The 88,461-nt window shown below is 43.6% G+C and carries 78 protein-coding genes and 1 riboswitch; of the genes, 66 read left to right on the top strand and 12 right to left on the bottom strand.

The features are described from left to right. From BM210_RS28440 to BM210_RS28465, 6 genes are all read left to right on the top strand, one after another. Positions 1 to 294, top strand: a 294-nt coding sequence (locus BM210_RS28440) for a transposase (RefSeq protein ID WP_143101113.1), incomplete at its 5' end; no start/stop codon positions are given. 323 nt (positions 295 to 617) lie between these two features. Further along, positions 618 to 983 (top strand): type II toxin-antitoxin system RelE/ParE family toxin, encoded by a 366-nt coding sequence (locus BM210_RS28445; protein WP_091175788.1) that lies wholly within the window; start codon positions 618 to 620, stop codon positions 981 to 983. Positions 984 to 989: 6 nt separating this feature from the next. Beyond that, on the top strand, positions 990 to 1,283 hold the full coding sequence (locus tag BM210_RS28450; RefSeq protein ID WP_091175789.1) for a helix-turn-helix transcriptional regulator: 294 nt from the start codon (positions 990 to 992) through the stop codon (positions 1,281 to 1,283). Positions 1,284 to 1,577: 294 nt separating this feature from the next. Beyond that, positions 1,578 to 4,349 carry an AAA domain-containing protein gene (locus BM210_RS28455; protein WP_091175790.1) on the top strand — a complete coding sequence of 924 codons (2,772 nt, stop codon included), beginning with the start codon at positions 1,578 to 1,580 and terminating at the stop codon, positions 4,347 to 4,349. 408 nt (positions 4,350 to 4,757) lie between these two features. Beyond that, positions 4,758 to 5,015: a hypothetical protein gene (locus BM210_RS28460; protein WP_091175792.1), complete on the top strand. Its 258-nt coding sequence runs from the start codon at positions 4,758 to 4,760 to the stop codon at positions 5,013 to 5,015. Beyond that, positions 5,006 to 5,395, top strand: a complete 390-nt coding sequence (locus BM210_RS28465; RefSeq protein WP_091175793.1) for a retropepsin-like aspartic protease — start codon at positions 5,006 to 5,008, stop codon at positions 5,393 to 5,395. Before BM210_RS28460 ends, BM210_RS28465 begins: the two co-directional genes overlap by 10 nt. Before the next feature lie 465 nt (positions 5,396 to 5,860). Here the strand turns inward: BM210_RS28465 and BM210_RS28475 are convergent, their stop codons facing one another. Then, positions 5,861 to 6,490, bottom strand: coding sequence for a YfbR-like 5'-deoxynucleotidase (locus BM210_RS28475; protein ID WP_091175796.1), 630 nt, complete (start codon positions 6,488 to 6,490; stop codon positions 5,861 to 5,863). Positions 6,491 to 6,936: 446 nt separating this feature from the next. On the opposite strand from BM210_RS28475, the gene BM210_RS28480 reads away from it, so the two are divergent. The 19 genes from BM210_RS28480 (at position 6,937) to BM210_RS35450 (ending at position 31,809) form a co-directional block, all read left to right on the top strand. Next, positions 6,937 to 7,584 (top strand): 2OG-Fe(II) oxygenase, encoded by a 648-nt coding sequence (locus BM210_RS28480; protein WP_091175798.1) that lies wholly within the window; start codon positions 6,937 to 6,939, stop codon positions 7,582 to 7,584. 667 nt (positions 7,585 to 8,251) lie between these two features. Next, the gene (locus BM210_RS28485; RefSeq protein WP_091175799.1) at positions 8,252 to 8,776 is read left to right on the top strand and encodes a hypothetical protein; all 525 of its coding nucleotides are present in this window, start codon (positions 8,252 to 8,254) and stop codon (positions 8,774 to 8,776) included. Next, positions 8,773 to 9,420: a hypothetical protein gene (locus BM210_RS28490; protein WP_091175801.1), complete on the top strand. Its 648-nt coding sequence runs from the start codon at positions 8,773 to 8,775 to the stop codon at positions 9,418 to 9,420. Before BM210_RS28485 ends, BM210_RS28490 begins: the two co-directional genes overlap by 4 nt. After that, positions 9,417 to 10,022: a hypothetical protein gene (locus BM210_RS28495; RefSeq protein WP_091175802.1), complete on the top strand. Its 606-nt coding sequence runs from the start codon at positions 9,417 to 9,419 to the stop codon at positions 10,020 to 10,022. The genes BM210_RS28490 and BM210_RS28495 overlap by 4 nt, the downstream gene beginning before the upstream one ends. A 59-nt stretch (positions 10,023 to 10,081) precedes the next feature. Then, entirely contained in the window at positions 10,082 to 11,731 is a 1,650-nt protein-coding gene (locus tag BM210_RS28500; RefSeq protein ID WP_091175803.1) for an ABC transporter substrate-binding protein, read from the top strand. Beyond that, entirely contained in the window at positions 11,718 to 12,716 is a 999-nt protein-coding gene (locus BM210_RS28505; protein ID WP_091175806.1) for an ABC transporter permease, read from the top strand. The genes BM210_RS28500 and BM210_RS28505 overlap by 14 nt, the downstream gene beginning before the upstream one ends. Further along, positions 12,713 to 14,371, top strand: coding sequence for an ATP-binding cassette domain-containing protein (locus BM210_RS28510; protein ID WP_091175808.1), 1,659 nt, complete (start codon positions 12,713 to 12,715; stop codon positions 14,369 to 14,371). Before BM210_RS28505 ends, BM210_RS28510 begins: the two co-directional genes overlap by 4 nt. An 18-nt stretch (positions 14,372 to 14,389) precedes the next feature. Continuing rightward, a complete protein-coding gene (locus tag BM210_RS28515) occupies positions 14,390 to 15,148 on the top strand; it encodes an ABC transporter ATP-binding protein (RefSeq protein ID WP_256224114.1) in 759 nt (252 codons plus the stop codon). A 124-nt stretch (positions 15,149 to 15,272) separates the two neighbouring features. Then, positions 15,273 to 15,473: a hypothetical protein gene (locus BM210_RS28520; protein WP_143101116.1), complete on the top strand. Its 201-nt coding sequence runs from the start codon at positions 15,273 to 15,275 to the stop codon at positions 15,471 to 15,473. A gap of 149 nt (positions 15,474 to 15,622) precedes the next feature. Then, on the top strand, positions 15,623 to 17,443 hold the full coding sequence (locus BM210_RS28525; RefSeq protein ID WP_091175813.1) for a sensor histidine kinase: 1,821 nt from the start codon (positions 15,623 to 15,625) through the stop codon (positions 17,441 to 17,443). Continuing rightward, positions 17,424 to 19,049: a response regulator gene (locus BM210_RS28530; RefSeq protein ID WP_091175815.1), complete on the top strand. Its 1,626-nt coding sequence runs from the start codon at positions 17,424 to 17,426 to the stop codon at positions 19,047 to 19,049. Before BM210_RS28525 ends, BM210_RS28530 begins: the two co-directional genes overlap by 20 nt. 80 nt (positions 19,050 to 19,129) lie before the next feature. Next, the gene (locus BM210_RS28535) at positions 19,130 to 20,491 is read left to right on the top strand and encodes an ABC transporter substrate-binding protein (RefSeq protein ID WP_091175818.1); all 1,362 of its coding nucleotides are present in this window, start codon (positions 19,130 to 19,132) and stop codon (positions 20,489 to 20,491) included. A gap of 82 nt (positions 20,492 to 20,573) precedes the next feature. Further along, the gene (locus BM210_RS28540) at positions 20,574 to 21,485 is read left to right on the top strand and encodes a carbohydrate ABC transporter permease (protein WP_091175820.1); all 912 of its coding nucleotides are present in this window, start codon (positions 20,574 to 20,576) and stop codon (positions 21,483 to 21,485) included. 16 nt (positions 21,486 to 21,501) lie between these two features. After that, on the top strand, positions 21,502 to 22,398 hold the full coding sequence (locus BM210_RS28545; protein ID WP_091175821.1) for a carbohydrate ABC transporter permease: 897 nt from the start codon (positions 21,502 to 21,504) through the stop codon (positions 22,396 to 22,398). A 64-nt stretch (positions 22,399 to 22,462) separates the two neighbouring features. Next, complete coding sequence (locus tag BM210_RS28550; RefSeq protein ID WP_091175903.1) at positions 22,463 to 23,575, top strand: alginate lyase family protein; 1,113 nt, start codon at positions 22,463 to 22,465, stop codon at positions 23,573 to 23,575. 822 nt (positions 23,576 to 24,397) lie between these two features. Beyond that, a complete protein-coding gene (locus tag BM210_RS28555) occupies positions 24,398 to 28,984 on the top strand; it encodes an S-layer homology domain-containing protein (RefSeq protein ID WP_091175823.1) in 4,587 nt (1,528 codons plus the stop codon). Positions 28,985 to 29,413: 429 nt separating this feature from the next. Beyond that, positions 29,414 to 30,559, top strand: a complete 1,146-nt coding sequence (locus tag BM210_RS28560; protein WP_091175824.1) for an SPFH domain-containing protein — start codon at positions 29,414 to 29,416, stop codon at positions 30,557 to 30,559. Between the two features lie 2 nt (positions 30,560 to 30,561). Continuing rightward, on the top strand, positions 30,562 to 31,302 hold the full coding sequence (locus BM210_RS28565) for a hypothetical protein (protein WP_091175826.1): 741 nt from the start codon (positions 30,562 to 30,564) through the stop codon (positions 31,300 to 31,302). Between the two features lie 258 nt (positions 31,303 to 31,560). After that, positions 31,561 to 31,809, top strand: coding sequence for a TM2 domain-containing protein (locus tag BM210_RS35450; RefSeq protein WP_218184986.1), 249 nt, complete (start codon positions 31,561 to 31,563; stop codon positions 31,807 to 31,809). A gap of 267 nt (positions 31,810 to 32,076) precedes the next feature. On the opposite strand, the gene BM210_RS28575 is transcribed toward BM210_RS35450, so the two are convergent. Then, the gene (locus BM210_RS28575; protein WP_091175829.1) at positions 32,077 to 32,718 is read right to left on the bottom strand and encodes an SGNH/GDSL hydrolase family protein; all 642 of its coding nucleotides are present in this window, start codon (positions 32,716 to 32,718) and stop codon (positions 32,077 to 32,079) included. 270 nt (positions 32,719 to 32,988) lie between these two features. Here BM210_RS28575 and BM210_RS28580 point away from each other — a divergent pair, with 270 nt between their 5' ends. Together BM210_RS28580 and BM210_RS35880 are read left to right on the top strand one after the other, a co-directional pair. Further along, the gene (locus tag BM210_RS28580) at positions 32,989 to 33,723 is read left to right on the top strand and encodes a class I SAM-dependent methyltransferase (RefSeq protein ID WP_091175830.1); all 735 of its coding nucleotides are present in this window, start codon (positions 32,989 to 32,991) and stop codon (positions 33,721 to 33,723) included. 62 nt (positions 33,724 to 33,785) lie between these two features. Further along, a complete protein-coding gene (locus BM210_RS35880) occupies positions 33,786 to 33,920 on the top strand; it encodes a hypothetical protein (protein WP_256224115.1) in 135 nt (44 codons plus the stop codon). Positions 33,921 to 34,060: 140 nt separating this feature from the next. Here BM210_RS35880 and BM210_RS35070 read toward each other — a convergent pair whose 3' ends face one another. After that, positions 34,061 to 34,222 carry a hypothetical protein gene (locus BM210_RS35070; protein WP_177238054.1) on the bottom strand — a complete coding sequence of 54 codons (162 nt, stop codon included), beginning with the start codon at positions 34,220 to 34,222 and terminating at the stop codon, positions 34,061 to 34,063. A gap of 118 nt (positions 34,223 to 34,340) precedes the next feature. Then, positions 34,341 to 35,285 carry an ABC transporter substrate-binding protein gene (locus BM210_RS28590; protein ID WP_371263563.1) on the bottom strand — a complete coding sequence of 315 codons (945 nt, stop codon included), beginning with the start codon at positions 35,283 to 35,285 and terminating at the stop codon, positions 34,341 to 34,343. Between the two features lie 279 nt (positions 35,286 to 35,564). Here BM210_RS28590 and BM210_RS28595 point away from each other — a divergent pair, with 279 nt between their 5' ends. After that, on the top strand, positions 35,565 to 36,131 hold the full coding sequence (locus BM210_RS28595) for a TetR/AcrR family transcriptional regulator (RefSeq protein ID WP_091175834.1): 567 nt from the start codon (positions 35,565 to 35,567) through the stop codon (positions 36,129 to 36,131). 148 nt (positions 36,132 to 36,279) lie between these two features. Then, positions 36,280 to 38,157 carry a PQQ-binding-like beta-propeller repeat protein gene (locus BM210_RS28600; protein WP_091175835.1) on the top strand — a complete coding sequence of 626 codons (1,878 nt, stop codon included), beginning with the start codon at positions 36,280 to 36,282 and terminating at the stop codon, positions 38,155 to 38,157. Between the two features lie 151 nt (positions 38,158 to 38,308). On the opposite strand, the gene BM210_RS28605 is transcribed toward BM210_RS28600, so the two are convergent. Further along, positions 38,309 to 39,523: an ROK family protein gene (locus tag BM210_RS28605; protein ID WP_091175837.1), complete on the bottom strand. Its 1,215-nt coding sequence runs from the start codon at positions 39,521 to 39,523 to the stop codon at positions 38,309 to 38,311. A 669-nt stretch (positions 39,524 to 40,192) separates the two neighbouring features. Here BM210_RS28605 and BM210_RS28610 point away from each other — a divergent pair. From BM210_RS28610 to BM210_RS28655, 10 genes are all read left to right on the top strand, one after another. Continuing rightward, positions 40,193 to 41,536 (top strand): ABC transporter substrate-binding protein, encoded by a 1,344-nt coding sequence (locus BM210_RS28610; RefSeq protein WP_091175838.1) that lies wholly within the window; start codon positions 40,193 to 40,195, stop codon positions 41,534 to 41,536. Between the two features lie 129 nt (positions 41,537 to 41,665). After that, on the top strand, positions 41,666 to 42,574 hold the full coding sequence (locus tag BM210_RS28615; RefSeq protein WP_091175840.1) for a carbohydrate ABC transporter permease: 909 nt from the start codon (positions 41,666 to 41,668) through the stop codon (positions 42,572 to 42,574). Between the two features lie 4 nt (positions 42,575 to 42,578). Further along, positions 42,579 to 43,367 (top strand): carbohydrate ABC transporter permease, encoded by a 789-nt coding sequence (locus BM210_RS28620; protein ID WP_091175841.1) that lies wholly within the window; start codon positions 42,579 to 42,581, stop codon positions 43,365 to 43,367. A gap of 50 nt (positions 43,368 to 43,417) precedes the next feature. Further along, complete coding sequence (locus tag BM210_RS28625) at positions 43,418 to 44,806, top strand: sulfatase family protein (protein WP_091175843.1); 1,389 nt, start codon at positions 43,418 to 43,420, stop codon at positions 44,804 to 44,806. Between the two features lie 26 nt (positions 44,807 to 44,832). Then, positions 44,833 to 46,158 carry a sulfatase family protein gene (locus BM210_RS28630; protein WP_091175844.1) on the top strand — a complete coding sequence of 442 codons (1,326 nt, stop codon included), beginning with the start codon at positions 44,833 to 44,835 and terminating at the stop codon, positions 46,156 to 46,158. Positions 46,159 to 46,522: 364 nt separating this feature from the next. Then, positions 46,523 to 47,962 (top strand): M14 family zinc carboxypeptidase, encoded by a 1,440-nt coding sequence (locus BM210_RS28635; RefSeq protein WP_256224116.1) that lies wholly within the window; start codon positions 46,523 to 46,525, stop codon positions 47,960 to 47,962. Between the two features lie 101 nt (positions 47,963 to 48,063). After that, on the top strand, positions 48,064 to 48,558 hold the full coding sequence (locus BM210_RS28640; RefSeq protein ID WP_177238055.1) for a DinB family protein: 495 nt from the start codon (positions 48,064 to 48,066) through the stop codon (positions 48,556 to 48,558). A gap of 132 nt (positions 48,559 to 48,690) precedes the next feature. Continuing rightward, the gene (locus BM210_RS28645) at positions 48,691 to 49,752 is read left to right on the top strand and encodes an ABC transporter substrate-binding protein (RefSeq protein WP_091175847.1); all 1,062 of its coding nucleotides are present in this window, start codon (positions 48,691 to 48,693) and stop codon (positions 49,750 to 49,752) included. Positions 49,753 to 49,756: 4 nt separating this feature from the next. Then, positions 49,757 to 50,533 (top strand): ABC transporter ATP-binding protein, encoded by a 777-nt coding sequence (locus BM210_RS28650; protein WP_091175849.1) that lies wholly within the window; start codon positions 49,757 to 49,759, stop codon positions 50,531 to 50,533. A gap of 3 nt (positions 50,534 to 50,536) precedes the next feature. After that, complete coding sequence (locus tag BM210_RS28655) at positions 50,537 to 51,385, top strand: ABC transporter permease (protein ID WP_256224117.1); 849 nt, start codon at positions 50,537 to 50,539, stop codon at positions 51,383 to 51,385. A gap of 171 nt (positions 51,386 to 51,556) precedes the next feature. Here the strand turns inward: BM210_RS28655 and BM210_RS28660 are convergent, their stop codons facing one another. Further along, a complete protein-coding gene (locus BM210_RS28660) occupies positions 51,557 to 51,802 on the bottom strand; it encodes a DUF2642 domain-containing protein (RefSeq protein ID WP_256224118.1) in 246 nt (81 codons plus the stop codon). 299 nt (positions 51,803 to 52,101) lie between these two features. Here BM210_RS28660 and BM210_RS28665 point away from each other — a divergent pair, with 299 nt between their 5' ends. Both BM210_RS28665 and BM210_RS28670 read left to right on the top strand, forming a co-directional pair. After that, a complete protein-coding gene (locus BM210_RS28665) occupies positions 52,102 to 52,668 on the top strand; it encodes a CatB-related O-acetyltransferase (protein ID WP_091175851.1) in 567 nt (188 codons plus the stop codon). 305 nt (positions 52,669 to 52,973) lie between these two features. Then, a complete protein-coding gene (locus tag BM210_RS28670; protein WP_091175852.1) occupies positions 52,974 to 53,495 on the top strand; it encodes a GNAT family N-acetyltransferase in 522 nt (173 codons plus the stop codon). A gap of 103 nt (positions 53,496 to 53,598) precedes the next feature. Here BM210_RS28670 and BM210_RS28675 read toward each other — a convergent pair whose 3' ends face one another. The 3 genes from BM210_RS28675 to BM210_RS28685 all read right to left on the bottom strand — a co-directional run bounded on the left by BM210_RS28675 (position 53,599) and on the right by BM210_RS28685 (position 56,318). After that, positions 53,599 to 54,474: an anti-sigma-V factor RsiV gene (locus tag BM210_RS28675; RefSeq protein WP_091175854.1), complete on the bottom strand. Its 876-nt coding sequence runs from the start codon at positions 54,472 to 54,474 to the stop codon at positions 53,599 to 53,601. After that, on the bottom strand, positions 54,475 to 54,981 hold the full coding sequence (locus BM210_RS28680; RefSeq protein ID WP_177238056.1) for a sigma-70 family RNA polymerase sigma factor: 507 nt from the start codon (positions 54,979 to 54,981) through the stop codon (positions 54,475 to 54,477). Between the two features lie 116 nt (positions 54,982 to 55,097). Then, a complete protein-coding gene (locus tag BM210_RS28685) occupies positions 55,098 to 56,318 on the bottom strand; it encodes a helix-turn-helix transcriptional regulator (RefSeq protein WP_091175856.1) in 1,221 nt (406 codons plus the stop codon). Between the two features lie 157 nt (positions 56,319 to 56,475). Between BM210_RS28685 and BM210_RS28690 the strand changes: the two genes are divergently transcribed. From BM210_RS28690 to msrA, 7 genes are all read left to right on the top strand, one after another. Further along, on the top strand, positions 56,476 to 57,888 hold the full coding sequence (locus tag BM210_RS28690; RefSeq protein ID WP_091175857.1) for an MFS transporter: 1,413 nt from the start codon (positions 56,476 to 56,478) through the stop codon (positions 57,886 to 57,888). Between the two features lie 87 nt (positions 57,889 to 57,975). Next, positions 57,976 to 59,136, top strand: coding sequence for a Gfo/Idh/MocA family protein (locus BM210_RS28695; RefSeq protein WP_091175859.1), 1,161 nt, complete (start codon positions 57,976 to 57,978; stop codon positions 59,134 to 59,136). Next, entirely contained in the window at positions 59,137 to 60,000 is an 864-nt protein-coding gene (locus BM210_RS28700; RefSeq protein WP_091175860.1) for a sugar phosphate isomerase/epimerase family protein, read from the top strand. Between the two features lie 587 nt (positions 60,001 to 60,587). Continuing rightward, positions 60,588 to 61,268: a class D sortase gene (locus BM210_RS28710; RefSeq protein WP_091175863.1), complete on the top strand. Its 681-nt coding sequence runs from the start codon at positions 60,588 to 60,590 to the stop codon at positions 61,266 to 61,268. 69 nt (positions 61,269 to 61,337) lie between these two features. Further along, a riboswitch (cyclic di-GMP riboswitch) is annotated at positions 61,338 to 61,428 on the top strand. Between the two features lie 12 nt (positions 61,429 to 61,440). Beyond that, the gene (locus BM210_RS28715) at positions 61,441 to 62,244 is read left to right on the top strand and encodes a transglutaminase-like domain-containing protein (RefSeq protein WP_091175866.1); all 804 of its coding nucleotides are present in this window, start codon (positions 61,441 to 61,443) and stop codon (positions 62,242 to 62,244) included. A 368-nt stretch (positions 62,245 to 62,612) separates the two neighbouring features. After that, a complete protein-coding gene (locus BM210_RS28720; protein ID WP_091175867.1) occupies positions 62,613 to 66,131 on the top strand; it encodes a collagen binding domain-containing protein in 3,519 nt (1,172 codons plus the stop codon). Positions 66,132 to 66,506: 375 nt separating this feature from the next. Further along, entirely contained in the window at positions 66,507 to 67,184 is a 678-nt protein-coding gene (gene msrA / locus BM210_RS28725; RefSeq protein WP_091175869.1) for a peptide-methionine (S)-S-oxide reductase MsrA, read from the top strand. Between the two features lie 13 nt (positions 67,185 to 67,197). Here msrA and BM210_RS28730 read toward each other — a convergent pair whose 3' ends face one another. Together BM210_RS28730 and BM210_RS35885 are read right to left on the bottom strand one after the other, a co-directional pair. Further along, positions 67,198 to 67,869: a helix-turn-helix domain-containing protein gene (locus tag BM210_RS28730; protein ID WP_256224119.1), complete on the bottom strand. Its 672-nt coding sequence runs from the start codon at positions 67,867 to 67,869 to the stop codon at positions 67,198 to 67,200. A gap of 3 nt (positions 67,870 to 67,872) precedes the next feature. Continuing rightward, the gene (locus tag BM210_RS35885) at positions 67,873 to 67,995 is read right to left on the bottom strand and encodes a hypothetical protein (protein WP_256224120.1); all 123 of its coding nucleotides are present in this window, start codon (positions 67,993 to 67,995) and stop codon (positions 67,873 to 67,875) included. 218 nt (positions 67,996 to 68,213) lie between these two features. Here BM210_RS35885 and BM210_RS28735 point away from each other — a divergent pair, with 218 nt between their 5' ends. The 4 genes from BM210_RS28735 to BM210_RS28750 all read left to right on the top strand — a co-directional run bounded on the left by BM210_RS28735 (position 68,214) and on the right by BM210_RS28750 (position 71,022). Continuing rightward, a complete protein-coding gene (locus BM210_RS28735; protein ID WP_091175870.1) occupies positions 68,214 to 68,663 on the top strand; it encodes an SRPBCC domain-containing protein in 450 nt (149 codons plus the stop codon). A gap of 265 nt (positions 68,664 to 68,928) precedes the next feature. Then, on the top strand, positions 68,929 to 69,558 hold the full coding sequence (locus BM210_RS28740; RefSeq protein WP_091175871.1) for a YhbD family protein: 630 nt from the start codon (positions 68,929 to 68,931) through the stop codon (positions 69,556 to 69,558). Between the two features lie 18 nt (positions 69,559 to 69,576). Continuing rightward, the gene (locus BM210_RS28745; protein WP_091175873.1) at positions 69,577 to 70,254 is read left to right on the top strand and encodes a polymer-forming cytoskeletal protein; all 678 of its coding nucleotides are present in this window, start codon (positions 69,577 to 69,579) and stop codon (positions 70,252 to 70,254) included. 27 nt (positions 70,255 to 70,281) lie between these two features. Beyond that, entirely contained in the window at positions 70,282 to 71,022 is a 741-nt protein-coding gene (locus BM210_RS28750) for a polymer-forming cytoskeletal protein (protein ID WP_091175875.1), read from the top strand. 191 nt (positions 71,023 to 71,213) lie between these two features. On the opposite strand, the gene BM210_RS28755 is transcribed toward BM210_RS28750, so the two are convergent. Then, positions 71,214 to 71,495: a hypothetical protein gene (locus tag BM210_RS28755; RefSeq protein WP_091175876.1), complete on the bottom strand. Its 282-nt coding sequence runs from the start codon at positions 71,493 to 71,495 to the stop codon at positions 71,214 to 71,216. Between the two features lie 327 nt (positions 71,496 to 71,822). Between BM210_RS28755 and BM210_RS28760 the strand changes: the two genes are divergently transcribed. The 14 genes from BM210_RS28760 (at position 71,823) to BM210_RS28825 (ending at position 88,332) form a co-directional block, all read left to right on the top strand. Next, the gene (locus tag BM210_RS28760; RefSeq protein WP_218184985.1) at positions 71,823 to 72,923 is read left to right on the top strand and encodes a BMP family lipoprotein; all 1,101 of its coding nucleotides are present in this window, start codon (positions 71,823 to 71,825) and stop codon (positions 72,921 to 72,923) included. Between the two features lie 106 nt (positions 72,924 to 73,029). Beyond that, positions 73,030 to 74,553 (top strand): ABC transporter ATP-binding protein, encoded by a 1,524-nt coding sequence (locus BM210_RS28765; RefSeq protein ID WP_091175880.1) that lies wholly within the window; start codon positions 73,030 to 73,032, stop codon positions 74,551 to 74,553. Then, positions 74,550 to 75,605 carry an ABC transporter permease gene (locus tag BM210_RS28770; protein WP_091175882.1) on the top strand — a complete coding sequence of 352 codons (1,056 nt, stop codon included), beginning with the start codon at positions 74,550 to 74,552 and terminating at the stop codon, positions 75,603 to 75,605. Before BM210_RS28765 ends, BM210_RS28770 begins: the two co-directional genes overlap by 4 nt. A gap of 4 nt (positions 75,606 to 75,609) precedes the next feature. Beyond that, positions 75,610 to 76,563: an ABC transporter permease gene (locus BM210_RS28775; protein ID WP_091175884.1), complete on the top strand. Its 954-nt coding sequence runs from the start codon at positions 75,610 to 75,612 to the stop codon at positions 76,561 to 76,563. A 223-nt stretch (positions 76,564 to 76,786) separates the two neighbouring features. Continuing rightward, positions 76,787 to 78,058, top strand: a complete 1,272-nt coding sequence (locus tag BM210_RS28780; protein WP_177238058.1) for a glycosyltransferase family 39 protein — start codon at positions 76,787 to 76,789, stop codon at positions 78,056 to 78,058. After that, positions 78,031 to 78,738, top strand: a complete 708-nt coding sequence (locus BM210_RS28785) for a glycosyltransferase family 2 protein (RefSeq protein WP_091175888.1) — start codon at positions 78,031 to 78,033, stop codon at positions 78,736 to 78,738. Before BM210_RS28780 ends, BM210_RS28785 begins: the two co-directional genes overlap by 28 nt. 22 nt (positions 78,739 to 78,760) lie before the next feature. Continuing rightward, positions 78,761 to 79,138, top strand: coding sequence for a DUF2304 domain-containing protein (locus BM210_RS28790; RefSeq protein WP_091175890.1), 378 nt, complete (start codon positions 78,761 to 78,763; stop codon positions 79,136 to 79,138). 20 nt (positions 79,139 to 79,158) lie between these two features. Next, on the top strand, positions 79,159 to 79,476 hold the full coding sequence (locus BM210_RS28795; protein ID WP_091175891.1) for a hypothetical protein: 318 nt from the start codon (positions 79,159 to 79,161) through the stop codon (positions 79,474 to 79,476). A 6-nt stretch (positions 79,477 to 79,482) separates the two neighbouring features. Then, positions 79,483 to 80,526: a GNAT family N-acetyltransferase gene (locus BM210_RS28800; RefSeq protein WP_091175893.1), complete on the top strand. Its 1,044-nt coding sequence runs from the start codon at positions 79,483 to 79,485 to the stop codon at positions 80,524 to 80,526. Positions 80,527 to 80,624: 98 nt separating this feature from the next. Then, entirely contained in the window at positions 80,625 to 81,290 is a 666-nt protein-coding gene (locus BM210_RS28805) for a class I SAM-dependent methyltransferase (protein ID WP_091175894.1), read from the top strand. Further along, on the top strand, positions 81,283 to 82,143 hold the full coding sequence (locus BM210_RS28810; protein WP_091175896.1) for a polysaccharide deacetylase family protein: 861 nt from the start codon (positions 81,283 to 81,285) through the stop codon (positions 82,141 to 82,143). Before BM210_RS28805 ends, BM210_RS28810 begins: the two co-directional genes overlap by 8 nt. Before the next feature lie 113 nt (positions 82,144 to 82,256). Further along, complete coding sequence (locus tag BM210_RS28815; RefSeq protein ID WP_177238059.1) at positions 82,257 to 82,994, top strand: GGDEF domain-containing protein; 738 nt, start codon at positions 82,257 to 82,259, stop codon at positions 82,992 to 82,994. Positions 82,995 to 83,208: 214 nt separating this feature from the next. Continuing rightward, positions 83,209 to 84,429 (top strand): sn-glycerol-1-phosphate dehydrogenase, encoded by a 1,221-nt coding sequence (locus BM210_RS28820; RefSeq protein ID WP_091175900.1) that lies wholly within the window; start codon positions 83,209 to 83,211, stop codon positions 84,427 to 84,429. A gap of 300 nt (positions 84,430 to 84,729) precedes the next feature. Next, positions 84,730 to 88,332: an Npt1/Npt2 family nucleotide transporter gene (locus BM210_RS28825; RefSeq protein WP_091175901.1), complete on the top strand. Its 3,603-nt coding sequence runs from the start codon at positions 84,730 to 84,732 to the stop codon at positions 88,330 to 88,332. Positions 88,333 to 88,461: the final 129 nt, after the last annotated feature.

Here is an 88,461-nt window from a genome sequence, read left to right on the forward strand (position 1 = left end):
ATCCTTCGCTCTTGGCGTAATAACTGGGATGAACTAGCTACCTTTTTTAAGTATCCGCCAGAGATTCGCAAGCTCATTTACACAACCAACATTATTGAAAGCTACCATCGTCAGCTTCGAAAGGTAACGAAAGGAAAAAGCATCTTCCCAACGGACGAAGCGCTCTTAAAGATGCTCTATTTGGCCACCATGGACGTCACTCGAAAGTGGACAGGCCGCGTCCAAAACTGGGGTCAAATGCTGCTCCAGCTGTCCGTTTTCTATCCAGATCGCATCGGCCAGCATCTGCGCTGAAAATTTTTCTCCCCTCGGGGAGAAGTCTTTTAAAAGAGTTTACACAAAAGATTTGACAGACCCCATTAATTTAGGATTGAGAGTTAGACAAGATTCCGATACATCTAGGGTGGCATCAAAGCCGTAGCTACACCGTAGCTTATGTTCTATTATCTTCGGACAGGGTCCCACGCTCCTCGTCTCCACAAAGACAAACAAGAGACACTCTGAAGGGTGTCTCTCTTTGCGTTGAGCATAGTTTAAAATTCGGAATGCAATAATATGATCTATATGTTATAATTGAAAAGAACAATGAGTATACTTGTAATAAATCGGAGGCAGATTTGTACAATATATTGTTTTATGAAGATGAAGAGGGTAACAAGCCTGTTGAGGATTTTATTGATGTGCTTGATGGTGCTGCCCACAATAATAAGAATGCTAGGGTTCAACTAGAGCAAATTATCTATTGCTTGAATCGGTTAGAAGATAAAGGAACGCGAGCGGGTGAGAAGTTTACAAAACGGATCTCAGGTGATATATGGGAGCTGCGTCCTGGTAATAACCGCATACTATTCTTTGGCTGGAACGGGAATCGCTTTGTTCTACTACATCACTTTGGCAAAACCACTCAAAAGACACCTCCGAGGGAAATTGCAATTGCTGAAGGACGAATGGAGAAATGGCTCTCTAGAAAGCGGAAGGAGTGATCGATTATGAAAAGCTGGAGCGAAAAAAAGAAGGAATTAAAGTCCATAGATCCAAAGAGGATGAATGAGCTTGAAGCGGTCGCACAATTAGTGAATGCCATCCACCAAAGACGAGTTGAGTTAGGTTGGACGCAAAAGGAACTAGCCGTTAAAGTGGGTCTTCATCAGGAGTCCATTGCTCGTATCGAAAATGGCGGATCAATACCTCGTTTAGATACAGTATTTAAGTTAGCACTTGCTCTAGGTATGAAGTTAAGTTTGCATGGTATGGAAGAGGCTGCGTCAGCTAGTGTAGGCTAAAAAATTATGTCAGAGTGATACTAAGGTGACATCAAAACTGTAGCTACACCCGTAGAAGCTTGTGTGTCGTTATCTTCGGACAGGGGTTCGAGTTGGTTACAAATGAAAATTAATGGTCTATCTCCCTAGTAGTGACGGTACGAGCTATTGCGTTTGAAGACGCATCTAGCGGTATCGTCTTTTTATTTTAAGCAAAACACGGTTCCATTTGCAGGATTTGAATTTGGGATGGCGAATGTTAAGATATTTTGTCGTATTTTTACATTAATTGAATCAAACTGGAAGGGTTCCTTTATGAATGAGGAGAAATATTTAGTGCTGATTAAAGGTGAGGATAAGACGGCCGTTATTGAATCGTATGATATTCTCGTCTCAGTAGTTTGGATTGCCTATCGAGGGGCTAAACAATTATATCCGTGTGCCTTAAGGGACTTCGAGGTTCTTGAGAATCCAGTAATAACAAAGGTTACTGAGGATATGGGGGTATACCATAAGAATATCCCCCTTACTAATATCGACATAATACTAAGTTTTGGAACTAAAATAAGAGTAAAGTTTAATAACATTACATATCGCGTTTATGATACAAATTCCTTACGGATTGAGAAAACCGGAGTTACAACTCCCATGGCTAATGATGTGCTTTGTTACTTAAAAGCAATTTCACAGCATTTACATACTATGGAAGGTAATTCTGAAGAGGATGGCTTCCTAAAAAAGCAATTAAACAAGCTTAATTTTATTAGTCCAGAAAGTGTTTTGAGCTGTTATCTAAACGGGAGCCCAGTAAGGGTAGAGCCCCAAACCAATTACCAGCCTATATTTCCATTTAAACATAATTTAAGTCAGAAGCAAGCACTTGTTAATGCCCTACATAGCCAAGTTTCCATTATCGAAGGTCCACCCGGGACGGGGAAAACACAAACCATCCTGAACATACTGGCCAACCTTGTAGTGATGCAAAACAAGACGGTCGCTGTCGTATCTGGTAACAATGCTGCTGTGCAAAATGTGTGGGAAAAGATGGAGCAAGGAGGATATCATTTTTTTGTGGCAGCTCTGGGCAACTCGGACAATAAGAAAAGCTTTTTTGCTAATCCTCCTTACCAAGACGTCTCTAAATGGAAAAGTGAAATTGATGAGAGGGATCTTTTGGTTAAAATCAAACAAATTGATGTCCGAATTCATCAGTTAATGGAGATGGAGCGGGAGAAGGCTCAATATCAACAGAGCTTATCGGCTTATAATTTGGAGCGGGAACATTTCGAGATTTATTACAATAATCAAGACATTGAACATATTCAAAAGTTATCATTTTATCGCCAGACACCTGATAGTATACTATCTTTTTTAGTTGATGCCCATATTGCTGCGGAGCAAGGAAAAACAGACGGTCTGGTTTATAAGATAAAATTATTACTTCAACATGGATTCTTTAACTTCAAAAAATTAAAGAATAGAGAATTGGAAATTATTTTGAACTTCCAGAGAAGATACTACGAATTGAAGATTGAGCAATTGGCTCATCAAATATCAACCATTGAACACGAATTGGATCAAAATTCATTTAAATCTCTGTTAAAAGAACATCAGCAATATTCAGAAGAATTATTTCGCCATAAACTTTATCAGAAATATCATGACAGCAAACCACTTCAGGCAAATGCTGACTCATATAAGAGGGATTTCGGTAAGTTTCTTGAGAAATATCCAGTAATGTTAAGCACGACGCATTCTTTGCGTAATTGTGTCCGCGAAAATTACATGTTTGATTATGTAATTATTGACGAATCATCACAGGTTGATCTTTTAACGGCTACACTTGCCCTCTCTTGCTGCAAGCATGCCATTATTGTGGGGGATATAAAGCAATTGCCACAGATTGTAGACATGACAATAGAACAAAAAGGTATTGCCACGGTGGAAGAAGGCGGCCCTTACGATTACTTTAGACAGAATCTGTTGTCTTCTATGCTTAAGTTGTACGGTGATACTGTACCGAAAGTGATGTTAAGGGAACATTACAGGTGTCACCCCAAGATCATTGAATTTTGTAATAAAAAGTACTACGAGGGACAGCTTATTGCTTTTACCCAGGAGGAAGAAGGAGATAACCCCCTATTGATCTACCGAACAAGTGCTGGAAATCATATGAGAGAAGTGACGCAGGGACGGAGCGGGAAGTTCAACCAGCGGGAGTTGGATGTCATTGAAAAGGAAGTGCTTGTCGATCTAGAAGAAGCCATTCATAGGCACGTCGATATTGGGTTTACGACACCTTATCGTAAGCAGGTTGATAAAGCGTCAAGCCAATTTTCCGAAGAAATTGAATCTGATACCATTCACAAATATCAAGGTCGTGAAAAGCCAGTGATGATTATGTCCTCAGTACTTGATAGCTCACGTGCCGGAAAAATAAACCTAATGTTTGTCAACGATCCTCGTATGATAAATGTGGCGGTTTCGAGAGCTCAGCAAAAATTCATTCTAGTAACCGATCACTCGTTATTCCGCAAGTACGGCAATGAAATTGGTGATTTGATTCGTTACATGGAGTATAGCACAGTGGATGACAATATTGTGGAGAGTGAGATCGTATCCATTTTTGATTTGCTTTACAAGGAATATTCGGAAAAATTGGTGGCCTTTAAGAGGCGAGTCATAAAACAGTCAAAGTACGACTCGGAGAATATTATGCGTACTTTACTGGAAGAAATATTGTGCGAGTCGAAATATAACATGCTTGAATTAGGAAATCAGGTGTTTCTAGGTAACTTATTTACTCATCTGGATAAGTTGGCAGACGAGGAACGACGTTATGTGAAGAACGGTGCTTCGGTTGATTTTGTTTTCTATAATAAGCTTGATAAGTCGCCAGTTTTTGCTATTGAGGTTGATGGGTTCGCTTTTCATGAAAATAATCCTAATCCTAGGCAGCTAGAGCGAGACCGATTGAAGGATAGTATCTTTAAAACCTATAGTCTACCTTTGCTTAGATTGCCTACAACAGGTAGCGAGGAGGAGCGGAGGATTAGGATGAAGTTAGATTCGATTTTTCGGAAATAGATGGTAAATGCAGGGGCTAACTTTTCAATTAAGCAGGGCAAGATGCGGGAACTTTTGAATTTACGGAGCTAGGGGTCGGAAAATGAGCTCTTTATTGCTGTAATGCTACATCATTTAAAGACTGTTCCTGGCAGATCCCAACCAAACAATCTGTTAAGTTTAGCTGAATGTCCAATATAATTTTTTGAGCAACCTCTCCAAATAACCTAAGCATCACACGCCGGCGAATTGTGGATTTGCCTCGCCAAGCCTCAGAATCCTGAATCCCTTTCCCAGCAAGGGTTTAGGCCACTTTTGGGGACAGTGGCTCGACTCGGTTGTTAGAAAAATAGACCTTAATCAGACGTTGTCTGATCTGGTTTTATTTATGATATAATAAGGTGGACAAATTCCGCTGGAGGTGGCGAGATGCAATGGGAAGAAGTACGAGAAAAGTTTCCCGATGAATGGATTGTATTTGAAGCTGCAGAAGCTTATTCCGAGGATGGATTTCGCTGTATTGATTCGGTTACTGTCATTGATCGATACGAGGACTCGGCGGATGCTATGAAACGATATAAAGAATTGCACAGGAGCCAGCCAGCTAAAGAAATCTATTTTATTCACACTTCGCGTCCTGATTTGAAGATTGAGGAGAAATGGGTCGGATTTAAAAGATGGCGGTAAAACTGAGATTGTTATATGGTCTTCCAATTGTTGATATTGACGTCATATTTGATGGACGAAAACTTCATATTAAAAATGTACTCTTAGATACGGGATCAGCTGGAACTATTTTGGACGCGGATGTGGTTTCTGAAATTGGAGTCAAACCGGAGGGGACAGATAAGACAGCAATCATTCATGGGGTTGGTGGGACTGAAATCGTTTTCACGAAATGGTTTGATTCTGTATCTTTAGGTGATTGGTTTGTGAAATCCTGTAAAATTGAAATTGGTGTGATGGATTACGGTATCGATATTCAAGGTATAATCGGTTTCGATTTCTTACGAGCAGCTAAGCTTGTTATTGACACGGATAAAATGTTGGTATATTCCTCAATGTGATAATTTCACTAAGCAGCCTCACCAAAAATCCTACGCAGTACATGGCGACGAATTGTGGATTTGCCACACAGCGGTTCGTCTCCATACTGCAAATCCACTATAACGAAAAGGAGCTTTGCCACTGAAGTATGGTGGCAGGTTCCTTTTTGCGTTACACAGCATCGCCGCTGAGACGAAACAGATCTTGCAATTTACGTACGCGGCAAAATCCTCGTATTTCGTACCGTCAATAGCGAAATCAATTGCACTCAACTTACCTTTCCTAACGGTCAAATCGGTATTTATGAACAGTTCATGGAAAGAAGGTAAGACAAACAGGAAGGTTATTGGAATTAATTGAGAAGTGAAGGAAAGAGAAGAGAGGAAGGAAAGGTTGAAAATGTAATGGAGGAATGCTGCAATGCAGCGATTTATGCTTAATTACATATAAAATCATGTGATGTAGTGTTGGGGTTTAAATTTATGTTAAAGCTCTAACGCTTCTTTTGTAATCCTTTTGATGTCAATAGGACAATTGGAGCTTTCCTTAACAATGTCAGGTAAAATGTGATTTAAAAAATAGTCTACGCAATGTAGCTTTATTTTTTTGATTTTAATGAGTGCTTCGCGATACATAATCACAAATTCCTTCTCTGTATTGCCTCTTTGCAATTCAGTAAGGGCCTCATAGACTTGATCAAGTTTATCGGCCAATTCGAGAATTAGACCTTCTACGGAATCGTCCTTGCCCTCACGCAGTTGTCTGCGGAAAATAGGTTTGAATTCCTCTGGAATATTTTCCTCTATAAATAGAGCAATCATTCCTTCCTCTACCTGCTGCAGCATGCCGCGCAGTTCCAGTGAGTAATGCTTAACGGGTGTTTTAATATCTCCAATAAATATTTCACCATAATCATGGCTGCTAGTAATCTCGTAAAGCTTCTTCCAATCTATCGTGACGCCATTACTTTCCTCTATGTCTGCCAATGTTTTTGCGTATTGTACAACCTTCCATGAATGAGCGGATACGCTGTGCTCTTCAAATTTAAATTTTCCAGGACAACGGATAATACGTTCGAGATCGTTAAGTGATTGAAAGTACTTATGAATTCCCATAACATGCAATTCCTTTCTTTATTTAAATGTGAATCGTTATAGTTAGTTTAATGCTTAATTGTTAACTGACGATTAAATTAAATAGGTAATATACGGAAATAAATCATTACCTTTATTCTGCTCCAATCCAGAGCATATTTCAAACCAATCTCCGCTTTAATGTGTTTCCCTATTTCAAGTGCACATGCTCTAACGTTGCCCCTGTCAGGGGTTCAGTCCGCACGGGCCGCAGCGAAGGGGTGCGGGATCGATATTCACCGCTAAGGTTTCCATCGTCGAGCGAGCAACGGGAGCGACTTAAATCTGAATATCGATAATCCACTCGCCTCTATCAATACCAGGTAGCTTAATTATTTTGATTTTTCTGAAATTTAGTAGAGTAATAGATTCCATTTTATGGTATCGTATTTTTATGGTGAATGTCATAATATAGGGGCAGTATTAGGATGATAGGGAATACGACAGAGAAAGAACGGACGATATTTGATCATGCTGGAAATACGATCAAGACAGAAGATCGAGAGATTCGAATTCTTGCCAAGTACGAGGTGCCTCTGGTCGTCTTACTAGGAAATGTGCTTAGCGATGAGGAATGCGATGAGCTAATTAAACATTCTCGGGAACAATTGCAACGTTCAAAAATAGGCGAAGATCATGCGGTCAATCAAATTAGAACGAGTAGCGGGGTGTTCTGTGAGGAGAATGAGACGATTACAAGAATCGAGAAGCGACTCTCTCAAATTATGAATATTCCTATCGAGCATAGTGATGGCTTGCAAGTTTTGCTGTATACTCCTGGCCAAGAGTATCGACCTCATTATGATTTTTTCGCAGAAACGAGTCGAGCAAGTGCCAACAATCGAATTAGTACGCTCGTGATGTATTTGAATGATGTGGAGGAAGGCGGAGAAACGGCGTTCCCCATGCTTAATTTATCTGTTGTTCCTAACAAAGGCATGGCAGTCTACTTCGAATATTTTTACAATAATCATGAATTAAACGACTTCACCTTGCATGCAGGTATGCCAGTGATTAAAGGGGAAAAGTGGGTTGCAACGATGTGGATGAGAAGACAAGCCTTTCGTTTCTCCTAGATATATGATCATGTTCTGAGTGATTTGGAAGCAATGGAAAGCCAGGTCGTTACTAATTCTAGTAACCCTCAAGTGATATCAAATCTGTGACTTCCCCCTGTCTCCATACTGCAAATCCAGAAAAACGAAAAGGAGCTTTGCCACTGAAGTATAGTGGCAAAGCTCCCTTTTGCGTTACACAGCATCGCCGCTGAGACGAAACAGCTCTTACTTGTCTACGAATGCGGCGAAATCTTCGTGATTCGTACCGGCAATAACGACACCAGCGGCTTCCTCCTTGCTCTATCGTGAAGCTAATTTCCTGTACTCTTTCAGAAGCTCGACCTGGTATGGAAGAGCTTTTCGTTGAAGATCCGGTGTTCTAGTTCGTCAATGCCGTAGTTTTCGATATATCCTCGCTGCAATTCCTTGTTATTGCATTCCTTGGTTCGGTCACGACTGCCTCAGCGGTAAGTGACGTGCTTAATTTGTTGCGCAATGCTTGCGACTATTTCCTAATCGTTGGCAATCGTAGTATATGATTTCACCAGCTCCTGGTAACCTCCCAAATGTTACCTTCACAAGACAGACAAACAAGCAGTTTAAATAGGGTTAAAGAGATTGATAATCATTATCATTCATAGTATTATCATTAAGAATGATTATCAATTAAGGTGAGGTGTCGATCGTGTCAGTCATTAAAATAAAAGATCGTGGGGAAGTTTTGACGCTACAGTTCTCTGAGCTTCGTAACTATCATGGAAATCTAGCTTTGATGGCGATTGGTGTAGGTTTCCGTGTCGTACAGGCGGCGTTAGCTGAGCTATATAAAGAGGAAATTCCAGAACGCAGTAGTTTGTCTGTACATTCTGGTCATGCAGGACCAGGCTTTCGTGATGCGTTCGAATATACAACTCGGGCAGTGACACGCGGAGCTTATACGGTTGATGTTGATTATCCAGTGGCCCAATATGACCCGTACCGTCCTCAGTCCTATGCTTACGTGATCTCGAATTCACAGGGGGCATCGGTGGAAGTCGCATTGAAGCCAAACTTTTTACCTGCTGTGTTTTATGATTACTTGAAAAAAGGTAGAGAAGGAACGATGACTGAAGAAGATTCGGCAGCAAATACACAGCTTAAGGCTGATTTGTGTGAGAAGGCTTTGGCACTTCCACAGTCTGAGCTGCTGGAGGTCAAAAGACTTTCATGAGTCATACTGCAGTAGCGGATTTCCTTTTGTTAGATTCGGGTGCCAGTTTTAGCGAACAGACCGTTCGTGACGGACAAAATGATTTGAATACGAAGGTGCTTGATCAGTATGATTTTGCTTCGTACGATTTACTTGGGGTGGGGCATAAGTTTTTAGTTATGGATGAATTCATTGATCAAGAATTAATGGCTGAAGAAAAGGAGCGCATTCAGGCATTTTTGGATCAAGGAAATATATTGTTTTTTAGCGGACATTTATTCCGTTACTGGATTCCGGGCGCATCTTTATTTGTTCCGAAAACCATTCATTCATATCGTGATTATAGGGTGACAGTGCTTGATCATCCGATTTTTGAAGGTGTGCTGTCAGATGACATTACATACAACAAAGGAGTGGCTGGGTTTTTCAGCCGTGGGCATCATCCGATTCCTGATGGAGCAGAAGTGCTGCTACGACTTGCAGGAGATGAGCCGATTACGTATATCGATCGTTTAAGCAGTCGAGGGACGATTGTTGTGCATGCGGGCCGCAATCTTTTAAAGTATCGTCACAAAACGAATAGTGCGGGCCGCATCGGAGAACAGTTTCAACGCTTTCTCTATGAAGAGCATCAAACACTCCACCAGCGGAGGGCACAAAGATGAGAAAGATAGCGGTTCTCTATTCAGGCAGCTCGCATCAACACCGTTCTTTTACAGAACCGAAATATAAACAGTATATAGCTGAATTATTGTATTTACCCAAGCTTGCAGCTACAGACCTGGATACGTTTGATGTGTTAATCGTTTCTTCACAGCTTCATCAGGGGCAGGTTACGCGTCATCTGGATCAAATTCATGCTTTTCTGAACAGCGGAAAAACAGTGGTTGCTTTTGGTGCTCAGCATCAAAGCTGGTTTCCGGGTCATCGCTGGGAGTCTCGTCCCACAAATTTTTGGTGGTGGCTTGAGCCTAGTGCCAAAAGTGGCCTTGTACTGACAAAGCCCGAACACGATCTATTCCGTTATATTCAGCTTGAAGATGCAACTTGGCATTATCATGGCGTATTTTTCCCTGAGCAGGAAGTGGAGTCACTTATTGAGATTGAGAATGACGGTTCGATTATGTATGTGGACAAGAAAAGTACGCAGGGTACGCTGGTCTTAACAACGCTTGATCCTGAGTATCATTATGGTTCGTATTTTATGCCCGCGACCGAACAATTTTTAGACGGATTTTTGCCATGGTTGGCGAATGGGCACATTTAGTGTCCATTCGTGTACTGAATTGAGAATGATAATCAATCACAAGGGGGAAAAGGAAAGAAATGAAGAAGATGCAAAAAACAATGGCGTTGATGATGCTAAGCTTGATCATACTCCTTACAGGATGCATGGGGGGAAATGGTGCAAGCAGCTCGACTACTAGTGATTCACAGCCTAAAAGCCCACAAGCTGCTACTGATGCGGCTCTTCCGGCGGCAACGGTTCCAATAGTAAATATTTTGAAAATTGCTGGCAGCAACAACGGCTATCCATCTCCATTTGCTTTTAGTTCATCGGGTCCTTTCGGATATTTAAGAAATTCATTGATTTTCGATACATTGACTTGGAAAGATGATACAGGTGTTATTCCATGGCTCGCAAAATCATGGGAACTAACGAACGACGGGCTTACCTATACGTTCAATTTGGAAAACAACGTGAAGTGGCATGACGGTAAAGCATTTACTGCAGACGATGTTGTGTTCAGCTTCAATTACTATAAAACTTACCCGTTTAATTGGAACGGTGACATCAGCCAAATTAAAAGTGTGGAAAAAATTAATGATCTGACAGTAGCGTTTCATCTGAAAAATAAATATGCGCCATTCCTTAGTGATTTGGTTGGTATAGTACCGATCATTCCTAAACATGGATGGGAAAAAGTAACCAAGCCGATAGAATTCCGCGATGATGCAGCTTTGATCGGAACAGGTCCATACAAGCTGAAAAAATATGATTCTGCTTCTGGACAATATTTGTATGAGGCTAACGATAATTTCTTTAAAGGCCAAGTAATAGTCAAAGAAATAGCCTTCGTGTCGGCGTCCAATAAATTGCTTGCTATGCAAAACGGCGAGATCGATGAAACGTATACTTCAAACTATGCCGATGTTCTATCAGCTGAAAAAGCAGGTTTTAAAACGATTAAAAGTGAACCGACCGGTAGCGTAGTAAGGATTTCTTTTAATATGGATCATGCTAAGCTTGGGGACAAACGGTTACGTCAAGCGATTGCGTATGCACTGAATCGTGAAGAAATTTCAGGTAAAATAACAGGCGGCAAGCCGATGGTAGGTAATGCCGGTGTTGTGCCGACTGATTCAACTTGGTACAACAAAAATGTTAAGCAATATGCTTATGATCCTGCTCAAGCTGAGAAATTATTGGATGAGCTTGGATATAAGAAAAATGCGAATGGTGTTCGTGAAGATTTGAAATTAAATTTGATGACCTCTTCAACCATGCAGGATGCAACCATGATGAAAGAAATGCTGAAAAAGGTTGGCATCGAATTAAACCTTGTACAGCTTGATTCCGCTGCTTTTGCTGTCGCATTAGGCGAAAACAATTATGATATTGCTTTGACAGGTCATATCGGAGCTAGTGGTGATCCAGATTATTTACGTCTATGGTTTTCCGGTCAAGCTGCGAATATGTGGTCTTCACGCGGAAAAAGCTTGAAGCTTGATGAGTTCCATAAGCTTGCTGAAAAGCAAATGCAGGAGCTTAATGAAGGGAAACGTCATGAAATTGTAAACCAAATGCAAGATATTCTTGCTGAAGAACTGCCTACTCTCGTTCTTTATCATCGCCCATTCTATGACATTCATAATGCCGCAACATTCGATCGATGGAAAAATACTTCCGGCGGGATAGCTGATGGTATGCCGCTATGGGAAAACAAGGTGTTCCTAGTTAATGTTAAAAAATAATAAATACAGTTCATACCTGCTCGTTTTGGTATTCGTATTGTTATTGAACTTCTGGCTTCCTCGGCTTTTGCCGGGGGGGCCCGTTGAATATATTATGGGTGGCGGCGAAGACGGCGTCGTGTTTTTGACGGAAGCACAGAAGGCGGCAATGCTGGAATATTATCATTTGGATGATTCTGTTGGCACACAGTTTATGAAATATTTGAAAGGTATTTTTACGTTTGATTTTGGCTTGTCGATCAATTATAAAGCGCCTGTGTACGCTATTATTATAGAGCGCTTGCCTTGGACCTTATGTATTGTGGGAATTGCAAGCGTTTTTTCGATTATTATCGGTTTGCTGGCAGGTCTTTATTCTGCGTGGCGGTATCCAGGTAAAATGGATCGCAGCTTGTTTTTGTCCATGCTTAGCTTGAGTACGATTCCTGAGTTTTTAATTGGTATGGTTTTATTAATTTCAATGTCAGTAAAGCTTAAATGGTTTCCGCTGAGCGGTGCTCAAACAGCATTTTTACGCTCTGATTTATGGATAGATCATGTGACGGATATCGTTCGCCATGCTGTACTGCCTGCGCTTACGCTTACCATAGGAAGTCTGGCAGGAATGTATTTGCTTATGCGTAATGAGGCTATCCGTGTTCGTAATGAACCGTACACTGAATTTGCCTCGGCAAAGGGTATAGGTTGGCAAGGAATCATGTTCAAACATATTGCCCGCAACGCTGCACTGCCGCTTGTAACGATGATTATTATTCGTATGGGAGCGCTGATGGCTGGCTCTATTATTGTGGAAACCGTGTTTGCTTACCCGGGTGTAGGCAAGCTGCTTCAAGAGGCGATTCTTGGTCGGGATTACCCGTTGCTGCACGGATTGTTTTTAATGATGACGCTATTTGTGCTTCTTCTTAATTTTATTGCGGATATGATGTACCCTTATCTGGATCCACGGATTCGGACCGCTGTGAAAAGAGGTGCGAGAGGATGAAGCTAACCGGATCTCAGCGTGTTGGTGTATGGTTATTTGGTATTTTTGTTATGGTCGCCTTATTTGGACCCATTATCAGTACTACCTCGCCTTTTACGATAGATGCGGACAGGTTATTGCCTCCATCTAAACAATACTGGCTGGGTACGAATACAATTGGACAGGACATTTTCAGTCAGCTTGTGCATGGTGCCAGAACGACTTTGTATATTGGTTTAATGGTTACGATCATCAGCACGATGTTAAGTGCTAGCTTGGGTCTACTTGCGGGCTACTCGAAAAGATTGGACCCCTTGTTAAACGGCATAGCCAATATGCTGTTAGTTCTTCCTTCTTTGCTGCTTATTTTAATTGTTGCTTCTTTTACGGGAGGCAGTACGTGGCAATTAATTTTAACGCTCGGTTTGCTAACGTGGCCGGGATATATGAAGCTGATTCGAGCTTCTGTGTTATCGCTGAAGGAAAGGGAATTTGTCAAAGCAGCCCAGCTATATAACGGGAAGACAGCTTACATCTTAGTTCATCATCTGCTTCCGTTTATTTGGCCTCTTGTGCGGACAAAGTTTATTCTTTCGTTTCGTTCTGCTGTAGCTATGGAAGCAAGCTTGTCTTTTCTTGGTATTGGTAATCCAAGCACCATATCATGGGGGAAAATGCTTCAAGATGCGTTCGCACGTACACAAACCTTTATTACGGATGCATGGCTATGGATGATTGTTCCGCCTGCGATTGCCATTCTTATTGTCACCATTGCGCTTGCGTTGGTCGGAGAGAGCAAAATGACGGGAAATCGATTTGCAGCTAAGCTGAATCGAAAAGAAAGTCGTGTTGTACCGGTGAAAGCAATGGAGCAGCAAATAGGCTGTGAAAAATCTTCTGTTAAAGGAGTATCCCTTGGATGTCATTTGGCGGATGCTGGTGAGCAGCCACCTGCGATTGTCGTCCGTGATTTAAAAGTAACGTATGACGAAAAACACATTATTTATCCGATCTCATTTGAAGTGAAGCAGGGGAGTATCACATCCTTGGTTGGAGAATCAGGGTCAGGCAAAACGACAATGGCCCGAACTATTTATGGACTTGTGCCACATGAATCGGTGAACGGCACCGTTATGATTGATGGTCACCCTATTTATATGGATGGTGAACCGTGTACGATGCAGCGATGGGTGGATGCTGCTTATATTTTTCAGGATCCAAGGAACAGCTTTAATCCGATTATGACGATTGGCCAGCAGTTTTATGAAACGATGCGCTTGCAAACAGGCAAGGATCAGAAACAAGCTGCGGCGATTGCTGCGTTGGCAGAGGTACAGCTTGAAGCTCATGTCATGTCTTTATATCCTCATGAATTAAGCGGCGGCATGCTAAGCAGAGCATTGATAGCACTAGCACTTGTGAATAAGCCAAAGGTGTTAATTGCGGACGAACCTACAGGAGCATTGGATCCGATTGTTAAAAGAGAAGTGTTCGACCTGCTAGTCAGTAAAGTGAAGGAGTATCGTATGACGCTGCTATTAATCACGCATGATATTCCTGCAGCGCTGCATATTTCCGATGATATCATCGTTCTTCAGGATGGCATGCAGGTACAGGGCGAACAGAAGCAGCACTATTTAAGCAAAGGTAAGCAGCGTTATCATCAATTTGTATAACGGGAGGCTCAGTTGCAAGTGAGCGCATTGTTACGTGTAGAAAAGGTGTCCAAACATTTTACTGGGAGCCAAAAGGGGAAAACCATCAAAGCCGTAGATGAAGTTTCTTTAACGTTACAGCAAAATGAAATATTTGCACTGATTGGAGAGAGCGGTTCAGGCAAGTCAACATTGGCTGAGTTGATTGCCCACTTGCAGCAGCCAACAAGCGGCTTGATCACGTGGGCAGAAGATCTTCAAGTTCCAAAGAAGGAGACGCCAACTTCACTCATTCAGCTTATTTTCCAAAACCCTGATCGTTCAATGAATCCCTATTGGCGTGTAAAAGATATTATTACGGAGCCGCTGCGCTTGAGCGGATATCCTAAGAAAAAAGCATACGTTCATGCTGAGGAGCTGCTTACCAAGGTGAAACTGTCCGCTGAGTTTTTGGAACGTTATCCTTCGGAATGCTCTGGGGGACAAAAGCAGCGGATCGCGGTAGCAAGGGCGCTTTCCATGTCGCCGCTTTTGCTTGTTGCTGATGAGATTACATCGGCATTAGATCCGACCATAGAAGATGAGATGCTGCAGCTCCTGTTATCCATAAAGCGATCTGAAGGAATGTCCATCCTGTATATTACGCATAGACTTGAAACGATTTCAGGATTTGCTGATCATGTTGCTGTGATGAAAAACGGAGTTATTCAAGAGATGGGCGACACAAGAACTGTTCTTACCGAGCCGAAGTCGGATTATACAAAAGCATTGCTGAAGGCAGCATCTTTTGGTTCCTGATGGGAATGATGTTGTTGACACGATCTGAGGCGTAGGTGGGTTTGAGTATGTCTACACAAATACTATGGATGCGATTCATCTCGGTAGCTTTCTTCTAGAGAAATTTCAGGTAGAAATCGGCAGTATGGATTATGGTATGGACATTGACGGAATTATCGGCTTTGATTTTATGATGCCAACAGGACTTGTGATTGAAACCAAGTTGATAGCAGGTGGCGACGAATTGTGGATTTACTCCGCCAAGCCACGTCCATGGAAAAAATCGCTCTTGAAGCGGTTTTTTTACATTTTATGGGACACTACAAAAAACTTTCTTTTGTGTTAAGGTCAGGGACGGGGCTGGGCTGGGCAACTAGGCGTTGGATGAACACTGCTCCGCTGAATCCTGGCTAAAAATCCATATTTTCGATATTCTTCTTATTAGAGAAACATGATATCCTCGAATGACAGAATAATTGGGATAAGGTGGATTGTATGCTTTGGAGAAGAGTGTTTGTGAAGTTCCTGAATTTCGGGCTAGAGAGAAAAGTATGGATTATGACTTCGATTGTCGTACTGATCGCAGTTCCGCTCACCGGACTGTTTTCGTATAACCAAGCCGCAAAGATACTAGAGGTTTATGCTTATAATGCAGCGGAACAAACGGTAAAGCAGCTGAGCGATTCAATGAATGCGCAGTTGAAAAGCGTCAGCCACAGTCTGTACCTTATTAACGCAAGTGAGGAAATGAAAAAGACGATGGAATGGGTGGACGGTAAGTCGGAGGAAAAAGAACAGGTGATCACAAACCGGATGTACTCCTTATTTTCCAGAATCCGTCTATTGGAGAACGATATTCGGACGATTTATATGCATACGCCAAAAGGGGAGTTCTATGAGGGCTTGCCTTATGAAAAAAAAACCATTTCCTTCCATGAAACGCCGTATTATTCCATAATCAACGGTTCACTGACCAATCGATGGATATATCTGGATAAAGATCCTTTATTCGCGGGAGCAGGACCGATCATTAGTCTGATTTCTAAGCCTGCCTATATCAGCGATGTTGGGGATATACAATCTTATTTGGTTCTGACACTTGCTGCCGACAAATATTTACAAAACTTAAGAGATATTCAGCTTGTCCCTGAAGGGTTTTCCATGATTCTGGACGATAAAGGTCGTCCTATTCTCCAATCATCGCCCGATCTTTCAGCTGAATTGTTAAAGCATGCCGATTTTCATGATCTTCAAACAAAGCTGACTCATTTTGATGTGCAGGTCGGAGGACAGACGTATTTGGTGAATCATCGGGATATTCCATTTTCGAATTGGCGCGCCGTTATTGTACAGCCGAAGAACCGCCTGCTTGCACTTGTGCAATATATTAAATATTTTTCGTTTTTCATGACCGTTACGATGCTTGTTGTTTCTTTCTTTCTGATCCGGTTAATCGTACGCTGGGTGAATCAACCGCTGCGGAACCTGCAAATGCTGATGAATCGTGTCAAGGAGGGGGATTTGAACGTCCGGTTTTTGTCTAATCACCAGGATGAAATCGGGGAGTTGGGAAGCCGGTTTAACGAAATGCTTAGCAGGATCGAGGAATTGATTATGCGGGTGAAGGAGGAAGGGGAGGCGAAGCGAACTGCGGAAATGAGGGTGCTGCAAGCCCAGATCAACCCTCATTTTTTATATAATACACTGGATGAGCTCTACTGGAGGTCTCTCGATTTTCAAGACAGGGACGCTAGCGAAATGATTTTAACGCTCTCCGGCTTTTTTCGGTTAAGTCTGAACCAAGGAGACGAGGAAACGACCGTAGCCAAAGAAATGGAGCATGTAACCCAATATCTGAAGCTCGTAAATTTTCAGTATAAACGGCAGTTTTCTTTTGAAATACTTACAGACGACCAAACCAAAAATGTGGCGGTTCCGAAAATTATTTTACAGCCGCTTGTAGAAAACAGCATTTTGCATGCGTTCAAGCAAAATAACTACAGCGACCACCGCATCATCGTATCCAGCCGCCGGGAAGAGCAAGGCGTTACGCTGCTGACGGCTGAGGATAATGGATGCGGCTTGTTGGCTGAAATGGTCGACTTTTACAATCGTCCACTGCAGGAGGCTGCTGTTTTCCCAAGCGGAAGTGAGACCATTAAAGGCTTTGCCATCTCCAACATACGCGGTAGGTTGTGGCGGTTTTTTGGAGATCGCGTCTCGTTTAATGTGATAAGCAGCGATCAGGGAACCCGTGTTGAAATTCGTATTTTCGATGAAAGGAACGACTTAACCTATGAAGGTACTGTTGGTTGATGATAAAGAAAGCGTTGTACAAGGACTGAGCAGGCATGTGCCGTGGGATAGGCTGGGGGTAGATGAGGTGGAAACGGCGCATGACGGATTGCAGGCTTTGGAGGTGTTTGCCCGATTTCCCGCCGATTTGGTCATCACAGACATCAAAATGCCCAATATGAGCGGGATTGAACTGATGGAACGATTATCCCGAGAGAAGGAATCGATTCGTTTTATTGTACTAAGCGGGTACGATGAATTTGAATATGCCAAGCAAGCTATTTCGCTGGGGGCAAGCGAGTATTTGTTGAAGCCATTCAATGTGGAAGAATTGATGGAGATCGTCGGTCGTGTGCTGTCTGACCTTCGCAAGCTGCAGGAGCAGGGAATAATGAATGTATTAAACCGACAAAAGATGGCCAAAAGTCTCCCCGCCTTGCGCGATCAATATTTAGAGGGGATGATCCATTTTCGGAACGAAAGCTCGCTCCAATTAAAGGAAAAGTGGGAATTTGCTGAAATTCCCCTTGAGCCGGCTTACATCGGGGTATGGGTCGTATCCATTGACAATTTTGAAGAGATATCCAGACAGGCTGTACAAGAGATTGAACTGACTCGGTTTATCGTGAAGAACATTGTGGACGACTGCTTGGCAGTCTGGGGAAGAGGTATAGCCTTTTATTCCGGTTGGAACCAGCTTACAGTACTTGCCAATTATGATAAAACGAAGCCTGCCGAGCAGATGAAAGAGGAATTTCTGTATTTTGCGGATTACTGCCGGGACGCGATAGAGCGGTATTCCATACTTACGGTTACGATAGGTATCAGTTCATTCTGTCCGGAGCTTCCGGATTTGCCTAAGGCTTACGAACAAGCAGTGGAAGCGGTAGAGCATATTTTCTTCTTTGGCAGTAACCAAGTCATCCACTACGAGGAGCTTCGGCAGTTCCGTGTTCGACGAATCGCCTATCCTGTGAAAGAGGAGAAAGTTTTGATTGACGCTGTCCGTAGAGGTGGGATGGTAGGCTTGCCAGAGGCGGTAGATCAATTTTTCCAATCATTAGCAGACAAGCAGGCGGTGCCAGCTGATATTCGCGCGGCTTGCTTTCAACTGACCACAGTGCTTTACCGTCAATTGGGTGCCTTGGGTATAGAGGAGGCTTCTTTAGAGCCTGCGCTCGGGACCTGTTACGATATTTGTGATTCTGTCAATCTTCCCGAGCTGCGGAGGAGCGTGCTTGCATGGTTTACGGAGGGGGCGGAGCGGGTTAAGGCGTTATCCCAAGACGGTTCCCGTGACCTGCTGGAGCAGACAAAGAAGTATATTCTGGGACAACCGTTACAATCCGTGTCTTTATCTAAAGTTGCGGATCATGTAGGCATCAGCCCGAACTATTTAAGCGCTATTTTTAAAAGAGAGACGGGTCATACGTTTATTGATTATTTGACGGATTTAAAGCTGTTTCAAGCCAAAGAGCGTCTCGCTTACACGAACGAGCCTGTTTTTGAAATTGCCGAACTGCTTGGCTACTACGATAGAAAGCATTTCAGGGAGCTTTTTAAGAAAAAAGTAGGCTTTACCCCTTCTGATTACAGGGAGCGAATGAGTAAAAATCCCCCCCCTTGACCGGAAAAAAAACCCCCTAGTGGAGAGTAACCGCGCCGTTTATACTTGGGTAACAGAACAATAGGGGAGTGGTGATCAGAATGAAATATACGAAGCTGACTTGTTTGTTATTAGCAGTAGCTGTAGTGGCAGCCGGTTGTGCGCCAAAGGAAGAGCCTCAACAAACTGCAGGCGCTTCTGCAAAAAAAATTAAGCTGTCGTTTTGGACAAATGCGCGTCATGACATAGATCTGATGGAAGATAAGATCAAGAAGTTCAATGAAACCAACAAAAGCAATGTTGAAGTGGAATACAAGGTTATGACTGACAATTACGAGCAAGCTTTGCAAGTAGCAATCCAGTCCGGTGAAGCGCCAGATATTATGAACGCCAAAAGTAAGCTGAATCTCCAGGATTTAGTGAAAATGAAGGCTGTTGAGCCGCTGGATTCCTACCTGACTCCGGAACTCAAATCGCGTTTTGGTGATAATTTGCTCAAGCTGGACCGGATTAATTCCTTAGACGGAAAAGTTTACAGCCTCCCGAACTATGGTTCGACGTTCCGCGTCATTTACAATAAGGATTTATTTGTCAAAGCGGGCTTGACGGAGCCTCCGAAATCGTTGGATGACCTTGTAACCTATTCGAAGAAAATCACCGAAGCTGGTAAAAATGAAGGTGTTTATGGTTTTGCGATGAACATGAAAAATCCAGTTGCTGCATTCGAGCGGGCGATGATTCCGATGGTTCGTTTGGACGGGAACGATATTTATGATTGGAAAACCGGCAAGTATGATTTCAGTATCTTGAAGCCGTATGTGGAAACGCTGAAAAAGATTGTCGATGGCGGTAGTATGCTTCCTGGCTATGAATCGCTTGATATCGATCCGCTTCGCAACCAATTCGCACAAGGTAAGATTGGTATGTATCTCTCCCTTTCCGCAGAACCGAGCGTTTATGATACACAATTCCCGACGAAGATTAACTGGGGTGTTTCGCAAGTTCCAACTAGTGACGGACAAGCTCCGAAAGGCGCTAACTACATCAATGCTGCAGGTAACTGGTTGTATATGTCCGCTACAAGCACCCATAAGAAGGAAGCGTGGGAGTTTATGGAATTCATGCACAGCGATGATGTATTAGTTCCTTACTTTGAACAGGGTAAAGGTGTGGCCATTATTCCGTCCGTAGTTTCGAAAGCAAAAGAGCCGTCGCTCAAAAACTTTAAAGATTTTGCACCGAAGGATGATGCCATCTGGCCAGCAATGTTAACTCATAAAGTTGAGGGCAAAGCATGGCAGAACGTGATCGCAGAAACCATTCTCGGCGTCACTCCTCTTGATAAAGCGGTCGATGACTTAAATAAACGCTATAACGAAGGTTTGGACAGCGCAGAGAAGGCCGGTACGGTTAAACGTGTCGTCATTCCGGACTTCAATGCAAAAAGTCTGATTTCTAAATAAAGTTCATGCTATAAATTAAAGGCCGCTGCGTGTGTTTCAGCAGCGGTTCTTTAATGCCAAAAAAAGGAAGGAGACCTACGCGATGACTGCTTTAAAGAAGATATGGTCAACACATTCAGGTCCATATATGATGGTGCTTCCCTGTTTAGTCATGTTGGCAATGTTTACAATTTACCCGCTGGGCTGGGCATTTAAATACATGTTTTACGATTATGACGGGTTTTCAACGCCGATATTCATCGGATTTGATAATTTCGTTCGTTTGTTTACACGCGATACGCTCTTCTGGCAATCAGTATGGAACACGCTCATTTTCGCTTTCGGGAAATTGATCATTACGCTGCCGGTTGCACTCGTCTTGGCGGTTATACTTAACCAAAAAATATTTGCTAAAAACACTTTACGCGCGATTTTTTTTATGCCGACAATCATTAGTACGGCGGTTATTTCCCTTGTATTTTATCTCATGTTCAATTCGTACAACGGTATTATTAATAAAATGCTGCTTGAAAGCGGCTTGATCGATAAGCCGATTGAATGGCTGGGCGTTAAATACTCAATTCTTACAGTCATCCTGGTCGCAATCTGGGGAGCTATAGGTAACTATATGGTGCTGTTCCTCGCAGGTCTGCAAGGAATCCCGAATGATCTATACGAGAGTGCTTCGATAGACGGAGCTAATAAATGGCAGCAGTTTTTTCATATTACGATTCCTATGCTGGGCCCGGTCATGCAAGTTATCGTGATGCTCGCAATCGTCAACACACTTAAGGGTTACGAAAGCATCATGGTTCTGACGGCCGGTGGACCGGCGAGCAAGACGGAAGTAATGTATTTATACATTTATAAGCTATTTTTCCCGATCTCGGAAGGTGAAGCTGTTGTGCAGCAATACGGATACGGGGCGGCAGTCGGTTTTGTTTCGGCATTGATTGTCGGCGCGATAACAGGGCTTTACTTATTTATGTCACGCAAATCTGCGCAATCGAATTAGAGAGGAGGTAAGGCGCATGAGTACAGTACCACTTCAGGCACGGCCGGCTGCAGCATCTGCTAATACATCGGCTCGTATTGCAAAAATGTTTTCGCTACTGCTCATCACTCTTTTTGTATTAGTTATGCTGGTGATTACCGTATATCCCGTGTTGTTTTCTTTGTTTGGTTCCTTTAAAACGAATACGGAACTGATGAACGGTACAAGCCTGTTACCGAAGGGATGGAACTTTAAAAATTATGTGGAGGCTTGGGAGCGGGCTAATTTTGCCAGATATACTTGGAACAGTATATTCATCTCCGTCTTATCAACGGTCATAACTTTGCTGGTTTGCTCTATGGGAGCATATGCGTTAGGCAGAAGATCATTTCCCGGAAATAAATTTATTTTGTTCTTACTCGCAGCAACCATGTTTATTTCCATCGGCGCGATCACATATCGTCCGTTATATGATTTGATGAGAGAATTTGGCATGCATAAATCGCTCTGGAGCGTAGTGTTGATATTCACAGGTACACATTTGTCGTTCAACATCTTTCTTTTGGAACGGTTCGTAAAATCTATACCTCGAGAGCTTGATGAAGCGGCAACGATAGACGGTTGCGGATTTTACGGGATTTACTGGCGGATCATTTTGCCGTTGATGGGTCCTGGCCTTGGTGTGGTAGGCTTGTTCTCATTCCGGGAATCTTGGAACCAATACATTCTTCCTTTGATCTTCACGATGACCCGCCCGGATTTACAGCCTTTAACAGTAGGCGTTATCGCGCTTAAATATTCATCCAACGCTGCTGCCGAATGGCATCTCATGCTGGCAGGCTCCATGCTCTCCATGCTGCCAATTTTGTTCGTTTACTTTTTAATGAATAAATCGTTCATTGCCGGGTTGACGTCAGGATCGGTTAAGGGTTAATTTACGGGCAACAAGAGATAAGTTGGGCAGGCTTACAACGGAAGGAGTGTTTCTATTGTCACGGATGGTAACCCTCGGGAGGGAACGGTGGAACGACTATTTTGACTTGAACCTCATTTTGCGGAAGGCAGAGCAATCATTGAATGCCCCGACGGTTCATATTACAGATACTGTAGCCCCGAAGAGCGCAGGCGGAATTCATGATTATTATTCCAACGGCGATTATTGGTGGCCCAATCCGGCCACGTCCGACGGAATGCCTTATATCCGTAGGGATGGCGAAAGCAATCCGGATAATTTCAGTCAACACCGATTGATTTTGCGGGAGATGAGGACCCATGTCGCTCAACTTGCGAGTGCATACAAGATTTATAAAAAGGAAGAATTTGCTCAAAAAGCGGTTTTGTTTTTAAAGGAATTCTTTCTGGATGAGAGTACGCGTATGAATCCGCATTTGTTGTATGCCCAAGCGATTCCCGGCGTTAGCCCCGGCAGAGGCATCGGTATCATTGATACCTTGCATCTGATCGATGTGCCACTGGCTATTCGGGCTCTGCAAGCCTCGCCCCACATGACAGATGAGATTCTTGCAGGACTTGAGCAATGGTTCGCCGATTATTTACATTGGATGAGTCACCATGAGAACGGTATCGAAGAAATGAATGAAAATAATAACCATAGCGTGTGCTGGTTTGTTCAAGCCGCAACGTTCGCGCTTTTTACTAATCATGCGGAGATGCTGGATTTCTGTAGAGTGCAATTCAAGGAAAGACTGATTCCCGATCAGATGGATCTCGATGGAAGCTTTCCGAGGGAACTCGCGCGAACCAAGCCTTACGGTTACTCCATATTTATGCTGGATAACATGATTACTTTATGCCATATCCTATCGACCCCTCATGTGAATCTGTGGACTTTCGAGCTTCCCGATGGACGAGGGATTAAAAAAGGTATTGAATTTCTTCTACCTTATATGATTGAAAAGGAAAGCTGGCCTTATGCTCATGATGTGGAATCGTATGAAAGCTGGCCTGTAGGGATTTCATCTCTCTTGTTCACCGGCTTAGCCTATGACTCAGTCCCAAGCCTTCACTTGTGGAGGACCCTGGAGCAGGACCCGCAAGTGGGCGAGGTTAGGCGCAATATGGCTATTCGACAACCGCTATTATGGCTTTAGCCTTAGAAAAATCCTAAACCTTATATGGCGTGAATGATGGAGGATGGATATGCCACACAATGGTAAGTCTCCATACTGCAAATCCACAACAACGAAAAGGAGTTTTGCCACTGAAATGCGGTGGCAGGCTCCTTTTTGCGCTATACGGCGCCACCGATGAGGCGAAATAGCCCTCTAGCTTGACTATTGATGCGACCAATTCCACATGTTCCCGAATCCTGATGCCAAGGACTTCTTTCTGGCCGGACATGTAGTATGAAGGAGCTCTTCGAGTTCCCCTTCGTTAAATGCTACTGTAAACATTGGAAAACATCTCCCGTCTACTGGTTTTCAATTTTTAGTGTCAACACGTATTTGAATTACTAACAGCTACAAAAACGACCTCGATATGTTTCTGGTAGACGATTATTTTCTCGACATAGTGGTTAATAAACCTCTTGATCTCAGGAGTGTTTTTCTCAGCAACGAATGGTTTATAGTGGAGTAAACCCTTTTGAAACTGCACCGACGATATGTTGGATTTGCTTATCTGTTTCTTGGAGCCGAGTCTTTATGATAATCATAGGTGTCCTTATATTTGTATTTCGAACAAATTGCCCCGTTATACAGGCTGTATTATAAAATTGTGAGATAATGATTATATCTTTTATGATATGAAAGCGTTTTAATAGTATTGTGTGTAATAGCAATCCAAATAAATATGAGACAGGAATTAAGAGAGGGTGATATGGGGTAATGATACAATCTTACCCGCAGAATAGAAAAGAGGTTCAAAGGAAAATACATAAAGCTAACAATTTTAATAACAGGAGGAAATGAAAAGTGAAGAAGAAAGCTAATATTATTTGCTGCCTTATGCTCTCACTGGCTCTGCTGGTTGGTTTATTTCCGGCAATGTCTGTTCATGCGGCAGGCAATTATACCGGGGCACCGCAAAAATTATCCGTACCTCCATTAGCATTTGATGAATCAAAAATTGTACTTACCTGGGAAAAGCCGGACGATTATTATAAAAGTGCAGAAAAAATCGAGGACTATGAGGTATTCCGGGATGGAAACAGTCTCGGTCTTGCAAGCAAAAATTTTAAAGAGAATTATTCCTATGTCTATGCGAATATGGATGCATTTTACAGGAAATTGGACACGCAGCATCATCGGATTAGTAACCTTTCCTTCACGGCCACCGGTCTAGTACCCAAGACGAATTATGAATTTAAGGTGCGGGCCGTTTACGCCGACAAGACAACGTCTGCTTTTAGTGCGCCACTTATGTTTTCAACCGCGTCTACACCTACCGTCATAGACGCTGCCGATCGTGGCGCAACCTATATTACCGATAAAATTGGCGTCAATGCCGACTATACCATTCGGCGCGCAAATAATAATGAAACGGTTATCAAAAAAATCGCAGACAATACGGCCGCGATTCAGGCTGCGATCGACGCCACCCCTCCAGGCGGCAAGGTTGTATTGAAGGGGAGCGGAAACAATGCGAAGCCTTGGTACTATACTAGCGGCTCATTGTTTCTGCACAGCAATATGACCTTCGAAATTGAAAAAGGGGCTGTGCTTTTTGGCTCGCCTGTATTTGACCACTACCCGCGTAGCCTTCTGGTCTATCCTTATTCACAGGACATCCGGACATATGGCCTGTTGAATGCTGTAACCTCGGACATTGGCTCCTTGAAGAACATCCGCATTGTCGGCGAGGGCGCAGTAGACGGCAACGGATGGAAGAATTCCACCACCGGAGACGGCTTACAGAACCAAACGGCGGTGGATCTGTCGCTCAGTTCGGCAGGTTTCACAGATCCAACGGGAAATGGTTGGCGTTTGCCGAACTATCAGGGAGGTAGCAACACCACAGTTGATGGTAATAGCGCAACTTCTACCGCTGGAATAGGCATCCTCGCGGCTGATGCGATGTGGCAGTCGCGTCAGGATCAAACACCGAATGCAGCTGCCTCGCAATTCTATAATACCCGCCCCAACCTGACGGTAGCACGCGGTGTGAATGGCCTGTATTACGAGGGACTGACCTTCTATAATCCCGCCTTCCACGGTATTGTCAACTATCAGTCCGAGCGTATTACCACAAACGGCATCGTTGCGATGATGTTCGACGCTAATAACGGCGACGGTATCGAGTTTGGCGACTGCCTTGATCTTAGGGTCATGAACAGCTTTTGGGATACCGGCGACGATGCCATTAACTTTGCGGCCGGTCAGGGCACGAGCGTGCGCAATTTGACTGACAAAGTGGCAAGCGGAGAGGGCCGCGTTTTTAATAACTTTGTGCGCAACGGCCATGGCGGCTTGTTAGCGATGGGCAGCCATACAGGCGGCTGGATCGGCGATCTGGTTGCGGAAGAGAACGTCTATAATACGAGCGAAACAGGAAGTAATGGCGTCTTGCGTATGAAGTCTGGTGCTACGACTGGCGGCGGTATCCGCAATATTGTAGTGCGCGACAATGCGGTCAACTATATGCTCGGAGGAAACAGTACGATTGTGATTGACACATCCTACAGCGATGGCAACGCCAGCACAGCCTTTGGCCCGGAAAGCGAGCTTCCGCTGACCTTCGAAAACGTGCTGGTACGCAATATGACGGTGTCAAACTCTATCGTACCGTTTATTAACACAGCGGCACCCGGCAGCTCCGCCTATGCTAAAAGCCCGGTGCTGCGCAATTTCACGTTCGAGGATATCAAAATTCTTCCATCCACAGCAAGTGTGGGTACGATTGCGATAAATGGCATGTCGGATGTTACGTTCCGCAACATTACAGGTCTTAAACAAGCCATTACCACCACGAACAGCAAAAACGTCACGATCGAGAACGTCACGCTCGTGAATTCCGACAAGACCGCAGACCGCAGGCCGGATGCGCTGAATGGGAGTGGCGCACTCACCGTGACGGCGAATACTTATTATGCTACTTTAAATTGGCCCGCCATCGGTAATGCGACGCAGTACGCCGTGTTGGTTGATATGCTGGATGGCTATGGCTATCAGCAAAACAAGATTGTAACGAGTACGGGATCGGGTTCGCAATCTACGGGAATCGCGCTGCGCCCGAGCACCCCTTACAAAATTGCGGTCCGACCGGAGACGATAGGTGCAAACGCCTCCTATGGGAAACTGCTGGAGACGACGGTAACTACGGGTGCTGCAACGCTTGGTGCGTCTCATGTCGTCTCGAAAGTTGCGAATTTAAGTGAAAGACTCGGAACTAAAGGAGAAAAATTATCCGGTTTATCCGGTATTTCTTGGCAGGATGTCACTTGGAATTCCGTTGCCGATTCTGTCTACGGCATTCATTATTATGAGTTAACGGCAACACCGCAAGGTACAGGTCATGCAACCAAAACATTCAAAGCCTATTTCGACTCCGGCCGGACAGGTTACTCGCTGTGGGGGCTAGATGACGGCTTGACCTATGATGTTACGGTGAAGGCCGTCAACTGGATTGGACAAGAAGGGCAAGCATCAGATAAGCTTACGATCACCACCGTTCCCGGCACCTTAATGCAGATTCCGACGTGGGCTTCCGGCAGCAAGCTCACCGTCAGTGGCGGCAGGTGGATTGGGGAAGATATGACACTCACATGGAACGGAAAAGACGTAAAGGATTATTCCAATGAAGATACGGCACGATTTGCCGGTTACCGCATCTTGATTAACGGCGTGCCGGTGGACGGTGGAGCAGTTCAAGTAAACGCGAAACCAACCGTTAGACCGGGACAAAATACTTATGTGCTTTCCACTGCTGGACTTCTTCCCAATATTCCTTACACAATCTCGGTGGAAGCGGGAAGCGAGATTCTGAAATACGCGTCCGGCTCAGGCGGACTTGGCGGCTCCACAGGCTTTACCGGTACAAATACAAAAAATACCGATCTTCCTCGGAACCAGATAACCTTTGGAAAATGGACCGGGCACGGGCCGAGCGTAACGCGCACATTATTATCGGGGCCAGCTACTGATGCTGCTGTTGCAAATGTAACTGTCGCTGGAGTAAGTGCCACCGTTTCCAGCGACGCTAATACTGTCTACAACGTAGTACTTCCGTACGATAAAGTATTAGCGAACCTTACAGCCTCTGACATCGTGACAACTACCACTGATGTTAATACAACTGTAGGAACTGCCACGACAAGCGATGGGGGTAAAACCTGGAAAGTTGTAGTAACTGCACAAGACAATGCAACTAAAGTAACCTATACTATTAACGTAACGGTAGGGGTAGCCCCAACCATTACAACAAGCAACTTGCCATTTGGCACAGTTGGCACTCCTTACAGTCAAAAGTTAGTTGCAATAGGCGATACTCCAATAACCTGGAGCATTGCAAGCGGTAGCTTGCCGGCAGGACTTTCATTGGAAGCATCGACAGGTAATATAAGCGGGACACCGATTGCAGCAGGTACAGCAAGCTTCACAGTAAAAGCTACAAACGATGCGCGAAGCACCTCCATTGATTTGAGCATTATCATAATCAGTAACAGCGGTAGTAAAAGTAGCAGTAGCAGTAGCAGTAGTAGTAGTAGTAGCAGTAGCGGTAGCAGTGCCTCTACAAGTGAAGGTGCCAAGGCGGTAAACGGTTCGGTTTCTTATGACATAGTCAAAGCAACTCCCGGAAGCAAGGTAAGCATTACCGTCACACCCAATGAGGGCTACAAGTTGGATGATATTAAGATAATCGATCAAGATGGTAAGGAAGTAAAAATCACTAAAAATGCAGATGGCACCTATAGCTTTATCATGCCTGTAGGCGGGGTTAAAGTTGAGCCTGCATTTATTAAGAAAGAAGAAGTCAAAGGTGTAGACAAAGGAATTCCGGGGACTTCAGATCCTAAAAAATTCATCGATATAAAGGAAGATGATTGGTTCTATAAAGGTATAAAGTTTATGAGCGAAAAAGGGCTTATGGTAGGAACATCCGAAAACAGCTTCAGCCCAAATCAAAATATTACTAGAGCCATGTTAGTAACTATTCTTTATAGACTGGAAGGAAGTCCGTCAGCATTGGAAAGCAGCTTTACTGATGTTAAGACAGACACATGGTATAGTGGTGCAGTTGCATGGGCTTCATCAAACACTGTTGTAAGTGGCTATGGAAATGGGTTCTTTGGACCGAATGATGACATGTCCAGAGAACAACTGTGCACTATACTGTACAATTATGCAAAGCATAAAGGATATGACATTTCTAGTACCAAGAACGTGGTTGCCTTTACTGACGGAAGTAAAGTATCAAGCTGGGCTAAAGAGCCTATGGATTGGGCAATAGGCTCAGGGCTAATCGGCGGCTATGAAAATAATATTCTTGCTCCGACAGATACAGCAACCAGAGCACAATTGTCCACTATCATCCAAAGATTCATTGAAAAAGTTGTAAAATAATATATCAATAATTAAAATAAGCAGCTGACTTTGAGGAGTCAGCTGCTTTTTTTTGGATGTGCTACGCATGGCGATTAGCTAATTTTTTCTATCCTAAAATCCACTGAAAAATGGGATGATATTTTAGTAAGCTTAGCAGTGGTAGGACTATTCAAAGTAGGTTGAATTATTAGTACAAGCATTTAGCTTCGGATTTGCACACCACGGCTAACCTATGACTAATGAGCAGAAGAAATTTTGGTGTTTTTGTCGGTTAAGATCCTTATATGGATGATTAATGGTTCATTTATGAGAAGGTTTGTGTAGGATGTTTCCTGAACACAACGTTAACATCTTACATTTATTGAAATTAATAATTGATTTAAAGAGATGTGGTGTAATACAATTAGGAGGCAAAGTTTGGAAGCGGTAGAGTAGGAGTGAATATTAGTGGCTATTATTGATGTTATAAAATTTAATGGAATACCCGGTCGTAACTGGTTGGTTTATCGGTATCCTGGGGAAAGTTTCGTTTATGGTACCCAACTTATTGTCGGTGAAGGGCAAATAGCTGTGTTTGTTAAAGGGGGCAAAGCGCTTGACTATTTTTCCGCGGGCACCTATACGCTTAACGCCCCAAATATCCCCATTTTGCAATCCTTAATTAACATTCCTTTTGGTGGCAGGACCCCTTTAGCTGCAGAAGTGTTCTTTATAAATAAAACCGTGAAACTTGATGTCTTATGGGGAACGAGTGATCCAATCAGTCTAATCGACCCTAAATATTCGGTTAGGATGAGAGTTCGCGCGTTCGGTCAATTTGGAATTAAAATTACGGACTACCGTGTATTTTTAACAGAGATCATAGGTGCTGTTGGCGATGATCAGATCGTTAAATATGATGTAGTACTGAACTATTTCAAAGGTGTTACTGTAACTAAGGTTAAAACTATTATTGCTGACACTATCATTAACCAAAAAATTTCTGTGCTTGATATAGCCCCAAGGCTGGAGGAGATATCAGAGACAGCTCAAGATAGTCTTTCCAGTGAGTTTGACCGCTTTGGAATACAAATGATCAATTTCAATTTGTCGTCGATTAATTTTCCCGATGAAGATTTTGAAACGATCAATAAAATACTGGGTGAAAAGGCTGCTTTCGACATTATAGGAGATAATCGTTATCAAGTTAAACGCTCATTTGATGTCATGGAAACTGCAGCTGGCAATGAAGGTGGAGGAAGCATAGCTTCGGCTGGTTTGGGTTTAGGTCTTGGTACTGGAGCAGGACAAGCGATGGGGAACTTATTTTCCAACACGGCAGGTAGTGTGATGAAAAATTCGGTTAAAGAATTGTCATGCAAAAAGTGCGGGGAAATGAATGAAGCAGGAGCTAAATTTTGCTGCAGCTGTGGAGAAAAGCTTGTAACTTCCCAAATTGATTGCTACTCATGCGGTACAAAAGTGGATGGGAATGCCAAGTTTTGTTCAAATTGTGGAAAATCCATGATGAGTAAGGCATGTCCCAGATGTCACACAGAGAATAAGCCTGGAACCAAGTTCTGCTCAGACTGCGGTACTAAATTGGAGGAGTGAAAATGAGTAATTTCAATTCTTCAATAACGAGTTCGCTTAAATGGTTGGGAGTTCTGGTTTTTGATATTGCGGTTATTGTGGTTTTTCTTAAAATTTTCTCGGGTTTATTTATCCTTGCGCCCGTAAAACTAGCATTAATGTCTATGGTTTTGCTTTTAGGACTATTTTTTTTCAGTGCTTCTGTTGTTTTTCCGAGATTATTGTCGGGGAGCAAAAGTATTGCTTATCCAATAGCTACTATTTTCGTATCCATCATGTATTTGGTCCTTTCTAATCTCATTTCTGTATTCTTTATTGAGGGAGGAATGGTTTGGTACATAGGTTGGGAACTGCTTGCTTTTGCGTCTTTATTGGGTGTACTTTCTGTTTTATTCTTTTTTTCAAAGCGTGAGACAGAATATGAGAACCAGGTTGAATTAGAGCAGTCGGAAAAGACGAACATCCATATGCAGCTAATGTTTATTGAAACCTCACTTACTGCAAAACAAAATGTTGAGGGAATCGTGCCCATTATGCATTCCTTCAAATTGTTAAAAGAGCGAATTCATGCTTCGACCCCTTTTGGAAGAATTACTGGAAATAGCGCAGTGTTTGAACTCGAAAATACAATCCGGAGTAATTTGGATTATTTGCAATTATATATTCGTTCTAACTCATTAGATAAAAATATGGTTGATATTCATAATCTGATTGATGAAACCCGAACACTTATGGCCAATAGGGAATTATTAAATGTAAGGTAGTATAAATAGCGAGGAGATGTTCTTATGAGCACAAATAACTGCTCAGCCTGTGGAGCTCCAGTCGGACCCAACGCAACAGAGTGTAAATATTGCGGAGAAAATATCTCTGTTAGCCAACCTCAATCTCCAAATCGGCAGGAATCCTTTGAGCAAACTACGACATTTACAACGTCTAATTCGAACTCTACGATTAATGCCAATGTCATGGGAACCGTGCCGCCCGCCATCAATATAAACAATATAAACAATATTAATAATATGAACAACCTGAACAACCCTAACAACATATATACTCCCAACAAAAGCAAGACAACCGCCGGCATACTTGCTATTTTACTTGGGGGTTTGGGGGTACACCACTTTTATTTGGAAAATATTGTGCTGGGCATTGTTTATTTACTTTTTTGTTGGACAGGAATCCCGTCTATCATCGCTATGATTGAAGGGATTGTTTACCTTACATCTAGTGATCAGTCATTCAACAGGAAATATGGAAGGAAGAACTAAGTCCATTTAATGATACAAAGGGAATAGAGACTAAGAGTTATCGAGTTATGAGCCTCAATCTTTCGTTGATACAAGGATTAGGCTTTTTTGTGTTTCCAAATAATCCCAACCATCACGCGGCTGTGAAGCTGCTGCCACATTACAGGCAAAAATAAAAAAACTGTCTACGGAACAGTACACGTCTGTTTCTGAGACAGCCTCCAGCTTTTTTCTTGATGCATTACTCCACCTTGTTAGCATGTATAAACTTTATGGATGGGGTGACTATTAACGAGTGAGCAGATAAGGGGATAATCCCGTTGCAATAACTCGGTGCCCGCGATCATTCGGATGGATGGGCAAAAATCCGCTTAACGCGTCTTCAATTTTTCCTTTTCGATACCCATAGATAAGTTCTGCTTGTTTTCCTTCAAACCACGTATGAGCGGGAGCAACAGTTACATCGTAACTACGGGCGAGCTCATATATCGTACGATTTAATAGATCCACCGACTCAACCGATAGTGGGCTGTTTGGAAATGGATTGTATTGTGTGCAGCAGATGACCCGGGCATGGCTTCCCTTTTTGATTCGAGTTAAAATGCAGCTTAAATTCCGTCTGTAGCTCGTTGCAATGTTTTTCGCAGCTAGGGGTTGCTTAGTTTTTAATGAAAGTAGTGCCGCGTTAGCCAAATCCACTCCCCCAGTCCACACAGAAACAACAGCAGAATTGCTGATTATGGAGGACCCCTGCCATATCACGGCATCCAATAGATCATAGCTGCTCCAACCAGGCCGAGCCAAAACAAACCCACGAACCTTATGCGAGCCTGAATTTAAATGAGACACAGTTAATTGAGGATAGGCTTTTGCAAAAGAGGAGGCATTTTCCCCAAATGTAATGGAATCTCCAAGAGCTGTATAGATCATAAGAATATCATCAACTCCAACTTTTTATCATACCTGCAACGCAAATAACCTATTGAAAAAGAGTGGGGACGATCAATTTGTTCCTATACGTATGATATTGAAATGATGCACAAATTGTGATGATGTTGACGGTAACAATTTTAGAAGCAGAGCTAAAGATAGGCAGAGATGCCATTAACTCGCAGTTATTTTCAATTGGAGTTGAACTTGAGACAGTTGCTTATTAGGGTGTAATCTTAAAGTAATTCAAATTAGGAGGCTTAGTTCATTATGAAACAGAACAAATATGATGATTTAGATTTTTTCACGAATTACAGTCAGATGCCTCGTTCGATCGGTGGATTGAATGCTGCTGGGGAATGGGAAGAACTCCGTGCAATGCTTCCTGAGCTGCGCGATAAAAAGGTGCTTGATCTTGGCTGCGGCTTTGGCTGGCATTGCCTATATGCGCGTGAACAGCATGCTCGTTCGGTAGTGGGTGTAGACCTTTCAGAGAATATGTTAGAGCGAGCCAGATCTATGACCAATGATTCAGAGATCAAGTATCTCCTTCTCCCCATCGAGGATATCGATTTTACAGCAGGGCAATTTGACGTGGTGATAAGCTCTCTTGCACTCCACTATATCGAGCGCTTTGATATCATTTGTCAGAAAATTCATCACTGCCTTACACCTGGAGGTACTTTCGTGCTTTCGGTTGAACATCCGGTCTTCACCGCGCTTGCTTCACAAGATTGGTACTACGGTCCGCAAGGCGAAAAATTACATTGGCCTGTCGATGATTACTACCATGAAGGTTTACGGCAGACGAGATTTCTGGACAATGATGTCGTCAAATACCATCGAACCGTCGCTACCTATATGAATGCACTAATTGATTCCGGCTTTGGAATTACGAAGGTTTCCGAACCTCAACCATCACAAGAAATGCTGGATAAGAATCCTGGCATGCGAGACGATACCAGACGCCCTATCTTCCTCATGATCGCAGCGGTAAAAAATTAGAATATGTAGTAAGTGTGGCTAAGAATCTACCGGAGAACGATAGTTCATAAGGTGTTAGACTCATGGCAGCAGGATGGGGTATGGTTACGATGTGTGAACGTCCAAGCTTGTTGAAAATCCACGCCACTTCCCCAAAAATGCTCAATATTACGCGGCGGCGACTTATGGATTTGCCGCACATCGGTTCGTCTTCATAATGAAAGACAAAAGGGACGTCCTCAGGGGACGCCCTTTTTGTCTTTCATTCTTTGTGTTTACACAAGCCTTGGTGTTTCGCCCAATTCGCCGAGCCAAAGCTTCTTGTCATGATGCGCACACTTCTGGTGCTGTGGATCGTTTAACGCTTGTCTTGATCTTGATCTTGATCTTGATTCGGCGTTATTGGGAGATCCTCTTGTACTAGACTGGAAGCATAAGCCTGCTTGTCTTCATTGGCTTGCAGTGCGATTTTACCTGCAGACAATTCTTGTGTTTTTGCTATTTGTTGACCTTTGTTCAACGGGATCACCTCCATTTCACCCATAAGGTACCCTTAATGGAAATAAATCATGCAATTCCTTCTCCTAGCTTTTTCATCCCGTTTGTTAACTCGTATATCGTATTTATTTAGATCTCTTTTATTTCAGTGTTGGAAACCTCTTTGTAATGTCCTCAATCATCAGTCTTGCAGCAATAATACCGCCAGAAGTGTTCCAGATAGACTCATTTACACTAAAGGTTTGTTGTTTTTTGACCACATTCAAGTTTTGTGCAAGTGGACTTTGTAGCCATTCATCCGTAGTTTTTGAGGCACCTGTCTCGCCATTGCGATCAGACACAAAATAGTAGAATACATCTCCATCCAATACGTCAATTTGTTCCTTGGTAATGTCAGCAGAGAAATCATCTTTATTTTGAGCGTCGGGGCGGGCAATTCCGAGTTGCTTCAGAATGATACCGGCAAAATTATTTTTGTAATACACACGGACTTTTCCAGGTTGAAAACGTGCTAAGGAGACCTGAAGCTTCGTTTTTTCTCCAAGAGTTGCTTTGGTTTGCTCGATCAGCTTGTTGTAACCATCTACAGCAAGCTTCCCCTCAGCTTCCTTGTTTAACGCTTTAGCGTACAGTTCAAAGTTCTCAATCATACTGTCACCCAAGTTTTCTGTAAAGACAGTGGGAGCAATACTGGAGAGTAAAGGGTAAATTTTTTCCTGACGGACCTTGGTTCCAAGAATTAAATCGGGCTTCAAGCTGGCGATCAGCTCAAGGTTCGGCTGTGTTTCGTCACCGATAACCTCTACACCGGTCATTTGATCCTTGATATGGTCGAACCATGGTTCACCAATCCATGATTTTACTGCAGCTACCGGTTTTATCCCCAGTTCTAACAGGGACTCGGTACCTTGGTTTGTCAGTACGACAATACGCTTAGGCGTACCTGAGATAGTCGTCTCACCCATGGCATGGGTAATCGTACGTGCTTCCGCTTTTTTTGCTGCGGGTTCCGTGGCAGGTGTGTTATCTTTGCCGCATGCGGCAAGTAGGGATGAAATCAGGAGTAAAATGATCAGCGTATGCATACGTTTTGACTTAAACAAAATAGTGCTCCTTCCAAATCCTAAAATAGTTTGGCATGATGTAGCCATAGTCAATTTGTCAATTAGTGATAATGATGATCATTATCACTTGATTTTCAAAAAAATACCCAAAGACTTTGACTGGATACAAATACTTGCAAGTAAAGTGTTACATCTGTAACATATGTTGCATGTTTGTAACATTAATATAAAACTTAACGTTATGCAATGTTTAGCAAGGCTAGGAACGTTAAAATAGACATTTTTAAGGATGTGTAACATATGGCGGAGCCTGTAAATAAGCTTTCGTTACGATCGCAGGAATGGATACAAATCGCTCTATTTCAACTCATGCAAAAAAAGCCTTACTCTCAAATTTCAATCAAGGAAATTACGGATAGAGCTGGGCTTGCCCGACAAACGTTTTACCGCAACTTTCAAGATAAAGACGAGATTTTACTGAAATATCTAAATGGACTGATGCTGGGGATGTGGAAGGAGTTCCAACAAAACGAGATGTATAACGAAGATATGTTTATCATGCTGTTTAACAACTGGAAGCTTCACGCTCCTGAGGCATTAATCCATAACATCGTACTGAAGGACCGGAAAATCAGGCAAATCATTTATAAAAGTTTAAGTGATTATATTGATGAGCTATTCATCAACAAACAGGAAGAATCAACGGGAGATAAGCCTGATCACCGCCGCTCCTATGCGCAAAAATCATTTTCTGCTCTCGTACATACGATGCTCATTGAGTGGACACTACAGGAATTTAATATGTCTCCCAAAGAGATGGGTCTATTGGTAAATCATTTATCAGCCTCTATGAGGGAATTTCTATAGGTTACCCCTCTATTGATTCCATTTATACTGGAATGCAATTAGAATGCGAGGAATGTAGAAAAATACATTATATAGCAGGATTGTGGAATATTTTGTAGAAACTTTAGGAGGATCATCGATTAAATTTACTTCTAAGGGTGGAATCTTCATGTGGAAAAAGATAATGATATGTTGTGTGCTATTTATGTTGAGCTTTACACCTCTGCTGCAAGCAGAAATCAGATATCCGATAGGTATAGATATCAATTGGGCTCGCGACTCAGGTGCAAGGGTGTTTAAACCACCATTTGGAGGAGGGCCTGCTTCAGATACATCTGCACCAAAACTGGATTCCGATGGAAACGTCATATATGCCGCAAGGATGCCGGAGAATGAAGTAACCGTTCGCTCAGTGTCACCTGAAGGAAAGCTAAACTGGCGTCAAGACTTTAACGTGTCGAATGGAACACTTTTTTTTTCAATTAGCAGTGATGGCAATGTTTATGTCTATATGAGGGGAAGCTCCACACCTGATAAAAGATACTTTCATTTGTATGCCGTGGATAGTCATTCTGGAGACGTAATGTGGGACAGAAACTTCGACTCGCCTTGCGAGGCTTCTGTACGAAAAGAAGATGGTGTTAACGTTTATTGCCATCTATACGGTGCCTATCTGAATGGAACAAGCAGTTTAATCTCTTTAAGTAGTAACGGAGATGAACTTGGCTCTTTAACGGTACATGGTGAGCTTGAGGGGCCGCGCTTTAACTCTATAATTAATGCAGATTTGTCAGCTCTGGATGTGGAAATTCCGGCAGGATGGTTTGTTGCCAGAGATAGCGACACGATCCGTGCATACAACGAGTACGGTCAGCTTTCCTATACGATCCCTGTTGAAGAAGTAGCCCAATTGAACACCAATGTATGGCAAATAGGATATTACGTGTTTGATGATGGTTCCATATTACTTCGCTCTAACTCAACCTCTCGATATTATGATAAAGAAGGGGAGTTTGTTTGGAGTCGAGATTTCGGAAGACAATTGCATTTTATATATGGTTGGAGTCGAATTTATTATTATGACAATCAATCCAAGACATTGTACAAAATCAATAGGACCGATGGAAGCGATGAGGTTTCCTATACGGCAGATGGCAATATAAAAAGGGTAGTTTACGATGTACTGCATGCTACAGGTTCTAACATCATCAATAATGATGCTGTATTTGTGGCTACAGAGACTTCTCTCATGATTGAACTAGACCCGGATCAATTAATTCCACTTTTGCGCTTTCCCTACATTTTTTCATCAAGCTCAGCCGTAGAGGCAGCTATAGGGCTTCATAGTGAGCACGGTATACAGCCCAATGTGAGCAGGATTTATACCAATGTCATTCCGTCTATTATTGATATTAAGCGGAAACAGATTTATTATTTAGCTGGATTTGGAGATGGCCAATTGGAGGGCACCATAAACGGGCTATTTTCGTCCAAACTTTCCTTAACGGATCTAGTTAACCATCCGGTAGAATCAGATATGCTGCGCTTGTATAGTCAAGGAGTCCTTTCCATTCCAAATGATGGCCTCGTTCATCCTGATACGAATATCACAAAAGAAGATTTTATCGTTATGTTAACCCGTTCTTTGACAGGAGGGATTCAGATCAAGGGACCCACTTTTAAAGATATTCCCGAGGACCGATGGTCATATCCCTGGATCGAGAAGGCTGTTGCTTATCGGATCTTGGATAAAGGGGAGGGTCAATTGAATCCGGATCAGCTTATTACGAGTGGGGAGTGTGCGGTTATGGCTGCCAAAGCTGCATATTTATTAAAATTCCCTGCATTCTCTGCAAAGCCAGTCGTTTACTCCGATCAGGAATACATCGAAGCGGCTAATAAAGCTAAGTTTCTAGATGGAATCGCAAATTTTAGCGCGAGTCAAACCATTACGAAGGCACAGGCAGCTTCAATCATCATCCGTGTTATGGATTTCAAGGACGACGAGTTGAAAAAGGCACAGGAGCAAATGAAGCAAAAGGGTTAGAATGATATGAAAGAGCGTGCGGAGCGGCACCTATCATGGCCGCTTAGCACGCTCTTTATTATGAGGAAGCTTGTAGATTTAAAATCATCGATCATGGAATGGCGCGACAATTGCTGAAGAATGGAAACGAATCGCCAGGTGTTGGCATCACTCATACAACAGGATGATCACGGAATGAGTCCAGTAAGGAGTAACGGATAATCGTATTGGAAAGCTGGCTTATAACCATCGAAACTCCTCCATGTGCAACGCCAAGTTCCCCTAAATCGGAGCAATATATATCGAGATTTTTCAAGAAGCGCTCAGGAATCACTTCGTTTAACGTATTCCATATCGAGTTGATAAACGTAGAACCAAGCAGGGCAAGATGGCCCCCGATACAAATCACCTTTGGATTATATGCGTTTATAACATTAGCCAGCCCGATACCGTGATAATGCCCAAGTTCATGTACGGCGCTGGTTATTTTGGACTCTCCACTATGAATGCCTGCCACAATATCTGCGAACGATAGCTGCTGAGGGGTTTCTTCCAGCAATTCGTATAGCGCCTTAATAGAAGCGTACATTTCCCAACAGCCTCTGCTGCCACAGGTGCATTTTTTCCCATTCATATGAATGGTGGAATGTCCTAGTCTGCCCGCAGTGCCCGTGGACCCGGTGAAAAGCTCCCCCTTGTTATAAACGCCAACAGACATGCCCCAGGAACTGGTGACATAAACCAAATGATCTACTGATTTGGAACGACCGAAATGAACCTCTCCCATTGCCCCGGCATAAGGAGCAGGATTAATATAAATAGCGAGATTAGGGTTGCGTTTAGTGAGCTCCTCCATCAAAGGAAAGCTATTCCATTCTTTAAGGTTTGCACTGTACTCGACCACATTGGTTTGTATATTATAATACCCTTGAATGACAATACCAGCCCCTACAATCCCAAGCTGGCGCTGGGCGTGCGTGTGCTCTAAATCTGCCAAGATACGCGAGATTGAATCTACGAAATAATGGGGATCCTTGCTTTCCAACGGAAAGACCATGCTTTCCAGTTTTTTGCCCAATAGATCGGTAATGAGAACGGTATATTGGTTGACTTCTACATCGACTCCGACACAGATGCCAGCCAGTTCGTTGATATCGACTAATATAGGTGGGCGCCCCCTGGATGTTCCTGTAGTACCGAGTTCGACAACAATTGCTTTTTGCAGGAGCAAATCTATACAACTAGAGACGGTCATCTTATTGAGACCTGTAAGCGAGGCGATTTTGGCACGGGATACAGGACGATATTGAAGAATGGTAGAGATGATATGTTCCATATTTATTTTTTTGACAAGATCATGATTACCAATTGGACCTTTAGGTTGCACGGTGATCACCACCTTACTTCAGTTTTGCATAGCCATTAAGTCTAAATGATATATTAAAAAAATGAGGATGTCAAAAATATATCTGAATAGTATGGATATAGGGTAGTAACGTAATGCGTGTCCTGAATGAGTATATCCGTTTTATATACGCTATTCAAAACTCATTATTGACTTATTACAGAAATGCCATTAAATTAATATTATATATCCTATAGACTTACTTGGTATATTGGGTATACTAAATACATGTGGGTCTCGCACCGTAACCTTAATATGAAAGTGGGGCTTTCGATTGTTGCCTTGGGTGTCATCAATAATGGCAATCCCAAACGAACCCGCCAAGGATGGCACGATTACAAATGGATTAAGAAGGAGGTTAGCTGGGCAGCGTAAGCTCGTCCAAAGAAATGAATTGCTTGTACGTATCGGTTAGCCAAGCCGCAGTTCCTTGGGTACTTAAGCAGGATGCAGTCTTGATGCTATGGCCTTATTTAGGATGTTTGCGCTTATTTAGTATGGTTTGTATACAAAAAAATGTGTTTATTATGCTGTAATAAAAGGTATTAACTCAATATAACAAATTAAAGTTGATTTTTTTAGTATGAGATATATACTAAATATAACGGTCCTGAATGCGTTTTATCATCTTATTTAAGGGGTGTTCTGTTCATGAGAAAATGGAGTCTAGGTAGTGCTATGCTTGTGGGTGTATTACTTCTGTCCGCATGCTCATCGCAAATAAAAGACAGCAGTGTGGCCTCATCCAATGAAACGAAAGCACCAGCCGTACAAAAGACTGAAGAGGTCTCAGGGGAAATTTCTTTCTGGTCCTGGTCTCCGGAAGATAATGTATGGCAGGATTTGATCAAAGCTTTTAACGATAAATATCCTAAAATTAAAGTGAATTATGTGCGTACCCCATCAGCTGACTATGACAAGAAAATTCAAGTTGCTATCCAAGGTGGAGAGGTTCCGGACGTAATGGCCTTTTCAAATGGACCGATGATCAAAAATTATACGCCTATTCTTGAGCCTTTGGCTCCCTTGGCGGAGAAATCGTTAGGGAAGGATTGGGAAAAGAAATTCAAGTCTACACCGATGGAATCGGCCAAAAAGAACGATTATCGAACGATCCCGACCGGTGTTGCGGTTACCCCATTTCTTTCATATGATGTAGATTTATTCAACAAGGTAGGTGCACAGCCCCCGAAGACGTATGAGGAACTAAAGCAAGTGGTGAAGAAATTTGAAGATGCCAAATTGCCGGGAATTGTTCCGCGGCTAGGCTTTGCTGGAGGCAAAAGTGCCACCGTTACAGATGTATTCTATACCCTGGTTAATCAAATTGCTCCGGGCAAATTGTACGATGCGGATGCAGGGAAGGCCAAATTTACCGATCCTGTGTTTATTCAAGCTACGACGGCCTTCAAACAATTTTATACGGATCATGTATTTCAGGATGGAAACCTGACAACTAAATTTGACCCGGATCTTCGAGAGATGTATGAGCAAAAGAGACAGCTTCCGATGATCCTCGTAGGTGCCTGGATTATGAACGATGTAGCCAATAAGGATGGGCTGAAAATAGGTGATCGTACCTTTGGTCTCGTGCCGATGCCGACGATTGCTGGCGGTAAATCAAATGTTTTGATCAATGGGGACGTTCCGCTTGGGATCAGCAAAGATTCCAAACACAAGGATGCCGCTTGGAGATTCGTGGAATTCATGGCTACAGGTGAATACCAAACGATACTGAGCAAGGCGCTGCAATTCCTTCCAGTTAAGGAGGGCTTGTCCATGGATAAAGCGAATTTGAAAACCGACATTGAGAAGCAATCGGTAGATGTGATCTTAAACGCGCTTACGAAGGATGTCGGGGGAATTCGCTTCTTGGACAATGCTTCCATTGAACAAGCACTTTTTCTTAATTTGCAAAAGGTTGCTGCCGGAACCGCTACCCCAGAACAAGCTATGGCAGAGGTTCAAAAAGCCTCGGAAGCAGTGAAACGCTAAGCCTGCCAAGAAGACCAATTCGGATAATGATTACTGGATCTCTGCCAAAATCGGCTTCCAAAGCTGTTGCTATGGAGTAGGTTGTGGCAGAGGTTCCTCCCACTATTATGTGCTGCGAGGAGGATTCACTTGGATATAGCTTTAACGAAATGGAGTAAGTCGCCTGCGAAAAAGAAGCGAAGCCGCTTCACCGGATTATACTTTTGTCTGCCCTTATTGATTATTGTGTCTTTGTTTACGTTCTTCGGCATTTTTTACAATGTGTATATCGGTTTTTTTGAGTGGTCAGGAATTGGCAGTAAATCTTTTATCGGGATCGAAAATTATGTGAATCTTTTTAGTGATCCTAACTTCTATCAGGCGTTTGGAAATACGGTTTATTTTTTGATCATAACGATTCCCGTTTCGATGGCTCTTGGCTTGCTTCTTGCCACCTTGTTAAATGGAGTCTGGATTGCAGACGGGTTGTTTAAATCGATTTTCTTTTTGCCGCATGTTATTGCAGTAGTTACCATTGGAACGACTTTCTCAGGTATTTATGAACCCAATTTCGGACTGCTAAACCATATACTGCATTTCATTGGATTGAGTAGCTGGACGCATTCGTGGTTGTCCGATCCGGCGACTTCTTTAAATTCAATTGCGGTTGTGTATATATTCGCCAATACCGGATTTTATATGTTGATTTACTATACGAGCCTATTAAACATGGACCAAGAAATATTCGAAGCGGCAAAGATTGATGGGGCTGGGGTCGTAAAGCAATTTTTCCACATCATTTTTCCGATTTTGATCGGTACGCACATCACGCTGATGATCCTCGGCATTATTTTTGCTCTCAAAGTGTTCGACTTGGTTTGGATTATGACAGAGGGAGGGCCGGGAGGTGTGACGGAGCTCATATCGACGTATTTGTTCAGGGAATCTTTGCTGAAATATAAAACAGGGTACAGCTCAGCGGTTTCCGTCGTTCTGCTGCTTATCGCATTTATTTATACGGCATTTCAGCTGAAGGTATATAACAAGATTAGGAGGTAGAAGTATGTTCGTTCGACTGCAGCTAGCTGAAAAAATGACAATGAATCTCCTTCTCCTAATTTTGGCCGCGGTTTGGGTTATTCCCATGGTTTATCTTGTTATGTATTCCCTTGAGGGTGGCAATTGGGCGAACTATCAAGCTGTATTAAGTTTGGATTTGTTTCCGCATTTTCTGTTGAATAGCTTTATTGTATCCACTTCGGTCGTGCTGCTCCTTCTCATTTCGGTTTCGTTGGCCGCGTTTGGCTTCAGCAAACTGAAATTCCCGGGGCATGCCTCCGTATTCGCGATATGTCTGATCGGGCTTATGATTCCTCCAGTCGCCATGCTTGTACCTTTGTTTCAAACGATTAAAACTTTTCACTGGATCAATACGTATTTATCGCTGATCGGTCCTGAAGTCGCTATGAGTATTCCCTTTTCATTATTAATTGCTCGAAATTCGTTCGATGAGATTCCGAATGAGTTGTTGGAGGCAGCGGAGATGGACGGCTCCAATGCTTGGGGGAGATTTGTTCACGTTATATTGCCTTTAGCAATACCTGTGCTCACGACGATTGGAATTTTGGCGTTTTTGAATTCGTGGAATCAGTATTTGTTTCCGCTTGTTTTTATTAATAAAGAAACGATGCTGACCGTGACGATGGCTCCCAAATTTTTCATTAAAGAGTATACATCCGATTACCACAAAGTATTTGCGGCGCTGGTGTTAATTACGATTCCCATTGTGATTTTGTATATTTTCGGCCAAAAATATATGCAGCGAGGCCTCACGAGTGGTGCTATTAAATGAGTGGCAAAGCCAAGCATCGTTCGATCATTGAGTATGGCTAGGAGGTTAAGATGAGGGAACATAAATCGGAGCAAAAAAAACCGAATATACTATTTCTAATTGCAGATGATCATCGATTCGATGGTATAGGAGCGTACGGGAATCCGGTTGTGCAGACACCTATACTGGATCAACTGGCAGCTGATGGTGTTCTTTTTAATTCGATATATACGATGGGGGGACAAACAGCTGCACTTTGTGTGCCAAGCCGAGCTTGTCTGTTGACGGGTGCGAATGTCTTTAGTGCCACCATGTCGGAAAAGGTGGTTACGCTTGGGGATACGGAGAACCGCGATCTTTGGGCTCTCAATCCTGAGCTTCCCACTTTGCCGGAAGTCCTTCGCAGAGATGGGTATCAGACCTTCGGCATCGGCAAGTGGCATAATGGAAAAGAGAGCTTCGTACGAAGCTTTTCCGATGGAGCGAAGATTTTCTTTGGTGGGATGGGGGATCATATCGGTTTGCCCATACACGAATATGATACAAATGGTATATTTCCAGAGGAAGCGGCTTGCCCAAGCGATACGTTTTCTTCGGAGCTTTTTGCTGAAGCGGCCATCGATTTTATTCAAAGCTATGAGAAGGACGATCCATTTCTACTATATTTGGCATTTACTGCTCCTCATGACCCTAGGACTCCGCCACAAGCTTATCAAGAACTTTATCAGGTGAATGATATCCCGCTTCCTGCTAACTTCATGACCGAGCATCCTTTCGATAATGGGGAGCTGCATGTGCGTGACGAACAACTGGCTTCATTTCCAAGGAAGCCAAACGAGATTCGTCGACATCTAGCCGAATATTACAGTATGATCACCCATATGGATGCACAAATCGGTCGTATTTTGCAAGCCTTGGAAGCATGCAACCAGGCTGAACATACCCTAATTGTATATACGGCGGATCACGGTCTTGCCTTGGGCCAGCACGGACTTTTAGGCAAGCAGAATTTGTATGAGCACAGCATTCATATTCCTCTTATTATGCATGGACCTGGTTTGCCACAAGGTGTGAATGTTAGTGGACTTGGATGTCAAATGGATATTTTTCCGACGTTATGTGAGGTGATCGGAACTAGAGTGCCCGATAAGGTGGAAGGCAGAAGTCTGGTTCCTATGATATTCGGAGAAAAGACAATGATCAGAGAGAATGTGTTCTCTGCATATAAATATGTTCAGCGCATGATTAGCGACGGACGTTGGAAATACATTCGCTACTATCGTTCCGGGGAGACGGGATCGGATCAAATTCAGTTATTTGATTTGCTGAAGGACCCATGGGAAATTTGTAATTTGGTTGGAGACCCCGAACAGCAAGCTCGCATACGACAAATGGAGCAGGAATTATTGCAATGGCAGCGAAACGTTCAGGACCCAATCCTTCATTCAATGTCTTCTTAAATGAACCTTAGAGAGGTGAGCTGTTAATGAACCGTACGAACTTTCTGTTTCTATTCCCGGATACACATCGGGGAGACTGGATGCCATACGCTCCTCATATTTTGTCCGTTCTGGGCATGGAAGCATTACCGCTGCGTCTGCCCAATCTGGAAGCACTGATGAAGCAGGGTGTCACCTTTACGAAGGCAGTTACTTCTTCGCCTCTATGTGCTCCTGCCCGAGCCTGTCTCGCTTCCGGATTGCGATATAATAAAGCAGAGGTTACGGGCAACCATGAAGATTACCCGTTATCCCGAAAAACATTTTATTCGATCTTGAAGGAAGACGGCTATCGCGTCGGAGGAGTAGGCAAATTTGATCTTCATAAAGCAACACCATGGTGGGGGCTGGACGGCTGGATTGACGATCTTGGTCAGCTCGGATTTACAGACGCGATCGACAATGCGGGTAAAATCGATGCGATTCATTCAGGTAAAGAGTCCCCTCGTGATCCTTATATGAACTATTTATACAATAAAGGGCTCTCCGACATCCATCTGCAGGATATGACAGAGCGCGGTCAACGGACGAACGCGACAGATCTGCCGGACGAGGCCTATTGCGATAATTGGCTGACCCGTAATGGGATTCAAATGTTGAAGGATTTTCCTCAAGATCAGCCGTGGTTTCTGATGGTTAATTTTGTGGGGCCGCATGAGCCGTGGGATATTACGCATCGGATGAAGGCTGAATGGGAGAAGGTTCAATTCCCGAAACCGAATCAATGCAGCCTCCCACAAGAAACTTGGAATAGCATCAGGCAAAATTACGCCGCGATGCTGGAAAATATCGATCGCAATATAGGGCTGCTTCTGGATGAGGTAAGACGACGAGGAGAAATGGACAACACGGTGATTATTTACGCCTCCGACCATGGCGATATGCTGGGAGATTTCGATAAGTTCGGAAAATGCAAGCCTGAACGGGGATCCGTACATATTCCACTGGTCATTAGCGGTCCTAACATCCGGAAGGGTCAATACAGTAATGCGCTTGTAGAACTACAGGATCTGGCAGGCACGATCCTAGACTTGGCAGATTTAACGATGAAGGAAGCGGAGGACTCACTGTCACTCAAAAACATTCTATCTAGTGATTCAGGTACATTGCGCGAGACGCAAATTTCGGGTTTGGACGAAGGGCCTCAACATCCGAGCCAATGGCGCATGGTCTCAAGCGGAGAATGGAAGCTTATTGTGGAGAAGGACCAACTTGATCGTCTGTACCATATAAAATATGACCCATGGGAAAATCAAAATATCGCAGAAGATCATCCAGACATTGCCGCACAGCTTAAGGTTGCACTTCAATAACCCCTATCGGGATGTTATATGCATGGCTCTATGTGTTGCGGCTGCGGAGGCCAAAGCCGCTCCGCAGATTTGTTCTGTCGAAGGGCTGCGGCGAATGACGGATTTGCCTCCATAAGTTATATCCACAAACGAATAAACGTTACCTTGAGAGTGGAGGTAACGTTTATTCGTTTTGCTATGGATTCCATCGCATTCAAAACCTGGAACTCTCTTTGGTTGGTGGATGTTTATTCCCTATCGTATCGTTTTCTTGTAAAATACTGTCGAAAATATAGTATTTTTGTCGGCAATCTATTAAAATAAATAAGCATTTTTGTAAATTCTTCCTACGGAAGAGTAATCATACATTATAGGAGAGAGGATCTTGGAGACAGAGAGAAAGAGCAGAAGGCTGCTGCAAGTGCTAGTAGCTATTCTCGGTGCCCTACTTATTATGGGGAATGCACATGGTTCAGCAGCAAATTCAAATGTGGAGAGTAAGGAGATCGTTGATCCTTATCAGGTGTACACCTATGAATTGATGACACAACACATCGATCAGTTGGCAGCCGCTTATCCTGAATTGATCACGGTAAAATCGATTGGGACGACAGATTTTGGCAGGGAGATCAAGGCGGTAAAAGTAGGAAAGGGGGAAGCCTCTATTCTCATAGACGGTTCTCAGCATGCTAGAGAATGGATGGGGACGAACCTGATTCTTTATATGATAGACCGCTATGCATATGCCTATGAGCATAATATGAAATATGATGATTATCCTGTTCGTCAATTGCTAGATCAGTGTTCGATCTGGTTTGTACCGATGGTCAACCCGGATGGTGTGACGCTTCAACAAGAAGGGCTAAATGCTTTTCCAGAATCATACCATGCCTACCTCACCAGTATGAATGGCGGCAGCACCAATTTTAAACGCTGGAAGGCGAATGCATCAGGGATTGATATTAACCGTCAGTACCCTGCGATGTGGACCAGTATTCGCAATTCGCCTCGTTACCCGACATTCAAAAACTTTAAAGGCTCTGAACCTGTAGAAACAGTGGAAGCCCAGAGCATGATTCATTTTACATATGAGAGCGATCCGGAAATTGTCTTTTCCTATCATACCTCAGGTGAAGTGTTATATTGGCATTTCCATACGGCTGCCGAACACCTTGCACGAGATAAGAAAATGGCTGACTTCATAAGTGCTATGACAGGGTACGGCCAAGTCAAACCGGACAAAAATCCTTCGGGTGGTGGATTCACGGATTGGTTTATCGTGCAATTTGGACGACCTGGTTTTACCGCGGAATTAGGGCCATATCAAGAAGAAACTGAGCTGCCGCTTTGGACTTTTACGGATATTTGGGATCAAAATCAGTCGATCGGCTTATATTTGGCTTCAGAAGGGTACAAGCTGTGGTGGGAACGCTATCCGATGGAAATGATAGAGGAAAAAATTCAACTGCTTAATCCGGTACAGCTGTACAATCGTCCGAGCGATTCATTTCCTGTTGGTGCGGAGCTAAATGAAGCAAAAATTACAGCTGATGCGCGTCTGGGAGATTGGTACCGTGTTCCTACATGGCTCGGTCCGAAGTGGGTTCACCTGAGTCAAGCATCTTATCTTCATGGACATAGTGAGAGTTACGCCAACCGGATTACCCTGAAGGATACAACTCCGATCTATAAATCTCCTAATCCCGATGAGTCGCAGTTGCTTGGCCAATTGGATCCACAGGAAGTGGAAACCTTGGAGCGCTGGAATGACTGGATATTAATCCGAACCTGGTCAGGCAATGGATGGATACAGGAGAAGAAATAAGCCAAAGCTGAATTCGGACAAACCTTGTACTTTTTGAACGGGTTGGCAGCTGATTACATGCGAACTTACAAGTATTTTTATGCAAAATGGGAGGCATACAAGTGTTTATCAATTTAACCTTGCAATTACTTGATAAAGAATTGGAAAAGATTCAATTAGCGTTACTTCGAATTTCCGATGAAGCTTTGTGGACAAGACTGCGTGAGGAGACCAACAGCATAGGCAATTTATGTCTGCATCTGTCTGGCAACGAATATCACAATATAGCAAACAGTATCGGCGGGTATCCTTATGAGCGTGAGCGCTCGGTTGAATTTTTAGCGGAAGCCGGATATACATGCCGGGAGCTTTCAGAGCATCTTACCTCAGTCCGGGAACAATCACGTATTGTGCTCGCGGCACTTTCTGAGAGGGACCTCCATAGGGAGGTCAACATCGTTTATCCCTCAGGAGCGGGAATTGCTTCCTACTCCCGTTCAATTCAAGAGCTGCTCTATCACATGACGGTGCATTATTCGTACCACACGGGACAAATCGTGTACATCGCTCGACAAATTCAGGGGGAAAATGTCCACGTACTCAAATGGAGACATTAATCATAAATTTGTGTGTTCACATATAGGAAACGATGTTCAATTTATTTGTGAAATTAGCAGGAACTCCTCTATGGTCTGTCGAATAATGAAATGATTTATTTCAACCTTGAAACCTATTGGAGGGTAAACAGAATGAAAAAGGCATCACTCATCGCATTAACTGCGATAATTTGTGTGACAACAGTACTTGCTGGCTGTGGGAAAAAGGAAGCGGCACCAACAACGGGCAGCACGGCAGAGCCTGTTAAGGCTGAAGCAGTTTCGGTAGAGATCGGCATGCTCAAGCTGGCCAGCTCCGCCCCGTTATTTATTGGGATTGAGAAGGGCTTTTTTAAGGACCTGAACATTGATGCAAAAGCCAAATGGTTTGACGCCGCACAGCCCATTGCCGTAGCTACTGCAGGAGGCAGTGTCGATGTAGGTGCGACCGGGATAACGGCGAGTCTATATAACATGGTGGCCGGTGGTCAAAAGCTGCTTATTGTTGCGGATAAAGGCAGAGAGCAAAAGGGCTATTCATCAACAGCATTACTGGTTCCCAAAGACTCTTCTGTTAAATCGATCGAGGAATTAAAAGGCAAGAAGATCGGGATCACCCAAACCGGCTCCACTTATCATTACATGGTGGGAAGACTGCTGGAAAAGCATGGTTTGACGCTTAAAGATATCGAGCTAGTGCCGCTGAACAGCATCAAGGGCTTGATGGAATCATTGAAAAGCAAGCAGGTTGATGCCGTTATGCTGAACGAGCCGAACATCACTGCTGTTGTCAAGGAAGGCTATGGTAAAGTCGTGTCACAAGTAGGCGACGAGATGGACTACCAAACGTCCGGCCTGTTCTTCTCACCGAAGCTTGCGGGTAATAAAGATGCAGCTGTACGCTTTTTGCAGGCTTATGCCAAGGCAACTCGTTACTACTACGATGCTGTACTGACGCAAAAGGATGGCAAAGTCGTGCCTGGCGCGAATTATGATGAGGTTGTAAAAATTGTTGCTAAATATACCGATCAACCGGAAGAAATTGTGAAACAAGGCCTTCCTTACATGGACCGCGACGGTAAGCTTTTGGCGACAGATATCAAGACGCAGGTGGACTGGTATGCCAAAGAGAAGCTGATCGAAAAAGCGATTGACACTAGTGGTATCGTGAATACCGAGCTGCTGGACGAAGCCTTAAAGAAGCTGGGGAAATAACGTTATGAGAATTGTAGTCAATAACGTGGAGAAGCGGTTTATGGATGCCAAAAAGCGCGATATTACCGCTCTCCAAAACATCAACTTTACGATTGAGGAACAGGAATTCGTAGTACTTGTAGGTCCCAGCGGCTGCGGAAAATCGACGCTATTGAATATTGTCGGCGGTCTGCTCACGCCCTCCAGCGGCGAGGTTTATTTTGAGGGTGTGTCTTCTGGCAAGCCTCCGCGGCTCGGTATCGTCTTCCAGGAAATCGCACTTTTTCCATGGCGTACCGTTTATGAAAATGTTATTTTCGGTTTGGAGGAGCAGGGAGCCAGTAAGCAGGAGCAGCGCGAAAAGGGTAAGCACTTTATCGATATGGTGGGTCTGACAGGGTTTGAGTCAGCTTACCCCAAACAGCTGTCGGGGGGAATGCGCCAACGTGCGGGTATTGCGCGAGCGTTGGCTGTTGAGCCGGATCTACTGCTAATGGATGAACCGTTCTCCGCACTGGATGCTCAGACGCGTACGCTTATGCAGGAGGAACTGCTCTCTATCTGGAATCGCACGCGATTGAGCACCTTGTATGTCACTCACAATATTCAGGAGGCCGTCTATTTGGCTGACCGGGTTATTGTGCTATCCCGTCATCCGGGACAAATCAAGGAAGTGATTCATATCGATCTGCCGAAGACGGGTAGAGATCAGGAGCAGCACCGGGCTGCTTCTGAGCGGTATGCCAATGAAATCTGGCAGCTGATCCGGCATGACGCCCAAGAAGCGTTGAAGGAGGGTTAAGCCATGAATCCATTTTCCAAAGAAGAAAATATGAACAAAACACCTTCCCAAGCTGCGGAGCAAGGAAAGCAGCGGCATATCATTCGCAATCGCGTCTCATTTCTGGAGCAGAAAATACCGGGCTACGCATCCGTTCTCGGCATTGTCGGTTTATTGCTGCTATGGGAAGTAATCTGCCGATTGGAGCTTGTACCGCCGTTGTTCCTGCCGGCACCGACGTCTATTATTTCGGCAGGCTGGGATATGCTGATCAGCGGTGAACTGCACGAAAATGTACTTGCGAGTCTTTACAGAATCGCCATCGGGTATGCGATCGGCTCGGTATTAGGGATTATTGTCGGGCTGCTGTTAGGCTTTTCGCGTTGGATGGACGCCATTCTCACACCCATTGTGTATTCTATTTATCCGATTCCGAAAATTGCGCTGCTGCCCTTGATTATTTTATGGCTCGGAATTGGGGAAACGCCAAAATTTACGATGATTGCCCTCGGTGTATTTTTTCCCGTTGTCATTAATACCTTCTCAGGGGTAAAGAATGTCGATCCGATATGGATCAAAGCGGCGGTTACGTTCGGCTCCAGTCATTTGAACGTCATCCGTAAGGTCATTCTTCCGGGATCGCTGCCGATGATTTTTGCAGGACTTAAGCTTGCGGCGGGGACCTCTCTCCTGCTGCTTGTTTCATCAGAGATGATTGCCGCTCAGCAGGGCTTAGGCTCTATGATTTTACACTACGGCAATCTGATGATTACGACCAAGCTTATGGTCGGTGTTTTATTGCTCTCATTGTTGGGGCTGCTCTTTAATCGGGGGCTCCAGTGGTTAGAGCGCAGGCTGCTGCCATGGAAATAAGCTGTTAATGGATTAAGGTTAAAATGCATTTATCGTAATACCACATGTAAACAAGAGACACCGGTCCTATAAGGGACGGTGTCTCTTGCTCATTCTAAAGCAAAGGTGATACAAGACTGCTTGTTTCATCTTGAATCAAACAGGAGCTTTCATTGAAGCTCCTTCAGCTGATTAATCAGGCATAATCCAAACGATTTCACAAATTCGAACGAAGAAGGTTTTGTTCCGATTCATTAATATAACATGATCAGGCTTGCAACCTTGAACGATTCCTTCAATCCGACCACGGGTTGTTTCTATTACCACACATTGCCCGATTATGGATTGCAGGGTTTCAACCACACACGGGTCGGTTGGGTAGACGGTTACTGCTTGTGTTCCTGCTTGTTGATGATAGGGCACTTGATAATAATTCACAATATTCCACTCCTCTTGAGTTATCTAGCTCAACGTATGATATGCGAATGCCCATAAAGAGTGACATCATAGACGATAACCCACTTAATGATTGTGCAACAACCTGATGCTATATAAGATGAACCCAAGAAACACGCAGCGCCTTTTGCTGTCATAATGTTAGTTCATCTTAAATAGACGTTTTGATACCAGATGAATGCTGGAGCAAGACGGCTTGCCCCAATATGAGGTACCTATGAAGCACTTAGCGAGGACAGCGAATATCATGCATGGAACTCTGTGAATAGGGGCGTGAAAGGATGGGTTTACATTCATTGAAGGTGCAAATGCCTCAAAGGACGGATGGAAAAATATATCATATTAGGGAATTTACGTATGGTAATCCAGATATCAGGTCGTGGGGGGAAGGGAGTGTATTGAATATAGGGAAGTTCTGTTCTATTGCGGAAAAGGTCTCCATATTTTTGGGTGGCGAGCATCGACCGGACTGGGTTACGACGTATCCGTTTAGTACAGTAATGAATGAATATTCCCATATTCCGGGTCATCCCAGATCCAAAGGAAATGTGATGATCGGCAATGATGTATGGATAGCTACGGGCTCAACTATTTTATCAGGTGTAGAGATCGGAGACGGGGCTGTTATCGGGGCTTATTCCTTAGTCAGCAAGAATATTCCACCCTATGCGATCGTAGCGGGAAATCCTGCAAAAATAATAAAGTATCGTTTCAGTGAGGATACGATCCAACAATTATTGCAAATAAAATGGTGGGACTGGCCGCTCGATAAAATACAAGGGATGATACCTGCAATGCTCTCTTCAGATATAGACCATTTTATTCGATTATGCGAATCGGATTCATAATAAACCAATTAACCTGTCTATGCCAAGATTAGAGGTTCTAGGGAGCGACTGCTCTTATCAGCCGAAATGGGTGATAACGAACCAGATACGACGAGTGCTATAAACGCAAATCAGACCTGCATCATTGAAATGATGCAGGTCTGACCATTAATGTAAGAGGAGGGTATAAATAGAATACCAGTGGTTAATTAAGTTAACCTTAATCACTCCTGAAGGTTGTGTTAATTTTTCCGCACCCTTGACTCAGGAACAATAAACAATCTATGGTAAGAATTAGGAATAATTTTAAGGCAGGAGTGATACTCATGAACAAAATCCGATTAGTTAGGCCTTCCATGGAATACCGTGAATTATACTTGTCGTTCTATGACGAATGGAAGAGCAGCGGTGAACACATCGTACCCTGGGTTGTTCGAAAGGACCCCAGTGATTTTAAGGTTCTGCTGGAATCTCTTTATTCGGAAGATAGCGAGGAGAAATTGACCAATCCCAGTTGGGTGCCTCATTCGACCTACTGGTTATTGAACGAGGAAAACCTGCTTGTAGGCGCGGCAAATATCCGCCATCGCTTGAATGAGGAGCTTATGAACAGCGGCGGCCATATTGGCTATGGAATAAGCCCCTCCCATAGACGCAAAGGGTATGCTAGTGCTCTATTGGCCCAAACGTTACATATCATGAAGGCGATGGGCTTGAATAGAGTGCTGTTAGTATGCGATAAGGGCAACATTGGTTCGGAGAAGACCATTTTGAGGCATGGCGGTGTGTTTGAATCCGAATTTATCGAGGACGATGGTAATATCGTCAAAAGGTTTTGGATTGGATAACACCTCAGAGAAGACGATGCAGCCATTCATAAAAAGACGCTAAGCCCTTGAAGGCTTAGCGTTGAGCCAGGCAAGAAGCTTCCCCCACCTGAACAGTTCTAACTTATTTAACGTACTTATGGCTAACCAGAACGTCAGAAAGCACATCGGTTGGAATGACAAATTCTACAATCCCCATATAGCCCGGAGCAACCTCGTATTTATTAAAAGAAATCACAAATTTACCCTCGTTGTTAATATAAAAGTTTTGATCTTTGTGAATGCTCGTAAATTCTTCAGTCGGTACTTTATTTGTTTCAGTTGAGATCCAATAGATTTTATTGGGATCTGCTTTCATTCGTGCTCTCATCTGTTCCTTAATATTATCGCTGATTACACTTATATATCGATCATCTTTAAATAGCATAGGCAGACTCAATAGGATTTGGTTTTTCTTATCGATCGTGTCATATTTCATAGTAGTTGAAGATGAACCTACGGTATTGACTACGTATCTGCCGATAGACAATAGTGCATCGTTGTCCGTTTTCACTTCGTACCCTGTATCTATCCCTAAGTGACCGCCTCCTTGTTTCTTTAATGCTTCCATTTCAGTCTGAAAGTCATCATATAGCTTTTTGTTTTCTGTCAAATATTTTTCGTTTAGCGTTTGTTCCAATGCTTTGTTATCGAGATTGGTAATGACAGGTACTTTGATATCTGCATTATAGGTTCGCTCGTCAATTTTATATTCTTTAAAAGTGAGCACCTTGACTAGACTCTGGACCCCAGGTATCGCAGCAAAGGCATTCGCCACAGTCGTACTGGCGTTGATTCCGATAACAAAAATCAGTGCTGCCGCACTAGCTCCAACGAGCCACTTTGAGGGAATTCGTTTCTTCCTCCTTGTTTGTAAAGCTCGGTTTACTACAAAATCCAGCTCATCAGGAATAGGTATCTGCTTATATTCATCTTGCAGCTGTTTTAATGAGGCATCCATTTATTTTACCTCCTTGGCAGGTTCGTCATTCATGGTAATTCTTAATAATTGGAGAGCCTGATAGAGCCGGCTTTTTATCGTATTGACGTTTTCATGTAATATTTCAGCCACTTCCTCAATCTTTAAGTCTTCAAAATATCTAAGCACGATGACACTTCGATACTTGTGGGGGAGATCGTCTAACGTTTTTTCTAAATCGATATTTGGATAAATGTCCTTTGTCCCCGAGCTGTAGGAATCGATCGTTTCTTCGTCTACGATTTGAACGTTCTTTTGTTTTCTTAGAAAATCTAAAGAGGTATACACAACAATTTTGAAGAACCAGCTTTTTATGGCTTCAGGTTTGTTGAGCAGTTCAATGGATTTGAGCGCTTTATAGATGGAGTCCTGAACAATATCGAGCGCATCCTCTTTATTTTTGACATAGCTGTAAGCTAGTCGATAAACGTTTTCCTTGTGATCGATTATGCATCGAGTGAGTAATTTCTCCATTTTCCTGTTGGGCATAATAGGCATTACCTTTCTCTATTTTGAATAATTGATGTCTTTATACAAGTAAGACGTATGGGCAGCCCAAAAAAGTTTGAACTTGAATCTATTTCATTTTATTTTCCTTTTTTTACTTAGAATTCTTTGCGATACTTGGACGGGGTCATGCCTTCGAGCTTATTAAATATACGTGTGAAATAGCCTGCATCATCAAATCCGACTTGACCGGCAATCCAATCGATGGAGGTGTTCTCTTTTTTTAAGAGAAGCTTAGCCTGGTCGATTCGCGTTTTATTCTGATAATCGGTCAAAGTCATCCCGGTTTCTTTCCGGAATTGTCTGGACAAATGCGCAGGATGCACGAGACAAATGCCTGCCAACTGCTGTAGCTCCAATGGCTTGCTGAAATATACAAGGATATGCTGTGCTGCCTTTTGCACCAAGGAAGAATATCCCGAGATGGCACGATGGTTCACTAAATCGCAGTATTCCTCATACATCCTATCCAGTAGTGCATTCAGGGAATTGATACTGTCACAACGTTCAATTTGCTTGGAGAATTTTTCGGAAATATGATGCAGGAAAAACGGCTGAACCTTTCCTCTCGCTGCAGCCGTGCGTAACAGTGTATTCAAAACAATTAACATGTTTTTCATGGCCCTAACAGGCTGATGGGGAAAACGATCCGAGAAATCAAATGCATTTTTCATTTCCGCCATGAGATTGTTCATCGCTTTTTTATCCCCGTTTTCGACTGCGCTCATAATTTCTCTCTCTAGTTCATATCTTATTTCAATCACTTTGGTAGCTTGTTCATCCGGTTGGGCCAAAATATGCTGGATGTCGTTAGTTTCTAATCGATCCCATGTATGTTGTTGTGAGTTTAATTTTCGATACGGAACCTGCCGAATGGAGCCTGCCTGATTCAAGATGTTCACGGCACTCTGGATTCTGGAATTGCTGAGCAGCTTCAAGCCTCTTATAAACTCGCCCATAGCCATTTGTTTGTTTTGTTCTGTACGGAATAACGCATCGATTTTATCCATATCAGGGATCTGCATGAGAAAAGGCCCGATAACCCAAACATGGGGCTCCTCATCTTCAAACTCGACGAATCTTGATAAATAGGTAAATCCAAATACATTCGTATACGTGCAGCATTGTGTGGTATCCTCTTTTGTTTGACAGTTAAGCCTTAGAAAATCTTCTCGCTGCATCTGGAGTAAAAAATTCGGTAACGGATCGTGGATATGCGCCATTTCAACAGAGCCTTCTGAATTCAATATGACGGTATTGATATCAAATACATTGAAAATCGTTATACTTGCAGAGGTCATTTGAATATGCTTGATCATCACTTAACCAATCCTTTACATGTGAATATAATCCTAAAAGAGCAATCTAAATCCTTCTCATAAGTTCTAAATAAGATTATACTCATTTTGTAAACCGTTTCAACTGGAATTGGAAGATAAGCCGAATGACTTTTTTAACATCGTGGGGGGAGACCAAATGGGACAACATGTCAGTCTGGAAGCAGCAGAAGCAGCACGTACAGTTGTGGAAATCAGAAAATTTGGATTAAAAGATAAGCTTGGTTATTTATTCGGCGATTTTGGAAATGATTTCTTCTTTATTTTAGTAAGTTCCTTTTTAATGGTTTACTATACAGATATTTTCGGTATTAGCGCCGTTACTGTAGGGCTCCTCTTCTTAGTTGCACGTTTATGGGATGCTATTGCCGATGTAACCTGGGGCCGTTTCCTTGATTCAAGGAAAACGGGTAAACATGGCAAATTTAAGCCGTGGATATTCCGAATGTCTTTTCCGCTCGTTCTTTCAGGTATATTAATGTTCGTCAAAATTCCTGGAATGTCGGACGGGTTTTATCTGGCATATGCCTTTATTACCTACTTGGTATGGGGGACTTTGTATAGTACTGTCAATATTTCTTACGGCTCTATGGCTTCTGTGATTACGAATGATCCTGTCGAACGTACAACTTTATCTGCTTTCAGAGCAATGGGCGGTTCATTAGCCTCTTTAATCATTAATGTAGCCGGACCTTTGATCTTGTTTGTAAACAATAAGGCGGATGCAAGCCGTTTTACATTAGGAGCCATAATTTTCGGTATTCTTTCGATTTCCTGCTACATGGCATGTTATAAATTATCAACGGAACGTGTTGTAACCCCAGAAGTTAAAGAGCATAAATCAAATTTAACTACAACATTAAAAGGGCTTTTGAAAAACAAACCACTAATTGCTATTTTAACCGCATCCCTCATTTTTATGATGTGTAACATGCTTTTGGGTGCAGTTAACGTATATTTGTTTAAAGATTTTTTTGGCAATGCAGCGGCACTAAGCTTGGTTGGTTTTATCCAAATCGGGACTGTGTTTATTGCAATGCCGCTGGCCAAACCTTTGGTAGCTAAATTCGGTAAAAAGGAAGTCGCGGCCGTAGGTATGTTAATTGCAGGTATTGTGTATATGCTTTTATACTTCTTACCGCAGTTAACTTCAATCCCATTTATTGCGATTTCAGCTGTTGGTATGTTTGGATATGCCTTTTTCAATTTAGTAGTTTGGGCTTTCGTAACGGATGTGATCGATTATCATGAATATTTAACAGGTTTACGGGAAGATGGGACCGTGTATTCTGTCTATTCCTTCTCTCGTAAAGTAGGTCAAGCCATTGCAGGTGGTATTGGTGGTTTTGCATTAACGGCAGTTGGGTATGATGCCACTCACAAGGTGCAAACACAAAGCGCACTAGACGGGATTCACACCATAGCTACTTTAGTGCCTGGAATCGTTTTTTTATTGGTATTTATCGTATTGGTATTCTTATATCCATTAACGAAGCAGCAATCCAAGCAACTTACGCTTGATCTTGCTAGTAAAAGAGAAGCCAAGTCTTGAATGCTGGCATGACAATGAAACCAACATCTATGGAAAAATAGCAAAAGTGTGTGAGGATATTAATAATAGAGAGAGTGAGTGAATATAATGACACAAAATGTGAAAATGGGAATTATTGGATTGGGCGCTGAAGGCGGGTTGTACGCTGGATTTTTAGCGGATGGAAAAGTTAAAAACATGGTTATCGGAGCGATTTGTGACACAGATCCAGCCAAAAAAGAATGGTGTGCGGAAAAGTATCCGAATATCCCGTTTTATGACAATTACATCGACATGTTGGAGAGCGGCAATGTGGACGCTATTGTGACTTGTGTACCCCATTACTTACACCCGGAGATGGGAATCGAGGCGTTAAAGCGTGATATTCATGCTCTAGTTGAAAAACCGGCTGGCGTTTATACGAAGCAGGTGCAGGAATTAAACGATTTTGCAGCAACCAAGCCCGAGCTGACCTTTGCCATTTTCTTCAATCAGAGAACGAACCCGCTTTATCAAAAACTTAAAGAATTGATTGATAACGATGAAATTGGTGAGATTCGCCGGACCAACTGGTTAATTACTACATGGTGGAGACCACAGGGCTACTACGATCAGAGTGAGTGGAGAGCAACCTGGAAAGGCGAAGGCGGAGGTGTGCTTGTTAACCAAGCACCGCATCAATTGGATTTGCTGCAGTGGATTTGCGGTATGCCGACAAAGGTAGTTTCCAATGTGAAATACGGCTACCAAAGAAAAATTTCCGTTGAAGATGAAGTAACCGCTATGTTTGACTACGAGAATGGTGCGACAGGCGTATTTATTACTTGCACGCATGATGTTTTGGGTACAGACCGTTTTGAGATTTTGGGCGCTAAGGGTAAAATCGTTGTGGATGACAGCAAGAAGATTACGATTAAGCGATTGATTACACCTGAGCCCGAAATGAGCGCTACGATGAGCATGCAGGATGTTATGAAAATTTTCATGGGTCAAAGCGCAACTGAAATCTATAGTGAAGAAGTGCTTGAATTTGAAAGTGTATGGGGTGCTCAGCATATCGCCGTATTGGAAAATTTCGCCGCCAATATTAGTGATGGCACACCTTTAATCGCAGCTGGCAGCGATGGCATACATGGAGTTAGGCTGGCCAATGCTATTCATTTATCGAGCTTTTTAGGTAAACAAGTAGAAATTCCATTTGATGAAGAGCTTTATGTAGCTGAATTAAATAAAAAGATTGAAGAAGAAAAAATGAATGGAGGTATTTAAATGAAAAAAGGTAAAATTGGCGTACAAATGATGATGCTCAAAGGGAAAGTGGAGGAAATCGGCGTTTATGAGACGCTGCGAAAAGTAAATGAGCTGGGCTACCGCTGTGTGGAGGTTTCTCAAATTCCCATGACAGCTGAAAATGTGTCAGAGCTAAAGAGAGCCAGTACAGATTTCGACATCAAGATTGCTTCACTTTCTGCGGCTCTGGAGCCTATGATGCCAGGTATGCCCGGCGAGACCTTAACTGCTGATTTTGATAAAATTGTAAATGACTGCAAAACATTGGATTGCAACTATTTACGCATTGGGATGCTTCCTTTGACAACCATTGGTAATAAAGATAAAATCATGGAATTTGTCAAAAAAGCAGATCAAGTCGCAGCACAATTAGCCGAGCATGGAATTGAATTATACTATCACAACCACCATATCGAGTTTCAAAAATATGATGGCGAATACCTGATGGATATCATCAAAAATAATACGACTCATCTTGGCTTTGAATTTGATATTCACTGGATTCAAAGAGGCGGGGAAAACCCAATTACATTTATTAAACAGTATGCAGGACGTATTGCCTTATTGCATTTGAAAGACTATCGGATCGGTCAGATCGATATGAGCGCATTGGAAGGCGGCATGGACATGCGTAAATTCATGCAAGCTTTCACGAATGTTGTTGAATTTGCAGAGGTTGGAGAAGGCAACCTTGATATTAAAGGCATTATGGAAGCGGGGCTTGAAAGCGGCTCGCAGTATTTCTTGGTTGAGCAGGATGATGTATACGGTCGTGATCCATTTGATTGCTTACAAACGTCTGCGGACAACCTGAGAAAAATGGGTTATGGCGATTGGTTTTAATATATAGAAACTTCGTCTGAACCAGATATAAGACCAAGAAGGCTGCCGCGGGGCAGCCTTTCTTGGTGTAAGGGTATTTGCTTTACTCAGCAGAAGCAGTCAGGAACGGTTGGTTGTGGATCTGCTGCTTTGGAGGATGGCTTGTGGGGTTGATCCTCAAATGTATCGGTTGATGAATGTTCATCCAATTCCTGAATTCGGCAACAGGGAGCAATAAAACCTCAGTATCAGCCTCGATTGAAACAGAAGCCTCGTATTCCGTTTCCCCTAGTATACTTGCAATCATAAGCACACAGCATTGACCGCTGCGCACACGATACAAAGTAATTTCTTTGCCTGCTGCACTTATTTTTGTCGTTTACTCGGATTAGTCATACATAAGCTCCTTAGGAGTATTGGCCCTCTTATTTACTTCTCCACATCTCCCGATTCACCTTTGACTTTTTGTAAAAGCTTTCGTATGTAAGCGCGTATTGGATACGGGAAGTGGCCACGATCACTGATTGTTGGAATGGATTTAACATACATGCTGGACTATAATATGTTAGTACATATGAATGACTGTCATAGAAAGGCAGGAAATCGCGGTGATAAGAAAAATGGTTCCGATTGTGTGCATTGTCCTTGGAGTTATCGTCTTGATCTATCCAACGGCTATTGATCGATATGAGAGCTATCAGCAGCAGCAAATTTTGAAGCAGTGGCAGGACAATTTGAAAGATATGGATCTGGGGGCACCTGAGACGGAAACCGCAGCAGAAAGCATTCCTACCCCACTTCCAGAAACGAGTACAATTGCGATTAGCCAGCCCGAGCCTTTGAACATAACGCCGACCGCAGCGAAGCCGGTTCCTGTCCATTACAAAAATATGGAGGGCGTATTAAGTATTGATAAAATTAATCTAAAGCTCCCGATTTTAACGAATGCGACAGTGGCTAATCTGAATCTGTCTATTGCCAGCATTGCGAATACAGGTAAAGCAGGTGCAATCGGAAATTATTCTATCGCCGGGCATAGGAATCTAACCTATGGAAAAAACTTTAATAGACTGGATGAAGTTGCAGTCGGGGATTTAATAGAAGTAGATACAGGGAGTAAAAAGTATACGTATAAAGTAGAAGATAAGAAATATGTGCTGCCAGAAGATGTATGGGTTCTTAAAGGCAATGGCAAAGATCGAGAGATTACGTTGATTACTTGCCATCCTATGGAAAATGCGACCCATCGTATCATTATCAAAGGTAAAATGGTAGAAGGTACGAATTAATTTATATGGTATAAAAGCCCAGTATATGCTATATTAAGTCATATAAACGAATATATTTCCGGTGCTTTCCACCGATAAAGGCAAATCTAGCGAAAGCTAGAGACGCAAAACTATAGGACCTTCCTTAGCATTCGTGCTGAGATGGCAGCCAGTTACCGAAAGGGGAGTTTTTATGTTGTCCAGACTCTGGATTACTTCTGTGCTATTCGCACTTTTTCTGATTTTTGCATCCCAAGGGGCTTATGCAGAATCTCTCGAACCCGTAATAGATAAGAGCTCCCTGAACAAGGGCATTTTTACGGTCAACTCAAACTCAAAAGATACGAAAGCTATAGTTCGAATTACTAAAGGGAATGTTAAATACGATTATAATCTAGCAAATGGTGCTCATTACCCGTTGCAATTAGGTGATGGCAATTACAACGTCATGATAGCAGAATTAATAGCTAATAATAAGTATAAAGTAGTTTTACAAGAAAATATTGATTTGAAGATAGAAAATGAAAATTCAGTTTATGTACAATCCATTCAACTCATTGACTGGAACGATGCAACGAAATCAGTCGCTGAGGCTAAGAAGTTAACCGTGGGTGCCAAAACTGATATCGATAAAGTTAAAGCAATCTATTCGTACATTACAAAAAATATTAAATACGATTATGCTAAAACAGAAACGGTAGAAGCCAGCTATATTCCAATTCTGGATGCAGTTTATGACCAAGCGTCGGGAATCTGCTATGATTATGCGGCTACATTCGCAGCTATGGTTAGAAGTGAAGGAATTCCTACTAGACTTATGATGGGTTACGAAGTAAATGCACCTGATGTATACCACGCTTGGAATCAAGTTTTTCTAAAGGAAAGTAATGAATGGGTTACTATCGACACAACGTATGATGCGACCCGTGTACAAGGCGGGGAAGAAACACCGATGCTTAAAAATACGGCTGACTACAAAGTTACCCAAGTTTATTAAGAGTAAGAGATGACGAGTCTGATTATGCTAGATAAGTGAAAAATAATATAAACTGAGGAAACAACATTTGAGCGCAAATGTTGTTTCTTTTTTTGTTTATGGAACACAATATCTTCTGTAGATCGGTCTAAATTACCTTTTAATAGATTAAATTATAAAAAATAACCAAAAAATGTTTAAAATAGTATATAATATGGTAATTCGAAATAGATGAATAAAGGTTGAGAATTAAATAGGTTCTAGATTCATTCTATGGATGTAATTTGAAGACTTTTAAAAGAAAGTAATCCTTAATGACCTGGATGTTTCGGGTTTCATTTAAGAGGATAAATATAGATATCTTATTGATGATGGAGTGAGGGCTTAGAATGAGCAAGTTGAAGAAAGAAACAAGTAGTTTACTCGCTGTACTTTTGATTATCTTGCAGTTTATTTCTGGAGTCAGCTTTTTGAATCAAGCCCATGCTGCAAGCGCGATTTCGGGCAATATCCTCGATAGTGTGACTATGACTGTATATGACAGCACGGGACAAGTCGTGACAGGCAACGTCTATGAGCAAGGCTCCAAAGTGCAGTTGGATTATACATGGTCTTTACCGAATGGGCATGGTTATCATAATGGGGACACATTTATGTTCACGCTGCCGGAATCGTTTTTGCTTTTCAATGATATCAGTGGTCAGCTTGTGCGCGCTGGCGAAAATGTAGGGACTTTCAGTGTTAGTAAAGACAATCATCGAGTACTTATGACCTTTAATAGTTACATAGAAAATCATAGCGATGTGCAAGGTACGCTTACTTTCAAGACTCAGTTTGATACGAGTGTAATTACAGGTAGCACGACTCAAATTATTAAAATTCCGATTAACTCGGGGGAGCAGGTATTTACGCTCAAATTTAAGCCTTATGTGAAATCAACAATAGAGAAAAGTGGTTTGGCCCAAGGCTTCAATGCCAAAAACATTGATTGGACGATTGACATCAACAAGGGATTGGATTCCGTTCAGAACGCGATCATAACTGACACGATTCCTACAGGTTTGTCCGTTCCTGTTTCTGTTGCTGTTTATAATCTAAGCGTTAATCTGGATGGTTCTGTAACCAAGGGATCTTTAGTTGCCAGCAACAAGTACACGGTCGATACGACCAGTAATGTACTTAAAGTGATATTCACAGATAGTCCTATTCAAACGGCATATCGTGTCCAATTCACGACACCGATTACAGATGTAGACAAGTCCTCTTTTATCAATACGGCAACCTTTGGAGGCAGCGACAAACCGATAGTTCAAGCCGCCGCAACTGTTGCTGTTGAGCGAGGGCTTCCCTTGAACAAAATTACAACGAAATACAATTCTAGTACCCAGACTATCGATTGGGAAATCAAATACAATTACGATGTGAAGTCAATTGCACAGGCGAATGCCTTTTTGACAGACTTCATCGATGATTCCCAGGAGCTCGTTGTGGGATCTATGCACGTGTTTCCGGTTACGCTAGATAGCTCCGGGGGCGAGACGCTCGGTAGCGAAGTACCTGCTGATCAGTATACAGTGAGTTCCGCACCCGTCACCACGGGTAAGGTGGGTTTTATACTGAAGTTTAACAATTCAATTTCATCTGCATACAAAATCAAATACCAAACGAAGGCAACTAGTCGCGTTTATGACGACCTTGTCACCATAACGAACAAAGTTACCTATGGTAGTAGTGGGAATACCCAAACGGCTACAAAAAATATTAACCAAGTGATTATTGTCAAAAATGCGGGGGCAGTAAACTACCAAAACAAAACCGTAGTATGGAACATTGACATTAATGGTGATAGCCAACTGATGAACGATGTTATAGTTAAGGATACATTCCCTAATAAAGGTCTTCGTCTTATACCAGGCTCATTGGTGATTAAACAAGGTGCGATTACAATGCCTGCATCGGAATACTCATTGGATAACACGATACTGCCGGATCAAGGTTTTAAAGTAACATTTACTAATGCAATTTCGGGTCCTGTCTCCATTAGTTACATAACTGAATTTAATAACGATTGGATCAGTCCTCTAGACAGCACAACCAATTTTATTAACAGAGCTACAGTTGAATGGAAAGATGCGGCTTCCTCTCCGAAGACGAAAACAGTAACTTCAACGTTTACACCAAGAAAGGAATTTAAGGATAACGGATTCAAGTCTGGATCCTACAATCCTTTATCCAAACACCTCACATGGACAGTAGGTATCAATTACAATAGCAAACCCCTTGCTAATGCTGTAATGGAGGATACTTTGGAAGCGAATCAAAAGCTGATTTCCGGCTCTCTTCAAATGTACAACATGACAATCGCGGCTAATGGGAAGCCCTCCCAAGGAACAGTAGTAGATAGTACCTATTACAAATACAATTTAGGCAGCGATAATAAGTTGGTTGTGACATTTTTGAAGCCTATTTCTACCCCATACTATGTTGTCTTTGAGACAAGTCTTGAAGGTGAGCTGATAGGCGACAAAGTTAACAATACGGCGCAATTATTTGACGGAAATAATCCGGTATCCAAAGCCTTAACGGCCTTCGTGGAAATCCCCAACGGGGGAGAATATGTATACAAGAATGGCGAACAGAGCAGTGACAAAATTAATTGGACGATTTATATTAATCGTGGACAATCTAGTGTAGCTGATGCCAAATTGAACGACATACCATCGGATAACCAAATATTGCTGCCAAATTCATTCCATCTGTTCGCTACGACAATGGCTGCTGATGGAAAAGTATCCAAGGGAACAGAGCTGACCAAGGGCACGGCGTATACAGTGGTGATCAAGACAGATAATGGCGGGAAGCAATCCTTCGAGTTAAGCTTCTTGAATCCGATCACTACTGCGTACATCTTAGAGTACCAATCCTTAATTGTTGCTAATAATAATGATAAGGTTTCAAATAAAGTGAGTTTTAGCGGAAACAATGTAATTTCTGTGATCAAGGATACGACTAAGGAAGTTATAGTGGGTGTATCAAGTGGATCTGGTACAGGTAGCGGCTTAGTCAGGGGCTCCCTTATCATTAAAAAAACCGATTCAACCGATAACCATTTACTTCTTAGCGGAGCGACCTTTGAGCTGTATCGGGTTTCCGGTTCTACCCTGTCATTTATTGACGTGATGACCACGGACTCCACGGGATCGATTGAATTTAAGAAGATATTGGCAGGAAACTATATAGTGAAAGAAATAGCGGCGCCACAGGGGTATGTACTGGACACAAGGGACTTTCCTGTTAAGATTGATTCAACGGCCGATGTCAATTTAAACGTAACTAACAATCAAGTGGTAACACCGCCAGTAACGCCGCCGGTAAAACCACCAGTGACACCACCAGTGACACCACCGGTAACGCCGCCAGTAACACCACCAGTGACGCCACCAGTAACACCACCGGTGACACCGGCGGGAACAGGGGGTACAGATTCAAGCAGCGACACATCAGATCCGACTCCGCAGCCGACAGGGAACAATACGACGATTCAGGATACTCCTATTGAAGGCAATATTAAAGTACCGCTGGGAGGCATTCCGTCCATCACTAAACAACCGGACAATGGAAATGTGACGGTAGATCCAGACGGCCACTGGACATATACACCAGATCCAGGCTATGTAGGAAAAGATAAAGTAACCATAGATGTAATAGATGAGAACGGAAACGAAACGGAAATGGTTATTGATATTGGTGTTCAGAAACCGCCACTGGGTACAGTGCCCATTAATGTAACCCCCAAAGCAACACTTCCACAGACTGGCGAAGCGAGCCATCTGTACATTCAACTAATAGGTCTTCTTTTGATACTTGCTGGATTCATACTGAGAAAGAGGTTACTTAAGAATAAATAAGTGGGAAGTTTGTTGTAAGTGATACAAAAAGCTTGTCGGGACCGTCTCCGACAAGCTTTTTTTCGCAGGCCACTACTGGCATTCCACGGGACAAGCGAAGGAGCTGCGACATCGATATACGATTTTGGACTTTTTCATGGCAAGGGGGACTGGAGCGGTGTATAGAGGATGTCCTCCATCACAACAACTTTTCATCCGCGGCAGCTCTTCTTGAACCCTCGCGGCGCGAATATGGCTACCGGAGGATTGATCATCGATGTTGATAGCGTTAAAATACGGATAAATGATTCATAATTAATAAAGATATGAGGCATCTTTGGAAAACTTATAGCGGAGTGCATGCATAGTTTCATATTTAGAAACGGGAGGACAGCTATGGATAATCAGGAATTACATAACATCGCTAACGAACCGTTTTTTTCGGAGAACACAATCCAGACGATTACGCTCGGTATGGGTTGTTTCTGGAGTCCTGAATCCTTGTTCGGCCAATTGCCGGGAGTCATTAGAACACGTGTGGGATATGCAGGAGGAACTGCCATTGACCCTACTTACCGTCAAATAGGCGATCATACCGAAATGCTCCAAATTGATTTTGATTCGGAGAAGATCACTTTTGAAGAATTGTTGGATGTGTTCTGGAACAACCACAATCCGATTAATATTAACGATTATAAAGGAAGGCAGTATAGGTCCCTGCTGTTGTATGCGGACGAGCAGCAGAAAGAAGCGATACAGCGTGTCATCAGGAAGCGGAAGGCTCTGGGAAAGGGGGAGCCAGAAACCGAGGTAGCTTCGTATTCCCAATTTTACCTTGCTGAGGATAAGCATCAAAAATATTATCTGAAACGATTCCCGAATGCGATTGAAAAGCTAAGCACCCTGTATGCCTCTGAGGAGGATATGAATAACTCTACGCTGGCCGCCCGTTTGAACGGATTGGCTAAAGGCTTTACCAACATGGAGCACATCAAGAACGAGATCCGCGAATGGCCAGCAACACCGGACAGCCGAGAGTTAATGATTAATCTCATCTCGCAAATACGCTGGTAGGCGTTTACCGATTTTATTGCTTGGCATATGCATCCGGAGTTATGCCAATGATTGATTTGAAATCTTTGATAAAATGCGATTGATCGTGATATCCGAGAGCAGCCGATAGCTTCAACCGGTCATAGCTTTTATCGTGGTCGATGGTTTCTGCTGCATTTTGCAATCGGTAAAGCTTAATCACCCATTTGGGATTGATTCCAACATATTGATCGAATATACGCTGAAGCTGTCTTTTGTTAATGGCGAAGATTGCACAAATGTCGTCGACCTTCGTAATTTCCCGCTCCTCTACAATTCGGTCAATGATCTGATTAATTAAAGCTACCGTTTCATCCCTTTCTGGGAGTTTGGGTCGAATAAAGCTTTCTGCCTTTTCCACCATGCTGCTAGCATCCTCTTGTGTCAGGATGGCATCCTCGACATGGAGGGTTTTTACATCAAAAACGTCGTAAATATCCATAGGATGGGTGGCCAGAACGGCAACCGATTTCTTAATAAATGGATAAAATCCTCCCGGCTTGAATTTCACACCAAACACACACCCCTTACTTTCCAGGAGCTGAGAGTATTTATATTTGGCTGCCCCATAGATGCCTGTCCGGTTTTTCTGAATGACCAGATTCACACAAGGATTCGGAATGACATCCTGCCAATACGGCTCCTGACCTGTTAAATTCCAGCTCACAATTCAGAAATGCTTCACGAAAAAACCAATCTCCTCAGAAGGAGCATAACGGGAAAGCTGAAATTTCTTCTCGCTTTCATGAATATTCAACAGTCCCATACTGGGTTGAGGTATATGTACATTCATAATGAATTCCTCCTATGTATTCGTGGGAATGATGGTTGGATGTACTGGAAGCAGGGTCTGTTCGTTTAGATGGTACGAGTGGCTCCCTTGTCGCGTTTTTACCATACTTGGCTCCCAAGATGAATTATAATTATAGTAGCACATAAGCACATAGGGGTCATGGTAGACGAACCCGCAGACCTTGCCAAATACGTTCAAATGGATGAAGGAGTGAAATCATAGAGCTGAAGTATGAGTTTTATATCGATGCACAGCCTGAAAAAGTTTGGAATGCATTAATGTCACCGGAGGGAACACGCAAAATCTTTTTTGGATGTGTGATCAGATCTACATTTAAAGAGGGGGATCTGTACGAATATGTTGGGCCGGGCAATGATGGTGATGAGACCGTTCATGTGTATGGGTACATTTTGAAATATGAGCGGTATAAAGAGCTTAGCTGCAGCGAGCATCCAGGGCCGTCCTACAGGGCTAATCATGCAGAGCTTGAAACTCGAGTGACCTTTACGTTAGAAACGGTTGGCAAATGTACGAAACTGACTTTAGTCAATGATCGGTGGTCAGATAATCATCCTTCCTATAAAGACACCGAGAAGCATTGGTGGATGATCCTGAGCAACGTCAAGACATTGGCTGAAACCGGGAAGACATTGGATTTTGGTTGGTAAAAAATTCCTGATTATTCAGAAGGAGCGTCCTTAGGGGCGTTCTTTTTGTTTGAGATAGGACACTATGAATAAGCGAGATTGCCAATCATCCACAAAGTTATCCACATATCTCACAGCTAAAATCGTAGTATTGTATATAACTTCTCCTACTTGTATGCACATATCCACAGAATGAGATATACACAGGCACAATTGCCAAACGTAAATTAGTGGATTTACAACGTAACAATGTTATGTTATATTGTTTTTGAATGGAGGGATTCCCATGGAAGAAGAATTGATATCCAAAAAAGAACTATTAGAGCTAACCGGGATATCCTATGGTCAGTTATACCGATGGAAACGTAAAAACCTGGTTCCTGAGGAGTGGTTTATTCGAAAATCAGCGTTTACGGGACAAGAGACATTTTTTCCGAAGCAGAAGATGTTAGATCGAATGGACAAAATTATTAATATGAAGGAGGATTTATCGTTAGATGAGCTGGCGGATATGTTTTCCCCAGTTCCTACAGATCTTTCTATAAGCAAATATGATTTGATAAAACGAAACATTGTTTCACTTATTGCTATTGAAACAGCTGAACCTTATTTTAGCAGCTCGGAGGTATATACATTTGAACAAATCCTGTCGCTTTTTATACTAGATCATGGTTTGCAATCGGGTGTGCTGAATCTGGATGAGGGAAGGGTTTTGCTGCAAACGTTTGGTGAACACTATAAAAAATTTGAAGGTAAAAATTGTGACTTGTTGTTTATTCGTAAAATGGGGGTTTCGGCTTGTTTCCTTGTTCCTGCGGGTAGTGAATTTTACATGGATAGCGGCGTGAAAATCATTTTTCGCGACAATGTAGCCAAACGAATCGAGGAATTAAAGCTCCAATTTGGAGCTATGTAATGGAGGAGGTGGAGATTGATGGATACACAAAGCAAACGTAATCTGACTCTGTCTGGCATAGGCTCTTCTAATGGGGGAACTGTCCGTGTAGCCAAAATTGATGGAATCGGAAAGGTAAATGGGGATATTAACTGCTCCGATTTTATTGTGAACGGAAAAGCGAATGTCCTTGGAGGCGTACAGGCCTCGACGGCTGAAATTAACGGAACTGCGGTTGTTGAAGGTGATCTGCATGCAGAACGGATTCGAATTCAGGGTAAGCTTATCGTGCAGGGTAACCTTGTAGGAGATCATATTCAATTGAACGGCATGGCTTCCGTCAAAGACGGTTGTGAATCGGAAATATTCAATGCCAACGGAAGACTGCAGATAGGTGCGCTTAATGCTGGCAATATCCAAATTACGCTGCATGGTCACAGTCAGATTGCTGAAATCGGCGGAGAGCAAATCAAGATCCGAAAACAGCCCGGTATCGATTATGCCAAGTGGCTAAAATTAATCCCGATTCCTGTCGGCAGCAAATTGACCGCACAAACGATAGAAGGCGACACCATTTATGTTGAATATACAACAGCCGAGGCGGTAAGAGGGACGGATGTGGTCATCGGGCCTGGGTGCGAGATTGGCTTGGTTGAATACAAGGGGAAATTTGAACAGGACAAAGGGTCAAAGGTCGAAAGGCTGGAGCAACTGTAGGTCAAGCTAAAGAACGGAGGCAATCCCATGGCAATTTCCACAAAGGATAAGTTCAATGACAACAATTTATTGATTACGGGCAGCTCTTTGGCAACAGGAGGGCTGTACGATAGGGTTCATATAGTAGGAGAAGCCACGATTGACGGTGATCTGGAGTGTGCACGGCTCAAATGTGTAGGGACACTGGAGATGGAAGGCAGCTTGAAATCCGGCGCGGTAAACGTGGTGGGAACAAGCAGCATTTCTGGCAATCTACATGCCGACAGCATGAAAATATCCGGCACAGTAGCCATTGGCGGGGCCGTCAGGTTGAAAGAGCTGCAATGCTCAGGAACCATTGAAGGGAATGGGGATCTATATAGTGAACAGCTCGTACTGAAGGGTGAGATGAAAACGAATGGTGATTGCGAGGCCGAAGTGTTCAATGCCCGTGGGATGTTCCATATAGGTGGTTTATTGAATGCAGGCACGTTGGACATCAAACTGCACGGGAACTGCGAGGCCAAGGAAATCGGCGGGGAGCGAATACGAGTCACAAGAGCTAGCTTGTTTAATCCTTTTAGCTTCTTTTTTAAACCTTCAACGCATGCTCTGCTTACCGCTGCCGTTATTGAAGGTGATGATGTTCATTTGATGAATACGAAAGCCAAGGTGGTCCGTGGAAATAACGTGATCATCGGATCGGGCTGCGAGATTGCACTGGTGGAATATAAGGGTCATTTTGAACAGCAGAAAGGTGCTGTCGTACATGAGAACCGCAAAATATAGAGGGAGGTTCGGTGCTAGGCGTGATCCACGAGTACTGCTTGTGCATGAAACGCGCACCTATACTGCGCCTCTGCTGGATAATACGACAGTGGTTTACTCCTCCATCATTCATACCTATCATATACGAAGACCTTCAAATCCGCGATCAAAGTGGAACCCGAGGGTTCTTTTTTTTGCTCCTTAGGCTTGCTTTACTTCAAAAAGCTTTTAGCGAGGCTTTCAGTCTGCATGTCTCTATTTACTTGCTCATAATTGGGGATGATCTCGATTTGGTAATCCTCGTTGGGTTTATGTGCTATGAACAGGAACTGGTCTGCATTTTCAATATGCACATCGTGGCCGCAAGCCTTCAGACATTGCTCGTAATCCTCGATCATAGGCTCCTGATTGCATTCCAAAAATAGCAGACCTCTGGCTAATCGACTAACACCATGATGGTGCACTTTAAAATGGATGATGCGCTCTTGTTTCATGATGGCACGCTCCTTCATTAGTGTGGGGTTATGTATGAGTATAAACCGGATATCATGCAAAGAGCAGTGATATTTTATACAGACAAATGGATGAAGACGCAGTTTGGTCATTGCAGGAAGATTTAGTGGGATAGAGGGAGATTTAATGGGGAAAGCTATTGCTGGTCAGGTACACATGCGATAAAGTACAGCAAAATCGAAAAGGGAAAATTCAATTAAATGTAAATAATTCCTCAATAAAAATATTTTTAAATGAATGCTCTTTCCGCACATAGGGATTAGTTCAGCTTTTACTGATACATAAATGACAAGAAGGGGATGTTGAAATTGAAAAAAGGAATTGCGTCATTAATGGTTGTTACATTATTCGGGGCATTGCTGGCAGGCTGTGGAAATAAAAGTGAAACACCTAGTTCAAGTGGCGGTGCGGCAGCTGGTTCCAAATTAAAAGTAGGGATGGTTACGGATGCCGGTACGATTGATGACAAATCATTTAACCAAGGCACCTGGGAGGGAATTCAAAAAGCCGCAGGTGAGCTGAAGCTAACCGATAAATATTTGAAGCCTACAGGTACGACAGAGGCTGATTATATGAAGGAAATTGGCAATCTGTATGATGCCGGATTCAAGTTGATCATGACGCCCGGCTTTAAGTTTGAAACTGCGATATTCAAGTCCCAGGATAAATATAAGGATGCTAAATTCGTGTTAATTGATGGCTCCCCGCATAGCGGTGATTCCAAACCCGTCGTCAAGGAAAACACCGTATCGATCTTTTTTGCTGAGCAGGAGTCTGGATATTTGGCTGCTATAGCTACGGCACTACAAATTAAGGAAGGCGAAGCAGGCTTTATTGGCGGTATGGAAATTCCTCCGGTTCAAAAATATAACTGGGGCTTCCAGCAAGGGATTCAATATGCCAATGACAAGTTGGGTACCAAGATCAGTCTTAAGAAGGAAAACGTGGTTTATCAAGGCTCCTTTGACAATGTTGCTGCGGGAGCACAATTGGCGGCACAAATGTTTGATCGCGGCGTAAAGGTTATTTTCTGTGCGGCAGGCGGCGTTGGGGTAGGCGCCATCAATGAAACCAAAACGCGTGTTTCTGCAGGTAAAGCCGTTTGGATCGTGGGTGTGGACGCAGATCAATACACAGACGGTGTGTATCAAGGGGATAAATCGGTTGTGCTGACGTCAGCTATGAAAAAAGTCAACCAGGCAGCCTATGACATGGTCAAAGCCGAAATTGAAGGAAATTTCCCGGGCGGTAAAACACTGACGTTTGATTCCAAAAGTGATGGCGTAGGGATTCCCGTGAAAAATCCTAATTTAAGCGAGGATACGGTGAAAAAGGTGGGCGAAGTATTTGACAAGCTCAAATCCGGTGAAATCAAAGTTGCAGCCGAGCAGGGCTCGCTAATCAAATAAGCAGCAGAGCATAGTCAGGCCGCGGCTATACAAAAGACGGATAACCTCCGTCTTTTTGTATATCTGGGCACGTTAGCGGATGACGCGTGTAAAGGAGGAACAATCAATGGACTATGTGATTGAAATGCTCAATATTCGCAAGGAATTTTCCGGTATCGTTGCCAATGACGATATCACGCTTCGTTTGAAGCGCGGTGAAATTCATGCTCTGCTGGGGGAGAATGGCGCCGGTAAATCGACGCTGATGGGTATTCTCTTCGGGATGTATCAGGCAGATCAAGGTACGATTAAGGTTAATGGACAGGAAACCCGGATCAGTAATCCAAATGTTGCGAACAAGCTGGGAATCGGAATGGTGCATCAGCATTTTAAGCTCGTTGAAAAGTTCACGGTCACGGAAAATATGATTCTCGGCAGCGAGCCGCGTAAAGGGCTTGTCATCGATATAAAAGCTGCGGCTCAGCGGATTGAAAAGCTGTCCCAATTGTACGGCTTGAATGTGGACCCGTATGCCAAAATTGAAAGCATCTCCGTAGGCATGCAGCAGCGAGTTGAGATTCTAAAAATGCTCTACCGTGACGCGGAGGTGTTGATATTCGATGAACCTACGGCTGTGCTGACACCTCAGGAGATCAATGATTTTGAAAAGATTTTGAAAAATCTGATCGCAGAAGGCAAATCGATCATTCTGATTACACATAAGCTGAAAGAAATTAAAGCTGTTGCACATCGCTGTACGGTCATCCGTCGCGGCAAAACGATAGGGATAGTGGATGTGGCGGAGGCTAGCGAAGCGCAGATGGCGGAGATGATGGTTGGGCGGCAGGTTTCTTTCAAGGTGAATAAGCAAGCGAGTACTCCGGGTGAGGTAGTACTCAAGCTGGATTCGCTATCGATTAATAATAATAAAAAGCTGATCGCAGTAACTAACTTTTCGCTGGATATACGTGCGGGAGAAATCGTCGGGATCGCCGGCGTAGATGGCAACGGACAGGCTGAATTGGTAGAAGGTATAACCGGTCTGCGTAAGGTAGAATCCGGGCATGTCTGGTTCCAGGATCAGGATATAACGAGTATGGCGATTCGCGATAGAATTGATCTTGGGATCGCCCATATTCCTGAGGATCGGCACAAACGGGGGCTGGTGCTCGACTATACCCTGGAAGAGAATATGATTTTGGAGGTATATGACCGGGAGCCATTTTCCAAAAGAGGGCTGCTGCATAAACCGTCCATCCGTAAATATGCGAATCGGATTCTGGAAAGCTTTGATGTGCGTTCAGGCCAGGGAGCCGTATCGGTTGCCAGATCGTTGTCGGGTGGGAACCAGCAGAAGGCGATCATCGGGCGAGAGCTCGAGCTGAATCCTATTCTGCTCATTGCCGTACAGCCAACACGCGGCTTGGATGTAGGCTCGATCGAATACATTCACAAGCGTTTAATCGAGCATCGGGATCAAGGGAAAGCGGTACTTTTGGTTTCCTTGGAGCTGGAGGAGGTCATAAACGTATCAGATCGCATTGCCGTTGTAAATAATGGGGAGCTCATCGGGGTCGTGGAGTCAAAGAATACGAATGAGCAGGAAATCGGTTTGATGATGGCTGGTGTAAAGAGGGGGGGAGACGTATGAAAAGCGGGATTACTTCCCTGCTTGCCGTAGTTCTGGGCTTGCTGGCCGGAGCTGTATTGATGGCAGTGACGGGCCATAATCTAATTGACGGATATGCCTATTTGATCGAGGGCGGGTTGAAAAACCCGGAAAGAATCGGGAACACACTAGCGACAGCGACACCGCTGATTTTTACCGGATTATCGGTAGCCTTCGCTTTTAGGACGGGCTTATTTAATATTGGAGTAGCCGGTCAGATGCTGTTTGGAGGCTTTTGTGCAACTGCTATTGGACTGAGCTTGGATCTGCCAAGAGTCTTGCTGCTGCTGCTCATGGTCATTGGCGGCTTTCTCGGCGGCGCCTTGTGGGGGTTGGTTCCAGGTATTCTCAAAGCCAGGTTTAACGTTCACGAGGTCGTATCTACGATCATGATGAACTGGATTGCTTACTGGGTCGTTTACTACGCGGTACCGGCTTATTTCAAAGGAGCCTATTTGGAAACCGAATCAAGGAATTTACCAGCTGTTGCTCTGCTGAAGGAGCCTTTCTTGTCGGAGTTGTTCGAAGGCTCCTATATTAACTTAGGAATTTTCATTGCGATTATAGCGGTAATTTTCGTCGCTTTTATAATCGATAGAACGACACTTGGCTATGAATTAAAAGCGGTCGGCTTTAATCGGGATGCCGCTGAATATACGGGAATTGCAGTCAAACGCAGCATGGCGCTGTCGATGTTCATTTCCGGGGGGATCGCCGGCCTCGGCGGATTAGCCCAATATGCGGGAAATGCCGTGAACATCCAAATTGGGATCATGCCTTCACAAGGTTTTGATGGGATAGCGGTAGCGCTGCTGGGAGCTAATACACCGATAGGGGTGCTCGTATCCGCGATTTTCTTCGGTTTGCTGTATTCGGGCAGAGGCTTTATGAATGCCATGACTGAAATTCCATCCGAGATTGCCGATACGATCATTGCAATCATCATCTACTTTGCAGCGACCAGTATTCTCATTGAGCGTTCGATTCGTTGGTTAAACCAGCGCCGATCAGCAAAAGGAAAGCAGGTGAAATGATCTTATGTGGATGACGCTTCAACAAATATTTCCGTATGCTATTGTGTTTACGATCCCCTTATTGATCACTGCACTGGGTGCACTGTTCAGTGAAAGAAGCGGTATCGTGAACATTGGGCTGGACGGTCTGATGATTATCGGGTCGTTCACAGGCGCATTTGTTATTTTTAAGCTGCAGACGATCTGGCCAGGCAGTCCTGCCATCACTTGGCTCGGTCTGCTCATTGCGATGGCAGCAGGTGCGTTATTCTCGCTCTTACATGCATTTGCCAGCGTGAGTCTCAGTGCCAATCAGATTATTAGTGGTACGGCGATTAATCTGGTTGCTGGGGCACTGACCATCTTTTTGGCGCGGAATATAACTGGCAGTGGCAACATACGCATCACCACCGGCTTTACGCCTTTTGATGTGCCTCTGCTTTCGAAGATTCCGGTTCTGGGGCCATTAATCTTTTCCAATACGTACCCCACGACATGGTTTATTCTATTGATTGTGCTCATCAGTACCTTTATCCTCTATAAAACACCGTTTGGTCTGCGTTTGCGGGCATGTGGCGAGCATCCACACGCGGCGGAAGCGGCAGGTATTAGTGTGAGATCGATGAGATACACCGGCGTTGTGATTTCCGGGGCATTTTCCGCTCTTGGCGGCGCGGCGATGATTGTAACCTTTGCCGGAGAATTTACCGGTAATGTCGCGGGTTTGGGTTTTCTGGCCTTGGCATCTTTAATATTCGGGCAATGGAAGCCGTTCGGTATTGTGGGAGCTACCTTATTTTTCGGCTTTGCCAGCACGGTAGCGAACGTATCGCAGGTCATTCCTTCGCTTGCGGTATTTCCGCCTGTTATTCTCAAAGTATTTCCGTATGTAGTTACGCTGTTGGCGCTTATAGCGTTCTCGAAATCTTCGAATGCACCTAAAGCGGCTGGCGAGCCTTTTGACTCAGGTAAAAGGTAACGGACAATGTACTAAAGATTAACATAATAATCCAATTCGAGATTGTGGACGTTCCGCGCAGGTCTGTCGAGCTTCTGCCTGAATAGAGGTGGATGAACCCTTACAACGCGCAGGTAACGCCCACAATTTTTTCGTATTTATATCTTGCGATTCCCATGATACCTATGTCATAATTAAACCACTACATTATAATCATACGCTATATTTGGGAGCCATGTGCACAGTGAGCCAATTACACTATATTTATCACAAATACAAACATGTTGATCTCATTTATATCCTCCCGCTCGCCTTATTGTCCTTATGGGTGAGGTTACGGTATTTCTTTTATCTCTTATCCTCTGGTAAAGGCTTTCCTCAGTCGGACGACACCCAATGGTATTTGGATTATGCTTATTCTTTAATGGAGCATTTTAAAGTTGGCCTCGATATGAACGATATTTTGTATATTGGGTACAATGTCTTACTAACGGTCATGCTTGCTGTGTTTAAAGACCCTGTTGCAGTTATTTTTATACAAGCGGTCACAGCGGCGCTTAGTGTAATCCTGGTATATAAGATCTCACAGATGATATTCAACCGGACAACCGCCATTATCGCTTCACTCTTTTATGCGTATTCGTGGGATATTACCTTATGGTCTGTATATATACTTACGGACAGCTTTTTCATCAGCCTACAGCTTTTGTCGGTATATTGCTTATTAAAAATGTATGCATCAAATAAAAACGTTTACAAAATTATTTTTATTGCGACAGCCTTATATATGCTTGTATTCAGACCGGCAGGGATCATCACTGTAAGTTTTGTCATGATCTACGTTTTAATCAATTTAAACAAGCAAACGATAATGGGCTTTGTAAGAAAATACGGTTTGATTTTGGGGAGTGTATTTCTTGCAGCTGTTCTTGTAGCTATGGTTGTTTTTACCGGCAATAAATTAGATCCGCTTATGGTTTCGCTACAGTTTAACGCCAAGAAGGTTTTATATAATATTTATGCGACCGGATGGCTTTTTGACAGAGCTTCGCCGTTTGATCATAAATATCGGCCCAACTACACCATCGATATCGGTAATAGCCTTATCATCAGCTTTATCGTCCATAATTGGGACAATATTTTGATTTTGTATGGAAAACGAATAGTAGCTCTATTGGGCAGATGGGTATTTTATGTTGATTTGACTACGGTCAGGGGTATTGTGAAATTTGCCTGGAATGCATTCCCTGTTGTTATGTTTCTGACGGGGCTGTTCTATACCATTCGAAATGGGTTATCCAGAAAGGCATCTATTCTGTGGCTCACCATACTGGCTTCCTGCGTATTTTGCGTTATCTTCTTCATTGACGGCATGTATAGATATAGAGCTCCAGGTTTGCCCTTTATAGCGATTGTTGCAGCTTATGGGGGAGATAGAATCATTAAGGGAGCCATTGTAGTTACCAAAAAATATGTGGGGAAGTTGTTATGGAACAAGCAAAAATACTCATTGTAGTTCCAGCTTATAATGAACAAAACAACATCTTGAGAGTGATCTGGGATATCAGAAAGACACTTCCTTCTGCTGATATCCTGGTCGTGAATGATTGCTCTCTGGACAACACCTCCGTCAATGCTCGCAAAGCCGAAGGTGTCAAAGTTGTGGATCTTCCTTATAACCTGGGTATTGGCGGGGCTGTGCAAACTGGGGTTAAATATGCTTTATCTCAAGGCTATGATTACATGGTGCAAGTTGATGGAGATGGGCAGCATCTTCCTTCAGAAGTCACCAAGCTGTTTGACACCATGGTTTCGAATAACTGCGATATGGTAATTGGTTCCCGGTTTCTTGATATTAAATCCTTTCGAACCACTTGGCTTCGGAGAGTGGGTATCAAAGTATTTTATTTGATTTTTAGAATGCTGATTCAAGCCAAAATTACAGATGGAACCTCGGGCTTCCGAATGTACAACCGCAAGGGTATTGAACTTATGGCCAAATATTATCCTGACGATTATCCCGAGCCTGATGCGATTATCCTGTTGAAAAAGCACGGACTTCGCATTGCTGAGGTTGGTGTTGAAATGAAGGAGCGGGAACATGGCGTATCCTCCATATCTATGATCAAAAGTCCTTATTATATGACTAAGGTCATCGTGTCGATCTTTTTCTCCTATATCAGGACAAGGTGGTGAAAGGGCTACGGGGGGTGGTAATTTGTACAGCGTTCAATTGATGGGTGTCGCTTTCAGTCTGATTATGATTATTTCGGTGTTTTTTATGGTCAGAGCAAGGATGATCAGAGAAAAATATTCACTGGTCTGGTTCCTTATAGGGTTGTTTACGTTGGTGATGTCGGTTTTTAAGGATTTGATGGACTGGTTCTCAGCGTTGATTGGCGTAGACTATGCGCCGTCAGCCTTCTTTGCTATATTGATCGCTTCCGCCTATTTGCTATTATTGAATATGAGTGTCAGCATTTCCGGTATGAAGATGCATAATAAGACGCTAACACAGGAATTAGGATTAACCAAGCTCAGGCTCGAGGAGCTTGAGAAGAAAATGAACGGCGGGGAATCACAATCAAATATTTAATTCTTTTTGCAAGCTTAAGCATGACGGTAGCGGCCAGTACACTGTTAAAAATCGGCAGCAGATCCGTTAACTTTGAAGGCTCGCTGTGGGCGATTTTGTTCGGTTATATGACAACACCTTTAATTGTAGCTGGTTTTGCTTTGTACGCAATAGGTGCTTTTCTGTGGATCTATTGCCTGAATCAATTTGATTTGAGCTATGTGACCTTCGTATCGAGTGTACAATATGTGCTGCTCGTTGCGGTCGCGATTTGGGTGTTCAATGAGCAGATCAGTATGATGAAATGGACAGGCTGCGGGTTCATTTTGATTGGTGTATTTTTTTGGTTGAAAGGATAGACTTGGATGTTCAGATGTGTTGCATATGCCGAAGCGATGAAGGACGAATGGGATCGGTTTGCGTTAGCTAAGGGTACGATTTTTCATACTATTGCATTTAGACAAGTCTTGATCCAATCTTTTGGATATACCTGTGGCTATCATGCGATTCTGGATGGGAACAACCGGATTTGCGCTATTATTCCCATGGTGATCGGTCGTGATTTGGGCTGGAGAAAAGCCGGTGTATCGCTGCCTTTTGTCAATTATACGGATATTGCGTGTGATAGCGAAGAAGCATTTCAGTATACAGTGAATGCGATTATTGATTTAAAAACGAAGTACAAGCTCGATTATGTCGATCTGCGATTAAAGAACCAAGCTATAGAGAGCTCGGGCTGGAGCTTGAATTTGCACAACCATACCTTCGTGCTGCCGCTGTCGGATGATGAGGATAAGGTACTGGCACTTTCCAATGCAAGCAACCGCAACCATGTGCGTAAGGTGTATAAAAACAACTGGTTTTCGGTGTCGTTTGATCAACGGCATATCGATGATTTTCATAAGGTGTATGTGAGAAGGATGAAACAGCTGGGTTCACCGGCCCAGGATATTCGTTTTTTTAAGTATTTCTTCGAGTATTTACCTGACCACGCGCATTTGCTAACCGTGCTTGATAATGAATCCGGTAAGGTTGTAGGCGGCATGCTGCTGTTAACGAGTCCGGGAAACTCCAAGCTGTACTATCCATACGGAGCCAACCTGTCTGAATATAATAACAAGTACCTCAATAACTTTATGTACTGGGAGGCTGTACGCTTCGGGATCAGAAATGGACTGCAGGTTCTGGATCTAGGCAGGTCCCAGACGGGCTCGGGGACGTACAAATACAAGCAGCAGTGGGGGGCACAGCCAGAGCAGCTGACCTACATGCTGTATGATGGAGGCGGCAAGCCGGCGGGGCCTCCGGACAAGCAGAGCCTCAGCTTTTTCGTAGAGCTGTGGAAGGTAACACCCGCTTTCATCACCGACACAGTTGGCAAGAAATTGATTAAATATTTATTGCCTTAGAAGTTTGACGCAGTGGAACTTTTTATTGGGCTTATAGAGTTGTAGCAGGAAAACTGTTACGTATACTAATTGTTTATTTAATCGGAGGATATCAGACAATGAGCAATTCCAATTGGAAGCAGTACTTTGACAAGAAAGCCGAAACGCATGGAGCTTCTGTCAAATCTTCCGACTACTTCAATGAAGAAAGTTTCTTCATGCAGAGAGACAATACTTTACGCTGGCTAGGGGATTTAAAAGGAAAAACCGTATTGGATGCGGGCTGCGGTGTAGGTGCTTTTAGTGAGCCTCTGGTAGCTAACAACACGGTGTATGGTGTAGACTTTTCAGAAAAAAGCCTCGAATTTGCCGCAGGTAGAGGTCTGATCACGATGTCGGAGGATTTGACAGCACTTCCTTTTGAGAAGGGCAAGTTTGATGTGGTTTTATGCATTGGTGTTATCCAATTGATCGAACAATACGTGTCCGTGATTAAAGAGTTGGCTCGAGTCACCAAGCCAGGCGGAACACTTCTTATAGAGACCTTAAACCGCGGCTCCATACAGCGGAAGCTGCTGAAGCTATTTGAGCGCAGCAATAAGTTTGACCGTATGTATGCAATGGATGAGCTGAAGAACGTATTTGAACAACATGGCTTTGAGCAGGTTGAATTTATGAAGATTTATCATCCTTTCAAGTTTGTAACCAAGAGCAGCGGACAAGGGGCATTATCAGGTACGTTCTGCACTTCGTTTGCGATAAAAGGGAGAAAGAAAATTGACTAAGCCAAATCAACATGCGACCAATATGCTTACCTTTGATATTGAGGAATGGTTTCATGCCAATTACGATAGTATTGCAGCACCTGACCGCAGCAAAGGCTCTAATTTCAGGGCGCACATGGATACGTTACTGCGAATATGCCGCGAAACAGACTGTAAAGCAACATTTTTCGTGTTAGGCTGCATAGGTGAGGATTATCCGGATGTGGTCAAAGCGATAGCGCGTGAAGGGCATGATGTGGCTTCGCATGGATATGCGCACGAACTGGCCTACAAACAAACGATTGGCGAGTTTCGGGACGATGTGAAAAAGTCGGTCGATATTTTGGAAAATCTGACGGGAACCAAGGTTCTTGGCTATCGCGCGCCTTCATGGTCTATTGTGGAGGACAATTTGCATTATCTTGAAGTGCTCGAAGAGATGGGTATGATATACGATGCCAGTATTTTTCCTGTAAAGACCTTTCTCTATGGTATTCCGACCGCACCTACGGAGATTCATAAGCCGCTGGTGAACGGCAGAGAAATTAATTTGTATGAGGTTCCTATGTCGGTCATGAAGCTGGGCGGCAAAAATATCGGCTATTCAGGCGGGTTTTATTTCCGGTTTTTTCCGAGATTTTTGATCGAAAATGCGATTCGTTCCGCGAACCGTCGAGGTCACAGCTCGATTGTATACCTGCATCCGAGAGAAATTGATGCCTATGAACAAAAGCTGAACTTGCCTTTCAAGGAAAATTTTATCCACTATTACAGTGTGGGCCGAACCCAGAACAAGCTGGAACATATATTAAGAAGCTTTAACTTTACCTCCATTTCTGAGCATCTCAAGAGCAAATATAAACTCGATATCTGAGATGGCGATAAGGCGGCGTATGAGGATAAGGTATTTCATTGCAGGATATCCCCGGATGGTCGTCGAATTTTTGAGGATGGGAATCTTCAAAATACATGCAGGGAGGGAAGTACATGCAGCCAAATCGACATACGTATATGAGATTGTTTTCTGGTGAGTTCTCGATCCTTCAGGATGCTAGAAATGATTTAATAGAACTGCCAGCAAGCCAGGAGGAGATTATACAGAGATACTCCCTGTTAATCGATCACTATGATAAGCTGCTGAGAACGGCATTGAAGCTATCCCGGATTAGCGATATTCAAGGGCAAAGCCTGACGAATCAAAATGATCGTCTAAAGCAGCAATCGGAAACCGATTATTTGACGGGTTTGTACAATGTGCGAAAGCTTGGCGAATGTATACCGGCATGGATGTCTAAAGGGCTTCCTTTTGTGCTTTTGCTGCTTGATATTGATTATTTTAAAAATATTAACGATACCTTCGGCCATTTGTCTGGAGACGAGGTACTGAAGTCGGTTGCCAGCATTTTGACTGAGCAGACGGGACCCGATGATTTTGTTTGTCGCAGTGGTGGTGAGGAATTTTCTATTTTATTGCATAATATTGGGCTGCTGCAGGCCGAAAACGTAGCGCAAAACATTCGTCAAAAAGTGGAAGAAAGCCGATTTTGGCTGCTGGCAGGAGAGTCGGTAGGAATTACGATATCCATCGGCGCGGTAGAGTACGCACCTGGTATGAGCAGTGAGGATTTGCTTGTATGCGCGGATGACGCTTTGTATTTATCCAAGGAGCTCGGTCGTAATAAAGTGAGCCTGTTTCCGCCGCTTTCCGATAAGAGGCATTTATAATTATTAAATGATGCGTTCGTATAGTTGTTTAATTTCATCTTGCACAGAGCACGAATCGGCTGCGATTGGTGTTTTTTTTTAGGGGATAACCGCTCATTTCTATGATTCGCAGCGAACCTGGTCTTGAAAACGATAGAAAAGCGGAGTATATTTTTAGGTAATATCATAAGAGATGCATGGAACGGAAATGTTTGGTAAAGAGAGGGTGGCAGTTATGACGGATATATGGACGAGAGTTAACCAGCTTGCAGCGCAATTGGGTGAAGAAGGAGTTAAATCTGAAGATAGATTTCCGATCATTGTACAATCGGGTGCCCTAAATCAGGTCGCGGCATTCCTATCCGAACAATCCTATGAGAGGGTTTCTATCGTTGCCGATGCCAATACTTACGAAATTGCCGGAAAAGCATTGGAAGCATCCCTGACAGAGAAAGGCATCTCCACAAATCTAACGCTGATCCAACCTAATAAGCAAGGTGACGTTATTGCTGACGAGGTTTCCTTGATACAACTGATTATGGATCTACAGCAATATTCAGCACAGGTCGTGGTGGCCGCAGGATCGGGGACGCTGCACGATATTTCACGGTATTCTGCATATACAGCAGGTATTCCTTTTATATCAGTTCCGACCGCGCCTTCCGTTGACGGCTTTAACTCCAAGGGAGCGCCGATTATTATTCGGGGGGAAAAGAAAACCATTGCAGCTATAGGTCCTGACGCGATATTTGCCGACCTGGATATATTGGTGAAAGCCCCTGCACCGATGGTGGCTGCCGGATTCGGCGATATGCTAGGTAAATTTACATCGTTATTTGATTGGAAATTCGGCAGCCTCGTAGCTGGAGAACCCTATTCACAGCTTGTTGCGACCATTACCCGCAATGCCCTCCAGAAGTGCGTAGATCATCAGGACAGTATAGCGAAGCGTAGCCAAGAGGGGATCCAAACCTTAATCGAGGCGTTGATTGAATCCGGTATTGCGATGATGATTCTTGGCCAATCGCATCCGGCTTCAGGTGCTGAGCATCATCTATCTCATTATTGGGAGATGGAATACATTCAGCTTGGTAAGCGGCAGCTGCTGCATGGGGCGAAGGTAGGCGTCGCTTGTGCGGAAATCGCTGCGTTGTATCATCAGATAGCGGAGAGCGGCTTATCACCGAAAGCAGCGCAGATGGATTCCGGAGAAGCAGCTGACATTTCGACCACAGACGTTCAGGCGGCGATAGTTAGCCATTGGAAGGAAATTCAAACTGAAATTGGACGGATTCCGAATGCTCAAGCACTGCGTGAAATGCTTCACAAGGTAGGCGGTCCCACGACGCCGGAACAGCTTGGAGTAGATCCGGAGCTGTTAGCAAGAAGCCTGCAGGAGGCTCATAACGTGAGGCGTAATCGGTACACCTTGCTAAGAGCACATAATGAAATTTAACGTGAACACCCCTCAAGCAGACATGAGATCGGCATATCAAGCTAATGATGCACTTTAGTGATTTCAACGTATGGTGACTGATCAGTAAAGCTTATATGATCTTTAGCTTACAACCAGAAGCCTCGATGGCACTTATTGAAGTGTAGTCGAGGCTTTTGGTTTCAGACAGCAGAATGGCTTCTACACTACTGAAAATGGTGTTTGTGCCCTTTGCAGAAGCAAGGATGAAGCTGGCTTGTTGTCAAACGCCTGATCTCTGCCCAGGTGGACAGTCCTTAGAAATGGAGATGAACCAAAGCCATGCAAATTTCGAGCCTTGCCCTTAAAAATACAATTCAACGATTTGCGGAGGATCGGAACGAATATGTCAAGGTATTCTGGCTGTTCGGGTATTTGTTCTGCGTCGTATCCGCTTCCACCATGGGTCGGACTGCGGCGGATACCTTATTCCTCAGTCGCTTTGACGCTTCCTACTTATCGTCAATGTACTTGCCCCAGGCGGCGGCGATGATCCTGATGGGTTTTATTTTTCAACGATATAGTGGCAGGTTTAGGCTTGATCGTTTGATTCTGGGGCTGATTCCTCTCATTTCGCTGCTGGTGCTCCTTTCAAGGTTTGGCGTAGGCACAGAAATGCGCTGGGTGTTTCCCGTTATTTATGTCGGGTATGATGTGTTTAATTTTTTGATGATTGTCTGCTTCTGGCAGTTTGCTACTTCAGTGCTTGATCAGCGCAAGGTCAAACGAATGATTGGCTGGGTGGGCAGCGGAGGCATTATGGGCGGGATTTTAAGCGGTTTTGGACTAAAAGCGCTTGTGCCGGCTGTCGGCACAGCGAATTTGATCTATTTTTATGCGGGGCTGCAGCTGCTGTGTCTGATTGCAGTCGTGCAAATTTTACGGATGCTGTCTGCGCCAAAAGAGGTTTTTTCAACGGATCAGTCTGCCAGGAAACGGCCTTCAGCAGCAAGGAAAAAGGTTGAAGCCAAGACCAGCCTGTTTCAGAATGTTCCCCATTTGAAATACGTGGCGATCATGTCGGCGGCGCTGGTGCTGTCCCTTACGTTAATCGATTATCAATTCAAGGTCATATTAAAAGAGACACTGCAAAATGAAGCCTTAGCTGGATTTATGGGCAGCTTTTACGGTTATTCAGGGCTGCTGGCTTTAATCGTTCAGTTGTTCGTATCGGGTCGGGTCTTAACCCGTTTTGGCGTCATGACGGCGCTGCTCGTGTTTCCTATTGCTTTGTTTATGGGCAGCTTTGGCGTGCTGCTGATGCCTGTTCTCGCTATGGCCGTAGCCGTTAAGGGTAGTGATAAAGTCATTGGAGATACGATCTACTCCTCGGTCAGCCAACTGATCATGTTCCCGATTCCTCCGGAATGGCGAGGTAAAGCGAAAGGTTTTTTGGACGGTATCGTCCGCAATGGAGCAAAGGGACTTGCTGCGTTGTGCTTGCTTATCGTTTCCCGATTGTTTGCTCCGGAGCAGTTGAGTTATATCATTTTGGTGCTGCTTGCTATCTGCATCGCGGCTGCGATTAAGGTGAAGGGTGCTTATTTGAAAACGCTGCTTTCCACCCTGCAAACGGGCAGTGAGGATTTGGAGAAGGCAGAGCTTAATATGATGGACCCGGCCAGCCGATTGCTGTTAGTTAACGCCTTATCGAGTCCCGATAAGCAGCAGGTGCTCTATGCACTTCGTCTTTTAAGGGGATTGGATTCATTCGATATCAAGCCGTTTCTCCCTGCACTGCTGGAACATCCGATGGCTGAGGTTTGTGCGGAGGCATTGGTCTATGTCGAGCAGATGACACCGGACGGACTGGAGGTAGTGCTGCAGAAGCTATTGGTCGAAGGGGATAAGCAGGTGCATGCAAGAGCCTTATTGGCGCTGGCTGCCTATGCCAAAGACGGGCATATCGATGAAATTACGAATTATCTAGAGCACCCGGAAGTCAGTATGAGAGCAGCGGCGATTACCGGACTCGTAAAATATTATGGGATCGAAGGGATGTTTCGTGCGGTAGGGACACTGAAGCTGCTGCTGGAAAGTATCCATGAGGAAGAACGAATGGCGATGGCGGCATTGTTCGGTCAGATCGGGATTGCCAGCTTTTATAAGCCGCTGCTTGCTCTGCTTAAGGATAACTCCTCGCAGGTACGTATAGGTGCATTGGAATCTGCAGCTGCTTTACAGGTATTGGAGCTGGTTCCTTACATTGTTCCGCTGCTGGATAGCAGTGAGACGCGCCGTTATGCGGTTGCTGCGCTTGCTGCTTATGAGGAAAGGCAAATCCTGCCGCTGCTTGAATCTTATATGGCCGAACCGTCTTTGGCCCTGTATTTGCCTCAGGTGTATGAACGCATAGGCTCACAGCGGTCATTCGATATGCTGGTATCGCGTTATGGACCCGCTGATATTGAAATACGGGATAAGATTCTGGAAGCGCTGCAGAGAATGAACAAGGAACATTGGCGGGTCGATGAAAAGCAAATAGAGCAGCTTATTCTTGAAGAAGTTCAGCTCTATTGGAAATTTGCCGAGCATGGAGCAGGTGTATCGGGAATGGAAGACAGCTCCGATATATTACTCATCATCGAACAGACGCGTCTTTCCGTATGTCGGCGTATTTTTCAATTATTATCTTTAATGATGGAACCCAAGACCGTACAGGCTGTGTTTGCAAGCTGGTCGTCGGGTGATGGCAGACAGCAAGCGAATTCGACTGAAGTGATGGACCAGATGCTGCAAGGGAATCTGCGGACCGAGCTGGCCCGAATGATGTCGTCTCCACGAACCTTATCGAATACGCCGTTACCGGCGCTTTTACAGGATGAGCCTTTGATTTGGCTGTATGAGCATGGAGATCCATGGCTTCGACACAGGATTCATTATCTTACGATGCAGAGGCCATCCAGCAGGGCGTATGCTTTTATCGAAAAACGGGCAAATGCAGCAGAGAAAGAGCTGTCCTATGAGAGTCTAGCCGATCAGATCGAACGAGTCCGTCTTTTGCACAATGTAACTTTATTTCATGGTCTGGCAGGTCGTGATCTTTCTACAATTGCGCTTCGGCTGAAAAAAGTGAGTCTGGTCCAAGGGCGGGATATCATCCGAGAGGGAGAGCCGGGAGATTCCTTATTCATCATTCATGAAGGCCAAGCCGGTGTATATGTGAATGGCCAGCAGGTGAGCCGGCTGAAGGCAGGGGATTGCTTTGGTGAAATGGCAGTGCTGACCCAAGGGTTACGCACGGCTACGATCCGGGCAGAAACGGACATTGAACTGTGGGAGCTGGATTCAACGGCATTGTATGAAATGATGTTCGATCGAACAAGCATTGCGATTGAAATGATGAAACTGCTCTCACGCAGGCTGCGGACCAAGCTGGAACGGGGGAAGAAGGACAGCAGTGATCTAAACGCAGTACAGGAGATTGCGGCAGTGAATGACGGGCCAGCTTCCGACGTCTTGAATCAGGATAAGGATGCAGTCATATTGCGGCGGATTCTTGTTTTGCAGAAAATCAATTTGTTTGCCCATTTGAGTCAGGATGATTTCATACGACTTGCCCAAATTAGTGAAGAAGTCACTTATGGTCCAGGTGAAGCAATCTGCAAAACAGGGGATTTTGGGGACACGATGTACGGGATCATTGAAGGAAACGTCCGCGTCCATAATGGAAGTGAAACATTTGCGATGTTGGGTGTTGGGGATTGCTTTGGAGAGATGGCGGTTATCGACAGCGGCCCGCGCTCGGCGGATTGCACCTCAACTGACCATACGCTGCTTCTGGAGCTGCAGCAGGATCAGGTATTTAACTTTTGCTTTCAAAATATGGATGTGCTGCGCGGCATGATGCGTGTACTGGCGGAACGGATTAAAGGTATGGTGTAAATATGTTCACATTAAAAAAACCACAACACGAGGGTGAACTGTAACCTCAATCATGGACAGTGTTAAAAAAACGGTATTGAAGCCTTAAGCAGCTAGGAGATGACTTCTGAATTCATCAGGAGTCATCTT

It is taken from the genome of Paenibacillus sp. 1_12 (genome assembly GCF_900114475.1).
Taxonomy (GTDB): domain Bacteria; phylum Bacillota; class Bacilli; order Paenibacillales; family NBRC-103111; genus Paenibacillus_S.

Bases quoted from the DNA above. Each gene is read 5' to 3' on its own strand.
- BM210_RS28450 (WP_091175789.1), top strand. From the start codon at position 990: ATGAAAAGCTGGAGCGAAAAAAAGAAGGAATTAAAGTCCATAGATCCA.
- BM210_RS28455 (WP_091175790.1), top strand. From the start codon at position 1,578: ATGAATGAGGAGAAATATTTAGTGCTGATTAAAGGTGAGGATAAGACG.
- BM210_RS28460 (WP_091175792.1), top strand. From the start codon at position 4,758: ATGCAATGGGAAGAAGTACGAGAAAAGTTTCCCGATGAATGGATTGTA.
- BM210_RS28465 (WP_091175793.1), top strand. From the start codon at position 5,006: ATGGCGGTAAAACTGAGATTGTTATATGGTCTTCCAATTGTTGATATT.
- BM210_RS28475 (WP_091175796.1), bottom strand. From the start codon at position 6,490: ATGGGAATTCATAAGTACTTTCAATCACTTAACGATCTCGAACGTATT.
- BM210_RS28480 (WP_091175798.1), top strand. From the start codon at position 6,937: ATGATAGGGAATACGACAGAGAAAGAACGGACGATATTTGATCATGCT.
- BM210_RS28490 (WP_091175801.1), top strand. From the start codon at position 8,773: ATGAGTCATACTGCAGTAGCGGATTTCCTTTTGTTAGATTCGGGTGCC.
- BM210_RS28495 (WP_091175802.1), top strand. From the start codon at position 9,417: ATGAGAAAGATAGCGGTTCTCTATTCAGGCAGCTCGCATCAACACCGT.
- BM210_RS28500 (WP_091175803.1), top strand. From the start codon at position 10,082: ATGAAGAAGATGCAAAAAACAATGGCGTTGATGATGCTAAGCTTGATC.
- BM210_RS28505 (WP_091175806.1), top strand. From the start codon at position 11,718: ATGTTAAAAAATAATAAATACAGTTCATACCTGCTCGTTTTGGTATTC.
- BM210_RS28510 (WP_091175808.1), top strand. From the start codon at position 12,713: ATGAAGCTAACCGGATCTCAGCGTGTTGGTGTATGGTTATTTGGTATT.
- BM210_RS28520 (WP_143101116.1), top strand. From the start codon at position 15,273: ATGGATTATGGTATGGACATTGACGGAATTATCGGCTTTGATTTTATG.
- BM210_RS28525 (WP_091175813.1), top strand. From the start codon at position 15,623: ATGCTTTGGAGAAGAGTGTTTGTGAAGTTCCTGAATTTCGGGCTAGAG.
- BM210_RS28530 (WP_091175815.1), top strand. From the start codon at position 17,424: ATGAAGGTACTGTTGGTTGATGATAAAGAAAGCGTTGTACAAGGACTG.
- BM210_RS28535 (WP_091175818.1), top strand. From the start codon at position 19,130: ATGAAATATACGAAGCTGACTTGTTTGTTATTAGCAGTAGCTGTAGTG.
- BM210_RS28540 (WP_091175820.1), top strand. From the start codon at position 20,574: ATGACTGCTTTAAAGAAGATATGGTCAACACATTCAGGTCCATATATG.
- BM210_RS28545 (WP_091175821.1), top strand. From the start codon at position 21,502: ATGAGTACAGTACCACTTCAGGCACGGCCGGCTGCAGCATCTGCTAAT.
- BM210_RS28550 (WP_091175903.1), top strand. From the start codon at position 22,463: ATGGTAACCCTCGGGAGGGAACGGTGGAACGACTATTTTGACTTGAAC.
- BM210_RS28565 (WP_091175826.1), top strand. From the start codon at position 30,562: ATGAGTAATTTCAATTCTTCAATAACGAGTTCGCTTAAATGGTTGGGA.
- BM210_RS35450 (WP_218184986.1), top strand. From the start codon at position 31,561: ATGAACAACCTGAACAACCCTAACAACATATATACTCCCAACAAAAGC.
- BM210_RS28575 (WP_091175829.1), bottom strand. From the start codon at position 32,718: ATGATCTATACAGCTCTTGGAGATTCCATTACATTTGGGGAAAATGCC.
- BM210_RS28580 (WP_091175830.1), top strand. From the start codon at position 32,989: ATGAAACAGAACAAATATGATGATTTAGATTTTTTCACGAATTACAGT.
- BM210_RS35880 (WP_256224115.1), top strand. From the start codon at position 33,786: ATGGCAGCAGGATGGGGTATGGTTACGATGTGTGAACGTCCAAGCTTG.
- BM210_RS28590 (WP_371263563.1), bottom strand. From the start codon at position 35,285: ATGCATACGCTGATCATTTTACTCCTGATTTCATCCCTACTTGCCGCA.
- BM210_RS28595 (WP_091175834.1), top strand. From the start codon at position 35,565: ATGGCGGAGCCTGTAAATAAGCTTTCGTTACGATCGCAGGAATGGATA.
- BM210_RS28600 (WP_091175835.1), top strand. From the start codon at position 36,280: ATGTGGAAAAAGATAATGATATGTTGTGTGCTATTTATGTTGAGCTTT.
- BM210_RS28610 (WP_091175838.1), top strand. From the start codon at position 40,193: ATGAGAAAATGGAGTCTAGGTAGTGCTATGCTTGTGGGTGTATTACTT.
- BM210_RS28620 (WP_091175841.1), top strand. From the start codon at position 42,579: ATGTTCGTTCGACTGCAGCTAGCTGAAAAAATGACAATGAATCTCCTT.
- BM210_RS28625 (WP_091175843.1), top strand. From the start codon at position 43,418: ATGAGGGAACATAAATCGGAGCAAAAAAAACCGAATATACTATTTCTA.
- BM210_RS28630 (WP_091175844.1), top strand. From the start codon at position 44,833: ATGAACCGTACGAACTTTCTGTTTCTATTCCCGGATACACATCGGGGA.
- BM210_RS28645 (WP_091175847.1), top strand. From the start codon at position 48,691: ATGAAAAAGGCATCACTCATCGCATTAACTGCGATAATTTGTGTGACA.
- BM210_RS28650 (WP_091175849.1), top strand. From the start codon at position 49,757: ATGAGAATTGTAGTCAATAACGTGGAGAAGCGGTTTATGGATGCCAAA.
- BM210_RS28655 (WP_256224117.1), top strand. From the start codon at position 50,537: ATGAATCCATTTTCCAAAGAAGAAAATATGAACAAAACACCTTCCCAA.
- BM210_RS28665 (WP_091175851.1), top strand. From the start codon at position 52,102: ATGGGTTTACATTCATTGAAGGTGCAAATGCCTCAAAGGACGGATGGA.
- BM210_RS28670 (WP_091175852.1), top strand. From the start codon at position 52,974: ATGAACAAAATCCGATTAGTTAGGCCTTCCATGGAATACCGTGAATTA.
- BM210_RS28675 (WP_091175854.1), bottom strand. From the start codon at position 54,474: ATGGATGCCTCATTAAAACAGCTGCAAGATGAATATAAGCAGATACCT.
- BM210_RS28680 (WP_177238056.1), bottom strand. From the start codon at position 54,981: ATGCCCAACAGGAAAATGGAGAAATTACTCACTCGATGCATAATCGAT.
- BM210_RS28685 (WP_091175856.1), bottom strand. From the start codon at position 56,318: ATGATCAAGCATATTCAAATGACCTCTGCAAGTATAACGATTTTCAAT.
- BM210_RS28690 (WP_091175857.1), top strand. From the start codon at position 56,476: ATGGGACAACATGTCAGTCTGGAAGCAGCAGAAGCAGCACGTACAGTT.
- BM210_RS28695 (WP_091175859.1), top strand. From the start codon at position 57,976: ATGACACAAAATGTGAAAATGGGAATTATTGGATTGGGCGCTGAAGGC.
- BM210_RS28700 (WP_091175860.1), top strand. From the start codon at position 59,137: ATGAAAAAAGGTAAAATTGGCGTACAAATGATGATGCTCAAAGGGAAA.
- BM210_RS28715 (WP_091175866.1), top strand. From the start codon at position 61,441: ATGTTGTCCAGACTCTGGATTACTTCTGTGCTATTCGCACTTTTTCTG.
- BM210_RS28720 (WP_091175867.1), top strand. From the start codon at position 62,613: ATGAGCAAGTTGAAGAAAGAAACAAGTAGTTTACTCGCTGTACTTTTG.
- msrA (WP_091175869.1), top strand. From the start codon at position 66,507: ATGGATAATCAGGAATTACATAACATCGCTAACGAACCGTTTTTTTCG.
- BM210_RS35885 (WP_256224120.1), bottom strand. From the start codon at position 67,995: ATGAATGTACATATACCTCAACCCAGTATGGGACTGTTGAATATTCAT.
- BM210_RS28740 (WP_091175871.1), top strand. From the start codon at position 68,929: ATGGAAGAAGAATTGATATCCAAAAAAGAACTATTAGAGCTAACCGGG.
- BM210_RS28745 (WP_091175873.1), top strand. From the start codon at position 69,577: ATGGATACACAAAGCAAACGTAATCTGACTCTGTCTGGCATAGGCTCT.
- BM210_RS28750 (WP_091175875.1), top strand. From the start codon at position 70,282: ATGGCAATTTCCACAAAGGATAAGTTCAATGACAACAATTTATTGATT.
- BM210_RS28755 (WP_091175876.1), bottom strand. From the start codon at position 71,495: ATGAAACAAGAGCGCATCATCCATTTTAAAGTGCACCATCATGGTGTT.
- BM210_RS28765 (WP_091175880.1), top strand. From the start codon at position 73,030: ATGGACTATGTGATTGAAATGCTCAATATTCGCAAGGAATTTTCCGGT.
- BM210_RS28770 (WP_091175882.1), top strand. From the start codon at position 74,550: ATGAAAAGCGGGATTACTTCCCTGCTTGCCGTAGTTCTGGGCTTGCTG.
- BM210_RS28775 (WP_091175884.1), top strand. From the start codon at position 75,610: ATGTGGATGACGCTTCAACAAATATTTCCGTATGCTATTGTGTTTACG.
- BM210_RS28785 (WP_091175888.1), top strand. From the start codon at position 78,031: ATGGAACAAGCAAAAATACTCATTGTAGTTCCAGCTTATAATGAACAA.
- BM210_RS28795 (WP_091175891.1), top strand. From the start codon at position 79,159: ATGACGGTAGCGGCCAGTACACTGTTAAAAATCGGCAGCAGATCCGTT.
- BM210_RS28800 (WP_091175893.1), top strand. From the start codon at position 79,483: ATGTTCAGATGTGTTGCATATGCCGAAGCGATGAAGGACGAATGGGAT.
- BM210_RS28805 (WP_091175894.1), top strand. From the start codon at position 80,625: ATGAGCAATTCCAATTGGAAGCAGTACTTTGACAAGAAAGCCGAAACG.
- BM210_RS28815 (WP_177238059.1), top strand. From the start codon at position 82,257: ATGCAGCCAAATCGACATACGTATATGAGATTGTTTTCTGGTGAGTTC.
- BM210_RS28820 (WP_091175900.1), top strand. From the start codon at position 83,209: ATGACGGATATATGGACGAGAGTTAACCAGCTTGCAGCGCAATTGGGT.
- BM210_RS28825 (WP_091175901.1), top strand. From the start codon at position 84,730: ATGCAAATTTCGAGCCTTGCCCTTAAAAATACAATTCAACGATTTGCG.